General features: G+C 58.8%; 103 protein-coding genes, 2 tRNA genes and 2 pseudogenes (2 of these 107 cut by a window edge). 47 read left to right on the top strand and 60 right to left on the bottom strand.

The window, feature by feature from the left end; all coding sequences use genetic code 11:
• Together KGA81_RS03675 and KGA81_RS03670 are read right to left on the bottom strand one after the other, a co-directional pair.
• On the bottom strand, positions 1–269 hold the 5' portion of the coding sequence (locus tag KGA81_RS03675; RefSeq protein ID WP_223544614.1) for a PaaI family thioesterase. Its footprint begins 115 nt before the window's first position; 269 of the gene's 384 nt are visible here — the first part of the coding sequence; the start codon lies at positions 267–269; its stop codon lies off the left edge, out of view.
• Positions 269–2,593 carry a Tex family protein gene (locus tag KGA81_RS03670; RefSeq protein ID WP_223544613.1) on the bottom strand — a complete coding sequence of 775 codons (2,325 nt, stop codon included), beginning with the start codon at positions 2,591–2,593 and terminating at the stop codon, positions 269–271. Before KGA81_RS03670 ends, KGA81_RS03675 begins: the two co-directional genes overlap by 1 nt.
• A 363-nt stretch (positions 2,594–2,956) precedes the next feature.
• Here KGA81_RS03670 and ompR point away from each other — a divergent pair, with 363 nt between their 5' ends.
• Both ompR and KGA81_RS03660 read left to right on the top strand, forming a co-directional pair.
• Positions 2,957–3,697, top strand: a complete 741-nt coding sequence (ompR, locus tag KGA81_RS03665) for a two-component system response regulator OmpR (RefSeq protein ID WP_007972873.1) — start codon at positions 2,957–2,959, stop codon at positions 3,695–3,697.
• Between the two features lie 115 nt (positions 3,698–3,812).
• Positions 3,813–5,126 (top strand): ATP-binding protein, encoded by a 1,314-nt coding sequence (locus tag KGA81_RS03660; protein WP_223544612.1) that lies wholly within the window; start codon positions 3,813–3,815, stop codon positions 5,124–5,126.
• Positions 5,127–5,295: 169 nt separating this feature from the next.
• On the opposite strand, the gene rimK is transcribed toward KGA81_RS03660, so the two are convergent.
• Together rimK and KGA81_RS03650 are read right to left on the bottom strand one after the other, a co-directional pair.
• On the bottom strand, positions 5,296–6,201 hold the full coding sequence (gene rimK, locus KGA81_RS03655; RefSeq protein ID WP_007972871.1) for a 30S ribosomal protein S6--L-glutamate ligase: 906 nt from the start codon (positions 6,199–6,201) through the stop codon (positions 5,296–5,298).
• Positions 6,198–6,659 (bottom strand): ATP-dependent zinc protease, encoded by a 462-nt coding sequence (locus tag KGA81_RS03650; protein WP_177413322.1) that lies wholly within the window; start codon positions 6,657–6,659, stop codon positions 6,198–6,200. The genes rimK and KGA81_RS03650 overlap by 4 nt, the downstream gene beginning before the upstream one ends.
• A gap of 234 nt (positions 6,660–6,893) precedes the next feature.
• Here KGA81_RS03650 and KGA81_RS03645 point away from each other — a divergent pair, with 234 nt between their 5' ends.
• From KGA81_RS03645 to KGA81_RS03635, 3 genes are all read left to right on the top strand, one after another.
• Positions 6,894–7,298 carry an RNA-binding S4 domain-containing protein gene (locus tag KGA81_RS03645; protein ID WP_223544611.1) on the top strand — a complete coding sequence of 135 codons (405 nt, stop codon included), beginning with the start codon at positions 6,894–6,896 and terminating at the stop codon, positions 7,296–7,298.
• 228 nt (positions 7,299–7,526) lie between these two features.
• The gene (gene hslO, locus KGA81_RS03640; RefSeq protein WP_223544610.1) at positions 7,527–8,429 is read left to right on the top strand and encodes an Hsp33 family molecular chaperone HslO; all 903 of its coding nucleotides are present in this window, start codon (positions 7,527–7,529) and stop codon (positions 8,427–8,429) included.
• A gap of 180 nt (positions 8,430–8,609) precedes the next feature.
• Entirely contained in the window at positions 8,610–10,151 is a 1,542-nt protein-coding gene (locus tag KGA81_RS03635; protein ID WP_223544609.1) for a phosphoenolpyruvate carboxykinase, read from the top strand.
• 57 nt (positions 10,152–10,208) lie between these two features.
• On the opposite strand, the gene KGA81_RS03630 is transcribed toward KGA81_RS03635, so the two are convergent.
• The 9 genes from KGA81_RS03630 to KGA81_RS03595 form a co-directional block, all read right to left on the bottom strand.
• A complete protein-coding gene (locus tag KGA81_RS03630) occupies positions 10,209–10,562 on the bottom strand; it encodes a DUF1493 family protein (protein WP_223544608.1) in 354 nt (117 codons plus the stop codon).
• The gene (locus tag KGA81_RS03625) at positions 10,559–11,836 is read right to left on the bottom strand and encodes a type II toxin-antitoxin system HipA family toxin (protein WP_223544607.1); all 1,278 of its coding nucleotides are present in this window, start codon (positions 11,834–11,836) and stop codon (positions 10,559–10,561) included. The genes KGA81_RS03630 and KGA81_RS03625 overlap by 4 nt, the downstream gene beginning before the upstream one ends.
• The gene (locus KGA81_RS03620) at positions 11,833–12,327 is read right to left on the bottom strand and encodes a helix-turn-helix domain-containing protein (RefSeq protein ID WP_223544606.1); all 495 of its coding nucleotides are present in this window, start codon (positions 12,325–12,327) and stop codon (positions 11,833–11,835) included. The genes KGA81_RS03625 and KGA81_RS03620 overlap by 4 nt, the downstream gene beginning before the upstream one ends.
• Before the next feature lie 205 nt (positions 12,328–12,532).
• Positions 12,533–12,664: a hypothetical protein gene (locus KGA81_RS29970; protein ID WP_263293227.1), complete on the bottom strand. Its 132-nt coding sequence runs from the start codon at positions 12,662–12,664 to the stop codon at positions 12,533–12,535.
• Between the two features lie 111 nt (positions 12,665–12,775).
• Entirely contained in the window at positions 12,776–14,062 is a 1,287-nt protein-coding gene (locus tag KGA81_RS03615) for an OprD family porin (protein WP_223544605.1), read from the bottom strand.
• A gap of 260 nt (positions 14,063–14,322) precedes the next feature.
• Positions 14,323–14,994, bottom strand: a complete 672-nt coding sequence (locus KGA81_RS03610; RefSeq protein ID WP_223544604.1) for a DsbA family protein — start codon at positions 14,992–14,994, stop codon at positions 14,323–14,325.
• Positions 14,995–15,325: 331 nt separating this feature from the next.
• Positions 15,326–15,538: a hypothetical protein gene (locus tag KGA81_RS03605; protein WP_223544603.1), complete on the bottom strand. Its 213-nt coding sequence runs from the start codon at positions 15,536–15,538 to the stop codon at positions 15,326–15,328.
• Between the two features lie 242 nt (positions 15,539–15,780).
• Positions 15,781–16,887: an agmatine deiminase gene (aguA, locus tag KGA81_RS03600; protein ID WP_223544602.1), complete on the bottom strand. Its 1,107-nt coding sequence runs from the start codon at positions 16,885–16,887 to the stop codon at positions 15,781–15,783.
• A gap of 276 nt (positions 16,888–17,163) precedes the next feature.
• Positions 17,164–20,076, bottom strand: coding sequence for an aminotransferase (locus KGA81_RS03595; RefSeq protein WP_223544601.1), 2,913 nt, complete (start codon positions 20,074–20,076; stop codon positions 17,164–17,166).
• A 177-nt stretch (positions 20,077–20,253) separates the two neighbouring features.
• Between KGA81_RS03595 and rfbC the strand changes: the two genes are divergently transcribed.
• The 4 genes from rfbC to KGA81_RS03575 all read left to right on the top strand — a co-directional run bounded on the left by rfbC (position 20,254) and on the right by KGA81_RS03575 (position 24,589).
• Entirely contained in the window at positions 20,254–20,799 is a 546-nt protein-coding gene (rfbC, locus tag KGA81_RS03590; protein WP_223544600.1) for a dTDP-4-dehydrorhamnose 3,5-epimerase, read from the top strand.
• A gap of 93 nt (positions 20,800–20,892) precedes the next feature.
• Entirely contained in the window at positions 20,893–22,701 is a 1,809-nt protein-coding gene (locus KGA81_RS03585; RefSeq protein WP_223544599.1) for an ATP-binding protein, read from the top strand.
• The gene (locus KGA81_RS03580) at positions 22,698–24,092 is read left to right on the top strand and encodes a sigma-54-dependent transcriptional regulator (protein WP_223544598.1); all 1,395 of its coding nucleotides are present in this window, start codon (positions 22,698–22,700) and stop codon (positions 24,090–24,092) included. Before KGA81_RS03585 ends, KGA81_RS03580 begins: the two co-directional genes overlap by 4 nt.
• 41 nt (positions 24,093–24,133) lie before the next feature.
• Positions 24,134–24,589 (top strand): YiiD C-terminal domain-containing protein, encoded by a 456-nt coding sequence (locus tag KGA81_RS03575; RefSeq protein ID WP_008003181.1) that lies wholly within the window; start codon positions 24,134–24,136, stop codon positions 24,587–24,589.
• Positions 24,590–24,726: 137 nt separating this feature from the next.
• On the opposite strand, the gene cysQ is transcribed toward KGA81_RS03575, so the two are convergent.
• Together cysQ and nudE are read right to left on the bottom strand one after the other, a co-directional pair.
• Positions 24,727–25,554, bottom strand: coding sequence for a 3'(2'),5'-bisphosphate nucleotidase CysQ (gene cysQ / locus KGA81_RS03570; RefSeq protein WP_223544597.1), 828 nt, complete (start codon positions 25,552–25,554; stop codon positions 24,727–24,729).
• Positions 25,551–26,117, bottom strand: a complete 567-nt coding sequence (gene nudE / locus KGA81_RS03565; RefSeq protein WP_150716167.1) for an ADP compounds hydrolase NudE — start codon at positions 26,115–26,117, stop codon at positions 25,551–25,553. Before nudE ends, cysQ begins: the two co-directional genes overlap by 4 nt.
• Before the next feature lie 88 nt (positions 26,118–26,205).
• Between nudE and yrfG the strand changes: the two genes are divergently transcribed.
• Positions 26,206–26,868: a GMP/IMP nucleotidase gene (gene yrfG, locus KGA81_RS03560; RefSeq protein WP_223544596.1), complete on the top strand. Its 663-nt coding sequence runs from the start codon at positions 26,206–26,208 to the stop codon at positions 26,866–26,868.
• A gap of 128 nt (positions 26,869–26,996) precedes the next feature.
• Here the strand turns inward: yrfG and lysM are convergent, their stop codons facing one another.
• The gene (lysM, locus tag KGA81_RS03555; protein ID WP_223544595.1) at positions 26,997–27,437 is read right to left on the bottom strand and encodes a peptidoglycan-binding protein LysM; all 441 of its coding nucleotides are present in this window, start codon (positions 27,435–27,437) and stop codon (positions 26,997–26,999) included.
• Positions 27,438–27,565: 128 nt separating this feature from the next.
• Here lysM and KGA81_RS03550 point away from each other — a divergent pair, with 128 nt between their 5' ends.
• From KGA81_RS03550 to KGA81_RS03535, 4 genes are all read left to right on the top strand, one after another.
• Entirely contained in the window at positions 27,566–28,453 is an 888-nt protein-coding gene (locus tag KGA81_RS03550) for a LysR family transcriptional regulator (protein ID WP_223544594.1), read from the top strand.
• 92 nt (positions 28,454–28,545) lie between these two features.
• On the top strand, positions 28,546–29,385 hold the full coding sequence (gene fdhD / locus KGA81_RS03545) for a formate dehydrogenase accessory sulfurtransferase FdhD (protein WP_223544593.1): 840 nt from the start codon (positions 28,546–28,548) through the stop codon (positions 29,383–29,385).
• On the top strand, positions 29,382–31,730 hold the full coding sequence (locus tag KGA81_RS03540) for an FdhF/YdeP family oxidoreductase (RefSeq protein WP_223544592.1): 2,349 nt from the start codon (positions 29,382–29,384) through the stop codon (positions 31,728–31,730). Before fdhD ends, KGA81_RS03540 begins: the two co-directional genes overlap by 4 nt.
• 370 nt (positions 31,731–32,100) lie before the next feature.
• The gene (locus tag KGA81_RS03535) at positions 32,101–32,592 is read left to right on the top strand and encodes a glycine zipper domain-containing protein (protein WP_223544591.1); all 492 of its coding nucleotides are present in this window, start codon (positions 32,101–32,103) and stop codon (positions 32,590–32,592) included.
• A gap of 66 nt (positions 32,593–32,658) precedes the next feature.
• On the opposite strand, the gene KGA81_RS03530 is transcribed toward KGA81_RS03535, so the two are convergent.
• From KGA81_RS03530 to KGA81_RS03520, 3 genes are all read right to left on the bottom strand, one after another.
• Positions 32,659–33,081 (bottom strand): acyl-CoA thioesterase, encoded by a 423-nt coding sequence (locus KGA81_RS03530; RefSeq protein WP_223544590.1) that lies wholly within the window; start codon positions 33,079–33,081, stop codon positions 32,659–32,661.
• Positions 33,082–33,242: 161 nt separating this feature from the next.
• On the bottom strand, positions 33,243–34,469 hold the full coding sequence (locus KGA81_RS03525) for a 3-hydroxyacyl-CoA dehydrogenase (protein ID WP_223544589.1): 1,227 nt from the start codon (positions 34,467–34,469) through the stop codon (positions 33,243–33,245).
• 246 nt (positions 34,470–34,715) lie between these two features.
• Positions 34,716–36,650, bottom strand: coding sequence for an ATP-dependent DNA helicase RecQ (locus KGA81_RS03520; protein WP_223544588.1), 1,935 nt, complete (start codon positions 36,648–36,650; stop codon positions 34,716–34,718).
• Positions 36,651–36,920: 270 nt separating this feature from the next.
• Between KGA81_RS03520 and KGA81_RS03515 the strand changes: the two genes are divergently transcribed.
• From KGA81_RS03515 to KGA81_RS03495, 5 genes are all read left to right on the top strand, one after another.
• Positions 36,921–37,985 (top strand): S8 family peptidase, encoded by a 1,065-nt coding sequence (locus KGA81_RS03515; RefSeq protein WP_223544638.1) that lies wholly within the window; start codon positions 36,921–36,923, stop codon positions 37,983–37,985.
• A gap of 252 nt (positions 37,986–38,237) precedes the next feature.
• Positions 38,238–38,528 carry a hypothetical protein gene (locus KGA81_RS03510; protein ID WP_223544587.1) on the top strand — a complete coding sequence of 97 codons (291 nt, stop codon included), beginning with the start codon at positions 38,238–38,240 and terminating at the stop codon, positions 38,526–38,528.
• A 243-nt stretch (positions 38,529–38,771) separates the two neighbouring features.
• Entirely contained in the window at positions 38,772–38,993 is a 222-nt protein-coding gene (locus KGA81_RS03505) for a tautomerase family protein (RefSeq protein WP_007972813.1), read from the top strand.
• Positions 38,990–39,646, top strand: coding sequence for a DsbA family oxidoreductase (locus KGA81_RS03500; RefSeq protein WP_223544586.1), 657 nt, complete (start codon positions 38,990–38,992; stop codon positions 39,644–39,646). Before KGA81_RS03505 ends, KGA81_RS03500 begins: the two co-directional genes overlap by 4 nt.
• Positions 39,647–39,690: 44 nt before the next feature.
• On the top strand, positions 39,691–40,401 hold the full coding sequence (locus KGA81_RS03495) for an SDR family NAD(P)-dependent oxidoreductase (protein WP_223544585.1): 711 nt from the start codon (positions 39,691–39,693) through the stop codon (positions 40,399–40,401).
• Between the two features lie 268 nt (positions 40,402–40,669).
• Here the strand turns inward: KGA81_RS03495 and KGA81_RS03490 are convergent, their stop codons facing one another.
• Both KGA81_RS03490 and KGA81_RS03485 read right to left on the bottom strand, forming a co-directional pair.
• Positions 40,670–43,216, bottom strand: coding sequence for a DEAD/DEAH box helicase (locus KGA81_RS03490; RefSeq protein WP_223544584.1), 2,547 nt, complete (start codon positions 43,214–43,216; stop codon positions 40,670–40,672).
• On the bottom strand, positions 43,213–44,112 hold the full coding sequence (locus KGA81_RS03485; RefSeq protein WP_223544583.1) for a DUF1837 domain-containing protein: 900 nt from the start codon (positions 44,110–44,112) through the stop codon (positions 43,213–43,215). The genes KGA81_RS03490 and KGA81_RS03485 overlap by 4 nt, the downstream gene beginning before the upstream one ends.
• A gap of 1,172 nt (positions 44,113–45,284) precedes the next feature.
• On the opposite strand from KGA81_RS03485, the gene KGA81_RS03480 reads away from it, so the two are divergent.
• The gene (locus KGA81_RS03480) at positions 45,285–45,596 is read left to right on the top strand and encodes a TM2 domain-containing protein (protein WP_223544582.1); all 312 of its coding nucleotides are present in this window, start codon (positions 45,285–45,287) and stop codon (positions 45,594–45,596) included.
• Between the two features lie 791 nt (positions 45,597–46,387).
• Here KGA81_RS03480 and KGA81_RS03475 read toward each other — a convergent pair.
• From KGA81_RS03475 to KGA81_RS03430, 10 genes are all read right to left on the bottom strand, one after another.
• Entirely contained in the window at positions 46,388–47,365 is a 978-nt protein-coding gene (locus KGA81_RS03475) for a hypothetical protein (RefSeq protein WP_223544581.1), read from the bottom strand.
• A gap of 571 nt (positions 47,366–47,936) precedes the next feature.
• A complete protein-coding gene (locus KGA81_RS03470; RefSeq protein WP_223544580.1) occupies positions 47,937–48,296 on the bottom strand; it encodes a hypothetical protein in 360 nt (119 codons plus the stop codon).
• Positions 48,297–48,791: 495 nt separating this feature from the next.
• Complete coding sequence (locus KGA81_RS03465; protein ID WP_223544579.1) at positions 48,792–49,610, bottom strand: hypothetical protein; 819 nt, start codon at positions 49,608–49,610, stop codon at positions 48,792–48,794.
• 122 nt (positions 49,611–49,732) lie between these two features.
• Positions 49,733–49,808 (bottom strand) — tRNA-Thr (locus KGA81_RS03460).
• 78 nt (positions 49,809–49,886) lie between these two features.
• Positions 49,887–50,711, bottom strand: a complete 825-nt coding sequence (locus tag KGA81_RS03455; protein WP_223544578.1) for an FkbM family methyltransferase — start codon at positions 50,709–50,711, stop codon at positions 49,887–49,889.
• Between the two features lie 344 nt (positions 50,712–51,055).
• Complete coding sequence (locus KGA81_RS03450; protein ID WP_223544577.1) at positions 51,056–52,285, bottom strand: methyltransferase; 1,230 nt, start codon at positions 52,283–52,285, stop codon at positions 51,056–51,058.
• Entirely contained in the window at positions 52,266–52,955 is a 690-nt protein-coding gene (locus tag KGA81_RS03445) for an ABC transporter permease (protein WP_223544576.1), read from the bottom strand. Before KGA81_RS03445 ends, KGA81_RS03450 begins: the two co-directional genes overlap by 20 nt.
• Positions 52,952–53,647: an ABC transporter permease gene (locus KGA81_RS03440; protein ID WP_223544575.1), complete on the bottom strand. Its 696-nt coding sequence runs from the start codon at positions 53,645–53,647 to the stop codon at positions 52,952–52,954. Before KGA81_RS03440 ends, KGA81_RS03445 begins: the two co-directional genes overlap by 4 nt.
• A 72-nt stretch (positions 53,648–53,719) precedes the next feature.
• Entirely contained in the window at positions 53,720–54,466 is a 747-nt protein-coding gene (locus KGA81_RS03435) for an ABC transporter substrate-binding protein (RefSeq protein WP_223544574.1), read from the bottom strand.
• A 13-nt stretch (positions 54,467–54,479) separates the two neighbouring features.
• A complete protein-coding gene (locus tag KGA81_RS03430; protein ID WP_110965875.1) occupies positions 54,480–55,253 on the bottom strand; it encodes an ABC transporter ATP-binding protein in 774 nt (257 codons plus the stop codon).
• Between the two features lie 564 nt (positions 55,254–55,817).
• Here KGA81_RS03430 and gabP point away from each other — a divergent pair.
• Positions 55,818–57,209 (top strand): GABA permease, encoded by a 1,392-nt coding sequence (gene gabP / locus KGA81_RS03425; protein ID WP_223544573.1) that lies wholly within the window; start codon positions 55,818–55,820, stop codon positions 57,207–57,209.
• A gap of 77 nt (positions 57,210–57,286) precedes the next feature.
• Here gabP and vapC read toward each other — a convergent pair whose 3' ends face one another.
• From vapC to panM, 14 genes are all read right to left on the bottom strand, one after another.
• Positions 57,287–57,694, bottom strand: a complete 408-nt coding sequence (vapC, locus tag KGA81_RS03420; RefSeq protein WP_223544572.1) for a type II toxin-antitoxin system tRNA(fMet)-specific endonuclease VapC — start codon at positions 57,692–57,694, stop codon at positions 57,287–57,289.
• Positions 57,694–57,924, bottom strand: coding sequence for a type II toxin-antitoxin system VapB family antitoxin (gene vapB / locus KGA81_RS03415; RefSeq protein WP_223544571.1), 231 nt, complete (start codon positions 57,922–57,924; stop codon positions 57,694–57,696). The genes vapC and vapB overlap by 1 nt, the downstream gene beginning before the upstream one ends.
• 168 nt (positions 57,925–58,092) lie before the next feature.
• Positions 58,093–58,545, bottom strand: a complete 453-nt coding sequence (locus KGA81_RS03410; RefSeq protein ID WP_223544570.1) for a hypothetical protein — start codon at positions 58,543–58,545, stop codon at positions 58,093–58,095.
• Positions 58,546–58,551: 6 nt separating this feature from the next.
• Positions 58,552–58,968 (bottom strand): hypothetical protein, encoded by a 417-nt coding sequence (locus tag KGA81_RS03405; protein ID WP_223544569.1) that lies wholly within the window; start codon positions 58,966–58,968, stop codon positions 58,552–58,554.
• A 36-nt stretch (positions 58,969–59,004) separates the two neighbouring features.
• Positions 59,005–59,979 (bottom strand): alpha/beta fold hydrolase, encoded by a 975-nt coding sequence (locus KGA81_RS03400; protein WP_223544568.1) that lies wholly within the window; start codon positions 59,977–59,979, stop codon positions 59,005–59,007.
• 68 nt (positions 59,980–60,047) lie between these two features.
• On the bottom strand, positions 60,048–61,106 hold the full coding sequence (locus tag KGA81_RS03395) for a YhcG family protein (RefSeq protein WP_223544567.1): 1,059 nt from the start codon (positions 61,104–61,106) through the stop codon (positions 60,048–60,050).
• 299 nt (positions 61,107–61,405) lie between these two features.
• A complete protein-coding gene (locus tag KGA81_RS03390) occupies positions 61,406–62,197 on the bottom strand; it encodes a TSUP family transporter (RefSeq protein ID WP_223544566.1) in 792 nt (263 codons plus the stop codon).
• Positions 62,198–62,273: 76 nt separating this feature from the next.
• Positions 62,274–63,353: a hypothetical protein gene (locus KGA81_RS03385; RefSeq protein ID WP_223544565.1), complete on the bottom strand. Its 1,080-nt coding sequence runs from the start codon at positions 63,351–63,353 to the stop codon at positions 62,274–62,276.
• A 360-nt stretch (positions 63,354–63,713) separates the two neighbouring features.
• Positions 63,714–64,151, bottom strand: a complete 438-nt coding sequence (locus tag KGA81_RS03380) for a hypothetical protein (protein WP_223544564.1) — start codon at positions 64,149–64,151, stop codon at positions 63,714–63,716.
• Between the two features lie 232 nt (positions 64,152–64,383).
• Positions 64,384–64,459 (bottom strand) — tRNA-Phe (locus tag KGA81_RS03375).
• 103 nt (positions 64,460–64,562) lie between these two features.
• Positions 64,563–64,835 (bottom strand): oxidative damage protection protein, encoded by a 273-nt coding sequence (locus tag KGA81_RS03370; RefSeq protein ID WP_007972770.1) that lies wholly within the window; start codon positions 64,833–64,835, stop codon positions 64,563–64,565.
• Entirely contained in the window at positions 64,832–65,899 is a 1,068-nt protein-coding gene (mutY, locus tag KGA81_RS03365; RefSeq protein WP_223544563.1) for an A/G-specific adenine glycosylase, read from the bottom strand. The genes KGA81_RS03370 and mutY overlap by 4 nt, the downstream gene beginning before the upstream one ends.
• A complete protein-coding gene (locus KGA81_RS03360; protein ID WP_223544562.1) occupies positions 65,896–68,127 on the bottom strand; it encodes an AsmA family protein in 2,232 nt (743 codons plus the stop codon). The genes mutY and KGA81_RS03360 overlap by 4 nt, the downstream gene beginning before the upstream one ends.
• A 78-nt stretch (positions 68,128–68,205) precedes the next feature.
• Positions 68,206–68,610: an aspartate 1-decarboxylase autocleavage activator PanM gene (gene panM, locus KGA81_RS03355; protein WP_223544561.1), complete on the bottom strand. Its 405-nt coding sequence runs from the start codon at positions 68,608–68,610 to the stop codon at positions 68,206–68,208.
• Between the two features lie 230 nt (positions 68,611–68,840).
• On the opposite strand from panM, the gene KGA81_RS03350 reads away from it, so the two are divergent.
• From KGA81_RS03350 to KGA81_RS03320, 7 genes are all read left to right on the top strand, one after another.
• A complete protein-coding gene (locus KGA81_RS03350; protein WP_223544560.1) occupies positions 68,841–70,505 on the top strand; it encodes an OFA family MFS transporter in 1,665 nt (554 codons plus the stop codon).
• A gap of 272 nt (positions 70,506–70,777) precedes the next feature.
• Positions 70,778–71,371 (top strand): imidazoleglycerol-phosphate dehydratase HisB, encoded by a 594-nt coding sequence (gene hisB / locus KGA81_RS03345; RefSeq protein ID WP_003186751.1) that lies wholly within the window; start codon positions 70,778–70,780, stop codon positions 71,369–71,371.
• Positions 71,371–72,009 (top strand): imidazole glycerol phosphate synthase subunit HisH, encoded by a 639-nt coding sequence (hisH, locus tag KGA81_RS03340; RefSeq protein ID WP_008047713.1) that lies wholly within the window; start codon positions 71,371–71,373, stop codon positions 72,007–72,009. Before hisB ends, hisH begins: the two co-directional genes overlap by 1 nt.
• The gene (locus KGA81_RS03335) at positions 72,010–72,267 is read left to right on the top strand and encodes a DUF2164 domain-containing protein (protein WP_093227621.1); all 258 of its coding nucleotides are present in this window, start codon (positions 72,010–72,012) and stop codon (positions 72,265–72,267) included.
• 42 nt (positions 72,268–72,309) lie between these two features.
• Positions 72,310–73,047 (top strand): 1-(5-phosphoribosyl)-5-[(5-phosphoribosylamino)methylideneamino]imidazole-4-carboxamide isomerase, encoded by a 738-nt coding sequence (gene hisA / locus KGA81_RS03330; protein WP_223544559.1) that lies wholly within the window; start codon positions 72,310–72,312, stop codon positions 73,045–73,047.
• 10 nt (positions 73,048–73,057) lie between these two features.
• Positions 73,058–73,828, top strand: a complete 771-nt coding sequence (gene hisF, locus KGA81_RS03325; RefSeq protein ID WP_007972752.1) for an imidazole glycerol phosphate synthase subunit HisF — start codon at positions 73,058–73,060, stop codon at positions 73,826–73,828.
• Positions 73,829–73,906: 78 nt separating this feature from the next.
• Positions 73,907–74,662 (top strand): substrate-binding periplasmic protein, encoded by a 756-nt coding sequence (locus KGA81_RS03320; RefSeq protein ID WP_223544558.1) that lies wholly within the window; start codon positions 73,907–73,909, stop codon positions 74,660–74,662.
• A 3-nt stretch (positions 74,663–74,665) separates the two neighbouring features.
• Here KGA81_RS03320 and KGA81_RS03315 read toward each other — a convergent pair whose 3' ends face one another.
• From KGA81_RS03315 to gpmI, 5 genes are all read right to left on the bottom strand, one after another.
• The gene (locus tag KGA81_RS03315; protein ID WP_223544557.1) at positions 74,666–75,889 is read right to left on the bottom strand and encodes a trypsin-like serine peptidase; all 1,224 of its coding nucleotides are present in this window, start codon (positions 75,887–75,889) and stop codon (positions 74,666–74,668) included.
• Between the two features lie 104 nt (positions 75,890–75,993).
• Entirely contained in the window at positions 75,994–76,785 is a 792-nt protein-coding gene (locus KGA81_RS03310) for a divergent polysaccharide deacetylase family protein (protein ID WP_223544556.1), read from the bottom strand.
• Between the two features lies 1 nt (position 76,786).
• Complete coding sequence (locus KGA81_RS03305; RefSeq protein WP_223544555.1) at positions 76,787–78,106, bottom strand: S41 family peptidase; 1,320 nt, start codon at positions 78,104–78,106, stop codon at positions 76,787–76,789.
• Between the two features lie 31 nt (positions 78,107–78,137).
• On the bottom strand, positions 78,138–79,433 hold the full coding sequence (locus tag KGA81_RS03300; protein ID WP_223544554.1) for a murein hydrolase activator EnvC family protein: 1,296 nt from the start codon (positions 79,431–79,433) through the stop codon (positions 78,138–78,140).
• 264 nt (positions 79,434–79,697) lie between these two features.
• Positions 79,698–81,227: a 2,3-bisphosphoglycerate-independent phosphoglycerate mutase gene (gpmI, locus tag KGA81_RS03295; protein ID WP_223544553.1), complete on the bottom strand. Its 1,530-nt coding sequence runs from the start codon at positions 81,225–81,227 to the stop codon at positions 79,698–79,700.
• A 152-nt stretch (positions 81,228–81,379) separates the two neighbouring features.
• Between gpmI and KGA81_RS03290 the strand changes: the two genes are divergently transcribed.
• From KGA81_RS03290 to secB, 3 genes are read left to right on the top strand one after another with little or no spacing between them, the layout of a single operon-like run.
• Positions 81,380–81,793 carry a rhodanese-like domain-containing protein gene (locus KGA81_RS03290; RefSeq protein ID WP_108216187.1) on the top strand — a complete coding sequence of 138 codons (414 nt, stop codon included), beginning with the start codon at positions 81,380–81,382 and terminating at the stop codon, positions 81,791–81,793.
• Between the two features lies 1 nt (position 81,794).
• On the top strand, positions 81,795–82,049 hold the full coding sequence (gene grxC / locus KGA81_RS03285; protein WP_008018956.1) for a glutaredoxin 3: 255 nt from the start codon (positions 81,795–81,797) through the stop codon (positions 82,047–82,049).
• Between the two features lie 56 nt (positions 82,050–82,105).
• Positions 82,106–82,591: a protein-export chaperone SecB gene (gene secB / locus KGA81_RS03280; RefSeq protein ID WP_223544552.1), complete on the top strand. Its 486-nt coding sequence runs from the start codon at positions 82,106–82,108 to the stop codon at positions 82,589–82,591.
• Positions 82,592–82,710: 119 nt separating this feature from the next.
• Here the strand turns inward: secB and trmL are convergent, their stop codons facing one another.
• On the bottom strand, positions 82,711–83,166 hold the full coding sequence (gene trmL, locus KGA81_RS03275) for a tRNA (uridine(34)/cytosine(34)/5-carboxymethylaminomethyluridine(34)-2'-O)-methyltransferase TrmL (RefSeq protein ID WP_110751963.1): 456 nt from the start codon (positions 83,164–83,166) through the stop codon (positions 82,711–82,713).
• On the opposite strand from trmL, the gene KGA81_RS03270 reads away from it, so the two are divergent.
• Positions 83,165–83,605 (top strand): hypothetical protein, encoded by a 441-nt coding sequence (locus KGA81_RS03270; RefSeq protein ID WP_223544551.1) that lies wholly within the window; start codon positions 83,165–83,167, stop codon positions 83,603–83,605. The two genes, trmL and KGA81_RS03270, sit on opposite strands and share 2 nt — an antisense overlap.
• 411 nt (positions 83,606–84,016) lie before the next feature.
• Here KGA81_RS03270 and ntrC read toward each other — a convergent pair whose 3' ends face one another.
• The 5 genes and pseudogenes from ntrC to glnA all read right to left on the bottom strand — a co-directional run bounded on the left by ntrC (position 84,017) and on the right by glnA (position 89,133).
• Positions 84,017–85,453 (bottom strand): nitrogen regulation protein NR(I), encoded by a 1,437-nt coding sequence (gene ntrC / locus KGA81_RS03265; protein WP_046040882.1) that lies wholly within the window; start codon positions 85,451–85,453, stop codon positions 84,017–84,019.
• Positions 85,450–86,535 carry a nitrogen regulation protein NR(II) gene (gene glnL / locus KGA81_RS03260; RefSeq protein WP_057712404.1) on the bottom strand — a complete coding sequence of 362 codons (1,086 nt, stop codon included), beginning with the start codon at positions 86,533–86,535 and terminating at the stop codon, positions 85,450–85,452. The genes ntrC and glnL overlap by 4 nt, the downstream gene beginning before the upstream one ends.
• A 265-nt stretch (positions 86,536–86,800) precedes the next feature.
• Positions 86,801–86,911: pseudogene (locus KGA81_RS03255) on the bottom strand (DUF4124 domain-containing protein); the annotation flags it as partial.
• Positions 86,908–87,423 (bottom strand): DUF4124 domain-containing protein, encoded by a 516-nt coding sequence (locus KGA81_RS03250; RefSeq protein ID WP_223544550.1) that lies wholly within the window; start codon positions 87,421–87,423, stop codon positions 86,908–86,910. The gene KGA81_RS03250 and the pseudogene KGA81_RS03255, both read right to left, overlap by 4 nt.
• Before the next feature lie 303 nt (positions 87,424–87,726).
• Positions 87,727–89,133: a type I glutamate--ammonia ligase gene (gene glnA, locus KGA81_RS03245; protein ID WP_008002929.1), complete on the bottom strand. Its 1,407-nt coding sequence runs from the start codon at positions 89,131–89,133 to the stop codon at positions 87,727–87,729.
• A 329-nt stretch (positions 89,134–89,462) separates the two neighbouring features.
• On the opposite strand from glnA, the gene thiI reads away from it, so the two are divergent.
• Both thiI and typA read left to right on the top strand, forming a co-directional pair.
• The gene (gene thiI, locus KGA81_RS03240; protein WP_223544549.1) at positions 89,463–90,917 is read left to right on the top strand and encodes a tRNA uracil 4-sulfurtransferase ThiI; all 1,455 of its coding nucleotides are present in this window, start codon (positions 89,463–89,465) and stop codon (positions 90,915–90,917) included.
• 139 nt (positions 90,918–91,056) lie between these two features.
• Entirely contained in the window at positions 91,057–92,877 is a 1,821-nt protein-coding gene (gene typA, locus KGA81_RS03235; RefSeq protein ID WP_150717382.1) for a translational GTPase TypA, read from the top strand.
• Between the two features lie 217 nt (positions 92,878–93,094).
• Here typA and KGA81_RS03230 read toward each other — a convergent pair whose 3' ends face one another.
• Positions 93,095–93,532, bottom strand: coding sequence for a YkgJ family cysteine cluster protein (locus tag KGA81_RS03230; RefSeq protein ID WP_108216195.1), 438 nt, complete (start codon positions 93,530–93,532; stop codon positions 93,095–93,097).
• A gap of 256 nt (positions 93,533–93,788) precedes the next feature.
• On the opposite strand from KGA81_RS03230, the gene KGA81_RS03225 reads away from it, so the two are divergent.
• The 5 genes from KGA81_RS03225 to KGA81_RS03205 all read left to right on the top strand — a co-directional run bounded on the left by KGA81_RS03225 (position 93,789) and on the right by KGA81_RS03205 (position 102,982).
• Positions 93,789–96,239, top strand: a complete 2,451-nt coding sequence (locus KGA81_RS03225) for a glycogen/starch/alpha-glucan phosphorylase (protein ID WP_223544548.1) — start codon at positions 93,789–93,791, stop codon at positions 96,237–96,239.
• A gap of 290 nt (positions 96,240–96,529) precedes the next feature.
• Positions 96,530–99,721, top strand: coding sequence for a DUF2339 domain-containing protein (locus tag KGA81_RS03220; RefSeq protein ID WP_223544547.1), 3,192 nt, complete (start codon positions 96,530–96,532; stop codon positions 99,719–99,721).
• Positions 99,718–101,091, top strand: coding sequence for a DUF3999 domain-containing protein (locus KGA81_RS03215; RefSeq protein ID WP_223544546.1), 1,374 nt, complete (start codon positions 99,718–99,720; stop codon positions 101,089–101,091). The genes KGA81_RS03220 and KGA81_RS03215 overlap by 4 nt, the downstream gene beginning before the upstream one ends.
• Before the next feature lie 274 nt (positions 101,092–101,365).
• Entirely contained in the window at positions 101,366–102,376 is a 1,011-nt protein-coding gene (locus tag KGA81_RS03210; RefSeq protein WP_223544545.1) for a class 1 fructose-bisphosphatase, read from the top strand.
• Between the two features lie 3 nt (positions 102,377–102,379).
• Positions 102,380–102,982: a DUF924 family protein gene (locus tag KGA81_RS03205; protein WP_223544544.1), complete on the top strand. Its 603-nt coding sequence runs from the start codon at positions 102,380–102,382 to the stop codon at positions 102,980–102,982.
• Positions 102,983–103,099: 117 nt separating this feature from the next.
• Here KGA81_RS03205 and KGA81_RS30165 read toward each other — a convergent pair whose 3' ends face one another.
• On the bottom strand, positions 103,100–103,864 hold the full coding sequence (locus tag KGA81_RS30165) for a methyl-accepting chemotaxis protein (RefSeq protein WP_411736538.1): 765 nt from the start codon (positions 103,862–103,864) through the stop codon (positions 103,100–103,102).
• A 93-nt stretch (positions 103,865–103,957) separates the two neighbouring features.
• Positions 103,958–104,968, bottom strand: a pseudogene (locus KGA81_RS30160) (cache domain-containing protein); the annotation flags it as partial.
• 294 nt (positions 104,969–105,262) lie between these two features.
• Between KGA81_RS30160 and KGA81_RS03195 the strand changes: the two are divergent.
• Positions 105,263–105,517: a hypothetical protein gene (locus tag KGA81_RS03195; RefSeq protein ID WP_007975531.1), complete on the top strand. Its 255-nt coding sequence runs from the start codon at positions 105,263–105,265 to the stop codon at positions 105,515–105,517.
• Positions 105,518–105,547: 30 nt separating this feature from the next.
• Positions 105,548–106,117, top strand: a complete 570-nt coding sequence (locus tag KGA81_RS03190; RefSeq protein WP_223544542.1) for a lipocalin family protein — start codon at positions 105,548–105,550, stop codon at positions 106,115–106,117.
• Between the two features lie 112 nt (positions 106,118–106,229).
• Here the strand turns inward: KGA81_RS03190 and KGA81_RS03185 are convergent, their stop codons facing one another.
• Complete coding sequence (locus KGA81_RS03185) at positions 106,230–107,594, bottom strand: formimidoylglutamate deiminase (RefSeq protein WP_223544541.1); 1,365 nt, start codon at positions 107,592–107,594, stop codon at positions 106,230–106,232.
• A gap of 146 nt (positions 107,595–107,740) precedes the next feature.
• Here KGA81_RS03185 and hutC point away from each other — a divergent pair, with 146 nt between their 5' ends.
• The 6 genes from hutC to KGA81_RS03155 all read left to right on the top strand — a co-directional run.
• Complete coding sequence (hutC, locus tag KGA81_RS03180; RefSeq protein WP_162135916.1) at positions 107,741–108,451, top strand: histidine utilization repressor; 711 nt, start codon at positions 107,741–107,743, stop codon at positions 108,449–108,451.
• Complete coding sequence (locus KGA81_RS03175; protein ID WP_223544540.1) at positions 108,448–109,017, top strand: HutD family protein; 570 nt, start codon at positions 108,448–108,450, stop codon at positions 109,015–109,017. The genes hutC and KGA81_RS03175 overlap by 4 nt, the downstream gene beginning before the upstream one ends.
• Positions 109,018–109,534: 517 nt before the next feature.
• Positions 109,535–111,217: a urocanate hydratase gene (hutU, locus tag KGA81_RS03170; RefSeq protein WP_008047783.1), complete on the top strand. Its 1,683-nt coding sequence runs from the start codon at positions 109,535–109,537 to the stop codon at positions 111,215–111,217.
• 146 nt (positions 111,218–111,363) lie between these two features.
• The gene (locus KGA81_RS03165) at positions 111,364–112,833 is read left to right on the top strand and encodes a purine-cytosine permease family protein (protein WP_223544539.1); all 1,470 of its coding nucleotides are present in this window, start codon (positions 111,364–111,366) and stop codon (positions 112,831–112,833) included.
• Between the two features lie 69 nt (positions 112,834–112,902).
• Positions 112,903–113,871 carry an ABC transporter substrate-binding protein gene (locus KGA81_RS03160; protein WP_223544538.1) on the top strand — a complete coding sequence of 323 codons (969 nt, stop codon included), beginning with the start codon at positions 112,903–112,905 and terminating at the stop codon, positions 113,869–113,871.
• 70 nt (positions 113,872–113,941) lie between these two features.
• Positions 113,942–114,314 carry the start of an ABC transporter permease gene (locus KGA81_RS03155; protein WP_103396924.1) on the top strand. 479 nt of this gene lie beyond the right edge of the window, so 373 of the gene's 852 nt are visible here — the first part of the coding sequence; it begins with the start codon at positions 113,942–113,944; the stop codon falls past the right edge of the window.

Here is a 114,314-nt window from a genome sequence, read left to right as displayed (position 1 = left end):
ACCTCGCCGTCGGCGACGGCGCGGATGTAGTTGATCTTGCACTCGATGGTCGCGCTTTGCTGGTCAAAGCCGTGGGTGCTGGAACAGGCCAGCCCCATGGCAATGTCCACCAGGCTGAACAAGGCCCCGCCGTGCAGCTTGCCGCCGCGATTGCGCAGCTCCGGCTCCAGCGCCAGGGCGACTTGCGCCACCCCGGTTTCCAGATTGTGCAAGCGGCAGCCCAGCAGTTTGAAAAATGCGCTTTCGGTCAGCCCGGCGGGAATGTCCATCAGCGTTTCTTCAACTGCTTGGCATTGGCGAATAGCGAAGCCATGGCGTTGCTGCTCGGGGCCGCTGTCGTGGTTTCCTTGCGTGGTGCAGTGTTCTGGGACTGGCGTGGCGCCGACCCCGGACGCGCGCCGCGGGCACCGTCGATTTTCTCGCCCGGGGTGTCGCTCATGCGCATCGACAGACCCACGCGTTTGCGCGGGATGTCGACTTCCATGACCTTCACTTTCACCACGTCACCGGCCTTCACCGCTTCCCGTGGATCCTTGATGAACTTCTCCGAAAGTGCGGAGATGTGCACCAAACCGTCCTGATGCACGCCGATATCGACGAAGGCACCGAAGTTGGTCACGTTGGTCACCACGCCTTCGAGGATCATGCCCGGTTGCAGGTCCTTGAGGTCTTCGACGCCTTCCTGGAACTCGGCGGTCTTGAACTCGGGACGCGGGTCGCGGCCTGGCTTATCCAGTTCCTGGAGGATGTCGGTGACAGTTGGCAAACCGAAGGTTTCGTCGGTGAATTTTTTCGGGTCCAGGCGCTTGAGGAAACCACTGTCGCCAATCAGCGAACGAATATCGCGATCAGTCTCGGCAGCGATACGCTGCACCAGCGGATAGGCTTCCGGGTGTACTGCGGAGGCGTCCAGGGGATTGTCGCCGTTCATCACGCGCAGGAAGCCGGCGGCCTGTTCGAAGGTTTTTTCACCCAGGCGGGCGACTTTCTTCAGCGCAGCGCGGGTTTTGAACGCACCGTGCTCGTCACGGTGGCTGACGATGTTCTGCGCCAGGGTCGCGTTGAGACCGGAGATCCGTGCCAGCAGCGCCACGGAAGCGGTGTTCACGTCCACGCCGACAGCGTTCACGCAGTCCTCGACCACCGCGTCCAGGCCACGGGCCAGTTTCAGCTGTGACACGTCGTGCTGGTACTGGCCGACACCGATGGATTTCGGATCGATCTTCACCAGCTCCGCCAGCGGGTCTTGCAGGCGACGGGCAATCGATACCGCGCCACGGATCGACACGTCGAGATCCGGGAATTCCTTGGAAGCCAGCTCCGATGCCGAGTAAACCGATGCGCCGGCCTCGGAAACCATGACCTTGGTCATTTTCATGGCCGGGTATTTTTTGATCAGCTCGGCGGCCAGCTTGTCGGTCTCGCGGCTGGCGGTCCCGTTGCCGATGGCGATCAGGTCCACCGAGTGCTTGGCGCACAGGGCGGCGAGCACGGCGAGGGTCTGGTCCCACTTGTTGTGCGGCACGTGCGGGTAAACCGTGGCGTGATCCAGCAGCTTGCCGGTGGCGTCGACCACGGCGACCTTGCAACCGGTGCGCAGGCCCGGGTCGAGGCCCAGGGTGGCGCGCGGGCCGGCCGGGGCCGACAGCAACAGGTCGTGCAGGTTGTGGGCGAAGACGTTGATCGCTTCGGTTTCCGCGCCATCGCGCAACTCGCCCAGCAGGTCGGTTTCCAGATGGGTGTAGAGCTTGACCTTCCAGGTCCAGCGCACCACTTCGCCCAGCCATTTGTCGGCGGCGCGGTTCTGGTTCTGGATACCGAACTGCTGGCCGATCATGCCTTCGCATGGGTGCATGGTGCCCGGCAGTTCGTCGCCGACTTTCAGCGCGGAGCTGAGAATGCCTTCGTTGCGGCCACGGAAAATCGCCAGCGCGCGGTGCGACGGCATGCTTTTGAGCGGTTCGTCGTGTTCGAAGTAGTCGCGGAACTTGGCGCCTTCCTCTTCCTTGCCGGCAATCACGCGGGCACTGAGGGTGGCTTCCTGCTTGAGGTAGTTGCGCAGCTTTTCCAGCAGGCTGGCATCTTCGGCGAAGCGCTCCATCAGGATGTATTTGGCGCCTTCGAGGGCCGCCTTCACATCGGCCACGCCTTTTTGCGCGTCGATGAAGCGTGCGGCTTCGGTTTCCGGGCTCAGGGACGGGTCGTTGAACAGGCCGTCGGCCAGCTCGCCGAGGCCGGCTTCCAGGGCGATCTGACCCTTGGTGCGGCGCTTCTGCTTGTACGGCAGGTACAAGTCTTCGAGACGGGTCTTGGTGTCGGCGAGCTTGATGTCGCGTTCAAGTTGCGGGGTCAGCTTGCCCTGCTCCTGAATGCTGGCGAGGATGCTGATACGCCGTTCGTCGAGTTCTCGCAGGTAGCGCAGGCGTTCTTCCAGATGACGCAATTGCGTATCGTCGAGGCTGCCGGTCACTTCTTTCCGGTAACGGGCGATGAAGGGAACGGTAGAGCCTTCATCGAGTAGCGCGACGGCCGCTTCGACCTGTTGTGGGCGTACACCGAGTTCCTCGGCGATGCGGCTGTTGATGCTGTCCATAAAACCACCTGACAAATTGTGAAAGCAGGCTCGCAGGCGCGCAAATAGGGCCTTCGCGAGTCTGGTTGAGCGGCCTGGCCAGCGCCGCTGCCTGGATCGACAGGCATTGCGTTGACCCGTGAAATCGAACAATTACTGCTGACGCGACAAAAATAAATCGCGTCCGTCTGTAGTACCTGTCTGATGTTGCCTGACACAAAAGGCCGGGCATTATAACCAGCGTTACGGCATTCGGGGGGCATCGCGGGTTGCCGGCGCAATGGCCGGTTTTCTGGCGGTATAGGAAAAATCTGCTAACAATGCACACGGTGCGTATAACGGCAGCTACGCCATAATGCGCGCCGAGATCAAAGGGAGCATCCAATGAGCAGCACTGCACAAACTGCTGAAGGCGAAAAAATTCTTATCGTTGACGACGATCCGGGGCTGAGCAGCCTGCTGGAGCGTTTTTTCGTCAGCAAGGGCTACCGCGCCCGCGCCGTACCGAACACCGAGCAAATGGATCGTCTGCTGGCGCGCGAAGTGTTCAACCTGGTCGTCCTCGACCTGATGTTGCCCGGCGAAGACGGCCTGACCGCTTGCCGCCGTCTGCGCAATGCGAACAACCAGATTCCGATCATCATGCTCACCGCCAAGGGCGACGAGCTGAGCCGTATCAAGGGCCTGGAGCTGGGCGCCGACGATTACCTGGCCAAGCCGTTCAACCCCGATGAGCTAATGGCTCGCGTCAAGGCGGTGTTGCGTCGCCAGTCGGCTCCGGTGCCAGGTGCGCCAGGCAGCGAAGACGAAAGCGTGACCTTCGGTGACTACGAGTTGTCCCTGGCCACCCGTGAGCTCAAGCGCGGCGAAGAAGTGCACATGCTCACCACCGGTGAGTTCGCTGTACTCAAGGCCCTGGTGATGAACGCCCGTCAGCCGCTGACCCGCGACAAATTGATGAACCTGGCCCGTGGCCGTGAGTGGGATGCCCTGGAGCGTTCCATCGATGTGCAGATTTCCCGTCTGCGCCGGATGATCGAACCCGATCCCTCCAAGCCGCGTTACATCCAGACTGTCTGGGGCGTGGGTTATGTGTTTGTTCCGGATGGTACCGCCACCAAGTGATTGGCGATTTGTAGGAGCGGGTCATGCGGACAACGGATCAGTCGATCCTGTCCGCAGACTCGCGATCCGCAATATGCGAGCATTGCTCGCTCCTGCAAGTGTTTAACGGCTATCCATGAAAACCCCCGTTTGGTTTCCCCAGAGCTTCTTCTCTCGCACCCTTTGGCTGGTGCTCATCGTCGTTCTCTTTTCCAAGGCGCTGACCCTGGTTTATCTGCTGATGAACGAAGACGTGTTGGTGGACCGTCAATACAGCCACGGTGTCGCCCTGGTGCTGCGTGCCTACTGGGCGGCCGATGAAGAGAACCGCGCAAAGATTGCCGAAAGTGCACCCCTGATTCGGGTAGTGGGCGCCGGTGTCCCGGAAGGCGAGCAACATTGGCCATACAGTGAGATTTACCAGCGACAGATGCAGACCGAGTTGGGGCCGGACACCGAAGTGCGATTACGCATGCATTCTCCCCCGGCACTGTGGGTTCGTGCTCCGAGCCTGGGTGAAGGCTGGCTGAAAGTGCCGCTGTATCCGCATCCGTTGCGCGGTCAGAAAATCTGGAACGTGCTCGGCTGGTTCCTCGCTATTGGCCTGCTGTCCACCGCTTCGGCCTGGATCTTCGTCAGCCAGCTTAACCAGCCGCTCAAGCGCCTGGTGTATGCCGCGCGGCAACTCGGTCAGGGCCGTAGCGTGCGCCTGCCGATCAGCGATACGCCGAGTGAGATGACCGAGGTTTACCGCGCCTTCAACCAGATGGCCGAAGACGTCGAGCAGGCCGGTCGCGAACGCGAGTTGATGCTGGCCGGGGTGTCCCACGACTTGCGTACGCCGTTGACCCGCTTGCGCCTGTCCCTGGAATTGATGGGCGATCGCACCGACCTGACCGACGACATGGTGCGCGACATCGAAGACATGGATGCGATTCTCGATCAATTCCTGGCGTTCATTCGCGACGGGCGTGACGAGTCGGTGGAAGAGGTTGACCTGATCGATCTGGTCCGCGAAGTCGTTGCGCCCTACAACCAGAATGAAGAGAAAGTGCGGCTGCGCCTGGAGCCGATCCAGCCGTTTCCATTGCGTCGTGTGTCGATGAAGCGGCTGTTGAACAACCTGATTGGCAATGCGCTGCATCATGCCGGCAGCGGTGTGGAGGTGGCGGCGTATGTATCCGGGGACACCAGCGCACCGTATGTGGTGTTGAGCGTCATGGACCGTGGCGCCGGGATCGATCCGGCGGAGCTGGAGGCGATTTTCAACCCGTTCACCCGCGGTGATCGTGCCCGCGGTGGCAAGGGCACCGGGTTGGGATTGGCAATCGTGAAGCGGATTGCTTCGATGCATGGCGGCAACGTTGAGCTGCGTAACCGCTCGGGTGGAGGGCTGGAAGCGCGGGTGCGGTTGCCGTTGGGGCTGATGTTGCCGCGGGATGCCGTTTAAGACCTGATTTTTTCAGTGGGGCTGATGGCCCCATCGCGAGCAAGCTCGCTCCCACATTGAATCGCATTGGATGCTAAATTTGCATCCACTTATATCCACTGTGGGAGCGAGCTTGCTCCGGGCGGCGTTCCGACGATGGCGGCATCCCTGCCGCCACGAGGCTCGAGGTTTAACCCTTGCCCTTGGTCCGCGTCATATTCGGCCCACCATTCTTCTCCAGATGCTCGATGATGATCCCCGCGACATTTTTCCCCGTGGTGGTCTCGATCCCCTCGAGCCCCGGCGACGAGTTCACTTCCATCACCAGCGGCCCGTGATTGGAGCGCAGGATATCCACTCCCGCCACCGCCAGCCCCATGACCTTCGCCGCACGCAACGCTGTCATGCGCTCTTCGGGTGTGATCTTGATCAGGCTCGCGCTGCCACCGCGATGCAGGTTGGAGCGGAACTCGCCGGGTTTGGCCTGGCGCTTCATCGCCGCAATCACCTTGTCACCGACGACGAAGCAGCGAATGTCGGCACCACCGGCTTCCTTGATGTATTCCTGAACCATGATGTTCTGCTTGAGGCCCATGAACGCCTCGATCACCGATTCCGCGGCCGTGGCGGTTTCGCACAGCACCACGCCGATGCCTTGGGTGCCTTCCAGCACCTTGATCACCAACGGCGCGCCGTTGACCATTTCGATCAGGTCGGGAATGTCATCGGGGGAGTGGGCAAACCCGGTCACCGGCAAACCTATCCCGCGACGAGACAGCAATTGCAGCGAACGCAGCTTGTCCCGCGAACGGGCAATGGCCACCGATTCGTTGAGTGGAAATACCCCCATCATTTCGAACTGGCGCAGCACTGCGCAGCCATAAAAGGTCACGGACGCACCGATCCGTGGAATCACTGCATCGAAACCCTCCAGCGGTTTGCCGCGATAGTGGATCTGAGGCTTGTGGCTGGCGATGTTCATGTAGGCGCGCAAGGTGTCGACCACCACCATTTCATGGCCACGCTCGGTACCGGCTTCGACCAGGCGGCGGGTGGAATACAGACGCGGGTTCCGCGACAGCACAGCGATCTTCATGCAACACCTGTGGAGGAGGTAGATACCGGGAACACCGGCTTGTCTTGTACATACTTGATGCCCGGATTGACCACCAACTGGCCGTGGATCAGGGCTTTGGAGCCGAGCAACAGGCGATAACGCATGGACTTGCGGCAGGCGAGCGTGAACTCGACCCGCCAGACCCGATCACCAAGGGCCAGGGTGGTGCTGATCACGTATCGCACCTGCGCGTGACCGTTTGAGCTTTTAATGGTTTTCCTTGTCACCAGCGGTGCTTCGCAGCGACGGTGACGCAACTGCACTACCGTGCCCAGGTGTGCCGTGAAACGCACCCACTGCTCGCCGTCGCGCTCGAACGGCTCGATTTCGGTGGCGTGGAGGCTTGAGGTGCTGGCACCGGTGTCGATTTTTGCCCGAAGGCCGGCGACTCCCAAATCAGGGAGCGCCACCCACTCGCGCAGACCGACAACGGTCAAATGGTCAAATGTCTTCAAAGTTGCTCAACCGGTAGAAACCACGGTGGCCGCAGGCGGCCGAATTCGCGGTATTCACGCAGAATAATGGTTAAAAGGCGACAGATATCTACGGCCTGGATTTCCAGCCACGCAAGGAGGTTATGGAATGTCAGTATTGTAGCTCGGGCCGGTGAAATTCTTGGTACGACAGAAACGGTAGTACAGTTCACCAATATTTCAGAATGAGGAAATTCCATGGCACAAAAAAGCGAAGAGGACGACAAAGTCCGTCTCGATAAATGGTTGTGGGCTGCGCGTTTTTACAAAACCCGGGCCTTGGCCAAAGCGGCGATTGAAAGCGGCAAGGTGCATTGCCGGGGGGAGCGCTGCAAGCCCGGCAAGGAACCACGTATCGGCGATGAATTCGTGATTCGTACCGGTTTCGACGAGCGCACGGTGGTGGTCCAGGCGCTGTCGATCGTGCGCCGTGGCGCGCCGGAAGCGCAGATGCTGTACGCCGAAACCGAAGCCAGCATCGCCAAGCGCGAAAACGCCGCCGCCGAGCGCAAAGCAGGCGCTCTGGGTGTGAGCACCGATGGCAAACCGAGCAAGAAACAGCGGCGGGATCTGTTCAAGTTTCGTGGCAGCAGCAACGAATGATTGACCGGTTCCGTCGATCACTCAAACAGGCAAAGACTTGTAATTGTGCTTGCGCGTAGCCATATGGGGTAATTCGCCTATCCTGCATGAGCCATTGGCCGTGCCATTCGTCGTAAAGCGCGCACAGTCGTCGGCCTGTAAGCCATAACCAGGCAGCAAGACGCTATGGCCAAGGCGTAACCTCGAATTCTGTAATCACTTTTGTCACCACTTCAGATACCCAGACTTATGACCGACCTACCGGATAACGACTTCACCCAACGCTTCATCTTCGATGACAGCGACACCCGTGGCGAGCTGGTCTCTTTGGAACTCAGCTACGCCGAAGTCCTGGCCAAGCACGCCTACCCGCAGCCGGTCGCACAACTGCTCGGCGAGCTGATGGCGGCTGCATCCTTGCTGGTCGGCACGCTGAAGTTCGATGGCTTGCTGATCCTGCAGGCCCGCTCCGAAGGCCCGATTCCGCTGCTGATGATCGAGTGCTCCAGCGAGCGCGATATCCGTGGCCTGGCCCGTTACGACGCGGACCGCATTGCCCCCGACGCTACCCTGGCCGATCTGATGCCGGATGGTTCGCTGACATTGACCGTCGACCCGGAACAGGGCCGACGCTACCAGGGCGTCGTCGATCTGGATGGCGAAACGTTGTCCGACTGCTTTACCAACTACTTCGTCATGTCGCAGCAGATTGGCACGCGTATCAAGCTCTGCGCCGATGGCCGCCGCGCCCGTGGCCTGTTGCTGCAGCAACTGCCCGCCGACCGCCTTAAAGACGAAGAGGAACGCGCTGCCAGCTGGCAGCACCTCACCGCATTGGCCGCCACTCTGACCGCCGATGAACTGCTGGGCCTGGACAACGAAACCGTGCTTCATCGCCTCTACCACGAAGAGCAGGTGCGTCTGTTCGATGTGCAGAAGATGCGCTTCCGCTGCAGTTGCTCGCGCGAGCGTTCGGCCAATGCGCTGGTCAGTCTGGGTAAGGAAGATGCGCAGCAATTGGTCATCGAGCACGGTGGCAACATCGAAATCGATTGCCAGTTCTGTAACCAGCGCTACCTGTTCGACGCCGCCGATGTCACTCAATTGTTCGCCGGTGCGGGCATCGAGACACCGTCAGATACCCGTCACTAAAACGGTTCAGCGCAGGTAAATTCACTGCCTTGTGCCGGATTAACGCCGTTACGACAGGAGGGGCCTACTCTTTTTGGGCTTTTCTGGCATAATCCGGCCCACTTTTTTCGCGGTAGTAGTGCACGACTTTCTACTACAAAAACGTTTGGAGCACTCGGCCACTGGCCGACGGGGAACCTCATGACGCAAGCCAATAACGCCGTGTACACCGATCTGAGTGTTGATGATCTGGTCAAAGAAGCCCTCAACCGCGGTGAAGGCGAGCTTGCCGATACCGGCGCACTGGTTGTTCGTACCGGTCACCGTACCGGCCGTTCGCCAGTCGATCGTTTCATCGTTGAAGAGCCAAGCACCCAGGCCGCCATCGCCTGGGGCCCGATCAACCGCAAGTTCCCGGCCGACAAGTTCGACGCCCTGTGGGCTCGCGTCGAGGCGTTCAACAACGCGCAAGAGCATTTCGTTTCCCACGTGCATGTTGGTGCGGCTTCCGAGCACTACCTGGCCGTGAAGATGACCACCCAGACCGCCTGGCAGAACCTGTTCGGCCGTTGCCTGTTCATCAACCCGGCTCAGTACAACCCGGCGGGTCGTGAAGAGTGGCAGGTGCTTAACGTTGCCAACTTCGAATGCGTGCCAGAGCGTGACGGCACCAACTCCGACGGCTGCGTGATCCTCAACTTTGCACAGAAGAAAGTGCTGATCGCCGGCATGCGTTACGCCGGTGAAATGAAGAAAGCCATGTTCTCGGTGCAGAACTTCCTGCTGCCGGCTGCCGACGTACTGCCAATGCACTGCGCCGCCAACATCGGCGAAGAGGGCGACGTGACCCTGTTCTTCGGTCTGTCCGGCACCGGTAAAACCACCCTGTCCGCTGACGAAAGCCGTTACCTGATCGGTGATGACGAGCACGCTTGGGGCGAAGGCGTGGTGTTCAACATCGAAGGCGGTTGCTATGCCAAGTGCATCGACCTGTCCGAGAAGAACGAACCGGTTATCTGGAAAGCCATCAAGCACGGCGCAGTCCTGGAAAACGTCGTCATCGATGACGCCAAGCACGCCGACTACGCCGATGTCAGCCTGACCCAGAACAGCCGTGCCGCCTACCCGCTGGAGCACGTTGCCAAGCGTTCCGAGAAGAACCTCGGTGGCGAGCCGAACGCTGTGATCTTCCTGACTTGCGACCTGACCGGCGTGCTGCCGCCAGTGTCGATCCTCAACGAAGAACAAGCGGCCTACCACTTCCTGTCCGGTTACACCGCGCTGGTCGGTTCGACCGAAATGGGGTCGGGCAGCGGCATCAAGTCGACTTTCTCCACCTGCTTCGGCGCACCGTTCTTCCCGCGTCCGGCTGGCGAATACGCTGAGCTGCTGATCAAGCGCATCCGCGGTTTCGGCTCCAAGGTCTACCTGGTCAACACCGGCTGGACCGGCGGTGGCTACGGCGTCGGCAAGCGCTTCAACATCCCGACCACCCGCGCCGTGATCGCAGCGATCCAGAGCGGCGCGCTGATCGGTGCCGAGACCGAGCACCTGGACACCATCAACCTCGACGTGCCAGTGGCCGTACCGGGCGTTGAGACTGGCCTGCTGAACCCACGCAACACCTGGGCCGATGTAGCCGCCTACGACGAAGCCGCCAAAGCACTGGCCGGCCTGTTCATCGAGAACTTCAAGAAGTTCGAAGTGAGCGACGCGATCAAGGCTGCGGGTCCAAAGCTGTAAGGCTGGATTGAGCTAACGAAGAAGCCGCCCCTCGGGGCGGCTTTTTCGTGCGTGTCGTTACAGGCCTTCCAACTCCTGCGTGTCCCAGCGTTGGGCCTTGATGGCCCGAAAGAGCATGCCGATGGTCAAAGGCACCTTCTCGCCGCGACCCTTGGCTTTTCGCTTTAGATTCACGTCAAAGCCGTCGGGCTGGAAATAGCGATAACTGTCGAAATCCACGAAATCGATGACGAAGTGGTCTTCCAGGGTTTCGATCAAATGCCGGGCGTCTGCACCATTGCAGCCCAGGTCAAAATTGATCGAGGTACCGAGGCTGATGGTTTTGCGTTCGGGCAGGCCGATTTCTTCGTGCAGCAGTTGCATGAGTTGCTGCATCAAGTGGTCGTCGGGGAAGTTGGGGGCGAGGTTCATTGCGTAGGTTCCGCTAATCGAAATGCAGGCGCCATATTATCCTGCTCACGTTTCGACAGTCCCAAAGCCCCCGCTAGTGTTGGCCATTGGCTGACAACCTCTTTGAAGCTGTCGATGATGTTTTCTGCATCCGCGCGACTGACCCGAAAATACTCCGCGACTTCCCGGGCCAGCTCCAGATCCAGGGCGTTGTCGGTATCGGTGATGTTGAGCTTCAAGCCGTCAGCGTGAGCCACCGGGTTCATGTCATAGGCGGCAGACAATCGCCATCCCCGACCCGGATCAAGGATAAAACCATGGTTGCGCAGGTGGTCGTCGGTGTTGGAGACCAGGATGTTGAACACAATTCGAGACCACAACTCTCGCAGGTCTGCTTTGGTTTCAGAGCCGTGTTCCATGAGCACTTCGGCCAACTCAAGGTAGCTCGCACCGACGGACGCGTCGTCAACGTCAACTCGGTCGGTCATGGTCATGGCTGAGGCAAAATGCAATCGGCCACCCCGTTCGGTGCGATCGAAGCGCTTGACCATGAAGCAGTGATGGTCGCTGGCATAGCGTCGGGCGATGCCGGTCGCGACGCGCAAGCCACAATGATTGGCCAAGGCATTGACCACCAGTTCCCAGGCGCCTATGTCGTAGTCATCGCGGGTGCTGGGGAACTTGGCAATCCACAAGTGCCCCTGCTCGTCTGCAACACTGGCCTTGGGGCGGGCGCCACCCAGTGAGCCTCCAGGTGCGATCAGCATTCTCAGCCACTCGCGGCCATCGAGTGAGGTGTTGTCCGGATCGTTTTCCAGAGCTCGGCTTGCTTGTTCCAACGTCCGCAGCTCAATGAACGGTGGGGCGGCCACGCCATCACGATCATCGAGAAAGTTGCCTTGGTCATTGAGTTTGTAGCGGATCGCACCGACCCGATAGAGGTCATGCACGCCTAACAGGAAATCCGACTCGTAGAGCTTGCTGCCTTTGGCAGCCAAACCGTCGCGAATATCGCGCTCCAGTCGCCGCTTCATCAACAGTTGGCCCCATCGATCCGGGCTTGAATCAGCGAACACGCCAAATCGGCTTTGGTGCTGCCCCGGAAACTGACGACCTTCATAGAGCCCGATTCGAGGGTCCAGCGGTGTGAAGTTCAACTCAGGATCCGCTAGCGCAGCGGCGTCGTATTCAAATTCGAAGACGTCCGTGGAGCGGGCCTTTCGGGCATGCAAGAAACCGAGACGTCTGGGCCCTTTCAAGGATTCCCAATCGGCATACACCGCAATCTGCGTCATTTTTCACCTGTCGCGGGCTTGGTTTTTTTCTTGGTCAACAGACTGGAAAGTGAGTGGGTGTTGAAGGGGAAGTCAGCGGATAGATCTTCTGTGTGGGTGGTACTTTCAATCACTCCAGTGTCTTTTTCAGGTATTGGAGAGGCTTTTTTTGCTGTGCTTATTCTGCGTACTCGTCGGTTCGAGTCTTTGGCTGAGGTTGCCTTGGGTTTGAGTTGTGCGTCCTGCAGTTGCCGCCCCACTTCATCGGTTGCCGCGAGTTTGTTCAAGTCTTTTTCCAGACCCAGAACTTGCATGACAGACAGGTAGGCGCCGATGGTCACCCCTGAACCACCTGATTCCAGAGAGCGCAAGGTTGTCAGTGACATGCCCGACCTCTCGGCGACTTGTTTGGCTGTGAGTTTGCGGCGAAGTCGAGCGAGTTTCAGTCGCTCGCCGAACTCGGAAAGCAGTCTGGAAGCGGCGGGCAAGAGTGGAGCTGTCTTCTTGGCCATGTGCCAATATTCCTTCATTAAGGTGCTGTAACTGCCAGAATAATAGCACTTAAAGGAAAAAGTGAACTGCGATTGGGGGCATTGGAAAAGACATCATTCTCGTGACGCTGATTTCCTTCAGGAAGACATGCCAGCTGCCATTATTCCAGCTGTTTTGTGTTTAAACAGCCAGAATAATTCCACTTTGGTGTTCTGATGAACGGCGTCAGGCTGGGGCTTTCCAGTTCGGCATGCGTTGCTGGGCGACTTTGAGCAGGTCGCCGACGTCCTGGGTCAGCAGGTAGAGGGCGTGGGTGATGTGCGGGATCAACGGCCGAAAACGAGAAAAGCCCTGCAAGCGTAAACCAGCAGGGCTTCTCGGTCAGGCTGACCATCTCATTAAGACCCGAACCAGTCGGGGCTTCTTCATTCTCAGCCTTGCATCAGGCCTGGACGCCACAACCGATCATCAAAAGATATTGATCGGGTAATCCACGAACACACGCACTTCGTTGCCGCTGACGTTGTACTCGCTCGACTTCTGCGACACGCGCAGGACCGAGCTGCGCAGTTTCACGCTGAGGTCTTTGGCCGGGCCGCTTTGGACGACGTATTTGATCTGGTTGAAGATCTCGCGCTCGGTGCCGCCTTCGCTGGTGGACGTGGTGATGTTGTCGCCGCGCACGTAGGCCACGTTGTAGCTCAGGCCCGGAACACCGAAGGTGCTGAAGTCCAGGCCGTAGCCCACCTGCCAGCTGCGTTCGTCTTCGGCGTTGAAGTCGGACCAGTAGGAGTTCGCCAGGAGGATGGTGTTGCCACCGTCGCCGATGCGCCCCTGGTCTTTCTGGTAGCCACCGTAGGCGTAGCCCAGGTTGCTGTCGCCGGTGCTGCGCTGATGCGCGAGGGTGAACGAGTGCGGGCCGGTGATGAAGGTGGCCGCCAGGCTCCAGATCTTGTTGTCGTCGCCGGTGATGCCGTTTTCGCGAACGTAGGAATCGTCCAGCTTGGTGCGGTAGCCGTTGAAGTCCAGGGTCAGCGACTGATCCTTGTCGATCGGGAACACATAGTTGGCGTTCACGTATTGTTTCTTCAGCACGTCTTCGACGTCGGAAGCGTACAGCGCGGCCTTGAATTGCTCGGTGAACTGGTAGCTACCGCCCAATACATTGATCGACTTCAAGCCACCGCTGTCACGGCCTTCAGCGCTTTTGCGCGATTCGGCGGTGAAACGACCGGCATCCAGTTGCAGGCCTTTGATCTCTTTGGAGGTGATCAAGGTGCCGGTGTAGCTTTCCGGCAGCAGGCGCGAGTTGTCGTAGTTCAGCACCGGCAGGGCCGGCATCTGGTCGCCGTAGGTCAGGGTGGTGCTGGACAGGCGGAACTTGATCGCTGCGCCGCCCTTGGACAGGTCGTCAGCCGGCTGGCCGCTGTCGCCCTTTTTGAAGAAGTCGATGCCTTGGGCGCCGCTACGGTCTTCGCTGCGTTCCAGGTTCAGTGCGTACAGCCCGAAAGCATCCACACCCACACCCACGGTGCCTTGGGTGAAGCCGGACGAGAACGTGCCGATGGCTGCCTGGCCCCACTCGGATTTATCCGGGTTGCCGTCTTTGAAGTCACGGTTCATGTAAGCATTGCGCAGCAGCACTTTGAGGCTACTGTCTTCAACAAAACCCTTGGATTCGGCCTGGTCGTTCGCCATGGCCTGTGTAGCGCTCAACATCCCCAGAGCGATGAGGCTGATTCGCTTGTTCAACATTTTGTTTTTTTCCTTGATACGGTTGATACGCACTGTGTCGAACGGCCGAAACGGCGCTATCGCGCTCTTGTTTCAATGCGAAAACAAAAAGGCCCGCCCACGATTTCTCGCGGCGGGCCTTTTATTGTTTTTGAGTCGTGGCGGTTGGCCACAGGCGTTGGGCCGAATCGTAGCCGCGCCCTCAACGATGTGTCAATTTCATGAATCGTCTTTAAATAGGCGACAAACGTCTAAGAAATTGCTTTGTGCGGCAGGACTATTCAATCGACACAGCCTTCGAGACCGCAGACTGCTGCGGAACTGGATGAGTCCTGATCCGGCAGCGACTGACTCAGCCACTGCGCAAATGCCTGGGCTTTACCCAGCCATGGTCCGATGTCGATCAGGGTGAATTGGCCATTGCGCTCAAGCGCCAGGGTCGGAAAACCCTGCCCACCCACCTTGGCCAACAGAGCCCGGCTGTTGCTGATATGGCCATCGGTGTCGGCCGCCCTGAAGGCGCTTTCGAAGGCCTGACGGCCCAGCCCCATGCCATGGGCCAGTTCAAACAGTACCGATTCGTCGGCAATGCGGCGCCCCTCCGCGTAGTGAGCACTTTGCAAACGCCCCAGGAGCTCCAGCCCGCGACCTCCCATTTTCTCGGCAGCCAGCACCGCAGCGATGGGGGGCGCCGAGTCGAACACGGCGCTGTGATCACGCAGCAAACCTTCGAAATAGGCTTCACCGAACGGCTGCCCGCTGTATTCGGCGATACGCCGATCGTGGGGCATCACGTAATTGCGCAATTGTGGCGAAACCTTTTGCCGATGGGCACCCGTCATCATGCCGCCGCCGTGGACAATCACGGGCAGTACAGCCTGGGCGGCCTGCACCAGCGGTTTGGCGCCGTAGCACCAACCGCACAAGGGGTCGTAGATGTAGTGGAGGATCATGGCAAGGCTCCGGCAAAAATCGATGCCGGCAGGTTAGTCCTGAGTTCATGCCTGAAAAACACTGGAACGGCTTTCAGTCTGTTTCAGGAATCGGTCGAATGCTCCTGCAGGAACGAGCCGGGCGCCGCGTAGCGTGAGGGGACCGTCACCTGAACACCACAAAACTGTAGGAGCTGGCTTGCCAGCGAAGAGGTTTGCACATTCAACATTGATGGTGCATGACAGATGGCCTTCGCTGGCAAGCCAGCTCCTCGTTCATACAAAACCCGCGCAAAAAAAACGCTGCCATCCCGGCAGCGCTTTTTTTGATCAATCCGTTGTTCTTCTCTTCTTATCCTTCCATTACATCCCACAACGCATCCAGTTCCGCCTCGCTGAATAAACCAGCAGGGTAACGCTCGATCATTGTCCGGCGCGGATCAGTTTCGCTGATCTGACGCATTCCATTGGACTTGAACCAGTGCGCCAGGATCTGGAGCGATTCGCTGTTTACTGCCAGGGGATGCAACGCCTTTTCGCCCACAACATTCATTTCGGCGTTCATTTCAGCGCTCTCTCCCGGATTGTGAGCGGCTAACTTATCCGAGGTTTATGACAGAACATCGAAGTCCTCCCCACCCCGAGTACAACAGCAGAGATACAAGAGCTGTGCCAAGGTTTCTGAAGTGTGGCCAAGCGGATACAAAAAAGCCCGCAGGCCTGAAGGGCCGCGGGCTCCGTGCAACGCTGGTGGCTAATCGGCAGCCTGAGGGATTTCGCAATCAACTCAAGCTGTTACGACCTCACTCACTCCTTGTGCGGCGCGGGTTGTTGCTGGGTAAGGCAGTGAATATTGCCGCCACCCAGTAACAGTTCGCGACCAGGCACCATCACCACTTCATGCTGTGGGAACAGGTGCTGCAAGATCTCTTTCGCCGGGCCATCCTGCGGGTCGTCAAAGCTCGGTGCGATGATGCCGCCGTTGACGATCAGGAAATTCACGTAGGAACCGGCCAGACGGACAGTCGGGTTACGCTCCTGCGTACTATCCACCGGATCGACACCGGCACACTCTTCTTCGGTCGCAAACAGCGGACCCGGGATCGGCATTTTGTGCACCGTGAACGGGCGACCCTTGGCATCGGTGCTGCTTTGCAGCACGTTCATCGCCGCCTGGCAGCGCGGGTAGTTAGGGTCCTGTGGATCATCGGTCCAGGCCAACAGCACTTCACCCGGACGCACGTAGCAGCAGAAGTTATCCACATGGCCGTCGGTTTCGTCGTTGAACAAGCCATCCGGTAGCCAGATGATTTTATCCACAGCCAGGTTCGCATTCAGCACCGCTTCGATTTGCGCACGATTCATGTGCGGGTTGCGATTGCGGTTGAGCAGGCATTCTTCGGTGGTGATCAGGGTGCCTTCGCCGTCGACGTGAATCGAGCCGCCTTCCAGCACGAAGCCTTCGGTGCGGTAGCGCGGGCTGCGCTCGATCTCGAGGATCTTGCCACCCACCTGCGAGTCGCGGTTCCACGGCGAATACAAGCCGCCGTCGAAGCCGCCCCAGGCGTTGAAGTCCCAGTTCACGCCACGGACTTCGCCACTGTTGTTGATGACGAAGGTCGGACCGGAGTCGCGGACCCAGGCGTCGTCGCTGGACATTTCCACCACACGGATATTCGGCACGTCCAGACGGGCACGGGCGTTTTCGTACTGGCCGGCGGAAACCGCCACGGTCACCGGCTCGAAACGAGCGATGGCCTTGGCCACTGCCACATGCGCGGCTTGTGCCGGTTTGCCCCCCAGGCGCCAGTTGTCCGGGCGCTCGGGCCAGATCATCCAGGTCTGGGTTTGGGGGGCCCATTCGGCTGGCATGTAGAAGCCGTCGGCGCGAGGGGTGCTGTTCAACGTGGTCATGGCTCAGGACTCCGGAGTGGCATTGATGCCTGACAGAAATGGAAGCGCATTGGTACACGCTGTGGACTGTGCCACTTTATATCCGATAAATATCGGCTTTTAAAGCGCCTTGCATGCACCGTTACAAAAACAATCGATAAAAAGCCGATATCAATCGAATTAATGCCGCTATCCATGTGGGAGCAAGCTTGCTCGCGATGGGGTCGTGTCAGTCACCAGATACGTTGACTATCAGACCGCTATCGCGAGCCAGCTCGCTCCTACAGAGGTAGGTGTTTACAGGCCTTCTGCGAGCACCTTCGACAGCATGTCCACGAAGAAATCCACACTCTGGCGCGAAGTGACCATCGGCGGCTTGATCTTGAGGATGTTCAGGTAGTCGCCGGTCGGCTGCATGAAAATCCCCAGCTCACGCAAGCGATCGCACAGTGCAGCGGTTTCTTCGGTGGCCGGCTCCAGGGTTTCGCGGTTGCGGATCAGTTCGACGCCCAGGTAGAAACCGGAACCATGCACCGCGCCCACTAACGGATGAATATCGATCAACGCTTCGAGGCGCTTCTTGAAGTGCCCGCCAACGAGCTGGGCGTTCTCCCAGAGCTTTTCTTCTTCCATCACATCCAGCACAGCCATGCCGACCTGGCAGCTGACCGGGCTGCCGCCGGCGGACGAGAAGAAGTAACCCTCGGCCTCCAGCGCCTCGGCGATTTCCCGGCGGGTGATGACCGCGCCCAGTGGCTGGCCATTACCCATGCCCTTGGCCATGGTGATGATGTCCGGTACCACGCCTTGCTCTTCGAAACCCCAGAAGAAATCCCCCATACGCCCGTAGCCGACCTGCACTTCGTCGGCGATGCACACGCCGCCCTGGGCGCGCACCATTGCATAAACCTGTTTCAGGTAGCCCGGTGGCAGCGAGATACCGCCGGCATTGCCATACACCGGCTCGCAAATGAAACCGGCCAGTTGGCGTTTCTGCCCGGCGATTTTCGCCAGGTTGTGTTCGACGCTGCGCACATAATCCGGCGCGCTGTCGAGGCCACGGAATTCACCGCGATAGGTGTTTGGCGCGGTCACCGGGTGCACCCAGTCCGGGCGACTGCTCAAGGCTTTGGGGTTGTCGGCGATCGAGGTCGACACCGAGTCGGCTCCCACCGTCCAGCCGTGATAGGCCTCCAGCACGCTGAGCATGTCGCGGCCGCCGCTGTAGGCCCACGCCAGGCGAATCGCCAGGTCGTTGGCCTCGCTACCGCTGTTGACCAGGAACACCCGGTCCATGCCGTCAGGGGACAGCTTCAGCAAACGTTCGGAGAACTCGGCCACGGCCGCGTAGTTGAAGCGCGAGTTGGTGTTGAGCAACGACCACTGGCGACTGGCAACCGCCGCCATGCGCGGGTGACCGTGGCCCAATACCGCAACGTTGTTGAGCATGTCGAGGTAGGAACGGCCCTGCATGTCGATCAAATGGTTGCGCCAGCCGCGTTCGATGCGCGGCGGGTCGACGTAATAATGTTTTTGCGTACGGGCGAAACTGGCGTCGCGCCGGGCCAGCAAGGTCGCTGCGTCGAGCTCGGCTTCGGCGTCACACGCCAGCCCCAGCAACGCTGCCGGCGATGGGCACAACGCTTGCCAGGCCGCCGCGCGCGAAGGTGCACAGAACAACGGCGCATCGATCGACGCGCCACGGCACAGTTGCACGATCAGCGGCCCGTTGACCGAGCCCAGTACCTGGCCTTTGACCAGTGCTGCGCCGCTGTGCAGCGACGGCGTGACGCCCCAAAGCCGCACACTCAATTGCGGACCGTCCAGCTGCAGCACGCCCGCCGATGGGTGATGCACCACCCCGGCAAACGGCGCTTCGACCGCCGTGCCCTGAGGCACGCGCAATTCGACGTGCAACGGGCAAGTGTCCGGTTCAGTGGCGCTGTCCGGGCGGGTGTGGGACAGGCGGTATTGTCCGTAGCGACTGGCCGCCAGGCCATGTGCCGCAGCGGCTTCATCCAGCAGGCGCTGATCGACATCCTCCTGCTCCCAGTTCCCGGCTTCGAAATGCGGGCTGAGCACACCCAGGTCGATCAAGGCGAACTCACGCCCCACCAGGCTCGGCAACAGCGGCGCAAAGCCTTCACTGCAGATGGTGGGCAGGTTCTGGCCGACGGCGGTGAGGATCGCCGCTTCCATCAACGCCAATGGCACCGACGTGGCCACACGGAAGATTTCCCATTCATGGACCAGGTTGTCGCGGCTGTAGGCATTGCCCGGATCGATGCTGACCTGCTGTTCGCCGCTGAGCACCAACACCGCCGCGCGGGCGACGATCAGCGGCCACAGCGCCAGCAGTTCTTCGTGTTGCAACGGGTTGACCGCGTGATACGCCTGAATGGCCGGCAAAATGCAGAACGGATCGCCCTCGCCATGATGCAGCAGCGCGGCGCAGGTCACCGACAGATCGGTAATGCGCCAGGTGCGCACCAGGTCACCGAAATCGATCACGCCTTGCAGCTGCCAATGGCGCTGTGCATCGCGCTGCCACACTACGTTGTCGTCGGTGATGTCCATGTGAATGGCCTGCACCGGCAGCTTGTCCTGCAGTGGCTGCAAATGCCGCTCGGCTTGCGCGGACGCTTCGACGATCAGCTTGCGCCGGGCTTGATCCTTGATCACCGGCAGCAAGTGCGCGATCAGGGCGTGCGCATGACGGGCGTCCCATTGCAGGGTTCGCACCAGGCCCGGGTGGTCGAAATCCGCCAGGGCCAGGTCCATTTCGCCGCACAGGCGCCCGAAGCCGGACACCACCGTCGGGTTGAAGTGGCCGAGGCTCGTCAGCGGCTGGCCTTCGATGTAATCGAGCAGGCGAACGTGCACTGCCTGACCACCCACGTCCAGCGACAGCAGGTCCGCACCGTTTTTCGCCGCGATGACACGCGGCACATGCACATCGGGGTGCTCGCCCAAGTGACTGAGCCCGGCATGTTGCGCCTGAAGCTCCAGTACCGAGTAGTCGCCACGGCAGATTTTCAGGACGAAACGTCCCCGCTCGCTGTCGACGCGGTAGTTCAGGTCTTGCTGGCTGCCAAGGGCCTGCAACCTGCCGCTGAACCCGTAATGTTCTTCCAGCAGCTCTAGCGCTTGCTCCGCAGACACCTGCGGGCTGGGCAAACTGGCGCGATGAATCAACGTGGCGAGCGGCATACAACGACCCCTGAAATTTTATTAGGCGCCTATATCGCCACTGGTTCGGGCGATACGCAACCCCCCGCAAGCCGGTATGAGGGCATTTGTGGGAGCGGGCTTCGTTCTGGCACTCGCCTCGGTCGGCGCTTTGCGCAAGAATGGCGGCCATTCAACGCACACTGCTGGAGAACCGCCATGAATGTAGTGACCACCGACCTGCCCGGTGTTCTGATCCTCGAACCCAAGGTCTTTGGTGACGAACGTGGTTTCTTCTACGAGAGTTTCAACGCCCGGGCCTTCAAAGAGGCCACCGGACTGGACACTGAATTCGTTCAAGACAATCACTCCCGCTCGCAGAAGGGCGTGCTACGCGGTCTGCATTACCAACTGGAAAATACCCAGGGAAAACTGGTTCGCGTCACGGTCGGTGAAGTGCTGGACGTCGCTGTAGACATCCGTCGCAGCTCACCGCACTTCGGTAAATGGGTCGCTGTGCGCCTGTCTGCCGACAACCATCGTCAGCTGTGGGTCCCGGAAGGTTTCGCCCACGGGTTCGTGGTATTGAGCGAGTTTGCCGAGTTCCTTTACAAAACCACCGACTACTACACGCCCTCCGCCGAGCGCAGCATTCGCTGGGACGACCCGGACCTGGCCATCGACTGGCAACTGGAGGGCACGCCGCAGCTGTCGGCGAAAGATCAGGCCGGGGTATTTTTCAAGGACGCCGACGTCTTTGCCTGAAAGGCCGGCTGAAGCTCGCCTATCAAGATGCATCTGACCCAAGGCGGGCAAGCCTAGGCATAATGCGCCTGTACCCACAGGCGCATGCTGCTCATGAAACCGACTCTCCCTCGCAGACCCCGTTGGCGCAGCCTGGCCCTGCTGGCACTGTGCCTGGCGCCGTTGCTGTGGCCGCTGCAGCATCTCGCCGAGCGTTACTACCGCAGCGAGCTGGCCAGTCAGAATCGTCAGACCCTCGACCTCTACGTCGCCAACCTGCTGGGCACTCTGCATCGCTATGAAGTGTTGCCGCAGATCCTCGGCGACCTGCCGGCCTTGCGCGCCGTGCTCGGCGCACCGGACGATGGCGTCACCCAAGGCAACGCTAACCGCCTGCTGAAAAACATCGCCACCCAGACCGGCGCCGAAGTCATGTACCTGATGGACGCCAACGGCAAGACCCTGGCCGCCTCCAACTGGGACAAGCAAGACAGTTTCGTCGGGCGCAATTTTTCCTTCCGGCCGTATTTCAGCGAAGCCATGGCCGGGCGGCTCGGGCGCTTTTTCGGTCTGGGCACGACCTCCGCCAAGCGCGGCTACTTTTTTGCCGCCGGCGTACGCGATGTCGAAAGAATCGTCGGCGTACTGGTGGTCAAGGTCGACCTCGACCACACCGAAAGCCTCTGGGGCAAAACCCCGGAACAACTGCTGGTGACCGACCACAACGGCGTGGTCATTCTCACCTCGCGACCGGAGTGGCGATTCCGCTCGACCCGCCCGTTGAACGAGGAAGAAGGCAAAGCCATCACCGCGATTCAACCTTATCCAACCCGTGATCCAAAACCGCTGAAGCTCAATCCCAATGCCTGGCTGACCCAGACCCGGCAAATCGCCGAAACCGGCTGGGACGTCAGCATCCTGGCCCCGCGCACCTTGATCGACCGCCCGGTGCGCACGGTGGTGGCCATCGGTGGTGCAGCGTTGCTGGTGTTGATGCTGCTGCTCGGCCTGATGATGCAGCGCCGCCGCCATTACCTCGAGCGCATTGCTTTCGAAGCCAAGGCCCGGCGCGAGCTGGAAGGCCGGGTCGCCGAACGCACCAGCGATCTCGAAGGCCTGAACCGGCGCCTGAAACAGGAAGTGCTGGAGCGCGAACACGCCCAGCAGGAGCTGGTACGCGCCCAGGATGATCTGGTGCAGGCCGGCAAGTTGTCGGCACTGGGCACCATGTCGGCGAGCATCAGCCACGAACTCAATCAGCCGCTGGCAGCGATTCGCAGCTACGCGGAAAATGCCGAGGTACTGCTCGATCACCAGCGCACCGACGATGCCCGTGGCAACCTCAAACTGATCAGCGAATTGACCGGTCGCATGGCCTCGATCATCGCCCACTTGCGCGCCTTCGCCCGGCGCGATCGGCATGCCCCGGAAAGCGTCGCCCTGCAACCGGCGCTGGACGATGCCCTGGCCTTGCTGGCCAAGCGTCGACGCAGCATGGAAGTCGAGCTGATCCGCGACTTGCCCGCCGCCACCCTGTGGGTCGAGGCCGGGGAAACCCGCCTGCGCCAGGTACTCGGCAATCTGCTGGCCAACGCCCTGGATGCCCTGACGGAAAAAGGCCCGCCACGTAAACTCTGGCTAAGTGCCCAATCCACGGCCGATGGCGTCAACCTGTACATTCGCGACAACGGCCCCGGCTTTTGCATGGAAGCCCTTGGGCGCGCCAGCGAGCCGTTCTACACCACCAAGACCCGAACCCAGGGCCTGGGTTTGGGGCTGGCGATTTGCGAAACCCTGATGCGCGCCTTCGGCGGTGAACTGTCGTTCGCCAATCACAAGGAGGGCGGCGCCCTGATTACCCTGAAGCTGCGCGCAGGCGCACCGGGCGTGAGCCTGCAACCGTCCGAGGACCGAAGTGCATGACCATCGACAACCGCATTCAGGTCGTGTTGATCGACGACGATCCCCACCTGCGCCAGGCACTGAGCCAGACGCTGGATCTGGCGGGCCTGAAAATCCTGCCGATGGCCGAAGCCAAGGGCCTGGCCGCGCAACTGGAGCGTGACTGGCCGGGTGTGGTGGTCAGTGATATTCGCATGCCCGGCATGGACGGTCTCGAACTGCTGAGCGAACTGCACGCCCAGGACCCTGAGCTGCCGGTGCTGTTGATCACCGGCCACGGCGATGTGCCGCTGGCCGTGCAGGCCATGCGCGCCGGGGCCTATGATTTTCTGGAAAAGCCCTTCGCCAGCGACGCCCTGCTCGACAGCGTGCGCCGAGCGCTGGCCCTGCGTCGGCTGGTGCTGGACAACCGCAGCCTGCGGTTGGCCTTGAGCGACCGCAATGAACTGAGCGCCCGCCTGGTTGGCCACTCACCTTCGATGCTGCGCCTGCGCGAGCAGATCGGTGCCCTGGCGGCGACCAAGGCCGATGTGCTGATCCTCGGCGAAACCGGCGCTGGCAAGGAAGTCGTGGCCCGGGCGCTGCACGATTTATCAAGCCGTCGCAACGGTCCGTTCGTGGCGATCAACGCCGGTGCCCTGGCCGAATCGGTGGTTGAAAGCGAGCTGTTCGGCCACGAACCCGGTGCCTTCACCGGTGCGCAGAAACGCCGCATCGGCAAGTTCGAATTCGCCAATGGCGGCACGTTGTTCCTCGATGAAATCGAAAGCATGAGCCTGGATGTGCAGGTCAAGTTGCTGCGCCTGCTGCAAGAACGGGTAGTCGAACGCCTGGGCGGCAATCAACTGATCCCGCTGGACATCCGCATCATCGCCGCCACCAAGGAGGATCTGCGCCAGGCGGCCGATCAAGGACGTTTCCGTGCCGACTTGTATTACCGCCTGAATGTCGCGCCATTGCGGATTCCACCATTGCGCGAACGGGGCGAAGATGCGCTGATGCTGTTCCAGCATTTCGCCGATGAAGCCAGTGCCCGCCACGGCTTGCCACCCCATGAACTGCAACCGGGACAACGTGCCTTGCTGCTGCGCCACACTTGGCCCGGCAACGTGCGCGAGCTGCAAAATGCGGCCGAACGCTTTGCCCTCGGGCTGGAACTGGCCCTCGACGACAACACGCCGCAAGGCGCTGGTGGCAACAGGGTCGAAGCCGTCAGCGGCGGTTTGAGCGAGCAAGTGGAGAACTTCGAAAAAGCACTCATCGCCGCCGAACTGGCACGCTCGCACAGCTCCGTGCGCAGCGTCGCCGAAGCCCTCGGCATTCCGCGCAAGACCCTGCACGACAAGCTGCGTAAACACGGTCTGAGTTTCGCCGACAGTGGCGCCTCGGCCCATCCTGACGACCTCGACTGAGCTACCGTCCAATCATCCACTTCAAGCAAGAGAGCCCTTGAATGAGCCGCGACAGTCGACAACTGGAATCAGTCCTTCATCACGACATTCCCCTCACCCGGGACATGGGCCTCAAAGTGCTCGACTGGCATGACCAGCAACTGCGCCTGCACTTGCCGCTGGAAGCCAACGTCAACCACAAGAGCACCATGTTTGGCGGCAGCCTGTATTGCGGCGCGGTCCTGGCCGGTTGGGGCTGGCTGCATTTGCGCCTCAAGGAGGAAGGCATTACCGACGGTCATATCGTGATTCAGGAAGGGCAGATCAGCTATCCGCTGCCAGTGACGGGCGATGCCAACGCCATTTGCCAGGCACCGGATCCGGTGATCTGGAAGAAATTCCTGACCACCTTCCAGCGATACAGCCGAGCGCGGCTGACGCTGCATACGCGGGTCGTCAATGAAGGCCGTGACGAGGATGCGGTGAGGTTTGTCGGGCAGTACGTGTTGCACCGCTGAACTTCAGATTGGTAAGAAACCCTGTGGCGAGGGAGCTTGCTCCCGCCAGGCTACGCAGTAGCCGCAATCAATAAAGCATTGGGGCCGCTTCGCGACCCGACGGGAGCAAGCTCCCTCGCCACAGAAAGGTGTGAATCTCAGGTGCGGGCCAATTCCAGCAGCTTGTCCCGCCATGCCGCCTTCGCCGGCAAAGCCAGAAAGAAAGGGTTCAACAGCGACTCCCGCGCCGGATAGCTGAACGGTTCACCGCTCAACTCCAGCACCTCACCGCCCGCACCCTCCAGCACGCCTTGCGCCGCCGCCGTGTCCCACTGCGAAGTCGGTGCCAGGCGCGGATAGCAATCCGCCGCCCCTTCGGCCAGCAGGCAAAACTTCAGCGAACTGCCGATATTGGCCAGTTGCAGCTCGCCAAGGCTGGCGCTCAACCCCGCCAGCAAACGCTCCTGCTCCGGGCTCGAATGACGACGGCTGGCCACCACGGTGAACGACTCGCCTGGCGCTAATGCATCACGCACCTTGATCGCCACCGGCGTGCCACCTTTATCGCCGCGCCAGGCACCGAGGCCGGCGCCACCGACGTAAAAACGCCCGTTGGTCGGCATCGACACCACGCCGAACACCACTCGACCGTTTTCGATCAGGGCGATGTTGACGGTGAACTCTTCGCTGCCGCTGATGAACTCCTTGGTGCCATCCAGCGGATCGACCAGCCACCAGCGCTGCCATCCGGCCCGCACGCTTTGGGGAATGTTGGCGTCCTCTTCGGAGAGCACCGGTATGCTCGGGTCCAGTTTCGTCAGCCCGGCCAGAATCAGGTGGTGTGCGGCCAGGTCAGCAGCGGTCACCGGCGAATCATCAGCCTTTGCCGTGACGGCCGTGCCCGTGCGCCAGAACGGCAGGATTGCCTCACCGGCCTGCAAGGCCAGTTCGATGACCGGCGCCATCAACGGATGCGGGAAGTTCATGGCTGGAACGCTCCGCGCTGCGTCAACAGGTCTCGGGCCAGGTATAGCGCCGCCAAGGCACGGCCTTCAGTAAATTGCGGGTTTTGCGCCAGCGCCGAGAGTTCACGCAGATTGATCCTGTCCACCCGCATCGGCTCGGGCTCGTCGCCTTCCAGACGTTCTTCGTAGAGGTCGGTGGCCAGCACCACCTGAATCTTCTGGCTCATGTAACCGGGGGACAGCGACAGCTCGGTCAGGTGCTCCAGTTGCCGCGCACCGAAACCAGCCTCTTCCTTGAGCTCACGCTCGGCCGCCGCCAGCACGTCTTCACCCGGCTCGATCAAACCCTTGGGCAACGACATTTCATAGGCATCGGTGCCACCGCAATACTCCTCGACCAGTACCGCATGCTCGGCATCGAGCATCGCCACGATCATCACCGCGCCGTACCCGGCACCCTTGCCGACCAGGCGTTCGTAGGTGCGCTCCACGCCGTTGGAAAAGCGCAACTTCAGCTCTTCCACGCAGAACAATCGACTGGTGGCGACAATTTCGCGGGCGAGTATGGTGGGTTTCTGGCGCATGCAAAGCTCCTTGGCGTGAACGCGCTACTATAACGCGGCTTTCCCGATTGTTTACGCCAGAAATCTTTCTACTGCCCGAGACGTTGCCATGCCTTCATTACCCTGGTCCGACATCGATACCGTTCTGCTGGACATGGACGGCACGCTGCTGGATCTGCATTTCGACAACCACTTCTGGATGGAGCACCTGCCCCAGCGTTACGCCGAACTGCACGGGGTCAGCCGGGCCATGGCCGAGATGGAATTGCAGCCGTTGTTCGAGCGCAATGCCGGCCAGCTGCAGTGGTACTGCCTGGATTTCTGGAGCACCGAACTGAAGCTGTCGGTGCGCGACCTGAAACTGGAAACCGCGCACCTGATCGCCCTGCGCCCGGATGCCGACACCTTTCTGGCGGCGATCAAACGGGCCGGCAAGCGCGTGGTGCTGATCACCAATGCCCATCGGGATGCGCTGTCGTTGAAGCTGGAAAGAGTCGAGCTGGCGCCGTACTTCGAGCGCTTGATCAGCTCCCATGACTACGGCTTCCCCAAGGAAAACCCGCAGTTCTGGGATGCGCTGCAAGCCGATATCGATTTCGATCCGGCGCGCAGCCTGTTCATCGACGATACCTTGCCGATTTTGCGCAGTGCACGGGACTTTGGCGTGGCGCATTTGCTGGCCGTGCGTGAACCGGACAGCCGCAAAGGGCCGAAGGATACGGCGGAGTTTGCGGCGGTGGGGGATTATCGGGATTTGATTGCTGGGCTTTGATAGCGAGGCGCCTGCTTCGCGGGCAAGCCACGCTCCCACAGGATCTGCGTCGTTCGCATCCTTCGTGAACGGCTCAGATCCTGTGGGAGCGTGGCTTGCCCGCGATGGCCATCACGCGGTTTGACGACTTACTCAGGAATCCGCAACGACTGCCCCGGATAGATCTTGTCCGGGTGCGACAGCATTGGTTTGTTGGCCTCGAATATTTTGTTGTACTTGTTGGCATCGCCGTACACACGCTTGGAAATCGCGCTGAGAGTGTCGCCCTTCACCACGGTGACAAACACTGCGGCAGCAACGACAGGCCCGGTCACAGTAATCTGATCATCCACACTGCCCACCCCGGCAATATTGCCCACGGCCAACAGGATCTTTTCCTTCTCTTCCTGGCTCGCCACTTCGCCGGTCACCGTGACCTTGTCACCCTCGACCGTCGCGTGCACATTCGGGTTACCCAGGCCGACCTTGCCGATGTGTTCCTTCAACTGCTCACTGGCATTGGCGTTGCCAGGCGTCAGCAGATCCAGCAGCTTTTCGCCTGCTTCCTTCACAAAGCTCAAAAGACTCATGGTGCACTCTCCTTGGGTTTCGGGGTCCAGACGACCAAGCCTAGACCACGACCATCACTTGCGAATCCAGTCCGACCAATGACCCCGCTTGCGATAGAATCGGCCTCTTCCCGCGCCCAGGAGCGAAGATGGACATCAAGCAGCTGAAATTCCTCATCGCGCTCGACGAAACCCGCCATTTCGGTCAGGCCGCCGCGCGCTGCCACATTACGCAACCGACACTGTCGATGCGCCTGCGCAGCCTCGAAGAAGAGCTCGACCTGCCGCTGGTCAATCGCGGTCAGCGCTTCGAAGGTTTTACGGCGCCGGGCGAGCGAGTGCTGGCGTGGGCGCGCACGGTGCTGGCGGCGTACGACGGCTTGTACGCCGAGGCGGCTGCCTGTCGCGGCAATCTGGTCGGTACGTTGCGTCTGGGCGTGGTGCCGCTGTCGAGTTTCGATCCGCTGCCGCTGCTGCAGCGCCTGCACGGGGAGCACCCGAACCTGCGCTTCGAGCTGTCGGCGCTGAGTTCGGAGCAAATACTCGAACAACTGGCGAACAATCGCCTGGACCTCGGTGTTTCCTACCTGGAGCGCCTGGACACCGAACATTTCGACTCCCTGGCCTTCAGCGAAACCCGCATGGGTCTGCTCTACGACCAACGTTTTTTCAGCTTTGGCGAGGCGCCGCTTAGCTGGGAATCATTGATCGAACTGCCACTGGGCATGCTCTCCAGCGGCATGCATTTTCGCCAATCCATCGACCACAACTTCCACAGCCGCGGCCTCACCCCGCAGCCGCTGTTGCAAACGGATGCCGTGCATCAACTTTTGCAAACTGTGCACGGCGGCTTGTGCTGCGCCGTGATGCCGTTGGATGGCGGTCTGGAAGAGCTGACCGATCATCTGCGCCTGCAACCGATCGAAAACGCCCAGACCGTGGGCCGGCTGGGGCTGATCATGCGTCGCAGCGCGCCACGCTCGGCCTTGGCGGAGGCCTGTTTCGCGATCTATCAACAATCGTTGCCCAGTGTTTGATCGACGGTATCTATCGGCACATCAGTACTAACGATTAGACGTGACAAGTTGTCACGCCTAGTCTTAAAGCTGATCAAACCGTCGGTGATGCCATGAACACCAAGCGCCCAGCCTGCGCGGCGCCTGCCCTCGAAACGCCCGCGCCCGCCGCCAGCCAGACGTACAGTTACAGCAATCTTGAAGACACGGAATCGACCAGCACCGCGCTGGCCGAGGAAGTCGCGTTGGCGATTGCCTACAACGGCATCAGCCAGGCCGTCATGCTGGTGACACCCTCGGACCTCGAAGACTTTATCGTCGGTTTCAGCCTGGGCAGCGGCATCATCGAAGACGCCACTGATATTTATGACCTGCAACTGACCGGCTCTGGCTCGGCGCAATACGCGCAAGTGACCATCGCCAACCGCGCCTTCTGGAACCTCAAGCAGCAGCGTCGGCAACTGGCCGGCACCAGCGGTTGCGGGCTGTGCGGCGTGGAAGCAGTGGAGCAGGCACTGCCGCAGCTTCAGGTGTTGCCTGGCGCACCCTTGCCGCCCGCCGAATGGCTCGACGGCCTGCGCCAGCGCATCGGCGCGTTCCAGCCCCTTGGCCAGCACAGTGGTGCGGTACATGCCGCAGTGTTCATGAATGATCAGGGCGAGTTGCTGCTGGGGCGCGAAGACATCGGCCGGCACAACGCCCTCGACAAACTGATCGGCGGATTGATCCGCCAAAAGATCCCGACCGCTGGCGGGCTGGCGATTGTCACCAGCCGCTGCAGCCTCGAATTGATCCAGAAAGTCTTGCGCGCCGGCATCCAGACCCTGGTCAGCCTGTCGTCGCCCACGGGCCTTGCCGTGCAATGGGCCCGTCGCCACAACCTCAACCTCATCCATCTGCCACAGAAGAATGCACCGCGGGTCTACAGCCCAACGTTGGAGAAACAAGCGTGAGTCAACACCGTCAAGCCGACCAGACACCTGTCCCTCGCTACAAGCCCTACAAAGGCCCGGCCGGTGGTTGGGGCGCACTGATCAGCGTCGCTCAGGCCTGGTTGACCAGCGACAACGCGCTGAAAAACCTGCGCATGATGCTCAAGACCAACAAGAACGGCGGCTTCGACTGCCCCGGTTGCGCCTGGGGTGATTCCAGGGAAGGCGGCATGGTGATGTTCTGCGAGAACGGCGCCAAAGCGGTGAACTGGGAGGCGACCAAACGCCAGGTCGATGCAAAGTTCTTCGCCAGACACAGCGTCACGTCCTTGCTGGAGCAAAGCGACTACTGGCTCGAATATCAGGGCCGCCTGACCGAGCCGATGAGCTACGACGCGGAAACCGACCGCTACAAGCCGATCAGTTGGGACGACGCGTTCGCGCTGATCGCCAAACACCTGAACGGTTTGTCGAGCCCGGATCAGGCCGAGTTCTACACCTCGGGTCGGGCCAGCAACGAAGCGGCTTTTCTCTATCAGCTGTTCGTGCGCGCCTATGGCACCAACAACTTCCCTGACTGCTCGAACATGTGCCACGAGGCCAGCGGTGTCGCGTTGTCGCAAAGCGTCGGTGTCGGCAAAGGCACTGTGACCTTCGACGACTTCGAACACGCCGACGCGATTTTCGTCTGGGGCCAGAACCCCGGCACCAATCACCCACGGATGCTCGAGCCGTTGCGCGAAGCGGTGAAGCGCGGCGCTCAGGTGGTGTGCATCAACCCGCTCAAGGAGCGTGGCCTGGAGCGCTTCCAGCATCCGCAGCACGCGATCGAAATGCTCACCAACGGCGACAGGCCAACCAACACCGCATTCTTCCGCCCGGCCCTGGGCGGCGACATGGCGATCATGCGCGGCATGGCGAAATTCCTCCTGCTGTGGGAACGCGATGCGCAGAAAACCGGCGCCCCGGCAGTGTTCGACCACGACTTCCTCAATGAACACTGCGTCAATGTGCTGGAGTACCTGGCGGCCATCGACGACACCCCGTGGGAGCAAATCGTCGAGCAGTCGGGCCTGACGCTGATAGAGATCGAACAAGCGGCGCGCATGTACGCCAAGGGCAAGAACGTCATCATGTGCTGGGCCATGGGCATCACCCAGCACCGGCATTCGGTGGCGACCATCCAGGAAATCGCCAACCTGATGCTGCTGCGCGGCAACATTGGCCGGCCGGGTGCCGGTCTATGTCCGGTACGTGGTCACAGCAACGTGCAGGGCGACCGCACCATGGGCATCAACGAGTGTCCGCCAGAGGCGTTCCTCGATGCCCTGGAGCGTCGCTTCCAGTTCAAGGTGCCGCGCCACAACGGCCACAACGTGGTCGAGGCGATTCATGCGATGGCTGAAGGCCGGGCGAAAGTCTTTATCGGTCTGGGCGGCAATTTCGCCCAGGCCACGCCGGACAGCCCACGCACGTTCCAGGCCCTGCAGAACTGCGACCTGACCGTGCAGATCAGCACCAAGCTCAACCGCAGCCATTTGATCCACGGCAAGGACGCGCTGATCCTGCCGTGCCTGGGCCGCACCGACATCGATATCCAGACCGAAGGCCCGCAAGCGGTGACCGTCGAAGATTCGTTCAGCATGGTCCACGCCTCCAACGGTCAACTGCAGCCGCTGTCGAACCAGATGCGTTCGGAACCGGCGATCCTGGCCGGTATTGCGGCCGCGACCCTGGGCAGCCACCCGGTGGACTGGAGTTGGCTGGTGGCCGATTACCGTCGCATCCGCGACCTGATTGCCGAGACCGTTCCAGGCTTCAAGGACTTCAACGAGAAGATCAGGAATCCGGGCGGTTTCTACCTGGGCAGCAGTGCCGGTGCGCGCAAGTGGAACACTGCGTCGGGCCGGGCCAATTTCAAGCCAAACACCCTGCCCGAGGATCTGGTGCACGCACGCACCCGCGCCACCGGGGTGCTGCCGGATCTGATCATGCAATCGATGCGTTCCCACGATCAGTACAACACCACGATCTATGGTCTCAACGACCGTTATCGCGGCGTGAAGGGGCAGCGCGATGTGTTGTTCGTCAACGAAGCCGACATCATCCGCCTGGGTTTCAAGCCGGGGCAGAAGGCGGACATCGTTTCGCTTTGGGACGATGGTGTTGAACGTCGGGTGAAAGGCTTCACGTTGCTGGCGTTTGATATCCCGGCCGGGCAGGGGGCGGCCTACTATCCGGAAGTGAACCCGTTGGTGCCGCTGGAAAGCACCGGCGATGGCAGCCATACGCCAACATCGAAGTTTGTGGCGATCCGGTTGGAAGCGGCGAGTGAGACCGGGTTGATCATGGCCAGGTCTGCGTAATGTAGTGGCTGATCTGACGCCATCGTCGGAACGCCGCCCGGACCAAGCTCGCTCCCACAGGTTTTTTTTATGTTGTTCACACAATTCGCGTTCGACTGAAATCCCTGTGGGAGCGAGCTTGCTCGCGATAGGGCCAGACCGATCACCAAAAACTCCGGCCCTGCACTTTCCTTTCACCCACAAAAAAAGGCCGTTTCCTCACGAAAACGGCCTTTGCGAAGTAGTAAAAGACCGGCAAAAAAACGTTAAGTTCCGCCCGAAAAACAGTAACTTGCAATATTGTATACAGGTCGTGTTATTCGTCGGATTTCGATTGTCACGCCTATTCCAGAGCCTCAGGATCGCGCCGTCATCCCCTTGAGGTTCCTCCATGAAGTTCTCCTCGATTCTCTTGTTGTCCCTTGGCCTGGTCAGCGGTATCGCGTCTGCTGGCGGCACCACCGAAGCCGGTGTAGGCGGCGCATTGGGCGGGGTTCTAGGCTCGGTCGTCGGTCAGTCGTTAGGCGGCAGTACAGGTTCCACCATCGGCGCAGCCCTGGGTGGCGCGGGTGGTAGCGCCGTCGGCGCAAACAAACACAGCCGTGGCGAAGCAGCCCTTGGCGGTGCGTTGGGCGCAGCAGGCGGTAACGTGGTCGGCCGCAGCATGGGCGGCACCACCGGCAGCCTGATCGGCGCCGCAGCAGGCGGCGGTGCCGGTGGCGCGCTGGGTAACCACATGGGCAAAGATTACGATGATGAAGACGGCGGTGGTCATCGTTCGTATCGCGACGATGACGATCGTCGTTACTACCGTGACGGCCATCCGGGCCGCGGCCATGCCTATGGCCATCGCAAGCACCACCACAGGTATTACCGCGACTAAGGCCTCGAGTGCCTCGCTGGTCAGTACATCAAGAATCGCAGCCCAAGGGCTGCGATTTTTTTTACCTTACTGAACCACCAGACACTCCAGCGCTCCGCGTAACCTTGCCGGAATCGCCACGGGTTGATTCGACGCACGATCGACAAACACATGCACGAAGCGCCCTGCCGCACAGGCTTCGTCTTCCCCTTGCTTGAACACGGCCAGTTCGTATTGCACCGAACTGTTGCCCAGCTTGCCCACCCGCAGACCGATCTCGATGCGGTCCGGGAAGGCAATGGAAGCAAAGTAATCACAGGCCGAGCTCACCACGAACCCCACCACCTCACCAGCATGGATATCCAGGCCGCCGACTTCGATCAGGTAGGTGTTCACCGCCGTATCGAAGAAGCTGTAATAGGTAACGTTGTTGACGTGACCGTAGGCGTCATTGTCGTGCCAGCGGGTGGTGATGGGCTGGAAGTGCGGGTAGTCGGTGCGTTGGGGCATTGGCGTTGATTCCTGAACTGGTTCGCCAGTCTAAGGCGAAAACCGCGTTGTATTCATCGCGAGCAGGCTCGCTCCCACATTGGATCTCTGTCATACACAAAATCCGTGGGCAACAACGATCACCTGTGGGAGCGGGCTTGCCCGCGATGGCGCCGCATCAATCACTTGTCAGCAAAGCCCTTGCCAGCCGTCGCCAGCTCACCAATCAACCGCGCCGGTTGCCAGTGATCGCCCTGACGCGTCTCGAGGTCCATCAGGCGCCGGTGAATGTCCGTCAACCCCTGCTGATCCGCCCAGGCCATCGGCCCGCCCTTGTCCGCCGGGAATCCGTAACCATTGAGATAGACCAGATCGATGTCGTGAGCCGATCCGGCGATGCCTTCCTGCAGGATCTTCGCGCCTTCATTGACCAGTGCCAGCAAGCAGCGCTCCAGAATTTCTTCCGGGCCGATCTCGCGGCGATGGAACCCCAGCTCCTCACTGACTTGAAGCACCAGCGCATCCACCTGTGGATCGTGTTCGGCCTGGCGACTGCCCGGCTCATAGTGGTAATAGCCATTACCACTCTTCTGGCCAAAGCGCCCCATTTCGCACAGTCGGTTATCCACCTGAACCTGCGGAGCGTCCTGCCCGACACCGGACAGTTGCCGGGCGCGCCACTGCAGGTCGATGCCCACCACGTCGAACATGCGGAACGGCCCCATGGCGAAACCAAACCCTTGCAGCGCTGCGTCCACCTGGTAGGGATAAGCGCCTTCCAGCAGCATTTTGCGCGCTTCGAGTACGTAGGTATTGAGCATGCGGTTGCCAATGAAGCCGTCGCAATTGCCCGCCACCACACTGACCTTGCCCATGCGCTGGCCGAGCGCCAGTGCTGCGTCGAGAACTGCCGGTGCAGTCTGCGCGCCACGGACGATTTCCAGCAGCTTCATGATGTGCGCCGGACTGAAAAAGTGCAGGCCCAGGACCTGCTGCGGGCGACCCGTAACCGTAGCAATGGCGTCGATGTCCAGCGCTGAAGTATTGCTCGCCAGAATCGCTTCAGGTTTGAGCAGGCCATCGAGCTCGCGGAAGATTTTCTGCTTGAGCTCAAGGTTTTCGTACACCGCTTCGATAACCAGGTCGACATCGCGGATCGCCGTATAACCCTCTGCCGCCGTAACGCGCGCCACACGGGCATCGGCTTCGCTCTGGTCAATGCGGCCCTGGCGCACGTTGTGGGCATAGGTGTCCGCCACGGTGGCCAGCGCCTGCTCCAGCATCTGCGGGTTATTGTCGAGCCACTGCACGGCCACTCCGGCGTTGGCCAGGCACATGACAATGCCACGGCCCATGGTGCCCGCGCCGATGACAGCGGCGCGCTGAATATCCAATGGTGTCTGGCTCATGTTTTGTTCTCTTGTTGGCGATCCGAAGACAGCCATCACCATAGTCAGAACCCGGTTTTTTTTGAAATTTATTCCTGTGATGAGCAACATTCAGCGGATGGATGTGCCCCTTTGAGTACACCGCAAATCCCTGTGGGAGCGAGCTTGCTCGCGATGAGGTCGGTACATTCAACAGTGATGGTGACTGACAAATCGCCATCGTCGGAACGCCGCCCGGAGCAAGCTCGCTCCCACATTGATCGTGTTTCAGTCTGCCAGATGTTGTTCAGCCCACTTCCGTACCCCGGCATACGGATAATCCTCCAGCGCCGCAAACCCCGAAATCGTCCGAGCCTTGAGTTTGGTAAACAGCGGCACACTGATCCCGCACAAAAACCGTGTCACACGTTCAGCCGAGGGCGCGTTGCCCGTGTGCTGTCCGTGCCTGTGGATAAAGTCGCCACACAGCGCCTCGAAATTTTTATCCACAAGCGCTGGCAACTCCGGTGGTGCGGGCAATCGCGCCACCTGTCCATGACACACCGAACAATGCCCGCATTGCTGCGGGGCATTGCGGTCACCGAAATACTCGGCCAGGCGATAACCCAGGCATCGGTCGGTGGCGAACAGATCCAGCATCGCGTGAATCCGCGCGACTTCGGTGTGCTCATGCCGAGTGAAATAGCCGTGCAGCTCCTCGCTCAACGCGACGTTGTCGAACCCGCTTTGCAGCACGCTGTAGACCTCGGTCATCTGCTTGCTTTCGAGCTCCACCCAGCCCTTTTCCTGGAAGTAATCCAGCGCCTTGACCACCCGACTGCGCTCGGCCTGGTGCTGCTCGTACAACGCCTCGAAATTCACCGTGGCCCAGGTCCGGGCGCGGCTGGAAGTCTGGATGATCGCAGCGACAAAATCCCTGCGCTCGCCTTCGAAACGCGCCAATAGCGCCTCGGGCTCCAGCAAATACTTGAAGCGGTACTCGGCGTAGTACGCGTAGCGCGGGGCGATCAACCCGCGCAATTCGAGTTGCACCAGCAAGGTCTTGAGCGGCAACTGGCGAATATTGCTCTGATCGGCCAAGGGCCCCAGCAGAAACTCCCACTGGCCTTCGGGTGCTGCGGCATGCATCTCGTCAAGCACACAACGGATGCCATCCAGCTCGGGCGTGTCGCCGTAGACGAAGTTCTCCAGCACGTTGAGGCTGTCGCGGTTGGCCAACACCAGGCAGTCCGACGGCTGCCCGTCACGCCCGGCGCGGCCGATTTCCTGGCTGTAGTTTTCGATGGATTTTGGCAGGTCGAAATGCACTACGTTGCGGATGTCACTCTTGTCGATGCCCATGCCAAAGGCGATGGTGGCGACGATGCAATTGGACTGCCCGCCCATGAAGCGGCGCTGGATCGCTTCCCGTTGCTCATGGGGCAACCCAGCGTGATAAGCCTCGGCCTGAATGCCGTTGCGGTTCAGGTGTTCGGCGATGTGCTCGGCGGTTTTCTGCAAGGTGACATAGACGATGCCCGGCTGGTCCGGACGCTGGCTCATCCATTCGACCAGGCGCCTGCGCTTGTCCGCCCCGCGAACCGGCTCCACCAGCAAATTCAGGTTCGGGCGATAGAAACCGGTGGTCACCACATCGGCGGCGGCGATGGCGAATTTCGCCTGCATGTCGGCGATGACTTTGGGCGTCGCCGTTGCGGTCAGCAGCAGCACCTGCGGGATGTTGAACTGGCGTTGATAATCGGGAAGCTTGAGGTAGTCCGGGCGAAAGTTATGACCCCATTCGGAAATGCAATGCGCCTCGTCCACCACCAGCAGCGAGATCGGCACCTGCTGCAGAAAATGCCGGAAGCGCTCGTTCTTCAGGCGCTCCACGGAGATCATCAAAATCTTCAGCTCGCCGGATTTAGCCCGAGCCATGACGTCGCTGGCGTCGTCGCGGCTCTGGGCCGAATCGATACTGCCCGCCGAGATGCCGTGGCGCTGCAGAAACGCCAACTGATCCTGCATCAACGCCAGCAACGGCGAAACCACCAGCGTCAGGTGCGGCAGCAACAGCGCCGGCAATTGGTAGCAAAGGGATTTGCCGGAACCGGTGGGGAAAATCGCCGCCGCCGAACGCCCGGCCAGCACGGCACTGACGGCCGCCTCCTGACCGGGTCGAAATTGTGGATAACCGAAAACCTGTTCCAGGGTGTTGTGCATAAGCTGTCACTCCGTTGACCACTGCAGAGCCAAAAGACTAGTCGGCGATCGCAGCGAATCGAGAAAAGGTCGGGGCATAAACGATACGGGATGATACAGCGCTCAACACGTCTTGCTGACGCCACAGATTGAAACACACAGAGCACTTTGCCACCTGACGCCCCGTCTCTCCCCACAGGTATGGTTCACCCCCCCACACCCGTGACGCTGCGCGAAGTCTTCATGACAACAGGAGGCCTGATGTGCGCGGCCCCTGCCGAAGGACCGACCATGTTTCAACGAACTGTTTTTCCATTTGCTCTGTTGCTGCCAGTGCCGCTGCTGCTCAGTGGATGCCTGACCACGCCCGAAAAGCCGGTAATCAAACCAGACACATTCGAAACAGCCGAGTATCACGCTCAAAAGGGGTTGGCGGTCATCCAGGCATCCCACCTGTACGCACGTGGCGGCACCGGCCAAGGCGTCCCCGTCGCATTGATTGACTCGGGCCTGAACGCCGAACTGCCAGAGTTTCAAGGCAGGGTCCGCGACCCCGGTTTTGACTATGTCGAGAATCGTCCCGGCACCCATGATCGCGTTGGCCACGGCACTCAAATGGCCGGTATTCTGGCCGCCAACAAAGACGAGCGGGGCATGCACGGCGTTGCGTTCAACGCTCAACTGATCCCCTACCGTTTCGGTGACGACAACGAACCCTTCTTTTTCGACAGTGAAATTTCCCGCTCCTGGCAAGCCGGGTTCGATCTCGGTGCGCGCATCTTCAACAACTCGTGGGCCAATGCCATTCCAGCAACGGAAATCACCGAAGCACGTTACAAACAGGTCATGCCCGAGTCGCTGACGAGCGCGCGAAAACTGGTTCAACAAGGCGCGGTATTTGTGTTTCCGACCGGTAATGAACTCAAACGAGAGCCTCTTGCAGAGCCGGGGTTACCCCTTGCCATCCCTGAATTGGAAAAGGGCTGGATCGCCGTCGTTGCATTGAAAAACGATGGCAGTGCCATCAATGGCAAATCCAATTATTGTGGTGTCGCGGCGGCCTGGTGCATCGCCGTTCCTGGTGGGGACTCAGGCGCAGGTCAGGGATTGCTGACCACTGGCAAGGACGGCAAATACGTCCAGACTGCCGGTACGTCACCCGCTGCCGCATTGGTCAGTGGCGCGTTGGCGGCAGTCCAGAGCCTGTACCCCGAAATGAGTGCACAGCAAGTGCGCAACCACTTGCTTGAAACCGCAAACCGGACCGGCCTCTACGCCAACAGTGAAGCCTACGGCCGAGGATTGCTCGACCTTGATGCGGCGTCGCGCCGTCCTCCCGCACGGGCAGTCGATTGAGTCCGGCCCATCGAGCACCCTACATATCTTTCTGCGTGGCTTTGTAGGAATCATCTCCTGTAGAAGCATTCTTCAATAAAACCTGGGGGGAGCGTAGGAGCATTCCTTCCCAGGCAGTAAACGCCCTACAGAACCTGTCCATTGCGCCTGTATTGCTCTGCTTCGCCACACTCTTCATAGTTTTAGCGCGGCTGAAAATACTGTGGCGGCCTGCCGGAGTGACCTCCGATCTCTTACAGGACTGAGACATCAATGCCCTCGCTAAAGACATCTACCGAACGCTATCAGTCGCTTAAATCCAGCTATGGCGAAACCCCGGTGCTGGTCATCGATACCGAGGCCGACCCCGTCGAGATCCTCGACGCCGCCCGACAACGCATCCGCGCCGCCAGCGACCTGCTCGAAACCCTTTATTGCACCTGTTTCAATCATGCCGAAGCTAGCGACATCCCCAAGATCGTCAGCGCCCTGTACCTGCTGACCCAGGACGGCAACGACATGCTCGACATCGCCCGGCAACGCTTGCCGAAACTCAGCGGCTGAAGCACCACCACAATCCCCTGCGGGCGCATCATTCGCACCGCGGACATTCATGTCCTCGCAGTGCGTCGCCATGGCAGCTGTGTGCGGGACGCCTTCGCGTGAGCCGGGAGTCCTGCAGCACTAATTACACCGCGTAACTAATGAAGTTCCCGCCCCCACCTTTATCCCCTCCCGCCAACCCCCTACATTCAGCTCCAACGCCTCTCCCATCATCCCGACGGGAAGGTCACTGGAGTTTCCCTCATGCCGTTCGTAACCGTACGCATCACCCGCGATGGCGTTACCACTGAGCAGAAAGCTCAGGTGATTGCCGAAATCACTGAAACACTGGAGCGCGTCCTCAATAAACGCCCTGACCTGACCCACATCGTGATCGAGGAAGTCGACACCGATAACTGGGGTTACGCCGGCATCACCACCACCCAGTACCGCAAGCAACTGGCCGAGGCAGAGGGGAAGTCATGACGTCCTCCGTCACCATCGATTTCATCTCCGATGTGGTGTGCCCCTGGTGCGCATTGGGGGCGACGGCGCTGGAGCAGGCGATCGAGAACGTGGCCGGGGAAGTCTCGGTCGAGCTGACCTACAAGCCGTTCGAGTTGAACCCGAACATGCCGGCCGAAGGTGAGCAAGCGGTCGAGCACCTGATGCGCAAGTACGGGAGAACCGCCGACGACATCGCCGCCGGCAAGGCCATGCAAATCGCACGCGGCGAAGCCATCGGCTTCAAGTTCGATCTGGAGAAGCGCACGCACTTCTACAACACCTTCGATGCCCACCGTTTGTTGCTGTGGGCGTTGCAGGAGGGCCGGCAAATCGAGCTGAAGAGGGTGCTGCTCCGGGGCTATTTCAGCGAAGGCCAGAACCCGAGCGATCACCAGGCGCTGGTGCGTCTGGCGACTGAAGCGGGGCTGGATGGAGCAAGTGCACAAGAGGTGCTGGCGTCCGGCGCGTTCACCGATGAGGTGCGAGAGCTTGAAGCGTACTACCAGCAGCGCGGCATCAACTCGGTCCCGGCCATGGTGCTGAACGGCCGACACCTGGTGTCCGGTTCGCAATCGGTCGAGTACTACGAACAGATGTTGAGACAAATGGCCAATGCACCGGCCGAAGCCTGATTACAGCTTTTTTACCCCACTTTTAATTGTCAGAGGTCTTCATCATGAGCAGTTCGAAAAAAGTCATCGTTATCACCGGCGCGTCCCAAGGTCTCGGCGACGGTATGGTCAAAGCCTTTCGTGAACTCGGCTACCGGATCGTCGCCACATCGCGCTCGATCAAACCATCCACCGATCCGGACATTCACACCGTGGCCGGTGACATCGGCGAGCCGGAAACCGCCCAGCGCGTCATCCATGAAGCGATTTCCCGTTTCGGTCGCATCGACACCCTGGTCAACAACGCCGGGATCTTCATCGCCAAGCCGTTCACCGCCTACACCGCAGAAGACTACGCCAATGTGCTGTCGGTGAACCTCAACGGCTTCTTCTACATCACCCAACTCGCCATCGCCGAGATGGAAAAACAAGGCAGCGGCCACGTCGTCAACATCACCACCAGCCTGGTGGACCACGCCATCGACGGCGTGCCATCGGTACTGGCATCACTGACCAAGGGCGGCCTCAACGCCGCAACCAGATCCCTGGCCATCGAATACGCCAAGCGCGGGATTCGAGTGAACGCGGTCAGCCCGGGCATCATCAAGACCCCGATGCACGGCGAAGAAACCCACGCCGCACTGGGCAACCTGCACCCGGTCGGGCGCATGGGCGAGATCGATGATATTGCACAAGCGGTCGTGTATCTGGATGGCGCCAACTTCGTTACCGGCGAAATCCTGCATGTGGATGGTGGTCAGAGCGCGGGGCACTGAAAGCGCTTTTTTAAAGCTTGGAAACGACGAAGCCTCTGCATTTTTGTAGGGGCTTTGTTTTGGCACCACGAGTCGAAAAATACATTACATCCTGAATTATATAGCGAAAAGTATTCAACTCTGCTCGCTACCCCTTTGAGTACCAATTTCTGCAATGTTAAGTTCATCAGATCGGGCTGCCTCCGCCCCACCAGACTTACTACGTTAGTTCGATAGACGATGAATTTTTCACAATGCGGCTATCGGACGTTATTAGTGCGCGAGAATATTAATTATACAACTCAAGCTCGCTGAGCTCCCTGTACTCCTCGCTTTTCTTATCCATCAATTCGAGGATTTTCTTTTTTTCGAACGGTACAATGCTGCTGTCTTCAAAGTCCATAGAACTTTCAAAGTGCTCTATCAGGAACTGTGCAAGATGACGCGGGATTCCGTAATTTTGCAATTCTATGATCCTGGAATCAGTTGTTCCATATTCTAGGAACTCAGCCCAGTTTGGACCTGCGGCGCGACTTCCTAAACATGCTTTCAGAAGCATGTTGTAGTTCTCGAAGTAGCTTCTGATTTTAAATCTGACAAGGTTGTCTATGTCGGATATCAAGTTATTGATAACTAGGTTCAATAGTTTTTTGCTGTTCTTGTTGAATGGGACTAGTTGGTCTACGACCCAGATTTGCCCCTTTTTTTCGTAGTAGTTGAGAGCGTTCTGAATCATGAGGTGAAGAGGTTTGGTGTTGGCCCAACCTTCAATTAATACGGCATAATATTTTAGTGCTTCAGGTGATGTATAAAGAGGGGTTTTTCCGGAGGATTCTTCTTCAGGCCATCTGTAGAGCTCACTAAGCGAAATGAGAGCTGTCAGCGCAGTGTCGTATGTGATTTCTTCAGGCAGCACAGATCTGTTTGGCTTCGCATTTTTATATATTTCGTTTTGATATTCGGGTTTTATTCCTGAGCATGATTCCAGGATTTTTTGAGGAACGACAATCGACGCGCTTTTAGATTTTAACGTAGCTTGAGCAGTACTTGTTTTACTGATAAAGCTTGATCTCAGCACGGAGTCGTCGCCTCGGATTTCATGGATTAACGCGATATTAGCATAGTGTTTCCATATGTTAACTTGATTGGAAGAGGGCTTCTTTATGGTGAAGTCTGTTCCGGTTAGAGCGGACTCCACATTTTTATAAAAATTCCCCTTCCCCGTTATTATTTGTGGTTCAAGCTTTTTGATCTGCTTTTGTCGAACAACCTTTAGGTCCGTCTCAGGTTTGTCCCACCTGTTTTTCTTAACCTGTGCGCGAGTGCAGATTATATTGCCTGATAGCTCCTTGGTAAGCCGTCCTGCGCGCCCGCATAAATTCCAGAAGTCGATATCGGTGAATTTCGTTAATCCTATTGCGTTACTTAGGATAAATATATTTTTTGCTGGTAAGTTCACGCCTTCCAAGAGCGTTGAAGTGCAGAATATATAATCAATTTTTCGCGACTCAAACAGCCACTCTATGCGCTCTCTAATACGCTGAGGTAGATTTCCGAAATGAAAAGCTACACCTTTCTTTAGGCAATCAATTAAATAGTATTTTTTATGCAGGTGCTGTTCGATTAAGTTAATTACATCATCGACTTCTTGAGTATTTTTGTCGGGTAAAGTTTCTGAAAATTCTAGTGCCAACTCGATTGTGTCAGATTTTGAGTTGCAGTAGACGATGCTTTTTTCCCCATTGGATAAATTTTTTATCCAATGGTTAAGATTGTTGGTGTTGAAGTCTATGTCAAGTTCTATTTCATTTTCCGAGTCGGATAGGAGAACTCCTCGTTTTTCAATGAGGTCAAGGAAATATCTACTTTGAGAAACCGGCGAACTTTTTATACATAAAGATTCTTCCGTGCTTTTTTCAAATAAACGCAGAAATATATCGGGGTTTGGAATGTTTGGAGAGGCAAAATATAGCTTAACGCTCTTTCTCTCTGCTTGTAGTACTGCATGGTAATAGAGAGGGCTGCGGGTGTCGTTTTCCGAAACTATTTTGTGTGCTTCATCTATAAATAGGTAGTCTATCTTTGGATTGTTTGAGTCGGATAAATATGATATCAGTCGCTCTGGCGTAAATATAAAAATAAACTTGTTAGATTCTCTTTTAAACGCTTTTGGGATTATAGGGTGTGTCAGGACTTTGTATTGTTGATATTGTGTGAACTCGGTTTTAATTTGGCTTTCAGCTTGATTTATTAAGGCTCTCGTCGGAACCAGGAGCGCAATATTGTCTGTGCCCTTGCTTTCCAATATCAAATGATGGATGAAAGCTTTAATTATAAAAGACTTACCTATCGATGTAGGCCCGGAAAAGCTGAAGTGATTATTTTTCTTCAGGCTTTCATAGATTTTGTATTGTGCATCTGTAAAGGTGTACTCGCTATTTGGGATTGCATGAAATGTTTCTTTGATGATCTTCTCAAATATTACTTCTCGTGGTGAAACAACATCCATGCCTATATTATTTTCTATGAAATTCAGCGCGGGGAAATTTCCTAGTCTAATAAGTATCGGTTTTGCGAAGCTCGCGTAGATCTCGTTGTGCTGATGGGACTCTGACAAAAGGCTAACGATTTTGTAAGACTTATTTTTTGCTTCGGGATTTTCTGAACGTGAGAGTATATCTGAAAAACGAAGCGCGTCAGTCAACTCCTTCGGGCTTAGGCACATTACTGGAAGCTTGAAGAATTGTTGTGCGGAGATAGTTTCGAGCTTTACTAAGAGATCTACAAAATATTCGTCCTTTAAGGCTTCGCCTGAAAGCTCTTCGAAGAATTTCATTTCGTAATCTCCTCTTGTATCTTGGTCCTTGTCTTCGCGAGCTCCGTAAAAGGTAATATGTAAACATAAATGTAATGCCCAAATAATTTGTATTCGGTAATTTTTTTCTCTATATGGGTTAAGCGTTCAGATATTTCAGCTTTGATTTTTGCCTGTATTTTTTTCCTGAACTCGGAATTCGGTAACCAACGATCAGATTCATCTATAGCTATTTCATAGCCAATGAAAATTCCAAAGGCGTCGTCGACTTCAAATTTGCTTTCTCGCCTAGGGTAAATTATTTTTTTAATGAATTCTTTCTCCTCGGCGCTAAATGTTTCTTTTTCCAAATGGTCGCTAATTAATCCTTTTTCATAAGGCAGGCCGCTTTTTTTTGCGCCGGAAGAGTTTATTTCATTTTTGAATTCGTATATGGATTTGAAAGCATGGCTTAGAGCGGTGGTCAGATTTTCTTCAGTTTTAGATTCGCCGAATATTATCTGAAAGTTACCATCTTCTAATTTTGCGAAATGTACTCCGTCAGCGCCATTCACATAATGGCTCGTAGAAGTCTTTAGTTCTAATTTTGATAATATTTTTGGAGCTTTTAGATGCGACTCTAAAAAGCAATAAAGTAAGAGCTCACCAAGTTCACCTCTGTTTCTCAAGTAGTCTAAAAATTTTTCACGAGCCCTACGAGATAGAATTGCAGGTTTTCCTTGGTATTCTGCTCTTACTTTTCTTGATAGCGAGTAATTTATAAGTGGATCTAACAGGCTATCTTGAAGTGTAGAGTAATTAAATTCGTTTGCATTAATTTTTAGGGAAAATATATCTATTATGTTATTTCTGAGGTGGTGACATTCCAAGTGATCAAACCCATCGAGGAACTCATCATTTTCGAGCGTTAAGTCCATTTTGTTCAGGCGTCCGCATTTTTAACTTCGATGGGCATTAGGGATAAGTCGCCCTGTATGGATGGCAGCATGCCATCAAACTCAAGGTCGGTTCAATCCCGTGCACTTGATCCGCTCGATTGCTGATGTTGGTGTCAGGTTGCAGCGCTCCTTTCCCGTTGCTGAATAGCACACGCACGTCTCCTCTGTTTCTCCCCATGTCATCTCGCCAAGGATGTTGAGTGTTATCAGGGATCAAGGCCCCTGCGATCTGTGAGGGTTGTCCACTAACGCGGGACTGACGGCTCTTTACGACCGGGGGCTTGGGCATCTCATGATCTGGCCTCCTGAACACTTCCGAGGAAGTGGGCGGGTGGGGGCTGCATCGGCTGACGAGACCAGCGCCGCGAGATCCTGAGTCAGGTAAAAGCAGTGATGCGATGACTGGGGCATGCCTGAAAGTCAGTCAGGTGCAGTCCATTTCTTGGGCTGCGACACCATCATCTGCATCGATGTTGCTGGTGACTTCGGTGTTTGTCACGCCAGTTGTCACGAGGGGGCTGCTGCAAAGCCTTGTACGAATTGGGTTGCAGCAGCGCTGAGAACGCCTGTCTCTTTCCCCGAGAGAAAGAGACAGGCGCAGGTTGGCGCAAGGAAATGGCCAATCGGAAAGGTTACTGCAGGGTGGCCGGGTAGGGGATGTATTTGCCGCAATGGCAACGATCTGAAGTGGGTATCCATCACCCAATGAGTGACCGTGTGAGCAGCCGAACGCCAATCGCACTTTGGGAGAACCACCACGGTGTGGCGTAGCACTCAAAGTGCTGTCAACGACAGCGCTTTGCCCGATCTTTTCTATGCCTGTGGATAACTCGGACCAAGGCTCGAATTTTCGAGAGTTCTGCGGTTGTGGATGATGTTATCCACCGCTGGGAATCTGTCGTTTCCACAGACTCGCCAGTGGCGTTTAGCTTTTCTAATCCAGATCCCTCCAACCAAGGCGGTTTTGCAGTCCGTGCTGGGTGTACACTTACTCTATTGCTCCATGTTTTGTCTTTCTCCGACGACCTTGAAAAACGCCACCGCCAGCTCACTCAATTTCAGATGTTTGATTGCAAGATGCCATCCTTGCGCGTCTATTGACCTTAGTGTCATCCCAGCACATGGACTCCCTGACGGGAAAGGAAATCTGAATGTCTTCCCTGCAAGCCGAGATGTTAATTGAGCAAGAGGTCGCCAGCGCTCAAAAATCAACAGACGTGGCTTATCTGCTGTGGTTTTTCCTGGGAGGCTTCGGTGGCCACCGCTTCTATCTCGGCAAGACCGCAACTGCGGTCGCACAATTGATTATCACGATCGTCGGTTTTTTTACCCTGATCCCTCTTATCGTCACAGGCATCTGGCTGCTTGTAGACCTCTTTTTGATTCCGGGCATTATTCGTGAGCATTCCGAAAAAGTTCGACATGATGCCCGCCTTGAAGTGGCGCTCATCGAGAAAAACTAAAGTTCGTTACCCGATTCGAGTCAATCTTGCAGGTCGCGGAGCAAGTACGACTGATGAGGTTCTGCGTCGCGGGGTCATCCCTGAAAAGGATCCAGGCCCTGTCAGCTCTTGCTGGTAACGAATCGATTTGAGTACCGGCAATCTCATCTTTAACCAACTTGGTCATCTGTGGATAGGTCGGGCTGTACTACGCCGAGGGCCGGCTATCGAAGGCCCCCATGTAGTTTTCTCCAGGCAAAGAAAAACCCGCGCGATTTGAGCTTGCTGACTGGGTCAACCTAGGCTTGGCGGGTGTATTAGAGGGCATTTTAAGTCGCTGGAGCAGATCGTCAACGTCACGCTGGAGTGAAATTGTAACAGTTTGGTGTGCAGCCAGATTTTGGTGCAGGTGAGGGGAAGACTGTATCTACAGGGGGCTGTTTGTAGCAGTTGAGTTTCTGGATGCCAGAAACAACAAAGGCCCGGATTTCTGCTCACTTACAACCACCAATTAAACCCACCCCCACTTTAAGCCCGCTCCGTGCGGGCTTTTTTACGCCTACCTTTTGAACGGAGGTGTGAGTTGACGATGGATTTGGCACTTAAGAAGTCTAGTGAGACTCATTGATAAATAATTTACAAACAAGCAGTTACGAGGTTTTTCAGTGCCAAAGCTATGCAGATCAGAAAAAACGTTTCAGGCTTTTTTCATGCCGATTTGCGGGCTATTTGGCACTGAATATTGAATCTAACGCCCGTATTTACTCACAGTGCCAAACACGCCGCTAAGCGGTGCCAAATCCACCGTCTCCTTACAGATACTTAAAATAGTCAGAGTAATTGTTTGCGTCACTCAACGTTTCGAGCTGGGAAACCTTGCTCGCCTTGTATTTCATGGAGTGATTCGTGAACATAAACATACTAATAATGAACATGAACGCTAAGCTTAATAGTGATAGCAAGGCGCCTTTAACGGACAAAAAAGCATAGACTAACTCGGCAAAACTTAAGGCGTGAGTTGGGGGTGTGCCACTTGGCATGAAAGTTAAAGGGTAAATTACGCCTGCAAGAAAGATAAGCGCGACAAATGCAAGCGACCAGGTTATCTGAGGTGGTGACTCAGGATTGTCTTTAACTGACTCAACAAAATCCCCTACCACTCGGGCATGATGCTTTACCTCTAAGAAGCACTCCGTTATGAGGTCCCGTTCCTTGTTCATGGCGACCCAAGGCGAGGTTGCGATATCGGAAAAGTTAAGCATTGAAGTTCTCGTATTTAGGTGGGGGGCGAATCCTCCAAACAAAGCAGTTAGGCCACTCAATCCGTCAAGTTCACCTTTGGCGCGCCTCTCTTGATCTTCCTGTCGTCGTTCTTCGCGAAGCCGCTTTTCTAAAAGATAGCTACAGTGATGTGCCACTTCTTCACGGAGTTTATCTAAGATTGGTCCCTTTTCAGAGAACTCAGAGAAATTCGCTGCTTCATAAATTTCTAGTAGGGTTGCATCGTTGTGCTCTAATTCGTCTTCATCTTTGATAGAGGCTATATCGTTAGCTGCGGTTCTATACGCTGCATCATTGCACTCTCTTATATACCAGGCGAAATTAATAGTTCCAATTTTATCAAGAAGTTTCTGTGATTCAATTATTAGTGTATTCATTTTGTTATTCTTTTCAGAGAAAACGCTCTGATTAGAAAAAATCTTGGCGATAATGAACGCCCCAACAATACCGACAATTGCCGCAGTTGATTGAGATAGCGTGCTGAAAAACCAGTTCCAATCTAAGGTCATTCTGAAGCTCCAAGTCCCTATTTTTGTGTCAGCAAGTGTCACCGCGATGGCACTCGGCAATCGTCACACGCTTGGTACTTGTGGGCAAGCAACTGGTGGCAAGGCGGTTTTTTTTGTGCACGCGAAAGGGATGGTGTAGTGCAGAGCCACTGACGAGAGTGAACCCTCAAAAATCTTCGCCAGAAAAAATCGTCCGAAAAAGCACTTATCCCCCTCCCGCCGACGGGCTTTGCGTCCGTTTTTTGTGCAAATTCGGATGTAGTGCAAACGAGACTGCAGCCCAGGCGGGCCGTGGGGCTCTGCAGGCGACCGGCAATTTCAAAGAGTGCAAAGTTTTGAAAGGAAATGCAGCGCGGTTGCACAGCTATGCATGGAGCGGTCATGAAAGGGGGATCGCTGGAGTGCCCGGTTTCATTGGACGAAAACTTTGAAAACATGGGTTTCGGAGTGTTTTCCAAAACGCGCACGATCTTCTTCGGATGGCAATTGCCAGCATGCGGGGGAGGTGCGAGTTCCCCTATGGCCCATATGCGGCAGGGGCTTAAGGAGAATTACAGCGTTGCAGAGGGGTTCACGCCTCCTCCGCGTCACCCATTCGAAGATGAGGCAGGTTGTTCACGTTCTGCAGGCGCGTGAATTCCTTGGTCACAATCGGAATCAGCACGCGGTTCAGAGCATCGCGCAACTTCACAGCTTGGTCTTCGTTCAGCTTCTTTACGGTCCCGGTCTGTCCGCTGGCACACAACACATTGTCGGGATGAATGCCCAGGTCATCCATGGTGCCGTCGATGTAGCCCCTTAGGTATTCGCCGCGTTGGAACAGGATCGAACTTTCGGGTGCTTCCTGGTAATCCCAATGCACCTCCCAAACCGCGCCGTTCTTGATGATTTCGATGATGGGTACTGCTGCTCGGGATGCTGTCTTACGCATGCTTATTCTCCTCGATCAGTGCGCGCCGGGGCATTTTGAAGGATAGCTTCGAGATGCCTCATTAAAGTTTTTTTAGGCCGCCCCCCAAATCCCTGACAGATCATGGATATCTGTCAGCAAGTGCTCTGGAGGCCCCGTATTTACTGGGTTTCAGATCTGACATGGACGTTGGATGTTTGTGTCAGTTTTGCCATTCTAAATAAAAAACTTTATAAATTAACGGCTTGAGAACGGTGAGTCTGACACTGCTGTTTTGTCAGGTTTTGTCAGGTTTTGTCAGGTTTTGACAGGTCTCTGACATTACTTAAAAAAGCTGAGAGGCTTGAGTTAGAAGCGTTAGACAGTAGTTAGAATAGTAATCTGACAAAACTGACAGGCTTTTGAGGGGGCAGCCATAAATTTTTTTCACTTCGCATAAGGGGCGTTCCTTATGACGCGCTCACATAGCGATGGCTCTAAGCTTCCGGCCTATCTCACTGGGTTCTCTCGCGACCCTTACCCCTTCAAACGGTCTGCTTTTATCAACCGACGCAAGTATTTGGCTGCCAGAAACCCCATGAGCAGGGTTAGCCCAAGCCCGACCACGAAGGACGAGACTCCTGAGTAGGGCAAGCCAGTCAGTACCTCATTCCATTTGGAATTGATCGTTCCGATACTTCCAAACGCACACACAGCCGCGGTGCAGAAAGCGAGGCCACGCGGGATCGTCAATTGCTTGTTACGGTAAGCAATTGGCCCGAAGACGAAGTACAGGAAAACGAGACCGTACGAGGTCGCCAGGTCACCGAGCAATTTCCAATAGCTGCTGCTTTTGACCGTTTTGTCCTCAAATTCCACTTCGTTAATACCCACGATACGAGCCCGTACCTCGAACCCCGGACGTGGTCCGGAGGTAATCGTGGCGATGGTTACGGAATCTTTGGGATTCGAAAGAAACGGAGATATGGCCGTCTTATTTCCAGACGTGGTGACTTGGACGGGGATGTTCTTCGGAGTCGTGCTTGTGATTTCGGCGCTTATCAATTTGGCGTCATTTGCCATTTGGATTTGTAAAGCGCCGTCGAAATCTGAACTGAGAATAGGTTTCGACCCAGTATTAATCAGTTCGATTGTTGAGATGTATGGCGACTCGACATTTTGACCGTTAAGTGAAATTTGAAGATTTTGAATGTTCAGCGCGGGCTGCAGAGGTGACGTTGCCAACAGGCGTACGGTTAGGGAGCGGGACGACAGATCTATCTGCGGGACAACCAAAGCTGCGATTGCGATCACAGTCGTGGCGATAAATTTCCAATCCCAAGCCTTCCAGGTCACAAGCACTTCCTTTTGAAGTAAGCCATCGTGCTCTGCTAAGGCTGATGGCGGCCTTGTTACGTCCGTTGTTACGTCTGAAAGAAAAACAAAGGGCCTGCATCGCTGCAAGCCCTTGTTTTATATGGTGCCGGCACCAGGAATCGAACCCGGGACCTACTGATTACAAGTCAGTTGCTCTACCATCTGAGCTATACCGGCGTGTCAGGGCGACGATTATAGCGATTGGTTGGCTTCTGTAAACCCCTGAATTCTGACTATTTTTGTTCGGGCTTCAGGTCAGGCGCGCAGCAGGGTTTTCTTGAGTTTCTGAATGGCTTGCCAGGTTCGGCTGTTTTGCATTGCGCGCAGCTGTGCTTCGGCCTGTTCGGCGCGTTGCAGGGCGGCGGCGAGCTGGTGTTCGGCGTCGCCGATGGGGTGGCTGAAGTTGTGGCCTTTGCAGAACTGGAATTCGTCCAGGTTGCACGGCGGGATGTCGAAGGCGGGTTTGAGGTTCAGGTGTTCTTCGGCGAGGTAGTAGGTGTTGATGCCGTCGAACAGGATGGATTGGTAGCCGGCGTCGATGACGAGGCTTTCCCAGGTCTGGTCGCGCTCCCACGGGGTTTCGATGAGGATTACCCATGGTCGCCATTGGCTGAAGTCCATGCCGCGCAGGACGGTTTCTTCGTGGCCTTCGACATCGATTTTGAGGAAGTGAATGGCGCGGCCCCGGGCGTGTTCTTCGCAGATGGAGGTCAGGGTGCGGGACTTGATCGTTTGGCTGCGCACGTCCATGCCGGCGTCTTTGTGCATTTTGGCCATGGCCGGGTCGAGGGTCGAGAGGCCGGTGCCGGCGATGCCGTAGAAGGTCAGGTCGTCGGCGCTTTCCCCGGCCGCGCACTGCAGGTTGGTGTCTTTGGGGCGTTGCTGGCAAAGGGCTTGGTAGTAGTTGGGCATCGGTTCGACGTTGATGCCGGTCCAGCCGTGGTCATAAAACGCCTTGGTGACCGAGTCATGGGTGGGATGGTTCGCCCCCACGTCGATGTAGAAGCCGTTTTCGACAGTCTTGAGGGCGCGCCACAGGCGTATGTCTTCGAAATTCTGTGCGTAGGAAATGAAAGTCACTGGCGCATCCTGTCGGAAGAGTGTTCTTGTTCGTGGCCGCGCATGCTGGCGCCCTGGCGTTTGTGTATATCAAGAGAAGTGCAGCGGTGCAATTTCCCCTGTCAGCGGTCCGGGATTAGGCATTTATGTCGTTTTCATTAAATGCTTATGCACAATGCGATCGGCAGCGCACTGGGTTTAGGTCGAATTTGTGGATCCGTTCTCATTTGTCCGCAAATACCTGTTTTTTCGATTTTTTATTCGCGTGTACAAAAAATGAACAGTATGGTTTAAGCCATGAAACAGGCATGGATATTGGATCCGTGATAATTCCATCAACAGAGTTATCCACAGGTTGGATGTGTTTAAGCGCGTTCGGCCAGGAGCAGGAAATTACGCGGCGTGAGCAGGGTGTCGCAGAAGGTGCCGACGCGGACGCTGTAACCCTGTTCGGCGAGGAAAAGTGCCCGGTCAAGGACCAGCCAAAGTTCCAGTGGACGTCGGAACAGTCCACGCAGTAACTCGAGGTTGCGCACTTCGGCCAGTCGCTGCCAACCGGCTGCTTCGAGGGCTGACCAATCTTGCGCGCCGATTGTGGATAACTCTTTGAGTGCCGCCAGGTGATGGCAGTAATCGGCGAAGGGTTTGTCCAGCCAGGCGCTGGGCAGGGAAGGGGTTGGCAGGTACTCGTCCAGGCCGCGCAGTTGCCGTTGCAGCAAGTCGAAGCCCAGGCGTCGGGCCATGGAGGTGTCGCGTTGACGTCGCACGCGGGCACCGGCGGTAACAGTTTCGCTCATGGGCAACGCGAGGTCGTCGAGGGAAAGCTGTAGGCCGGAGCCTTTGGCGGCCGAGGACATTGGCGAGTATTGGGCAAGGCCGATCCGGTTGTAGCAGCACGGCGCTATGGCGATTTGTTTGCAGCCTGTGGCGCTGGCGAGTTGAATCAGCCGTATATGCAAATCACCGCAGGCGTGAAGCGCGACGGGCGTGTGATACGCACTCAGTAAAGAAGCTGCGTCTGCCGCAAGCACATCCTGTTCGATATGCAGTGCGTGCAGGTGATGACGTTGGCTGAGTGCCTGGCCGCTGGTGACCAGTGCCGGGTCGTATTCCAGGCATGTCAGTTGTTGCCCCGCTTGCAGCAGGCGGCGCCCCAGGTGTCCCTTGCCTGAGCACCAATCCAGCCAATGCCGCGGTGCCTCGCAAAACTGCAGTCGACTGGCGAAGGCTTCGATCTGTTGCCATTTGCGCCCCGGCACATCGACGTTCAACCGATGGCCGGCCGCTTCGAGTGTGCGTGCAGGCAATTCATCCACCGCACTCAAGGCAATGGACATCGTTGCCAGGCTAGCAAAGGGTTCCGGTGCATCCAGAAGGGCAGGTTGATTGTGAGCGTTTTCCGCGTCTTCCAGCGTTCGCTCACGTAACCATGCGGCCAGCTCCGGGCAGGACGCTTCCCAGGGTAGCTGCAGATGAGTGAACGGGCGAGGTTTCCACAGTGCCTGATGCTCTGTCAGAAAAGCATCCAGCGCAGTGAAACGGGCGAGCAGGGCCTCGCCCGTCAACACGCCGGTATCAGCGCCCTTGGCAGGCATCGACGCGCAGCCAGCGCTCCAGCAGCTTGAAGCCGCGCACCAGCACATAGGCCATTACCAGGTAGAACATGCCGGCGGCGAAGAAGATCTCCACCGGCAGGTAGGTCCGGGCAATGATGGTGCGGGCCATGCCAGTCAGCTCCAGCAAGGTCACGGTGCTGGCCAGGGCGCTGGCCTTGAGCATCAGGATCACTTCGTTGCTGTAGGCCGGCAGGCCGATGCGCGCGGCACGCGGCAGGATGATGTAGAACAGCGCTTTGGGTTTGGACATGCCCAGTGCCCGCGCCGCTTCGATCTCGCCCGGTGGAATGGCCTGAATGGCGCCGCGCAGGATCTCGGCGATGTAGGCCGCTGTGTGCAGGGTCATGGTCGCCGTGGCGCACCAGAACGGATCGCGCAGGTACGGCCACATCGAGCTGTTTCGAACCGCGTCGAACTGCGCCAGGCCGTAGTAGACCAGGAACAGTTGAACAAGCAACGGCGTACCTCGGAAAAAGAAGATGTAGCCGTAGGGAAATGCCCGCACCCACCACAAGCGCGACGAGCGGGCGATGCCCAGCGGAATGGCCAGCAGCAAACCGGCGATCACGGCGATGGCCACCAGTTCCAGGGTCAGGGTCGCGCCCTGGGCCAGTCTCGGTAACCACTTGATGATGACTTCCCAGTTCATTGGGTGCTCCTCGCGAAGCCGCGAGCGGCGCGTTTTTCCAGCAAGTGCATGCCGGTCATCGCCAGGACCGTCAGGCCCAGGTACATGAACGCGGCGACCATAAAGAAGGTGAACGGCTGTTTGGAGACGGTCACGCCGATTTGCGCATGACGCATGATTTCTTCCAGGCCGATCACCGACACCAGCGCGGTGTCTTTCATCAGGATCATGAACAGGTTGCCGAGGCCCGGCAGGGCGATGCGCCACATCTGCGGCATGATCAACCGGGTGAAGATGCGCCACTTCGACAGGCCCAGGGCCACGCCGGCTTCACGATGGCCTTTGGGGATGGCGAGGATCGCGCCGCGAAACACTTCCGTGGCGTAGGCGCCGAAGCACAGGCCCAGCGCAATCACACCGGCGGCGAAGGCATTGAGTTCGAGGTCGGGGTTGCCGAAGAACTCGCCCAGGGCTCGCATCAGGTTGACGGTGCCGAAGTAGATCAACAGCACCCAGAGCAATTCAGGGATGCCGCGAACCAGGGTCGAATAAGTGCCGCCAAGCCATTGCAGCGGCTTGTACGGGGAGGTCTTGGCCAAGGCGCCGAGCAGACCGAGTACCAGCCCCAGGCACAGGGCCGAGAGTGCCAGTTTCACAGTCATCAGCGCGCCAGCGGCGAGCGCCGGGCCGAATCCGTAGAGGTCGATAATCATGGATTTCTTTTCAAATCGCGGCAGGCAAGGCCGAGAACCGGCACCATCGGGCGCCGGTCAGGCAGGTCAGTATCAATAGATGCTGAACGGGAAGTACTTGTCGTTGATCTTCTTGTAGGTGCCGTCAGCGACGATTTCTTTCAGGGCGGCGTTCAGCTTCTCGCGAATCGGGTCCTTCTTGCGCACGGCAATACCGATCTTGTCGCTTTCTTCCACCGGGTCGCCCTTGAACTCGTAGGCACGGCCAGCGTCGCTTTTCAGCCACTCATAGTTGACGTACTTGTCGGCCAGGATGCCGTCCAGGCGACCGGAAGTCAGGTCGAGATAGGCGTTTTCCTGGGTGTCATAGAGTTTGACTTCAACGCCCGGCATGTTGTCTTCCATGAAGGTACCTGCCAGGGTCGAACGCTGGGCGCCGATCACCTTGCCTTTCAAGGAGTCTTTGTCAGTTTTGAAGTCGACGTCTTTCTTGGCGATGAACTGCAGCTTGTTGGAGTAGTACGGGTCGGTGAAGTCCACCGCGCCCTTGCGCTCGTCGGTGATCGACATCGAGGAGATCAGGAAGTCGAATTTCTTGGCGTTCAGGGCCGGGATGATGCCGTCCCAGTCGGAGGTCACGACGGTGCACTCGACTTTCATCTTGGCGCACAAGGCGTCGCCGATCTCTTTGTCGAAGCCGACGACATTGCCACTGGCATCTTTATTGTTGAACGGCGGATAGGCCGCTTCGATGCCCATCTTCAGGGTTTCGGCCATGGCACCGGCGCTGAACGCCAGGGTGACGGCGGCAGCCAGGAAGACCTTTTTGCAGTTCTGCATGTGGATAGCTCCGTTAGCGGTTGCTGGACATGAATTGTTTGCAGCGCGCCGAAAGCGGGTTTTCAAACACCTGCTGTGGCGATCCTTGCTCCTCTACCAGGCCCTGGTGGAGGAACACCACTTCACTGGAGACCTGACGTGCGAAGCCCATTTCGTGGGTCACGAGCAGCATGGTGCGGCCTTCTTCGGCAAGCGCGCGGATGACATTAAGTACTTCCTGGACCATTTCCGGGTCAAGCGCCGAGGTGGGCTCGTCGAACAGGATGACCTTGGGCTGCATGGCCAGGGTGCGGGCGATGGCCGCCCGTTGTTGCTGGCCACCGGACAGTTGCGAGGGATAGGCATGGCGCTTGTCGGCGATGCCGACCTTGGCCAGCAGGGCTTCGGCCACTTCGATGGCTTCGGCCTTGCTCTGGCCGAGCACGCGGCGCGGGGCTTCGATGATGTTGTCGAGCACGCTCATGTGCGGCCACAGGTTAAAGTTTTGAAACACAAAGCCGATTTCGCTGCGCAGGCGGTTGATCTGCTTGCCGTCGGCGGCAACCAGTTCGCCGTTCTTAGCAGCCTTGAGCTTGAGTTCTTCGCCGGCGACCAGGATCTGGCCCTGGTGCGGGTTTTCCAGCAGGTTGATGCAGCGCAGGAACGTGGACTTGCCGGAGCCGGAGGAACCCAGGATCGAGATCACATCGCCGTCGCGGGCGGTCAGCGAGATGCCTTTGAGCACCTCCAGCGAACCGTAGCGTTTGTGCAAGTTGCGGATTTCAAGCGCGGGCGTGGCCTCAGCCATGTGCGTTCCTCATATATGTTGCGCTCCTGCTGTTGGCGGCCTTCCTGGCGAGGCGGCCAACCTAGCATAGCGTTTCAATGGCAGCCAACAGCGCTACAGACGGTAAACGGCTGGTGTGTGGCAGGTTGTCGCATCGGCGCAGCAGACTGTCGCCCCGTCAACAACCGAACAGCTGTTTGAACCTTGCCTGTCGATAAAAAGCGCGGTGGCTGCCGCAAAAAAAGGCGCGATGTTGCCAGCTTTGACAGGGTGTTGGAAGCGCTATCCGGCCAAATGCACTGCTTGCGCACTTTTAATGTGCACAGAGCCATTTTCAGGTGTGTTTCCGGTGCGCTGATTCGCCCCACAAAGTGGGTTGCAGGGTAACGTTCTGGCTAAGTGCCATTAAATTCAATGGGTTGCGATGACTGTCCGGTCTGGTTGGAATCACCGGGTTAGAAGGATTTGAAATATTTTGGCGCAATTATTGCGTGCAGAATCCACAACGCCCTGTTGGCTTCTTTTTACGAGAAGGACCGCCGAACGGGATGCACGCATTCGCTTCTCCTTACAAAGGTAGATTTAATGAGCAGTACCCAAAGCTCTAATGGCCTCGAACAGGGGCTCAAACCGCGCCACGTGACCATGCTGTCGATTGCCGGAGTTATCGGCGCCGGCCTGTTCGTTGGCTCGGGTCACGCCATCGCCGCTGCAGGTCCGGCTGTTCTGTTGGCTTACGCCGCCGCCGGCATGTTGGTGGTGCTGGTGATGCGCATGCTCGGCGAAATGGCCGTTGCCTCGCCGGACACCGGTTCGTTTTCGACTTACGCCGACCGCGCGATCGGTCACTGGGCCGGTTTCACCATCGGCTGGTTGTACTGGTGGTTCTGGGTGCTCGTCATCCCGCTGGAGGCCAACGCCGCCGCGACCATCCTGCATGCCTGGTTCCCGGGTGTGGACATCTGGGCCTTCGCCCTGGTCATCACGATGCTGCTGACCGTGACCAACCTGTTCAGCGTGAAGAACTACGGTGAATTCGAGTTCTGGTTTGCCCTGATCAAAGTGTTGGCCATCATCGGCTTCATCGTTCTGGGCCTCATGGCGATCTTCGGCTTCCTGCCGGGCAGCCAGGTCAGCGGCGTTTCGCACCTGTTCGACACCCAGGGCTTCCTGCCAAACGGCATGGGCGCGGTGTTGGGTGCGATCCTGACCACCATGTTCTCCTTCATGGGTACCGAGATCGTGACCATCGCGGCCGCGGAATCGAAAGATCCAGGCAAGCAAATCTCCAAGGCCACCAACTCGGTGATCTGGCGGATCGGCTTGTTCTACCTCGTGTCGATTTTCATCGTCGTCGCTCTGGTGCCTTGGAACGACCCGGTACTGGCAAGCCTGGGTTCCTACCAGACTGTGCTTGAACGCATGGGCATCCCGAACGCCAAGATCATCGTCGACATTGTGGTATTGGTTGCCGTGACCAGCTGCCTGAACTCGGCGCTCTACACTTCGTCGCGGATGTTGTTCTCCCTGGGCAAGCGCGGCGATGCGCCGGCCATGTCTACCCGCACCAACAAAAGTGGCACGCCATACTGGGCAGTGATGTTGTCCACGGGCGCCGCGTTCCTGGCAACATTTGCCAACTACGTAGCCCCGGCTGCGGTGTTCGAATTCCTGCTGGCCAGCTCCGGCGCCATCGCGCTGCTGGTGTACCTGGTGATTGCGATTTCGCAACTGCGCATGCGTAAGCAGCGTATGGCGCGCGGAGAGAAAATCGCCTTCAGCATGTGGCTGTTCCCGGGCCTGACCTACGCGGTGATCGTCTTCATCGTCGCCGCCCTGACCATCATGCTGTTCCAGGAAGCCCATCGCGTGGAAATTCTCGCGACCGGCTTGCTCGGTGCTCTGGTAGTAGCGGCCGGTTTGCTGGTGGCTCGCCGTCGCAAGCTGGAGCAGCGTGGCGCGGTGGTGCTGAGCTGATCCATACCGCGTAATGCAAAACGGCCGCTGTCAGTGATGACGAGCGGCCGTTTTTGTTTCTGTCGATTGTTCTGTGTTCAGTCGACATGAACCCAGTCTTCTACGCGTAACCCTGGAGCGCGCTCGAACTCCCGCAGGTTGTTGGTGACCACGATTAACCCGCGTGAGCGTGCGTGCCCGGCAATCATCTGGTCGTACGGGCCTATGGGTGTGCCGGCCTTTGCCAGTTCGGATCGAATCATTCCGGTGTGTGCTGCTGCTTCGTTGTCGAAGGGCAGGACTTCAAGCCGGGCGACGAAGCCCTCGATGACCGCCAGGTTTTTTTCGGGGGCTGCTGATTTTTCCGCGCCGTAGATCAGTTCCATCAACGTTATCGCACTGATGCACAGTTGGCCGTGATGACGGTTGAATGCCTCCCGTACTACCTGTGGTTTGTTCTTGATGGTGAAGATGCAGATATTGGTATCGAGCATGTACTTGATCATCAGAACGACTCACGCTCCTGCTCGGCGGGTTGCTCGCGATCAGTCATGAAGTCTGCCGTGATGCTTTCGCCATCGAACCAACTGTCCCAGGTTTCACCGGCGGGCGTGATGATTCGGCTTCGACCTACGGCGACGACGTCGACTCGTTTCACGTCGCTTGGCATGGCTACAGCTTTCGGCAGGCGAACGGCCTGGCTTCGATTGCTCATGAAAAGGGTTGTCTGTTCCATTTGGACCTCCTGCGCTTTTGCTGGCGTGATGTGTCCAAAGGATAGGTTTCGCGTTGGATATGTCAATGGGATATACGCGCTGCCTGACGGAAGGAAAGCGCTCGATTCAGAGTTAAAAAGGCCGCTGTCAGTGATGACGAGCGGCCGTTTTTGTTTGAGTCGTAACCCTTACTCGGCTTTTTCTTCCGACGTTTCCTGCGACTCGCGGTAGATGTCCAGCGCAGCGCTGAAGTCAGCAATGAACTGCGGCTCGCTCAGCCATGCCTGGGCGGTGTCGCGGTCCATGCCGTCGGCCCACATGCGGTAGTCGATCAGCATGTCGGCGGCCAGGTGGGTGGCGGCCATGCCTTCGTCGTCGGCGTTTTCCATGTCCAGCAGTTCTGGATGGTCGATGATGATAAAGGCCAGGTTCGTCAGCAGCACCGAGAGCATTTCGCTGCGGCTGACGGCTTCCGCGTCGCGCATTTTGCTGAACATCGCCAGGGTGTATTCCGGGATCGGTTCGGCGAGGTGGCCAAGGTCGTCGTCCAGCGCGGCGGGTTTGCGGCCGTGGATATTGATCTGCTTGGCTTTGGCTTTTGCACGCTTGGCGCGTTTCTGTTGCTTGTTCAGGGAGGCCATGGGAACTCAGTTCGATTTCTGTTGGGTTTGCGCGGCAATGGCGTCGGACGCCGCCACGTAGTCAGCCTGGAAGGCCGGTGATTCGATCCACGCCAAGGCGCCGGCTTCGTCGGTTTCAGCGGACCATTGGCGATATTCGATCAGGGCCGCGAGGATGAAGTCTGTCGCTGTTTCCTCACCTTCCTGCTCCAGTACCAGTGCTATAAGCGGATGTTCCAGAAAGGCCGCGCACATGGCCTGCTGGCTGATCTTTTGTGCGTCGATCATCTCTTTGAACATGTCGGTCAGGTCCACCGATTCGAAGTCGATGCGATCATCGTTTGGGTCCAGTTCGAGCGGCGCGGCAGCCCGCTGGGTGCGGTTCTGCTTGGCCTTGGCCTTGGCGCGGGTGGCGCGTTTTTGCTGCTTGTTGGCGGAGGCCATGGGCATCGTTCCGTATTCGTTGAAAGGGCAATTGCCTCAGCTGCGCGGTACTCGCCGCCCCGGGGTATCGGGGGCCAGTTCGCCGTTTTGCAGCCAGGCCAATGCAATGGGCCATAGTGTGGCTTGGTATGCGCTGCGAAAAAAGGCGAAATGTCCGACTTCTTCTTCGCCGATGTCTTCGGGATGGATGCGCAGGTGATAGTTTGTGCTGCCGGTGAAGTAGTCGAGCAGGCGCTCGATGGCCGGGACCGTGCCGTAGGGATCGTCGCTGATGCTGATGGCCAGGGTTTGCGCGGTGACGCCGGCAAAGGGTAGCTGTCCGGTGGTTTTGCTGATTGCGCGGCTGCTGGAGCGCTTCTCGAAACGGGCGGTGGAGAGGCTCCAGTCACGGACCACGCCGGCGGGTGTGTCTTCCAGCCAGCCAAGGCGTTTGCCCGGAAAGTAGCCGTAGATCATCGTTACCAGTGGCATCAGCACATGCCACTTGCCGAACATGCGCCAGCGATGGGCGGGCGCATAGTCGCGCCAGTAGGCGAATTGCGCCCCGACCGTCACCAGGCGTCGGATCAGATGCCCGGACGCCCCCAGGCCCGCTGCACAGCCGCCAAAGCTGTGGCCGACCACATCGATAGGCTGCCCGGGGAACTCACGCTGTGCGCGCTTGAGCATCGCCTCGAAATCCAGCGCTCCCCAATCGGTCCACGAGGCCTGAAGCCCCTTGAGCGATGCCGGCCGCGACTCGCCGATGCCGCGATAGTCATAGGTGATGACATCGAAGCCGTGGGCGAACAGGTAGTCGGCGAAGCGCGAGTAGTGGCGGCACCGGACCGAAGTGGCGGCATTGATGATCACGACCGGACGAGCGGCGTCCCGAGAAGGGTGTCGCCAGGTGAAGCCACCGAGGACAAAGCCGTCCGCAGCGGTTTCCTTGAACGGTTCGCCGGACGTGATGCGTTGCAACGGCAACTCGATTTGAGTTGGGGCGAGTGAAGGCGATTCCTGCAAATTCATCGGCACCGGACCTTTGCGGGTAGTTGCCAACGATAGTCTTGATGCCGTTGATGAACAATCCATTCACCTCAACGCAATGACTGATCGAGCAGCCGTTCTTCAAGAGCCGCCCGTTCCCGATCCAGTTCGTTACGCAGTTCTTCTTCACTCGGCAGGACCAGCTTGTACTTGCTGGCGAACAGTTGCTCGTTTCCTTCAAGCACCGAATAACGCACCACGGATTCATCCTTTTGCGCGCAGAGAATGATGCCGACAGTGGGACCGTCTTCCACGCCGCGTTTCAAGTCGTCGTACATGCGCACATACATGTCCATCTGCCCCACATCCTGATGGGTCAGTTCACCGCGCTTGATATCGAAGATGACGAAGCACTTGAGCAAGTAGTTGTAGAACACCAGGTCGATGTAGAAGTCTTTGCTGTCGGTACTGATGCGTTGCTGGCGGGCAATGAACGCAAAGCCCTTTCCCAGTTCCAGCAAGAAGCCCTGCAATTGTTCGATCAGCGCTTGTTCGATCTCGCTTTCCTGAAGCTTGCCGGCATTGGGTAAGCCAAGAAACTCCAGTACCACCGGGTCACGGATGAAATCTCGAGGGCTGGCCTTCATGTTTTGAATGTTGGTGGCGGCCTCCTGCTTGAGACTGCCGCGATCGCGGCTCGCCAACAGGCGTTCGTAGTACAAGGTATTGATCTGGCGTTCCAGGGCGCGGCTTGACCAGTTTTGGCTGGCTGATTCGTTCATGTACCAGAGACGGGCGCTGTCGTTGTCGACCCGAAGCAGGCGGCGGTAGTGGGTCCAGCTCAATTCGTGACGCAGTGCGTCACGAATTGGAAAGGCTTGATAGAACAGGCGCATATACCGAAGGTTGGAGGCGTCAAATCCCTTTCCGAATTCAGCAGTTAGCGCTTTGGCCAAGGTCGACAGCAACTCTTTGCCATACCTCGCCCGTCGCGCTCCGTTCTGCTCGAACTCGACAACATGTCGCCCGATCTGCCAGCAGGTCTGCACTTGAACGGTATCGACCGCCCGAAGCACCTTCTGACGTGCCTGATGGATCAATTTGCCAAGGCTGCCAAGCAGTGATGCCAGATGTGGATCGTGAGTGTCGTTGGGGGTGAGGGCCGTCATGAGGTCTTCCGCAGCAGGTTGAACAGCGAAAGAGAATGACAAATGAGCACCCTTCGACGATGCCGGGCGTTACTGAGAAACAGGCAGGAAATACCGGCTTCTGCGGCAGGACGGGTCTGAATCCGGGTGAGGGCTGAGGAACAAATGGCGTAGTACGTTTCGTACTCAGGCCAAATCAATCCAGGACCCCTTCCTTCAACAGGAAATCCAAAGGATGTAACGATTGGGTTCTGCAGAACCCGGGAGTCGTCATCATGAAATACCTCCATTCACTCCTGTTTCCCCTCACCGAGCGATGATCATAACGAAGCCAGTGTCTGGATGAGTGCAACGCGTAAAGGGTTGGTTTCTACGCTCAGCAGCTTGATGGCCAAGGCGCAGCAGACCACGATCAACATAGGTTTGATCAACCGTGGTCCGACCCGAACAGCGGCCCGTGCACCCAATTGAGCGCCGACGAAGGCTGCCAAAGCCATGGCAATGGCTACCGGCCAGATAATCACACCTTTGGTGATAAAGACCGACAGAGAACCGAGATTGCACGAGGCGTTGGCAAGTTTGGTAAAGCTCATGGCCCGCATCATGCCCAGGCCGCAGAGCAGTACGAATCCGACGATAAAGAAAGAGCCCACACCGGGGCCAAATATACCGTCGTAGAAGCCAAGAATCGGCGCAACGGTAAACGAAAAAAGCAGAATGCCGATTCTCTTGCGTCGATCTTCATTGGCCAGCTTTGGAGAGAGCGCAAAATAGATGGCTACCAGGATCAGCATGATAGGTACGCAAACTTCCAGATAGCGCTTATCAATGGAGCTGACCAGCAAGGCACCACTGGCGCCGCCAATAAATCCGCAGATAACCAGGAAACGGCCTTCGCGCCACTCGATCATTCCTTTGCGAGCAAAGGTAACAGTTGCTGAAACAGTTGCCGAAGCGGCCTGGAACTTGTTCGTGGCAATCGCACTGATGGGATCTACCCCAGCCAAAAACAGTGCCGGCAAGGTTATTAACCCACCGCCACCTGCTATTGCATCAAAAAAGCCGGCGCAAAACGCGACGAGCGCCAACATGCCAATTACGTCCCAAGACATCTCATTCTCTCTTTTATGGTTATTGGCCGGTGATCTACTTGGCTGGTCATTCAATAGACTGAAGCTGTGACAGACATCAGCCCTGAACTCGCAACGGGTCGTCTGTGATCACAATGGGGGAAGAAAACTTCGATAGTCCGAAAATGCGGACCAGAACACGTCTGTTGTCTTTGATCAGCTCACGACAATGCAGGGCTCGAACGTTATTGATGACCATTGCCGACTCTTGCGTCAGCGTGTACTCGACTGGAACTGCTTCGCCTACGCTCTGGCAAAGAGCGGCATAGGCCGTTTTGACAAAGCGAGAGGCGTTATCGCTGACCGAAAATCGGTATGAGTTGAAACGGGCCGCGAATCCGACCTTGTCATCGAACTCCAGTATCGAAACATTGCGCCCGTCCCCTCCCTTGCCACTGACGAAGGAATCACTGCGGGTGAACTGAAAGTTCCCTGTAGTCAGGGCGAGGCAGTTGGTTACACCGATTTTTTCCAGCACGGGTGGCAGAGGAATTACCGAAGTCGGTTCCAGGCTCGGGTTCCAAAGGGCGGAGAGTATGAGCGACGACGGCGATGGGGAGTGCCCGTCTTTCGCGTTTATCGCGCACCAGTAAGGCGCCTCGGTGTGTGGGCCTAGCGCCAGGCCTGAGTGGGAACTCAGTTCTTTGATATCCGGCTCGGCAGGGATTCTGGTCAGTCCGCCGCCCTTGAAGTTGGCCACCAGTCGAATCAGTTTTCCTTCATTGTCCATGTCGTAGGCAAAGGCACTGTTATCCACCAGTTTCAACAAGATCTGATTACGGGCGGCCAGGCAAAGAACGTCGTATCGGTTTTCCAGGGATGTCAGGTCGGGCAGTTCATTGGGAGGGCTGACATCGGTGAGTTTTTGCAGTCCTTCAAAGATCAATACGGAAACAAGGCCATCGGAGTAGGCACCCAGCAGATCGCATTGGTCTTTCGAAAACGAGAACTTCAATTCAATGGCTGCCAAAGCGGCTTTGGACTTGGCTCCTGATGCCTGCGGCCCGCCGATGGCGGCCAGTTCTTCGGCGAACATGTGCAGCAATGCTGACTGTTGGATATCAAAGCTGAACGTTCTGATTTCTTGTTCGGTAAAAAACTCGGCGGTTTCGATGTCTGGTTGAATGGCCTCAGTCATTGTCTTCCCTGTTGTGTCTCTGCTCCCGCCTGTGCGGCAGCTTATCCTCCAATACTGCACGAGCCGATGATCAACGTATGTCATCCATTTCCGTGAAAGCATACGGAGCGTTCCGACAGGCCTGAGAGTCTGCCAAGAGGGGGCGATCATCAATGTCAGGCGGGGTCGTCCGAACGTCCGGTGGTATCGACGAGGCTGGAGAATTGGCGGTAAGCCAGCATGTAGAAGGGGGGGCAGTCAGTCCTCAAGTCCACAAGCAGCCGTTTTTCAATGGCTGCTTGTGGAACGCACTGCGCTAGGTTTTTCGGTTTGCCAAAGCGCGGCGGATGGTTTGCTGAACAATCACCTGGGGGGGAGGAGTTAGCGGATGCTGCGGATGTTGCCTTTGTTCCCTTTTACCGTGACGGAAACTTTTTTGAAGATGAAGTAGTTTTCTTCGTTCACTTCGTAGCGAGGGGCGACGATCAGGTCGGCTCCGGAAGACTTGACCGCTTTATAGGCTGCTGCCGATTTGACTGCGCTGACGGGATCCAGGCCCAGGCTGCCCAGGCCGCCACTCTGACCACCGTAGCTGACGCCGTCCGCAAACTGGGAGTCGCCACCAAACTTGAGAACCCCGAACAGGACGTTGACCGAAGACTGGCCGGAGATGGCGTCACCGACAGCGATGTCCGCTTTCAGATCGGCCTTGACGGTGCTGTCGATCGGCGAAGAAGGCTGGCTGTTGTTGTAGCTGACACAGCCGCTTGCTGTGGCGATGATTGTCGACAGGGCGAGAAACTTCAAAGGCGTATTCAAGAAATGCTTCCTTACTTCGAAACGTTGAATGCAGGCAGATTTGCTGCTGCATAAGTTTCACCTTGTAAGGGGGGAGCACTCGATCAGGCGTGTCCCAAAGTGACGTAAGAAGAGGGGGGTGCGATTGGTAGGACCAGGCGTAGCGGATGTAGGAATTTTCTGTGGCGGTAGGGTTGGACGAATCGCAGGCATAAAAAAACCCTGAATCTTGCGATTCAGGGTTTTCGGTATTTGGTGCCCAGAGACGGAATCGAACCGCCGACACGGGGATTTTCAATCCCCTGCTCTACCGACTGAGCTATCTGGGCAACGGGGCGCATTAAACTGGTTTTTCGGGGGGTCGTCAAGCAAGTTATCAAAAAAAATTTAATTATTACCGTCGCTTACGTTCCGACCCCCGATAAATCGGGGTTATTCCGACGGCGGCACGTAGCCTTCGGCCTTGGCGTAATCCTCGCCGGAGAAGTATTTGTCCATCTCGCCCTGAAGATATTTGCGATCTTCGGCGTTCATCATGTTCAGGCGTTTTTCGTTGATCAGCAGGGTCTGGTGTTTTTGCCAGTCGGCCCAGGCCTTGGCCGAGACGTGGTCAAAAATGTCCTGGCCTTTGGCGCCCGGGAAGGGAGCGCGCTCCAGGCCTGGCAATTCTTCTTTGTACTTGCGGCACATGATGGTGCGGGTCATGACGACTCTCCTGCGTTCAATACGGCGGCCGCGCGTTCGAGCAAGGTTTTGACCGGGGCGGCAAGGCCCAGGCGCGGCGGGGTGGCGAGGTTATACCAGAGCCAGTCAGCCTCGGCCACGTGATGGCCGGATTCCTGGACCTGAACCAGCCAGGGTTCGATGGATAACTGAAAATGGCTGAAGGTGTGCACCAGGCTCGGTAATGCCTGTTGGGTGCCCAGTTCCAGCGAGTGCTGCGCTGCCAGATGTTCCAGGTCGTCGAGGTCGTCGAGTTCCGGCAGGCTCCACAATCCGCCCCACAGGCCCGTGGACGGGCGACGGTAAAGCAGGATCGCGCCCTCGCCGTTGGCGAGCATTGGCATCAGCGTGCGTTTCTGCGGGATGGTTTTGCGCGGCTTGGGGATCGGGTAGCGGGTTTCCAGGCCGAGCATGTGCGCCTCGCAGCCCTTTTCCAGCGGGCACAGCAGGCAGCTCGGTTTGCTGCGGGTGCAGAGCGTGGCGCCCAGGTCCATCATCGCCTGGGTGTAGGCGTTGACGCGGGTCTGCGGTGTAAAGCGCTCAGCGTTGGCCCAGAGCTGTTTGGCCACCTTCGGCTCGCCGGGGTAGCCCTCTTGTGCGGTAAAGCGCGCCAGCACGCGTTTGACGTTGCCGTCGAGGATCGGCGCACGCAGGCCCATGCTGATGCTGGCAATGGCGCCGGCGGTGGACAGGCCGATCCCCGGCAGGTCAGTGAGTTTTTCCACGTCCCGGGGAAATTCGCCGCCGTACTGCTCGACGACGATTTTCGCGGTCTTCTGCAAATTGCGCGCGCGGGTGTAGTAACCCAGGCCCGTCCACAGGTGCAGCACTTCGTCTTCCGGTGCCGCCGCCAGGGCTTCGACCGTTGGCAACGAGGCCATGAAGCGGTCGAAGTAGTTCAGCACGGTGCTGACCTGGGTCTGCTGCAACATGATTTCCGAGACCCATACCCGATACGGGTTGATGCCCTGCTGCCAGGGCAAATCGTGCCGGCCGTGGCGGTCGAACCAGTCCAGCACCGCCGTTGAAAACTGCTCGGCTCTCATCGCTTGAACAGCTCCTTGAGCGCGTCTTTGAGTTTCGGGTTGACCTTGTCGCCCCATTTTTCGTCGATTTTTTCGCTGATCCTGTCGCCAGTCAGTTTGGCTGCGACCTGGCTCATACGGTCGTTATCCAGACGGCAAGCCTTGGCGCCCAGCTCCAGCGGGCCGCGGCAGCGCAGTGGCCACTCGATGCCGACAAACTTCTCGCCGACCTGACAGGCCGGGTCCGGCATGGCGCTGGTATCGCCTTCGACGATGATGCCGACGCGGTAGTCCATGCCCAGCACTCGCAGATCGATGTCACCGTCACCATTGACGGTCATGCCCGGGATGCGCACTTTCAGGTCCGGGTTGCTGGCCACGCCGTTGTGCAAGGTCAGGTTGCCCTTGAGCTCCTGGAACGGTGTGTCCTTGCCACGCGGCTCGCTGCCGAGGGTTTTGCGGTTGAGCGTGGCGATGCCTTTGCACAGTTGTTGCTCAAGGTTGGCGTTGAGCAGCACGCCATTGTTGATGACGAAACTGGCGTTGCCGTTGAGGGTTTCGATCAATGCTTTCTGGCTGTTGCCGCTACCGGTCAGGCTGCTGTTGAGCGTGACCAGGCCTTTGACCGGCGGATTCTTGCCCTGGCTTTCGAGGATTTTTTCTGCCGGTACCCGGCTGATCTTCGTCTGCAGATTCAGCGCCGGCACTGGCTGGCGTACATCGAGCGTGCCGGTGGTTTCGAAGCTGCCCTCGTACAGGTCGCCGCGCAGGTTGGCCAGTGTCAACAGGCCGCCCTGGCCGGTGGCCTTGAGCGCAGCGTTATGGATCGGCAGTTTTTGCAGGGTCAACTGACCGAAGCTCAGGTCGGCGTCCACATCGAGCTTGCTCAAGCGTTCCACGGGCAACAGGCGCCCGCTGCTCCACGCGTCCTTGGTCGGCGCGGGTGGCAATGGAGTGCTGCCGGCGCTGGCCATGGCCTCGGATTCGGTGCTGGCGACTTCGGCCTGACGCACTTGTGTCGCGCTATTGGCCTCGGCGGATTTCGGTGGCAGGTAACGGTCGACGTTGAAGGTGTCGGCCTTGAGTGCTGCGCGCAGCGATTGCTTGGCGAAATCTTCGACGGCGATACGGCCGCTGAAGCTGCTGTCGTCGACTTTCAGGTTGAGGTCGTCGAGCGCCAGGCTGGTGGGTGTTGCCGCCAGACGGCTGACCAGCTCGACCTTGCTCAGGCTGCCTTCGGCCATGGCCGGGAGTTTCTGGCCGATGCTGTCGACGAATTTCGCCAAGTCGAACTGGGCAATCGAGATGCCGCCGCTGACTTGTGGAGTCTTGTCGAGGTCGTTGACCTTCAGTTCACCCAGTGCCCGCAGTTGGTTGGCGGAGATCTTGATACCGGTCCATTCGGCAACGTTGGCGGCCTTGTCCAGCGCCAGCTGACCCTGGGCGGAGAACGTCATGGTCTTGCCTTGCAACGGGTCGCCGGCGACTTCACCGGACAGTTTCATGTCTTCGAATTTGTAGCGTTGCAGGGCGCGCTCGATGCGCAGCTCGCCGTTGAGCTCGGTGCGCACCCGCAAGACTGGCTGATTGGTGCCCAGGAAGGCGGTGAGTTTGACCGGGATGTTGGTGGAGTCGTGCACCGCGCCGGTACTCAGCTGGATGCTTTCGGCGCTGAACTGTTTGCCGGTTTTTTCATCGTTGTACTCAACGCGGGCGTTGTTCACGGTCAGGCTGTCGATGTCCAGGCGGATCGGCTGAGGCGGTTTTTCCGCCGCAACGCTGGCTTGGGGCGCAGGTTCGGTAGCGGCTGGCGGGGTGCCGGACGCGTCGGCGCTGGCCGTTGCAGGCAGCTTGCCGATATCCTCCCAGTTGCCGTGACCATCCTTGTCGCGGTTCAGGCGCAGGTTCAGGCCTTCGACGCGCACGTCGCTCATCTGCACTTCGCGGCGCAGCAGCGGCAGTACGCGCACCGACAGACCGAGCATCTGCAGGTCGGCGTACGGTTCGGTCGGTTTGACCATGGTCGCGACACTGGCGTCGTGCAACTCCAGGCCCAGCCACGGGAACAGGCTCCAGCCGATATCGCCATTGAGCGTCAGCTCGATGTGGGCCTTGTCGCGGGCAATCTGGCGAATCTCGTCTTTGTAGTCGTTGGGATCGAAGAGGTGGGTCAGGGCAAAGCCCAGCGCCACAATGATCAGCAACAACCCGAGAAGCACCAGACCCAGGATTTTGCCGAACGCTTTCATGGGCGAGTCCTTGTAATTAGTCGAATTCAAAATTTAGCCGAGGAGTATAGCGCCCCCGAACAGACGGCCGGTCAGCGATCACGTCGGCAGTACATCCAGCGGCAGTTTCAACTTGGCCGCCAGTGCTTGCGCCTCCAGATGCCCGGCAGGCGCCAGCAAGCGCAGCGTCATACCCGATTGCTCGGCCATTTTCCGGGCTTCGGCGACCAGTCGCTCGGCAACCCCGCGGCGACGGGTAATTTTTCGCACACATATTTGGGACAAGTGCCAGGCGTCTTGGTGCCTTTGCAAGCGGGCCGCGCCCAGCAGGCGATCATTGAAGCGTCCGGCGATCAGTGTGCCGTCGCGCAAACAGTCTTCGATCAACTGCGCTTCCCCGGAAAACGGCGCGAACAGCCAGTCCGGGGCGTCGTGGTAGATCTTGTGCAGATCCTGCCGATCCTGGGCAGTGATTTGGTTCAGCGGCTCGACAATGATCGGCATGGTGATTCCCGTGAGGTCATGAGGTGAGAGAGATCGGATGACGTACAAAAGGTGATGTCAGTTTGGTTTTTCTGGCACTTGCAGATGGTAACCTTTGCCCGTTCGTCCGTCCTTCTGCGACCTGTTGTCGCACAACAAGGTGCTCCACCAAAAAACGGTCATGCCTGCGTGTATCAAGGCCGGGAGTGAACCGTGGCTGGCGAACCCTACTGATTACTGGGGGATACACAATGACCACGAGCATCACGGCGGACGGCTTGCGCGCCGACCAGCCTGCGTTCCTGTCCAAGGAACGGATCATCGCCAAGCCCGGTTTCAACCGTTGGCTGGTGCCACCGGCCGCGTTGGCCATCCACTTGTGCATCGGCATGGCCTACGGCTTTTCGGTGTTCTGGTTGCCGCTGTCCAAGGCGCTGGGCATCACCGCTGCGGTAGCCTGCGCGCCGGACATGAGCTTTATTGCACAAGTCTTTTCGTCCCAGTGTGACTGGCCGATCTCGATGCTCGGCTGGATCTATACCCTGTTCTTCATCTTCCTGGGCTGCTCTGCAGCGATCTGGGGTGGCTGGCTGGAACACGCCGGGCCGCGCAAGGCCGGTGTCGTATCGGCGCTGTGCTGGTGCGGCGGCCTGCTGATCTCGGCGCTGGGGGTGTATACCCACCAGATCTGGCTGATGTGGATCGGCTCCGGGGTCATTGGCGGTATCGGCCTGGGCCTGGGCTACATTTCGCCGGTGTCGACCCTGATCAAGTGGTTCCCGGACAAGCGCGGCATGGCGACGGGCATGGCGATCATGGGCTTCGGCGGCGGCGCAATGGTCGGTGCTCCACTGGCGGCGGCGTTGATGGGGCATTTCGCTTCGCCCGCCAGCGTCGGCGTGTGGCAGAGCTTCCTGGTGATGGCCGCGATTTACTTCGTGTTCATGATCGGTGGCGCGTTGTCCTACCGCGTCCCGCCAACCGGCTGGAAGCCTGAAGGCTGGACCGCCCCGGCGAAAAAAGCCTCGAACGCGATGATCACTCATCGTCATGTTCACGTGAATGTGGCCTGGAAGACACCGCAGTTCCGTCTGGTGTGGCTGGTGCTGTGCCTGAACGTATCGGCCGGTATCGGCATCCTCGGCATGGCGTCGCCGCTGTTGCAGGAAGTGTTCGGTGGCAAGTTGCTGGGCAATGACCTGGCATTCGGTCAACTCGATGCTTCACAACTGGCTTCGATTGCCGCCATCGCTGCCGGTTTCACCGGTTTGCTGAGCCTGTTCAACATCGGCGGGCGTTTCTTCTGGGCTTCGTTCTCGGATTACCTGGGCCGCAAAAACACCTACTTCGTGTTCTTCGCCCTGGGTTTTGCGCTGTACGCACTGATTCCGAACCTCGGCCACCTGGGCAACGTCGCGCTGTTCGTGGCGGCGTTCTGCATCATCCTGTCGATGTATGGCGGTGGTTTTGCGACTGTTCCGGCGTATCTGGCGGACCTGTTCGGTACGCAAATGGTCGGTGCGATCCACGGTCGCCTGTTGACCGCATGGGCGGCGGCGGGCGTGTTGGGTCCGGTGCTGGTGAACTATCTGCGTGAGTATCAGTTGAGCATCGGCGTCGAGCGCGCCGCCGCTTACGACATCACCCTGTACATCCTCGCCGGCCTGCTGGTGTTGGGTTTCCTGTGCAACCTGCTGGTGCGTCCGGTGGCCGACAAATACTTCATGACCGACGCCGAACTGGCCGCCGAACAGGCGCTGGGCCATGACAAAGGCGCTGATGCCAGCACGTCGCTGGAGTGGAAAGCCGCGCCGGGCACCAAACCGCTGGCGATTGCGGCGTGGCTGGTGGTGGGCATTCCGCTGGCGTGGGGTGTTTGGGTGACGCTGCAGAAGACGGCGGTGCTGTTTCACTGACAACACTCCCTGTAGGAGCCGGCTTGCCGGCGAATGCAGCAGCATGGTGTGCCTGACACGGCGCCTTCGCTGCGATGCGGCGACCCGACAAGCCAGCTCCTACAAAAGGTCAAAAGTCGTGCATTCGCAATGAATGCCGGCTTGTACGGACATGTACATCGCCGGTGCCCCCGAATTCACTCCGTCAGGGATATCACCTCGCGTGTTTCTGTTTGGCGCCCGCACGCCTATAATGACTGCCTTTTTCGCCCAATGATTTTGCGGAGCTGGTGATGGCCGAACGTAAGGCGTCTGTCGAGCGCGACACTCTGGAAACCCAGATCAAAGCCTCGATCAACCTCGATGGCACCGGAAAGGCCCGATTCGATATCGGTGTTCCTTTTCTTGAGCACATGCTGGACCAGATCGCCCGTCACGGGCTGATCGACCTGGATATTGTCAGCAAGGGCGACCTGCATATCGATGACCACCACACGGTGGAAGACGTCGGTATCACCCTCGGCCAGGCCTTCACCAAAGCCATCGGCGACAAGAAAGGCATCCGTCGCTACGGCCACGCCTACGTGCCGCTCGATGAAGCGCTGTCGCGCGTGGTGATCGACTTCTCCGGTCGCCCGGGCCTGCAGATGCATGTTCCGTACACCCGCGCCACCGTCGGCGGCTTCGACGTTGACCTGTTCCAGGAGTTCTTCCAGGGCTTCGTCAACCACGCCAACGTCACCTTGCACATCGACAACCTGCGTGGGCACAACACCCACCACCAGATCGAAACCGTGTTCAAGGCTTTCGGCCGCGCCCTGCGCATGGCCGTCGAGCTCGATGACCGCATGGCCGGGCAAATGCCATCGACCAAGGGCGTCCTGTAATGCAGACAGTCGCGGTTATCGATTACGGCATGGGCAACCTGCACTCGGTGGCCAAGGCCCTCGAGCACGTCGGTGCCGGCAAGGTGCTGATCACCAGCGATGCCAACGTGATTCGCGAAGCCGACCGGGTGGTTTTCCCCGGCGTTGGCGCGATTCGCGATTGCATGGCGGAAATCCGTCGCCTCGGCTTCGATTCGCTGGTGCGTGAAGTCAGCCAGGACCGTCCGTTCCTCGGCATCTGCGTGGGCATGCAAGCCTTGCTCGACACCAGCGAAGAGAACGACGGTGTTGATTGCATCGGCTTGTTCCCGGGTGCGGTGAAGTTCTTCGGCAAGGATCTGGTCGAAGACGGTGAACACCTGAAAGTCCCGCACATGGGCTGGAACGAAGTGAAGCAGAAGGTCAGTCACCCGCTGTGGCACGACATTCCGGACATGGCACGGTTCTACTTCGTGCACAGCTACTACATCGCTGCCGCCAACGCGCGGCAGGTGGTGGGTGGCGGTCACTACGGTGTCGATTTCGCCGCAGCGCTGGCCGAAGGCTCGCGTTTCGCCGTGCAGTTCCACCCGGAGAAAAGCCATACCCATGGCCTGCAGTTGCTGCAGAACTTCGCTGCGTGGGACGGTCGCTGGTAAATGGCAATCAAGAAAAAGCCGCCGATCCTGACCCTCACTCCCGAACAGGAGAGTGAGGCCAATCGCAAGATCAAGCGTTTCATGGAAGACCGCTTCGAACTCGACCTCGGCTCGTTCGAGGCGGCTGAGATTCTTGAGCTGTTTACCCGTGAAATTGCTCCGCATTATTACAACAGGGCGATTTTCGATGTGCAGGCGCACCTCAAAGAGAGGTTCGAAAGCATCGAAAGCGACCTGTGGGCGCTCGAGAAAAACTGATTTCCGAGCCAAGCTGAACATTCAAATTTGAAGGTTTGCCAGATGCTGATTATTCCCGCTATCGATCTTAAAGACGGTGCCTGTGTTCGTCTGCGCCAGGGCCGCATGGAAGATTCCACGGTGTTCTCCGATGACCCGGTGAGCATGGCTGCCAAGTGGGTGGAGGGCGGTTGCCGCCGTCTGCATCTGGTCGACCTGAACGGCGCGTTCGAAGGCCAGCCTGTCAACGGCGAAGTGGTGACGGCCATCGCCAAGCGCTACCCGAACCTGCCGATCCAGATCGGCGGCGGTATCCGCTCGCTGGAAACCATCGAGCACTACGTGAAAGCCGGCGTGAGCTACGTGATCATCGGCACCAAGGCCGTTAAAGATCCGGCCTTTGTCGCTGAAGCCTGCCGCGCCTTCCCGGGTAAAGTGATCGTTGGCCTGGACGCCAAGGACGGTTTCGTTGCTACCGACGGTTGGGCCGAGATCAGCACTATCCAGGTGATCGACCTGGCCAGGCAATTTGAAGCAGACGGCGTGTCCGCGATCGTTTATACCGACATCGCCAAAGACGGCATGATGCAGGGCTGCAACGTACCGTTCACCGCGGCACTGGCTGCTGCCACGAAGATCCCGGTGATCGCTTCCGGTGGCATCCACAACCTGGGTGATATCAAGACCCTGCTCGACGCCAAGGCGCCGGGCATCATCGGTGCGATTACGGGCCGTGCGATCTACGAAGGCACCCTCGATGTCGCCGAAGCGCAAGCTTTCTGCGATTCGTACAAAGGCTGAGGAAACGACCATGGCCCTGGCCAAACGCATCATCCCTTGCCTGGACGTGGACAACGGCCGGGTGGTCAAGGGTGTGAAGTTCGAAAACATCCGCGACGCCGGTGACCCGGTGGAAATTGCTCGTCGCTACGACGAACAGGGCGCCGACGAGATTACCTTTCTCGACATCACCGCCAGCGTCGACGGCCGCGACACCACGCTGCACACCGTCGAACGCATGGCCAGCCAGGTGTTCATCCCGCTGACCGTGGGCGGTGGCGTACGCACCGTGCAGGACATCCGCAACCTGCTCAATGCGGGCGCGGACAAGGTTTCGATCAACACCGCCGCGGTGTTCAATCCGGAATTCGTCGGCGAAGCCGCACAGCATTTCGGCTCGCAATGCATAGTGGTGGCCATCGATGCGAAGAAGGTTTCCGGGCCGGGAGAAACCCCGCGCTGGGAAATCTTCACCCATGGCGGTCGCAAGCCAACCGGCCTCGACGCCGTTGAGTGGGCGAAGAAAATGGAAGGCCTGGGCGCCGGCGAAATCCTGCTGACCAGCATGGATCAGGACGGCATGAAAAACGGTTTCGACCTGGGCGTCACCCGCGCCATCAGCGATGCGCTGGGCATTCCGGTGATTGCCTCGGGCGGTGTCGGCAACCTGCAGCACTTGGCCGACGGCATTATCGAAGGCCACGCCAGTGCGGTACTGGCGGCGAGTATTTTCCACTTCGGCGAATACACCGTGCAGGAAGCCAAGGCCTACATGGCCCATCGCGGAATCGTGATGCGTTAAACAAACCGATACAGTCCAGTGGACACCATGGCATACCCAAGGCACTCTTGGGTACGCCATGGATTTCGGTAGTCAGACATGCTTAGACGCGTTCTTCTCGTTCTCGCCAGTACTTCTCTGTTGCTCATTAACGGGGCACACGCTGCAGACCGTTCCGATACCGGCCTGGTGTTGCTGACGGAAAACTTCCCGCCATACAACATGGCGAAGAACGGCAAGAACTTCGCTCAGGACGAGAACATCAATGGCATCGCCACCGATATCGTCCGCGAGATCTTCAAGCGCGCCGACATTACCTACAGCCTGACGCTGCGTTTCCCTTGGGAGCGAATCTACAAACTCACCCTGGAAAAACCCGGTTACGGCGTATTCGTCATGGCGCGGTTGCCGGATCGCGAGAAGCTATTCAAATGGGTCGGTCCGATTGGCCCGGACGACTGGATCATGCTGGCCAAGGCTGACAGCAAGATCACCCTCGAAAACTTGAATGACGCGCGCAAGTACAAGATCGGCGCCTACAAGGGCGACGCCATCGCCGAGACGCTGGCCAAGCAAGGCCTCAACCCGATCGTTGTGCTGCGTGATCAGGACAACGCGAAAAAACTGGTCAACGGCCAGATCGACCTGTGGGCCACCGGTGATCCTGCCGGGCGGTATCTGGCGCGGCAGGATGGTGTAACCGGACTCAAGACCGTGCTGCGATTCAACAGTGCCGAGCTGTACCTGGCGTTGAACAGGAACGTGCCGGACGAAACCGTCGCCAAGCTGCAAGCCGCGCTGGATCAGCTACGCAAGGAAGGAGTGGTGGACGACATCATGGCGCGGTATCTGTAATCATCACCTCGATATAACCTGAAACGGAGCGGCATACACAGCTCTCGTGAACACGTTATTCAGTGATGCCCTTGTCAGGCTCTGTTGTGCGGAGCCGACGCCGATAATGCACAGTGCATGTGCGCCGCTTTGTGGCCCGATTTCAGTATTGATATAAGCGTCTTCAGCGCTGATGGCGATGCTGTAATTGTCGAAAGCTTTGCAGTCCCTGGCGTTACGGACTGTTTTGTAGCGATAGAAGGGCGCTTCGAGGGAGAACCTGAAGTCCCAGGTAGGTAATACAATCTGCCCATCCGCATTTTGCGTTCTATGAACGTATGACCTGAGCTTCCAAGGCTCCGTGACAGTCAACTCGACCGGCTCCAACGAGCAGTCCACGCCATCGCTGGTGAAAACACCGTCAATAAAGCACTTGTGCAGGAAGTTGGCAGAGTAGCTGTAGTTGAAACGGGCGGCCGTGCAAGACGTCGATTGCTCACAGCCGGGCGGCGCTGGTGTATTGCGCGAGGCCGCGACTTTACTGACGATGCCGGTGATTTCGTTGGTGCGGCGGTTCAGCATCGGGCTGCCGGAACTGCCAGCGTGAAGATCGCAGCTGTTTTTCATGGCCAAAGGGAACACCCCCGGGTGATCGACGAACGTTCCGGCGGTTTGTTCAGCGCAGGCGCTCAATCGAAGCCCCTGTTCGGTAAAGCCGCCCGGCGCGCCAACGTTAAGCACGTCATGGCTCTCGTCGGTTTGATGGGACGCCAGCTTGAGCGGATTGATTCCGGCCTGTATGAGCGATGCCAATGTGGCCTCGACCTCCAGCACTGCAAGATCGCTCCCGACCAGACTGCTCCATCGGGCGGTTCGGATGGCGTATTGGCGCTGACGTTTTGGCGTGTCATGAAAATAGTGGAAGGTGACGCTGGCGTTCAAAGGCAGATTGGTCCGCGCCGAACCGTACTGAAAGAATACGCAATGACCACTGGTGAGTAGATAGGCAGGGCCACTAGCACGGCCTTGCCTGTTTCGCGTGTCCAGAAGAACGGCACTACAGGATTCTCCCGACTGCAGACTGAGTCGCCCCACACCGCTCCAGAGTTCATAAAAATGCTCGCTGTTTTGCAGGGCTCTTGAAGGTGAATCGTTGACGGCACCTTCGCCCAGGTCGCGGGCCTGCACTGCGCACGTAGCTAGTAGGCCAATCAGGCCTGTGGAGCAAAGGTAGCTGAAGTATTTCATGGCCATTCCTTGGTGATGAAATTCGGGGTGAGCGCCATGGTGGCACGCGTCGGTGTGCTGACAGATATAAATAGTTATCGCGAAATGAAGTGGGCTACGAGCAATTACGGGGTGGCCGGGAGGCGGTACACCCCATCCTTGCCATGCGCCGCCGTCGCCCGATTGCCGCGCACGCTGATCATCTGCCGGATATCGATCCACTCGATCCCCTGGGCCTTGAGCTTGGGTAATTCGCGTTCCAGCACCGCCAGGGTTTGCGGATACGGATGCCCGATCATCACCGCCGAACCCTGTTTGTGCGCGAGGCTGATCGCGGTCTGCAGCTGGGTCAGGATTGCGGCTTCAGTACGTTCATCATCGAGAAACACATCCCGCGAAACGCTTGCCAGACCGATCTTCTGCGCCTGGGCTGCGGCCTCGGTCCGGGCACTGGTGCGGCTGTCGACGAAGAACTTGTGTCGTCGTTGCAAGTCCGCCATCAGCCAGGCCATAGCCGCTGGTTGTGCGGTCATGCGGCTGCCCATGTGGTTGTTGATGCCGCTGGCGTACGGGACCATTTTGAACGCGGCGTCCAGGCGTTTGTCCAGCTCCTCGACGGGCAGTTCGGGATGCCAGGCGAACGGTCCGGTGGCCGGATCCATAGGCATGTGCAGAATGACGACCTTGCCGGCGCGATGGGCTTCGCGGGCGAATTCGGTAGCGTGGGGCGTGTCGGGCATGATTGCCGTGGTCACCGGGCCGGGCAGGGCCAGCACGCGGCGATCCCGGGGCAGGTTCTGCCCCAGGTCGTCGATGATCAGACTCAGGTAGGCTTTGTGGGGCGTCGATCCGGCGGGTTCTGCGTGAGCAACACCCGCCAGACAACACAACAGCCCGATCAGCAACCGCAGAAGCATCTCAACGGCCGGACGTGATGCTCAGCCCTTTGAGCAGGCTCAGGGCCTGGGCCAATTGGTAATCATCGTCCTGTGGCATCGGCTTGGCCTTGCCGCTGGAGCCGGTCGGTTTGTCTGCGCCGCCGTTGCCGTTGCCCAGGTGACCCTGCAAGTCGGCTTCCTTGAAGTAGTCGCTGTCCTGCTCGCTGGTGATCTTGGCCTTGCGCACTTCGATGTCCGGGACGATGCCCTGGGCCTGGATGGAGCGGCCGTTCGGCGTGTAATACAACGCCGTGGTGATCTTCAATGCGCGCTCGTTGTTGAGCGGCAGAACCGTCTGTACCGAGCCCTTGCCGAAACTGGTGGTGCCCATCAGCACGGCGCGCTTCTGGTCCTGCAGGGCGCCGGCGACAATTTCCGAAGCCGAAGCGCTGCCGCCGTTGATCAGCACGACCATTGGCACGGCTTCGCTTTCGTCCTTGCCGGTGGCAGAGAAGCGCAGTTCGGAGTTGGCGATACGGCCCTTGGTGTACACGATCAGGCCCTTGGTGATGAAGTGGTCGACCACTTCGACCGCCGCCTGCAACACTCCGCCCGGGTTGTTGCGCAGGTCGAGAATGATGCCCTTGAGCTTCTTGCCGTTCTCCTTGCGCAGCTTGGCCAGGGCCTTGGAAACCTCTTCGCCGGTCTTGACCTGGAACTGGGTGATGCGGATATAGCCGTAGCCCGACTCCAGCAACTGGCTCTTCACGCTCTTCACCTGAATGACGGCGCGGGTCAGGGTCACGTCGAACGGTGCGCCGCCGTCGCGCACCAGGGTCAGGGTGATTTTCTGGCCGATCTTGCCGCGCATTTTGTCCACGGCTTCGGTCATGCTCTGGCCACGGGTCGGCTGGCCGTTGATCTTGACGATGAAGTCACCGGCCTGGATGCCGGCCTTGGAGGCCGGGGTGTCATCGATGGGCGAAACCACCTTGATGAGGCCGTCTTCGGCGCCGACTTCGATACCCAGGCCACCGAATTCCCCGCTGGTGCTTTCCTGCAACTCGGCGAAATCTTCAGGGCCGAGGTAGGCCGAATGCGGATCGAGGTTGCTGAGCATGCCCTTGATGGCGTTTTCCAGCAGAGTCTTGTCGTCCACCGGTTCGACATAAGCGGCTTTGATCCGGTCCATCACCTCGGCAAAGGTGCGCAACTCATCCAGCGGCAGTGGCGCCTTGGTGGTCGCAGCAGTGCCTGCAGGCGCAACCGCCGGGGCTGGTTGAGCGGCAAACGCCAGAGGCGCGCCGATCACCAGGGCGATCGTCAGGGCCAGCGAGGTAAGGCGGGACAAATACAGCATGTCGAACGAACTCCTGAATTAGGCGACGCGCCTATCCTTGCGCGTGGCACCATTGCGCGGGGTCACTCGGGTGACCCAGCTGACGAATTGCGAAATACAGCGCTGGTGTGTCCTGCCCGCCACTGTTACCGACAGTGGAAATAGGCTCACCGGCTTTTACAACGTCACCCGCAGACTTGAGCAGCGTCTGGTTGTGACCGTACAGACTCAGATAACCATTGCCGTGGTCGAGAATCACCAGCAACCCGGCGCCACGCAACCAGTCGGCGAACACCACGCGACCACCGTGTACGGCACGCACCGCACTGCCGGCAGACGCGCCGATCATCACGCCGTCCCACTTGGTCCGGGCATCGTCCCCACGGCTTTCACCGAAACGCGCCAGCAGTCGACCGTCGACAGGCCAGGGAAGTTTGCCGCGGGTTGACGCAAACGGGCCGCCAAAGGTCTCGCCGGAACTGGAAACCAGTGCGCCTGGTGTCGATCTGACCGGTTTGCGTGGGGCATCGTCGCTGGCATCTGCCAGCGCCTGGGCCTCACGCAAGCGCTTTTTTTCGGCTTCCTGCTGGGCAATCAGCGCTTTTTGCCGCGCTTCTTCTGCCTCACGGGCCTGGCGGGCCAGAGTTTCTTCAATGGTTTTAAGGACTTTAGACAGGTCTGCCTGATCCTGCTCGCGAGCCGCCAGTTTCTGATCGCGAGCCTTTACGTCGTCATTGAGTTTGGCCAGGACTTTCTGGCGCTCCTGGCGAACTTTCTCGAGTTCGCCACGCTGGGTATCGAGGCTGCTTTGCTGCACCAGCAATTGCGCCTGTTGCATGGCGATGTCTTTCTCGACGTTTGACAGTTGGCGCAGGGTTTCGTTGAAATTCTTCAGCTGCTCCAGGCGAGCCTGGCTCAGGTAGTCGTAATAGGTGAGGGTACGGGCGAACTTTTCCGGATTTTGCTGGTTGAGCAGCAGCTTGAGGTATTCCTGACGACCGTTCTGGTAGGCCGCCCGGGCCTGCATGGCGATCAGTCGTTGCTGTTCAGTGCGCGCGCTCTGGAGTTTTTTTTTCTCTGCATCGAGGCGCTGTAGCTCGGCTTCGCTTTTCTTCAGCTCTTTTTGCAGGGCTTCGACCTGCTTTTCGAGCTTGCCCATCTCGGTTTCGGTGCCCTTGAGCTCTTTCTGCACACCGGATTTCTCTTCCTGCAGCTTGCCCAGCAGTTTCTTCAACTCGGCAATGTCCTGACGCGTGGCGTCCAGCTGCTGTTGGGTGTCTGCGCGCTCGTCAGCAAAGGCCGGTTGGAGCAGGCATGTCAAGGCTAGGGCTATCAGGACGCGAAGCATAGGGGCGGGCGGCACCAGGGAAAGGGACAGCCTAGTATGCCCGCCATGGGCGGCAAAAAAAATGCCCATTTCTGACTGTGTGATAACTGGAGTGGGATACAGGGGAAATTAGTCTTCGAAACCACCACAAACCACTGTGGGAGCGAGCTTGCTCGCGATGGCGTCCGATCATTCCACATAGATGTTGGCTGTCAGATTGCTATCGCGAGCAATCGAGCGTCGACCGGCTGCTCCCACAGGTTTTGTGGCGTTTTGGAGATCCAATCAGACCAGAATCGAAGTCCCGGTCATTTCCGCCGGTTGCTCAAGGCCCAGCAGCTTCAGCATGGTTGGCGCCACGTCCGCCAGCACACCGCCTTCGCGAACCTTCAGGTCGCGCTTGCCGACATAGATGAACGGCACCGGCTCGGTGGTGTGCGCAGTGTGTGCCTGGCCAGTGGTTGCGTCGGACATTTGCTCGACGTTGCCGTGGTCAGCGGTGATCAGCGCTTCGCCGCCGACTTTTTCCAGCGCCTCGACGATACGGCCGACACAGGTGTCCAGGCATTCAACGGCCTTGACCGCCGCTTCGAATACGCCGCTGTGGCCGACCATGTCGCCGTTGGCGTAGTTGACCACGATCACGTCGTAACGCTGGTTTTCGATAGCATCGACGATGCGGTCGGTGACTTCTGGTGCGCTCATCTCCGGCTGCAAGTCGTAGGTGGCGACTTTCGGCGACGGTATCAGGATGCGTTCTTCGCCCGGGAACGGTTCTTCGCGGCCGCCCGAGAAAAAGAAGGTCACGTGGGCATATTTTTCGGTTTCGGCGATACGCAGCTGGGTCTTGCCGTTTTTCGCCAGGTAGTCGCCCAGCACGTTTTCCAGGCTGCCGGCAGCGAAAGCCGACGGCGCAGGGATGCTGGCGGCGTATTGGGTCAGCATGACGAAGCCGGCCAGTTTCGGCTGGCGGGCACGCTCGAACTCACTGAAGTTGTCTTCGACGAATACGCGGGTCAGCTCGCGGGCGCGGTCGGCGCGGAAGTTCATGAACACCACGGCATCGCCGTCTTCGACTTTCACCGGCTCGCCGATGGAGGTGGCCTTGACGAATTCGTCGCTCTCGCCGCGCTCGTAGGCCGCTAGCAGGCCTTCCTGAGCGGTGGCGGCGTTGAATTCGCCCTGGCCATCGACAATCAGGTTGTAGGCTTGGGACACGCGATCCCAACGGTTGTCGCGGTCCATGGCGTAGTAACGACCGATCAGGCTGGCGATCCGGCCTTTGCCCAGGGCCTGGAAGGTCGCGTCGAGCAGTTCGATCGACGACTGCGCGCTTTTTGGCGGCGTATCGCGGCCATCGAGGAAGGCGTGCAGGTAGATTTTTTCGGCGCCACGCTTGGCAGCCAGTTCGGCCATGGCGACCAGGTGATCCTGGTGGCTATGCACGCCGCCATCGGACAGCAGGCCCATGAAATGCACGGCTTTGCCGGCGGCGATGGCTTTGTCCACGGCGGCGCAGATGGTCGGGTTCTCGAAGAACTCGCCGTCGCGGATCGACTTGGTGACGCGCGTGAAGTCCTGGTACACCACGCGACCGGCGCCGAGGTTCATGTGGCCGACTTCGGAGTTGCCCATCTGGCCATCCGGCAGTCCGACGTCCATGCCGCTGCCCGAGATCAGGCCGTTCGGCACCGTGGCCCACAGACGATCCAGTACAGGCTTCTTCGCCGCAAAAATGGCGTTGGATTCGGGATTGTCGCTGTGACCGAAGCCGTCGAGAATCATCAGGACCAAAGGTTTAGGCGTGGTAGTCATGGAATCCACTCGTGGCTGAGGTAAAAGGGGTAATGGAAAAAGGAGTCGCAGTTTAAAGCGAAGTTCCTGCCACGTCACCGCCGGACGGGGTTTGGCCCACCATAGTGGCTGTGTATACTGGCCGACATTTTAACGCCCTGGAACCTCCTTCGATGGTTGCTCACCTGATTGAATTCGCCACTAACCACTACATTCTCGTCGGTATCTTCGTCGTATTGCTGGCGTTGCTGATTGCCTATCAAATGCAGGGCGGCGGCCGTAGCCTGAGCACCGGCGAACTGACCGGCCTGGTCAACAAGGACGCAGGCGTTGTGATCGACATTCGTCCAACCAAGGATTTCGCCGCCGGTCACATTGTCGGTGCGCTGAACATTCCCCAGGACAAACTGGCCGCCCGCGTTGGCGAACTGGAAAAGCACAAGGCCAAGACCATCATCCTGGTCGACGCCATGGGCCAGACCGCCGGCACCCACGCCCGCGAACTGATGAAATCCGGCTTCACCGCCGCCAAGCTGTCCGGCGGTATCTCCAGCTGGAAAGCCGACAATCTGCCGCTGGTGAAGTGATATGAGTAGCGTCGTCGTCTATTCCAGCGATTACTGCCCTTACTGCTCGCGAGCCAAGTACCTGCTCGAGAACAAAGGCGTGGCCTTCGAAGAGATCAAGGTCGATGGCAAGCCGCAGGTGCGCGCTGCGATGGCCCAGAAGGCCGGGCGTACGTCCGTGCCGCAAATCTGGATCGGCAGCACCCACGTGGGCGGTTGTGATGATTTGTTCGCTCTGGAGCGTGCCGGCAAGCTCGACGCGCTGCTCAAGGCCTGACGGTAATACCCCAAACAAGCAAACCTAAAAGAACCCTGGATCAAGAAGGATCTGCGATGACTGACCAACAGAACACTGCTGCGACCGAAGAAGAAACTGCACCGCAATTCTCCTTGCAGCGCATTTATGTGCGTGACCTGTCCTTCGAAGCTCCGAAAAGCCCGGCGATCTTCCGCCAGCAGTGGGAGCCGAGCGTCGGTCTGGATCTGAACACCCGTCAGAAGACGCTGGAAGCCGACTTCCACGAAGTCGTACTGACCCTGTCGGTTACCGTGAAAAACGGTGACGAAGTGGCGTTCATCGCTGAAGTGCAGCAGGCCGGGATCTTCCTGATCAAGAACCTGGACGCCGCTTCGATGAGTCATACCCTGGGTGCGTTCTGCCCGAACATCCTGTTCCCGTACGCTCGCGAAACCCTGGACAGCCTGGTGACCCGTGGTTCGTTCCCGGCGCTGATGCTGGCTCCGGTGAACTTCGATGCGCTGTACGCGCAAGAGCTGCAACGCATGCAGGATTCGGGCGACGCTCCGACCGTTCAATAAAAGCGTTTCAATACTGTGGGAGCGAGCTTGCTCGCGATGAGGTCACCAGCTTCAACATCAATGTTGACTGATGCGCCGCCATCGCGAGCAAGCTCGCTCCCACATTTTTTTATGCGGTGTTATTTGAAGTCGTTCTGGCGCCAGGCTTCGTACACGGCCACCGCCACGGTATTGGACAGGTTCAGGCTGCGGCAGCCCTCGCGCATCGGCAGGCGCAGACGTTGTTCGGCCGGCAGTGCATCGAGCACTTCAGCCGGCAAGCCCCGGCTTTCCGGGCCGAACAGGAACGCATCGCCCGGGGCGAAGCTGGCATCGTGAAACGGCCGCGAACCCTTGGTAGTGAAGGCGAACAGTCGCGGATGGCCGAGGCTTTCCAGGCAGCTGGCAAGGTCCGCGTGGCGTTGCAGGGTGGCATACTCGTGGTAATCGAGGCCGGCCCGGCGCAGGCGCTTGTCGTCCATTTCGAAGCCCAGCGGCTCGATCAAATGCAGGTGGCAGCCACTGTTGGCGCACAGCCTGATAACGTTGCCGGTATTCGGCGGAATTTCTGGTTGGAAAAGGATGACGTGAAACATGCACGGCTCCGAAGGCAAAGATGACGCGCATTCTACGCCGCCGGAAGGTGTGCGTTCGAAACTATTCCTGCGGGTAATGGGCTCGCTGGCGATTGTCGGGGTGATGGTCGGGATGATGATCGGTCGCCTGACCACGCCGGACCCCAGCCAGTTGCAGCAGGTTGAGGTGACGAACGACGGGTTGGTGGTGTGGTTCAACAACGAACCCAATATCCACGGCGAGATGGTCGATGGCAGTGTCGCGCTGCTGTTTGGCGCCGAGGGCAAGGCGCAGAAAGGCCAGCTCAAGCTCGGCGACAAGGACGTGAACTGGCGGGTACGTTTGAGCGATGGGGGGTTGTTGCTGACACTGGTGGCGGCCCGGCCCCTGCAGGGCGAGTGGGCCGGTAGCGAGGTCGATGACCGCTGGCGGCTGGAGATCCATCTCCGGGAGCAATAAAAGAGGGGAATCCCCGGCCTGCCTGTACCAAGGTCCCCGAAACCGGGTGGGTGAAGTGATTCACTTGAAAGGGTTATTGCAGGGGGCGCGCCAGGTTTTAACAAGTTGAAACAGAAATCTGCGTATAAACGCTGAAAGCCCCGTAATCCGGGGGTTTCGTGTTTTTTCGATAAAGGTTCGATAGCGAATGCAGGCGGGGATTCGGAGCTGTCTTTGTGCGCGATTGCGGTTCACGGTGCATTGCGGCGGTGCATGGATCACCCAAAAAGCATCGTCGGAACGCCGCCCGGAGCAAGCTCGCTCCCACAGGGTTCGATGGTGTCTACACGATAGTGATAGCACCGAAAATCCACTGTGGGAGCGAGCTTGCTCGCGATTGGGCCTAACGATCAGCGAAGTACTAAAGGCTGCTTAGCCCTCATCCCCCTCATCATCATCCCCACCATCCACCTTCATCCCCAATTCCTTGATCTTGCGGGTCAGGGTATTGCGCCCCCAGCCCAGCAAGACGGCGGCATCGCGGCGGCGGCCGGCGGTGTGTTTGAGTGCGGTCTCGATCATGATCCGCTCGAAGGCCGGCACGGCGCTGTCGAGCAGGCTCGACTGGCCGCGGGCCAGCGCCTGGTCGGCCCACTGGCGCAGAGCCTGTTCCCAGTTGGTCACGGGCGCCGAATCCTGCGGCAGGCTCAGCAGCTCAGGCGGCAGGTCGCCGATGTGCACTTCGCGACCCGATGCCATCACCGTGATCCAGCGGCAGGTGTTCTCCAGCTGCCGCACGTTGCCGGGCCACGGCAGGTTCTTCAGGTATTCCTCGGTTTCGCTTTTCAGCAGCTTCGGCTCGACGGCCAGTTCCTGGGCGGCGCGGCCGAGGAAGTGTTTGGCCAGGGTCGGGATGTCTTCGCGACGGTCCGACAGGCGCGGGATGTGGATGCGGATCACGTTGAGGCGATGGAACAAGTCCTCACGGAATTTTCCGGCATGCACCAGGGTTTCCAGATTCTGGTGAGTCGCGGCGATGATGCGCACATCGACCTTCACCGGCACATGACCGCCGACGCGGTAAAACTCGCCATCAGCCAGTACGCGAAGCAAGCGGGTCTGGGTGTCGGCCGGCATGTCGCCGATTTCATCGAGGAACAGCGTGCCGCCGTCAGCCTGTTCGAAGCGCCCGCGACGCAGGTTGGCCGCGCCAGTGAACGCGCCTTTCTCGTGGCCGAACAGTTCGGATTCCATGAGGTCTTTGGGGATCGCCGCCATGTTCAGCGCGATGAACGGCGACGCTGCCCGCGGGCTGTGGCGGTGCAGGGCGTGGGCCACCAGCTCTTTACCGGTACCGGATTCGCCGTTGATCAGTACGGTGATGTTGGAGTGGCTCAAGCGTCCGATGGCGCGAAACACTTCCTGCATCGCCGGCGCTTCGCCGATGATTTCCGGGGTGCGGGTCAGGGTCGGGGCGACTTCCAGGCCTTGTTGTTCCTGGGCGTGCTGGTTGGCGCGTTTGACCAGGGAAACCGCTTCGTCGACGTCGAACGGCTTGGGCAGGTACTCGAAAGCGCCGCCCTGATAGGACGCGACAGCGCTGTCCAGATCGGAGTGAGCGGTCATGATGATGACCGGCAGTCGCGGGTGCTGCTCGCGAATCCGCGCCAGAAGCTCCAGGCCGCTGGCGCCGGGCATGCGGATGTCGGAAATGATCACGTCCGGCTGCTGGCGCGCCAGGCGGCTCATCACACCGTCGGCGCTGTCGAAGCTTTGCGTGGTCATGCCTTCCTGCTGCAGGGCTTTTTCAAGGACCCAACGGATAGAACGGTCGTCATCGACGATCCACACGGTTTCACTACGGCTCATGTCGATGTGGCTCCTTGTTCCAGTGGCAGAAAGATCGAGAAGGTGGTGTGGCCGGGGTGGCTGTCACATTCGATCAGGCCCTGGTGCTGGCTGATGATGTTCTGGGTAATGGCCAGGCCGAGTCCGGTACCGTCTGGACGACCACTGACCATGGGAAAGAAAATGGTTTCCTGAAGTTCTGCAGGGATGCCCGGACCGTTGTCGATGATCTCGATCTTGGTCACCAGGCGATGACGGACATGGCCGATGGTGAACTGGCGCATGGCGCGGGTGCGCAGGCTGATGCGACCCAGGCGCAGTTCGTTCTGGCTGCTGATGGCCTGCATGGCATTGCGCACGATGTTCAGCACGGCCTGAATCATTTGCTCGCGGTCGATCAGGACGTCGGGGATGCTTGGGTCGTAGTCGCGCACCAAGGTGATGCAGCCCTGGCTTTCGGCCTCCACCAGATGGCAGACACGCTCAAGCACTTCGTGGACATTGCACATGGCCAGCGACGGCAACTTGTTGGAGCCGAGCATGCGGTCCACCAGATTACGCAGGCGGTCGGCTTCTTCGATGATGACGTTGGTGTAGTCGCGCAGGCTTTCTTCCGGCAGTTCCCGAGCCAGCAGTTGTGCCGCGCCGCGAATCCCGCCCAAAGGGTTCTTGATTTCATGGGCCAGGCCGCGCACCAGCATCTTGCTGGTCTCCTGCTTGGAAAGCTGTGCTTCTTCCTTGGTGATCCGCAGCAAGCGGTCACGAGGGTGGACTTCGAGCAGCAGCATGGTGTCGCCATTGCTCAGAATCGGCGTTACCGCGTAGTCGACGGTCAGGGTCTGGCCGGTGAGGGCGGTAAGCATGGCTTCGCGTTTGGTGAACGGGTGCGCTTGTTCGACGGCCTGGCGCAACGAATTCAGCGCTTCGGTCGACTCGGTAAACAACTCACTGATGAACTGCCCATGGCTGCGTTGACCGCTGATGGCCAGCAGCATCTCCGCCGCCGGGTTCATGTACTCGAGGCGCAGTTCGGCGTCGAGCAGGATGGTGGCAGTGGTGAGGTTGTCGAGTAGCAAGCGGTGGAGTGCGTCGCTAATGGTCATCGGGACCTCTTTTAGGGCAGAGCATGCGCAAGAAAAAAGCGCTGGTACGGGCAAAATGCAAAAACCAAACCAAGGCTCCGAAAAGAAGCGTTCAGCGCCTGAAACGGGCGTTTGACGCTCGTTTGCGTGGCGCTTTGCCAGCTTTCGCGAGTACTTTCGAACCAAAATGGGTTGGAATGTGAGTACGGTGCAAGCAATTGCACCAATATAGTGCGCAAACCCGTACGAGGTTAGAAAAGTCTCAGGAAAGGATTTTTTCTTCGTCGGGTTTGGGCTGGTCGGTGAAAACCCGATTGCCTTGAGCGTCGACATACATGAAGACCTCTGCCGAGGCGGGCGGGGCGATCAGGCAGGCGATCAACAGCCAGGTCTTCAGGGCTTGCGCACTCGCTGTACGGAGAATGTCACCGCAGGGCTTTGCTGGACGACTTTTTTGCCATCGATCACTTGCACGGCGAGGCTGTGTTCACCGCGATCGATGTTCACCAGTTGCAGTGTCGGCACGTTGCCTGGCTGGCCGTAGGGCTGACCGTCCAGCAGCAGGCGCAACAGGTGGGGGGCTTGCAGACGTGGCTTGATCAGTACTGTTACGGCGAACGTGCCGTTGTTGGCGCGCAGGGCTTCTGTGGTGGGCAGGCCTGTCAGCTCCAGTACTTCATAGGACTTGTGGGGCTGTTCATTGCGAGCGGCTTGAGCAGCCGGTGCGACTTCACCGGGAGGCTGGCGCTCGAAGCTGTTAAGGGGCGGCAATTCGACCGGATGGGCGCTGACGCCGTCAGGCGGTTGATTGCTGTACGCGGTGGCGCCGTTGGCGTCCGTGTACTTGTAGATCTGCGCCGTGGCGGGCAGAGCGATCAGCAGCAGAATGAAGAGAAAACCGCGACCCATGGAATTGACCGGAAACGAAAGCATTGGGTTGCAGCATAGGCCAGGCTGAGTGTTTGACCCAAGCAGGTAACATTTGAGTGTAATTTGTCGAGCTCATCCTGAGCGCAGAAACCCCCTGTAGGAGCTGGCTTGCCAGCGAAAGCGTCTGACCATTCAACATAGACGTCGACTGACATGCCGCATTCGCTGGCAAGCCAGCTCCTACAAGGTTCCATAGCGTTTTCGATATTCATTTGGCAATAAAAAAAGGCCTCCACGAAGGAGGCCTCTTTTTGTCACGCCGCGTGTCGCGGCGCTACCGGATCAGCAGCTGTAGTACAGCTCGTATTCCAGTGGGTGTACGAAGGTACGTACCTTGATTTCTTCTTCGCTTTTCAGGGCGATGTAAGCGTCGATGAAGTCGTCGCTGAAAACGCCGCCTTTGGTCAGGAACGCACGACCTTTGTCCAGCTCTTCCAGGGCTTCTTTCAGACTGCCGCAAACTTGTGGGATCTCTTTGGCCTCTTCAGGCGGCAGGTCGTACAGGTTTTTGTCAGCGGCATCGCCAGGGTGGATCTTGTTCTGGATGCCGTCCAGGCCAGCCATCAGCAGTGCGGCGAAGCACAGGTACGGGTTGGCAGCCGGGTCCGGGAAGCGCGCTTCGATACGGCGGGCTTTCGGGCTCGACACGTAAGGAATGCGGATCGAAGCGGAACGGTTGCGCGCCGAGTAGGCCAGCATTACCGGAGCTTCGAAGCCTGGAACCAGACGCTTGTAGGAGTTGGTCGCCGGGTTGGTGAAGCCGTTCAGGGCCTTACCGTGCTTGATGATGCCGCCGATGAAGTACAGGGCGGTGTCGGACAGGCCGGCATAACCTTCGCCTGCGAAGGTGTTCTTGCCATCTTTCCAGATGGACATGTGCACGTGCATACCCGAGCCGTTGTCGCCGTACAGCGGCTTAGGCATGAAGGTAGCGGTGCGGCCGTAGGCATCGGCTACGTTGTGCACAACGTATTTCAGGGTTTGGGTTTCGTCGGCTTTCTTCACCAGGGTGTTGAACTTGACGCCGATTTCGTTCTGGCCGGCAGTTGCCACTTCGTGGTGGTGAACTTCGACGGTCAGGCCCATTTCTTCCAGTGCGTTGCACATGGAGGTACGGATTTCGTGGTCGTGGTCGAACGGTGGAACCGGGAAGTAGCCGCCTTTGACGCCTGGACGGTGGCCTTTGTTGCCGCCTTCGATGTCCTGGTCGGACATCCACGAACCTTGTTCAGAGTAGATCTTGAACATGGAGCCGGAAATGTCGGACTTGAACTTCACCTGGTCGAAGATGAAGAACTCTGGCTCTGGACCGGCGTATACGGTGTCACCGATAGCGGTGGCTTTCAGGTGCTCTTCGGCGCGCTTGGCGATCGCACGTGGGTCGCGATCGTAGCCTTGCATGCTCGAAGGCTCGATGATGTCGCAGACCAGGATCAGGGTCGGTTCTTCGGTGAATGGATCCAGTACAGCGGTGGAGTCGTCCGGCATCAGGATCATGTCGGAAGCTTCGATGCCTTTCCAGCCAGCGATGGAGGAGCCGTCGAACATTTTGCCGACTTCGAAGAAGTCGTCATCCAGCGCATCGCGAGCCGGCATGGTCACGTGGTGCTGAGTGCCTTTGGTGTCCGTGAAGCGCAGATCAATCCACTTGACGTCATGATCTTTGATGAGTTGAACCGACTTCGACATAGTGTCCTCCGGGTGGCTTCGGGCTAGTAATGGATGCCCTTATAATGTGGGTGATGCCGGCGCGAATACTCTGCCAAGGCAACCTGCCTCACAAGGGAGCAAATTGCATGCCAGTGCCCCACCATGGGTTTTTTGCCCCAAATTCACGCTTGTGAGGTTGTTTTACGCTTTAAAGCAGAAAATAGCGCCCTGTAATGTGGCGTCAAATCCAATAAGTGACCTGTTTTGGTGCGTGCAAAACCTTCTACACATTAACTGGTTAAACCTTGAGCAATTTCCGCTATAATCCGCGCCCCCCTTTTTCGGCAGGCCCTGCGCGCGCTGTTTCCATGAAATTAATCGTAAAAGTCTTCCCCGAGATCACCATCAAGAGCCGACCTGTCCGGACGAAATTTATCCGCCAGTTGGCCAAAAACATCCGCGCCGTGCTCCGTGATCTGGACCCGGCCGTGGTGGTGAACGGCGTGTGGGACAATCTCGAGCTGGAAACCCGCGTCACCGACCCGAAAGCCTTGAAAGAGATGGGTGAGCGCCTGACCTGCATGCCGGGCATCGCGCACTTTCTGCAGGTCGACGAGTACTCGCTGGGCGACTTCGACGACATCACCGAAAAGTGCAAATACCACTACGGCGATGCGCTGGCCGGGAAGATTTTCTCGGTGCGCTGCAAACGTGCGGGCAAGCACCCGTTCAGCTCGATGGATGTCGAAAAATACGTCGGCAGCAAGCTGCGTCGCGAGTGCGGCGCTGCCGGGATCGACCTGAAAAAGCCTGAAATCGAAGTCCGCATCGAAATTCGCGACCAACGGTTGTTCGTGATCCACAGCCAGCACAACGGCATCGGCGGATATCCGCTGGGCGCCCTGGAACAGACCCTGGTGCTGATGTCCGGTGGTTTCGATTCCACCGTGGCGGCCTACCAGATCATGCGCCGCGGCCTGATGGCGCATTTCTGCTTCTTCAATCTGGGCGGACGTGCCCATGAACTGGGCGTCATGGAAGTCGCGCATTTCATCTGGAAGAAGTACGGCAGCTCCCAGCGCGTGCTATTTGTCAGTGTGCCGTTCGAAGAAGTGCTGGGCGAAATTCTCGGTAAAGTCGATAACAGTCATATGGGCGTAGTATTGAAGCGTATGATGTTGCGCGCTTCCTCCCGAATTGCCGATCGACTGCACATCGACGCACTGGTCACCGGTGAGGCGATTTCCCAGGTGTCGAGCCAGACATTGCCGAACCTGAGCGTGATCGACTGTGTGACCGACAAGCTGGTGCTGCGTCCGCTGATCGCCAGCCACAAGCAGGACATCATCGACTTGGCCAACGAAATCGGTACCGCCGATTTCGCCCGGCACATGCCGGAGTACTGCGGCGTCATCTCGGTCAATCCGAAGACCGCGGCCAAGCGCTACCGCGTCGAGCATGAAGAGAAAGAATTCGATATGGCGGTACTCGAGCGTGCGCTCGAAAACGCCAAGCTGGTGCCGATCGATCGCGTGATCGACGAATTGGGCCAGGACTTGCAGATTGAAGAAGTCAGCGAAGCGCTGGCCGGTCAGATCGTCATCGACATCCGTCACCCGGATGTCGCTGAAGACGACCCGCTGGAACTTGCTGGCATCGAGGTACAAACGATGCCGTTTTATGCAGTGAACGCTCGTTTCAAGGAACTGGACCCTACTCGCCAGTACCTGCTGTATTGCGACAAAGGCGTGATGAGTCGCCTGCATGCCCACCATTTGCTCAGTGAGGGGCATGCCAATGTGCGCGTTTATCGACCGAGCTAAGTGCCCGGGGCTGTTTGCCTGTGGCCTGCGTCACCGGCCCCCCGATGCCACCGTCAAGCTGTAACGGCTTTCACGGACGCTACTGTTAATCGCTGCCAAGACTTGTCAGCACACCGAATCCTCTGATCGAGATACACAAGTGATCGAAAATCTACGCAACATCGCCATCATTGCCCACGTTGACCATGGTAAGACCACCCTGGTAGACAAACTCCTGCGTCAATCCGGCACCCTGGAGCGCAACGAGCTCAACGACGAGCGCGTGATGGACTCCAACGACCAGGAAAAAGAGCGCGGTATTACCATTCTGGCGAAAAACACCGCCATCAACTGGAACGGCTACCACATCAACATCGTGGACACCCCGGGCCACGCCGACTTCGGCGGCGAAGTTGAACGCGTAATGTCGATGGTCGACTCCGTTCTGCTGCTGGTTGACGCTCAAGACGGCCCTATGCCGCAAACCCGTTTCGTGACCAAGAAGGCTTTCGAAGCCGGCCTGCGTCCGATCGTGTGCATCAACAAGGTTGACCGTCCAGGCGCGCGTCCGGACTGGGTTCTGGACCAGATCTTCGACCTGTTCGACAACCTGGGTGCCACCGAAGAACAGCTGGACTTCAAAGTCGTCTACGCCTCGGCCCTGAACGGTATTGCCGGTCTGGACCACACCGAAATGGCTGAAGACATGACCCCGCTGTACCAGTCGATCGTCGACAACGTACCAGCGCCGAAAGTCGACCGTGACGGTCCGTTCCAGATGCAGATCTCCGCACTGGACTACAACAGCTTCCTGGGTGTTATCGGCGTTGGCCGTATCGCTCGTGGTCGCATCAAGCCGAACTCCCCGGTTGTGGCTATCGGCGCCGACGGCAAGAAGCGTAACGGTCGTATCCTGAAGCTGATGGGTCACCACGGTCTGCACCGTGTAGACGTTGAAGAAGCTGCAGCAGGCGACATCGTGTGCATCAGCGGTATGGACTCGCTGTTCATCTCCGACACCCTGTGCCACCCGGACACCGTTGAAGCGATGAAGCCGTTGACCGTCGACGAGCCAACCGTTTCCATGACCTTCCAGGTAAACGACTCGCCATTCTGCGGTAAAGAAGGCAAGTTCGTGACTTCCCGTAACATCAAGGAACGTCTGGACAAAGAGCTGCTGTACAACGTTGCACTGCGCGTTGAAGAAGGCGACTCGGCTGACAAGTTCAAGGTTTCCGGCCGTGGCGAACTGCACCTTTCGGTACTGATCGAAACCATGCGTCGCGAAGGCTTCGAAATGGCTGTAGGCCGTCCGGAAGTGATCATCCGTCTGGTTGACGGCGTGAAGCACGAACCGTTCGAAAACGTCACCATCGACACCCCTGAAGAATCCCAGGGCAAGGTGATGGAAGAGATGGGCCTGCGTAAGGGCGACCTGACCAACATGGTGCCGGATGGCAAGGGCCGTGTACGTCTGGAATACAACATCCCTGCTCGCGGTCTGATCGGTTTCCGTAACCAGTTCCTGACCCTGACCAACGGTGCTGGCATCCTGACCTCGATCTTCGACCGTTACGACGTGATGAAGTCCGGCGACATGTCCGGCCGTCAGAACGGCGTTCTGGTTTCGGTTGAAACCGGCAAGGCACTGACCTACTCCCTGGAAACCCTGCAGGCGCGTGGCAAGCTGTTCGTAGAACACGGTCAGGAAATCTACAACGGTCAGATCGTTGGTCTGAACAGCCGTGACAACGACCTGGGCGTCAACCCTACCAAGGGCAAGAAGCTCGACAACATGCGTGCTTCGGGTAAAGACGAAACCATCGCCCTGGTTCCACCTGTTCGCTTCACCCTGGAACAGGCTCTGGAATTCATCCAGGACGATGAGCTGTGCGAAGTGACGCCTAAGTCCATCCGTCTTCGCAAGAAGATCCTGGACGAAAGCGAGCGTACCCGCGCTGCCAAGAAAGCCAAGGCATAAGATTTAGCCCGGCTTAACGAAAACGCCCCCGGTCGAAAGGCCGGGGGCGTTTTTGTATGTCTGGGGTTTGTGCAGTGTTTGTGCCGGCCTCATCGCGAGCAAGCTCGCTCCCACAGTGTTCGAGGTGAACCACAAATTGTGTGAACGCCACAGAACCCCTGTGGGAGCGAGCTTGCTCGCGATGAGGCCAGTACCAGCGCCGCAAATTCCGGGGGTGTCAGAACCGCTCGATACTCCGCGAACTCCGCTCGCGCTCCACTTCCTTTGGCTTGTACGCGCAATACCCCGGCCGCGGGCCGATTTTCGGGTGGTTGCGGCAGGTATCCGGGCGCTTTTCATAAATAGTGCACAGACGGCTCTTACGATCCAGGTACAGGCAATCGTTGTTGCTCATGCGCTGGAGGGTGAAGATTCCTGACTTCTGGTTGAAACGCTCGACCAAGCCTTCCTTTTGCAGGCGCTTGGCGATGTTCTTCGGCGGATCGCCCAGCTCGAACTCATCGACCACGCCGATGCGGATCAGGTCCTTGATCTTGACCTCGACGGGCAGGGTGCAGCAGCTGGACATGCACGAGCCGCACATCGGGGCAGAGTACTTGGCCCAGGTATCGAGGCGGTCGATCTCTGCGGCAGCGATCAGGTTCGGCTTCATCATCGTTTGTTACCAGCGTGTGCATCAGGGCGCGCGATAATACCGGGACTGGTGGATTTTTGAACAACCTTTCGCCAGTTTTTTTCACAGGCGGCGCAAACAACCGGAAAATAGGCACGAGCCCTGCATTGATTCAGGCACAAGACAACGCAATGTCGATCCAGCCCGCATTCAATGGAAAAACTGCCGAACCAGACTCTCTACCGCCTGTCAGACCGTCTAGGCTCAGACAACTTCAAGCTCGTTCGAGGTCTTATCGATGACTCAAGAACCAATTGTTCGCGAAGCAGAGGTGGCCGCATTCCGCGACGCCGTCTTGACCAAACTCACTTATGCAGTGGGTAAAGACCCGGATCACGCCTTCGACCATGACTGGTTCGAAGCCATTGCCCTGGCCGCCCGAGACCACATGGTCGAGCACTGGATGGACCATACGCGGCAGATCTACCGCAAAGGTCAGAAGCGCGTTTATTACCTCTCCCTGGAGTTTCTCATCGGTCGGCTGCTGTTCGACAGCCTGAGCAACCTCGGCCTGCTCGATGTGGCCCGCGAAGCTCTGACCGAACTGGGTGTCGACCTTGAGCGCATCCGTTTGCTGGAGCCCGATGCGGCCCTGGGCAACGGCGGCCTCGGGCGTCTGGCGGCGTGTTTCCTGGAAAGTATGTCGACCCTCGGCATCGCCGGTCATGGCTACGGCATCCGCTATGAGCACGGGTTGTTCCGCCAGGCGATTGTCGATGGCTGGCAGCAGGAGCAGACCGAACACTGGCTGGATTTCGGTAACCCGTGGGAGTTCGAGCGGCCGGAGGTGGTGTACCCGATCGGCTTTGGCGGCAGTGTCGAGACCGTGACCGATGAAAACGGCAAGTCCAGGCAAGTCTGGCACCCGGCGGAAACCGTGCGGGCCATTGCCTACGACACGCCGGTGGTCGGCTGGCGCGGGGCGAGTGTCAACACACTGCGTTTGTGGCGCGCCCGGGCCATGGAGGAACTGCACCTGGAGCGTTTCAACGCTGGCGACCACCTGGGTGCCGTGGCCGAAGTGGCCCGGGCCGAAAGTATCTCCCGGGTGCTGTACCCTGCGGACAGCACCGAGGCCGGCCAGGAACTGCGCCTGCGCCAGGAATACTTCTTCGTCGCGGCGTCCCTGCAGGACTTGCTGCGCCGCCATCGCAACATGCACACCTCGGTGCTGACCCTGGGCGATCACGCTTCGATCCAGCTCAACGACACTCACCCTTCGATTGCCGTGGCTGAACTGATGCGGCAACTGGTCGACGTGTATGACGTGGCGTGGGACGCAGCGTGGCAGGTCACCGTCGATACGCTTTCCTACACCAACCACACATTGCTGCCAGAAGCGCTGGAAACCTGGCCGGTCGGCTTGATGGAACGCATGTTGCCGCGGCACATGCAGATCATTTACCTGATCAACGCCCAGCACATCGACTCCCTGCGAGCCAAGGGCATCCATGATTTCGACGTGCTGCGTGCGGTGTCGCTGATCGAGGAAGACAACGGTCGTCGGGTGCGCATGGGCAACCTGGCGTTTCTCGGTTCCCATAGCATCAACGGTGTGTCCGGGTTGCACACGCAACTGATGCGCCAAACGGTGTTCTCTGAACTGCACAAGCTGTACCCGGAGCGAATCAACAACAAGACCAACGGTATTACCTTCCGCCGCTGGCTGTACCAGGCCAACCCCGAGCTGACCTCGATGCTGGTCGATACCCTCGGGCCTGAAGTGCTGGATAACCCGGAAGAGCGTTTGCTCGCCCTCGAACCGTTCGCCGAGAAAAATGCATTCCGCAAGGCATTTGCCGAGCAACGCCTGCACAGCAAGAAAGCCCTGGCGTACCTGATTCATGAGCGGCTGGGCGTCGCGGTCAACCCGGCGGCGATGTTCGACGTGCAGGTCAAGCGAATCCACGAATACAAACGCCAGTTGCTCAACCTGATGCACACCGTGGCGTTGTACCAGGCGATTCGCGCGGAACCGGAAATCGACTGGGTGCCACGGGTGAAAATCTTCGCCGGCAAGGCCGCCGCGAGTTATCACCAGGCCAAACTGATCATCAAACTGACCAACGACATCGCCAGGGTGGTGAACAACGACCCCACCGTGCGCGGTTTGCTCAAAGTGGTGTTCCTGCCCAACTACAACGTCAGCCTGGCGGAGAGCATCATCCCGGCGGCGGATTTGTCCGAGCAGATCTCCACCGCCGGTTTCGAAGCGTCAGGCACCAGCAACATGAAATTCGGCCTGAACGGTGCGCTGACCATCGGTACCCTGGACGGGGCCAACGTGGAAATGAGCGAGCGCATCGGCACCGAGCACATGTTTATCTTTGGTCTCAGCGCACAGCAGGTCGAGGCGCGCAAACAGAACCATGAGTTCAATGCGGCACCGGATATCGCCGCCTCCCATCGTCTCAACGATGTGCTGCAAGCGATTCGCAGCGGTGTGTTCTCACCGGATGATCCGTCCCGTTACACCAGCCTGATCGACTCGTTGGTGGATTACGACCGCTTCCTGGTCTGCGCCGACTTCGACTCGTACTGGAACGCACAGATGCGCGTTGAAGAGCATTGGCACGATTCGAACCAGTGGTGGCGTTCGGCGGTGTTGAACACGGCGCGGATGGGCTGGTTCTCGTCGGACCGGACCATTCGCGAGTACGCCACGGAGATCTGGAAGGCGCTGGAGTAGTTTTCAACCAGAACTGCGAGCAAGGCCCGGTTGTTGCCGGGCCGGATCGATATACTAGGCGCCGGATTGCCGAGCGGCAGGGATCAGCTAGATTCTGAACACTCCACAGTCCCTTGTGGGAGCGAGCTTGCTCGCGATGAGGCCATAACATTCAGCATTGATGTTGAATGTCAGTGCGCTATCGCGAGCAAGCTCGCTCCCACAGGGGTTTTGGTGTTTTCACACTAGACTGATCAGACGCTGTACCGCTTGGACTTGCCCCACGATGGGGCCGCTTAGGGATATCGACCATGCAATGGATTTTCATGCTGATCGGGCTGGTGCTCGGCTGGATACTCGACGAGTCATTCAGTGATGCACTGCTGGGTGCATTACTCGGATTGGGTATCGGCCAGGCCGTTCGCATGGCTCGCATGGACGCTCGGGCAGTTGAGCAGCGGCGCTTGCTGGAACAGGCACAGGTTGCGCTGCAAGCGTTGGAGCAACGGCTGGCGCTGCTCGAAGCATCAGGTGTCAAGGCGCCAGAAACCCGTGAACCGCTTGTCTCACCTGAAACCCTCCATGATGAAGCACCTGCCGCAGCCCCGGAATTGATCTGGGAGCTGCCGCCCGAGTTCGAGCCAATCCCCGCAGCGGCCAGCGAAATCGCCGATGCCTGGAAACCCGAGCCAACCGCTCGCGAAGCACAATCGACTATTTCCCTGCATGGCCCGAATCTCATCGACCGCGCCATCAGTCGCGCCCGCGCCTGGTTGTTTGGCGGTAATACCGTATTGCGGGTCGGCGTGGTGCTGCTGTTCCTCGGCCTGGCCTTTTTGCTGCGCTATGCCACCGAAGGCGTGGTGGTGCCGGTTGAGTTGCGCTACGCAGGCGTTGCGGCGGCAGCCCTGGGGTTACTCGGATTGGGTTGGTGGTTACGAGCGCGCAACAGCAGTTACGCGTTGATCCTGCAGGGCACCGGGGTCGCCGTGCTGTACCTGACCGTGTTTGCCGCGATGCGCCTGCATCCGCTGCTCGATCCCTCGGCGGCGTTTGGCCTGCTGGTGGCGGTGACGATCTGTTCGGCGATTCTCGCCATTACCCAGGACTCCCTGGGGCTGGCCGCCGCTGCCGCACTGGGTGGCTTCGCCGCGCCCATCCTGGCCTCCACCGGCGCCGGCAACCACGTCGCGCTGTTCAGCTACTTTGCCGTGCTCAACGCCGGCATTCTCGCCATCGCCTGGTTCAAGGCCTGGCGGCTGTTGAATGTCATCGGGTTCACCGGCACCTTCGGCATCGGTTTCGCCTGGGGCCTACGCTCCTACTCGCCGGAGCTACTCTGGAGCACCGAGCCGTTCCTGATTATGTTTTTCCTGATGTACCTGGCCATTGGTCTGTTGTACGCCCGGCGCAAGTTGATGGCGATGAGCGATGCACCGGCAGAGGGCAATCGCGAAGCGCTGCTGCAGTGGTCGGCGCGCAAGGGTGACTACGTCGACGGCACGCTGTTGTTCGGCCCGCCACTGGTGGGTTTCGGCTTGCAGTTCGCACTGGTGCAGCATCTGGAATTCGCGGCGGCGTTCAGTGCCTTGACGCTGGGCATGATTTACATGGGACTCGCCCGTTGGCTGATGGTCGGGCGCACCCTGTTGCTGGGGGAAACCTGCCTGGCCCTGGGGGTGATCTTCGCCAGTCTGGCGATTCCGCTGGGGCTCGATGCGCGCTGGACGACGGCGGCGTGGGCGGTGGAGGGCGCGGGGATCTTCTGGCTCGGTCTGCGTCAGCAAAGGCCCCTGGCCCGGGCCTTTGCCTTGCTCCTGCAACTGGGTTCGGCGCTGGTGTTTCTCAGCGAGTTGCACGGCAGCGAGAGCAGCCTGCTCGGCGGGGTGCCATTAGGCGCGCTGTTGTTGGGTGTCGCGTTGTTGTTCAGCTTCTACCAGTTACGCAAAGCCTTGCCGGAGCAGATCAGGCCTTGGGAGCTGATAGGCCTGCCAGTCCTGGCGTGCCTCGGGCTGGCGTTTCTCTATTTGCTGGCACCGCTGTTTTTCTTCAGCCACGGCACGGTGATCAGTTGGGCCCTGGCCGGGGTGCTGACGTTGTGGGTTGGCTTGCGCCTGCCATCGCGCTCGTTCGTGTTCACCGCGCTTGCTGTGCAACTGTTGGGTGGCGCGCTGTTCCTGGCGACGGGGCCGCAGTTCAGTGAAGGGGGGATCCCCTTGGCTCATGGCGGGTTCTGGGCGCCGCTGACGCTGGGGCTGGCCGCGATGGTCGGGGCTTGGCGTTTGCAGATGGGTCATTCGCTCGGAGCGTTCGAAGGGCTGAGTCTGTTGCGATTGTCCCAGGCGTTGCTGGTGTGGGGCGCAGGCTGGTGGGCGCTGGCCTGGGTCATCGAGGTGCTGCATTTCGCGTCGTTGCCGATGCAGGCGACTTTGTTGTTGGGCATCGCTGCTGCGAGTGTCGCGCTGTGGACGGTATTGGCACAGCGCCTGAGTTGGCCGTCACTGGGCGTGCTCTGCACGGTGTTGATTCCCGCTGCCGCGTTGGTACTGCTGGCGGCCTGGCTCTCGCGTTATCACCCGGCGGCCAACTTCGGCTGGCTGGCATGGGCCGCCGTGTTCGTCGTGCATTTCATGTCCCTGCGGCGTCTGGCGCCCATGCTGCCGGCGCGCGTGCTGAGTGTCGCCCATGTGCTCGGCTGTTGGCTGTTGATGGGGGTGCTGGCTCTGCAACTGCGTTACGGCTTGCTGGTGTTGTCCGAGCAATACAACGCGTGGCGCTGGTTGGGCTGGGCGATCCTGCCAAGTCTGTATCTGGTGCTGATGGCGGCACCTCGCGCGTGGCCTTGGCCGGTGTCGGCGTATTCGAGGGAATACCGTGTATACGCCGCCGCACCACTGGCGTTGCTGATGCTCGGCTGGTTCTGGCTGGCGAATGTCGCCAGTGACGGCAATGCCGAACCACTGCCCTACGTACCACTGATCAACCCGCTGGAGCTGGGCCTGTTGTTTGCGTTGTTCGGCGTCTATGTCTGGTCCCGTAGCGCCATGACACAACTGGCGGCTCGCAAGGATTACACCGCGAACGTCACGCAAGGGGTCACCGGCGCCTCGCTGTTCGTGTTCTTTACTGCGTTGGTAATGCGCACAGCGCACCATTGGAGCGGGGTGCCGTTCGAGCTGGATCTGTTGCTGGCGTCGATGCGGGTACAGGCCGGCCTGTCCATCGTCTGGACCCTGATGGCCCTGAGCCTGATGATCGGCGGCCATTTGCGTTGCCGCCGCGAGGTCTGGTTGATCGGCGCCGCCTTGATCGGCGTGGTCGTGGCCAAGCTGTTTTTTGTCGAATTGAGCAATCGCGGCGGGCTGGCGCGGATCGTGTCGTTTATTGGAGTCGGCGTGTTGCTGCTGGTGGTCGGCTATTTCGCACCGCTGCCGCCTAAGCGCGTCGACGCTGTGCCGGATACCGGGAAACCGCTCGCGGAATCCGAAGGAGTGTCATCTTGAGTCAGAAGCTGAACCTGGGTTGGCTGGGCGCTGTTGCCATGGGTGTGGTGTTATCGGCGGTTGCCCAGGAAAAACCGGCGGATTTCACCACCCAAGTGCCCTTGTCGGTATCGGGCGAAGGCCCCTGGTATCGCCTGGAACTGCCCCTGAGCGTGCAACTGAACGCACGCCAGGCCGACCTGAGGGATCTGCGGGTGTTCAACGCCGTAGGCGATGTTCAGGCTTATGCCTTGGCCCGGCAGTCGGCGCAGAGCAGTGAAACGCGCACCTTGACCGAGGTGAAAAGGTTTGCGTTGTACAACTCGGTGGACGCCACTGAAACCGCGCCGAGCTTGCGGGTGCAATCGAGCGCCAACGGCACCTTGGTCGAGGTGCAGCCCTCCAGTCAGCTGGAGGCGGGTGAGCAGGAGTTGCGCGGCTGGTTGCTCGACGCGTCCGCGATCAAGGCACCGTTGCAGCAATTGATTCTCGACTGGACCAGCGAGCGCGACGGCTTCCAGCGTTTCACAGTCGAAGCCAGCGACGATTTACAGCATTGGCAGTCCTGGGGCGAAGGGCAGGTGGCGCGCCTGAGCTTTGCCGACGAGCGGGTCGAACAGCATGAAGTCAACCTGCCGGGCCAGTCGGCGCGCTACCTGCGGTTGCTGTGGATCACACCGCATTCGGCACCGACACTGACTTCGGCGCAACTGCAAAGCGCCAATACCCACAGCCTGCCGCTGCCGTTGGTCTGGTCCCAGGCGTTGGCCGGCAGTAGCACGAAGGCGGGTGAGTACACCTGGCAGTTGCCGATGGGGTTGAATGTCGAGCGGGTGCAGGTCGAGCTGAGCCAGCCCAACAGCCTGGCGCCGGTGAACCTGGCCGGTCGGCGCGACAGCAGCCTGCCATGGCAACCGATGGGCAGCGGTTTGCTCTATCGCCTGACCCGGGACGGTCAGGACGTGGTGCAAAACGAATTGCCGTTGTCGGGGCAAATCGTCCAGCAATTGAAACTGACCGTGGACGAACGCGGCGGCGGCCTGGGTGATCAGGCGCCGATGCTGAAGTTTGCCGTGCGTGCCACGCAACTGGTGTTCCTGGCGCGCGGACCGGGGCCTTACACGCTGGTCGTGGGGAATGCGACGGCGAAGGCGGCGAACTTGCCGCTGTCGACGCTGATTCCGGATTACAGCCCGGCGAAGCTCGCGACCCTGGGGCGGGCCATGGTGGATGTCGGGGCGGTGGCGCCGAAGCCGCCGACAGATACCGCGTCTGCGCCGATCGAGACCAACTGGAAAAAAATCGGATTGTGGGCAGTGTTGTTGCTCAGTGTCTTGTTTCTGGTGGCGATGGCGTTCAGTTTGTTACGTAAACCGCCAGCCAAATCCTGAAAATGGGTGCCGCGCACCCAATCGCGAGCAAGCTCGCTCCCACAGTTGGAACGCATACCCCTGTGGGAGCGAGCTTGCTCGCGATGGCGTTCGCCCAGTCACTGAAAATGCCGAAATGACCGCAGTTCCCAGGCTCACACCCGGCCCATTTCCAACTACGCTCATCCCCGCGCATGAACTCTCTTCGGCCGATCACGTCTGATAGGAGGAAATGCGCCCCGACTCGCGCTAAACTGCGCGGGTTTTTAGCCCCCCCATTCCTCCGGAGCCTTCCATGTCCCGCGTTACCTTGAGTCGCTATTTGATTGAGCAGACCCGCAGCAACAACACTCCTGCCGATCTGCGCTTCCTGATCGAAGTGGTGGCGCGTGCCTGTAAGGAGATCAGCCACGCCGTGTCCAAAGGCGCCCTGGGTGGCGTTCTGGGCAGCATGGGCACTGAAAACGTCCAGGGCGAAGTGCAGAAAAAGCTCGACGTGATCTCCAACGAAATCCTGCTCGAAGCCAACGAATGGGGCGGTCACCTGGCCGGCATGGCGTCCGAAGAAATGGACAATGCCTACCAGATCCCGGGCAAATACCCGAAAGGTGCGTACCTGCTGGTATTCGACCCGCTGGACGGTTCGTCGAACATCGACATCAACGCGCCGGTCGGCACCATCTTTTCGGTACTGCGTTGCCCGAACGAATACCTGAGCCAGAACGAACCTTTGAATGAAAAGGCCTTCTTGCAGCCAGGCACCCAGCAAGTGGCCGCCGGTTACGCGATCTACGGTCCACAGACCATGCTGATCCTGACCCTGGGCCACGGCGTGAAAGGCTTCACCCTGGACCGTGAAATGGGCAGCTTCGTCCTGACCCACGAAGACATCACCATTCCTGAAGCCACCCAGGAATTCGCCATCAACGCGTCCAACCAGCGTCACTGGGAAGCCCCGGTACAGCGCTACGTCGGCGAATTGCTGGCAGGTGACACCGGCCCGTTGAAAAAGAACTACAACATGCGCTGGGTCGCTGCGATGGTGGCCGACGTGCACCGCATCCTGACCCGCGGTGGTCTGTTCATGTACCCACGCGACAGCCGCGAGCCTTCCAAGCCGGGCAAACTGCGCCTGATGTACGAAGCCAACCCGATGTCGTTCCTGGTGGAACAGGCGGGCGGCGCGTCCACCGACGGCCACCAGCGCATCCTCGACATCCAGCCGGAAGGCCTGCACCAGCGTGTTGCGGTGTTCCTCGGTTCGAAAGAAGAAGTTGCCCGCGTCACGGCTTACCACAAGGAATAAACCATGACTGCGCCCTGGCAGCCGTTGCTTGATTGGTGGTTCGGGAGTTCCGGGTCAGCGAGGGAAGTGGCGGCGCAGAAGGGCAAGTTGTGGTTCGGCAAGCGCGACAGCCAGGACCTCGAAGCGCGCGAGCGTTTCGGGGACTGGACCGAGCAGGCACTGGCCGGCGGATTGACCGAGTGGATGCAACATCCCGAAGGTTGGCTGGCCCTGGTGCTGTTGCTCGATCAAATCCCGCGAATGATCTTTCGCGATACTCCCAAAGCCTTTGCAGGCGATCTGCGGGCGCAGAAGCTGGTAGCCCAAGGCATTGCCGCGGATTACGACCGGCAGTTGCAGCCGATCCAGCGGGTGTTCATCTACCTGGTGTTCGAGCACAGCGAAGACCTCGCGGTGCAGAACGAAGGCGTCTCGCGCTACATCGAGCTGGTGGCGCAGCAACCGGAAATCGATCGGGCGTTGTTCAGCGATTACCTGGACTATGCCGAGCGGCATCAGAAAGTGATTGCGCAGTTTGGGCGGTTTCCGCATCGCAATGCGGTGTTGGGGCGGGAGTCGACGGCTGAGGAATTGGAGTTTCTGTCGAGGCCTGGGTCACGGTTCTGATTTTTCGTTGTTGCTGATGCCGTCTTCGCTGGCAAGCCAGCTCCTACAGTGGATCTTCGGTGCGACAAAGATCTCTGTAGGAGCTGGCTTGCCAGCGAAGAGGCCCGCAAGTCCGCCTCAGATCCGGAAACTACCCACCAACTGCTTCAACCGCGCCGCCTGCTGCTCAAGATCGGCGCACGCACGCAAGGTCGACTGCAGGTTCTCCACACCTTCCTGGTTCAGCATGTTGATCTCGGTGATGTCGACGTTGATCGACTCCACCACGGCCGTCTGTTCTTCCGTGGCGGTGGCGACCGACTGGTTCATGCCATCGATCTCACCGATGCGTTGGGTCACGCTGCCCAGGCGCTCGCCCGCCTGATTGGCGATGCCGACGCTGCTTTCGCTCTGGCGCTGGCTGTCGGTCATGATGCCCACCGCTGCCCGGGCGCCGACCTGCAGCTCTTCGATCATCGTCTGCACCTGCTGCGCCGAGTCCTGGGTGCGGTGAGCGAGGTTGCGCACCTCATCGGCCACCACCGCGAAACCACGCCCGGCTTCACCGGCTCGCGCCGCTTCAATCGCAGCGTTGAGCGCCAGTAGGTTGGTTTGCTGGGAGATGCTGGTGATCACTTCCAGAATCTGCCCGATATTGACCGTGTTGCTGTTGAGGGTTTCGATGTTGCCGCACGAGTCGCTGATCTTGGCCGAGAGTTGTTGCATCGCCGCGATGGTTCTATCCACCACTTGTTGGCCGTCTTCGGCCAGGCTGCGGGCATCGCTGGAATGTTGCGAGGCGAGGGCGGCGTTCTGGGCGATTTCCTGGGCGGCGGCCCCGAGCTGGTTGATCGCCGCGGCCACGCTGCTGGTGCGCGAGGCTTGCTGGTCGGAGTTGAACATCGACGAATTCGACGCGGCCACTACACGCAACGCCACCTCGTTGACCTGGCCGGTGGCCGAGGACACTTCGGTGATCGAGGTATGAATGCGCTCGACGAAGCGGTTGAACGACAGTCCCAGCGCGCCGAATTCGTCGTGGCCGTGGATGGTCAGGCGTTTGGTCAGGTCACCTTCACCTTCCGCGATGTCGTGCATGGCGCGGCCCATGGTCAGCAGCGGCTGCATCAGCAGGCTGATCAGCATGCCCAGCAGCGCAATGATGATCACCATGGCGATGATCGCCGAGGTACGGAATTCGCTGAGCATCGAGAACGCCGTTTCCTGGTCGAGCACCAGTGCCACGTACCAGTTCGCCGATGGCACGCCATTGACGTGGGTGAAGGAGATGAACTGGTGCTTGCCGTCGATCTCGACTTCTTTCATGCCCGGGCTGACTTTGGGCGTGTCGCTCGGATAGGCCTCGGCCAGGTTCTTGAGCACCAGCTTGCTGTCCGGGTGAATCAGGATCTTGCCGTCGGCCCCGACGATGAACGCATGACCGTGACCGCCGAAGTTCAGCGAATTGATGATTGCGCTGACGCTGGACAGGTCGATGTCGGCGCCTGCGACGCCGATCATCTGGCCCTGGTGCTGCACCGGGGTGGCCACGGTGATCACCAGTTTGCCGGAAGACGCGGCAATGTACGGTTCGGTGACGATGGTCTGTTGTGCGCTATTGGCCGCCTTGTACCAGCCACGGGCACGTGGGTCGTAGTCCGCCGCGCGGTTGCCCGCCGGGACCGAGAACATCACGCCGTCGGCGCCACCGAAGTAGCTCAGCTGGAAGTTGCCGGTGTAGGCGGGCAGGTCGATGATCCGTTTCAGGCCAACGGGAGCATTGCCATCGGCGGTGATCTGTTGGGCCATTGATTGCAGCAATTGCATGCGGCTTTCCAGCCAGGTCTGGATGTTGCTGGTGGTCAGGCTGCCGAGTTCCTGCATCGAAGCTTCGGTACTGTTGCGCAAGGTCTCGCGCTGGCGATAGTCGTTGAACAGGATGAAACAAGCGAATGCGACGGCCACCACAAGGGCGGCAGCCAGCAATATCTTGTGGCTGAACTTCATGTTTCTGGTCATGGATGAGCTACCGCAGAGGGGCTGTTCTACAAATTGGGGGAGCAAATGCCACCGACGTGGTTTTGCATTGCATTTATGTCGACTGAGCGGCGCCAAAGATTAGGCGGACTGTGTGAAAAATGACGAAATGCTCGGTAAACAAGGAAAGTGGCAGAATTTCGGCAAGAGGTAGACGAGTGGCCCGATAAATAGCCTGCCGGGTACGGAACCTCACAGGGGTTTTCTCTTCTAAGCTTCAGCTTGGCAGCCATGCCAATCCCCTACGCCCCCCGGAGTTTCACCATGTCGCTGCGTTCCATCGCCCTGCTTTCGTTTTGCGTGTTGCTGGCTGCCTGCAGCAAAGTCAATCAGGAAAACTACTCTAAGCTCTCGGCCGGCATGGCCAAGGCCGATGTGGAGACCCTGTTGGGCAAGCCCGCCGATTGTTCAGGTGCGCTCGGCATGTCCAGTTGCACCTGGGGCGACAAGAACAGCTTTATCAGCGTGCAGTTCGCCGGTGACAAAGTGCTGATGTTTTCCGGCCAAGGCCTGAAGTAAACCGGGGCGTTTGCCCGCGGGAGAAAAATAATGAAGCGGTTATTGATCATCCTTTTTGCCGGTCTGTTGTTGGCCGGCTGTGCCACGCCTGGCCAGGACCCGTTGGCCCCAAAGACTGTCAACAGCGTCAACCTCAAGCGCTACCAGGGCACCTGGTACGAGCTGGCGCGCATGCCGATGTACTTCCAGCGCGATTGTGCGCAATCGGAAGCCCATTACACGCTCAAGCCTGACGGCAACGTGACAGTGCTGAACCGCTGCCTGACGGCGCAGTGGCAATGGGAAGAGGTCAAAGGAACGGCTTATCCACAGGTACCCGGCAAGGGCGACAAGCTGTGGGTCGAGTTCGATACCTGGTTCTCCAGGCTGATCCCGGGTACGGCGAAGGGCGAATACTGGGTGCTGTACGTCAGCGATGACTACAAGACCGCCATTGTCGGGGATCCGAGCCGGAAGTATTTGTGGCTGTTGTCGCGCACGCCGAACGTGAACGGTGTGGTGCGTGAGGAGCTGCTGAGCAAGGCACGTCAACAGGGTTACGACACCACGCGGCTGATCTGGCGGGCGTCGGAACAGCAGATGGCCGAGACGTCCAACTGATCACGCATACCCTGTAGGAGCTGGCTTGCCAGCGAAGGCGGCCTGTCAGTCAACATGAATGTTGAAGCTGATGGCCTCTTCGCTGGCAAGCCAGCTCCTACAAGGTTTTTTGTCAGCCCAGGAGATCGCGCAGGACTTGGGTAAAGGCGCGGCTGCTTTCTTCCTCGTCCGCATGCCGCCCGTCACGCACCACCCACTGGCCATTCACCAGCACATCCCGCACCTGGCGATCGCCACCGGCAAACAGCCACCGATTGAGAATTCCGTCACCATTGGCTGTCGCCAGATACGGATCGTTGCCATCGAGCACCAGCCAGTCGGCGCGTTTGCCGACTTCCAGCGCGCCAATCGGCTGGCCCAGCGCCTGAGCACCGCCATCCAGCGCTGCATCGAACAACGTGCGGCCGACCATTGGCTGATCCGCGCCATACAAACGATTACGTCGCTGGTCGCGCAGACGCTGGCCGTATTCCAGCCAGCGCAATTCTTCCACCACGCTCAATGACACATGACTGTCGGAGCCGATGCCCATGCGGCCGCCCTGGGCGAGGAAATCCACCGCCGGGAAAATCCCGTCGCCCAGATTGGCTTCGGTGGTCAGGCACAGGCCGGCGATGGCGCGACTCTTGGCCATCGACGTGACTTCTTCCGGGTTGGCGTGGGTCGCGTGAACCAGGCACCAGCGCTGATCGACGTCGATGTTTTCGTACAGCCATTGCAACGGACGACGACCGCTCCAGGTCAGGCAGTCGTCGACTTCCTTCTGCTGCTCGGCGATGTGGATGTGCACCGGGCATTGCTTGTCGCTGGCCGCCAGCACTTCGCTGATCTGCTGCGGCGTAACCGCGCGCAGCGAGTGGAAACACAAGCCGAGCGACTGTGCCGGTTGCTGTGCCAGCACCGGTTGCAGGCGTGATTGCAGCTTGAGATAGTTTTCAGTGCTGTTGATAAAACGCCGCTGACCGTCGTTCGGGGGCTGGCCGCCAAAACCGGAGTGGCTGTAAAGCACTGGCAGCAGGGTCAGACCGATACCGGCGGAACCCGCAGCCTGGCTGATACGCAGGGCCAGCTCCGCCGGGTCCGCGTAAGGCTGGCCATTGATGTCGTGGTGTACGTAATGAAATTCCGCCACCGAGGTGTAACCGGCCTTGAGCATTTCGATGTACAACTGACGGGCGATGACGCCGAGTTGTTCCGGGCTGATTTTTCCGACGAGGCGATACATCAAGTCGCGCCAGGTCCAGAAACTGTCGTTCGGATTACCCGCCACTTCCGCCAGCCCGGCCATGGCCCGCTGGAAGGCGTGGGAGTGCAGGTTCGGCATGCCAGGCAGCAGCGGACCGCTCAGCCGCTCGGCGCCATCTGCCTTGGAATCGGCCTGGATATGGGTCAATACGCCGTCGGCGCTGACCTCAAGACGTACATTGTTGGCCCATCCACTAGGCAGCAGCGCGCGTTCGGCAAAGAAGGCGGACATGGTTCATCACCCTATCGTGTGTTATTTGTATATACATATACAGACGTTTGCCTGCCCGGTAAACTCCGGCAAGCTAGCGATATTCACTAAACGACCAAGGAATAACCGTGCCGACTCCGCCTCCAGTCTCTCCGTTGGCCGCGAACATGGGCGACAGTCCGGCGCCCTTGTACGCCCGCGTCAAACAAATGATCACCCAGCAAATCGACAGTGGAAACTGGCCGCCGCACTACCGCGTTCCGTCGGAAAGCGAGCTGGTCAGCCAGTTGGGCTTCAGCCGCATGACCATCAACCGCGCCCTGCGCGAGATGACCGCCGATGGCCTGCTGGTGCGCATGCAAGGCGTCGGTACGTTCGTCGCCGAGCCGAAAAGCCAGTCCGCACTGTTCGAAGTGCATAACATCGCCGATGAAATTGCCTCCCGCGGTCATCGCCACACCTGCAAGGTCATCACCCTTGAGGAAGAGGCTGCCGGCTCCGAGCGCGCCCTGGCCCTGGACATGCGCGAAGGGCAGAAGGTGTTCCACTCGCTGATCGTGCATTTCGAAAACGATATTCCGGTGCAAATCGAAGACCGTTTCGTCAATGCACTGGTGGCACCGGACTACCTCAAGCAGGACTTCACCCTGCAAACGCCCTACGCCTATCTGAACCAGGTTGCACCGCTGACCGAGGGCGAGCACGTGGTCGAGGCGATCCTGGCCGAGCCATCCGAATGCAAATTGCTGCAGATTGAAAAGGGTGAGCCGTGCCTGCTGATTCGCCGCCGCACCTGGTCTGGCCGTCAGCCAGTGACCGCCGCTCGCTTGATCCACCCCGGTTCTCGTCATCGCTTGGAAGGGCGCTTTCATAAATGAGCAGTCTGAAAGTTTTACGTGCAGTTGATTACCCGCGCATGCCTTGGAAAAACGGCGGCGGCAGCACCGAAGAAATCACCCGTGATGCCGGCACCGGCCTGGACGGGTTTGGCTGGCGCCTGTCGATTGCCGACATTGGCGAATCGGGCGGGTTTTCCACTTTCGCCGGTTACGAGCGAGTGATCACCGTTTTGCAGGGCGACGGCATGACCCTGACGGTGGATGGTCAGGACGCTCGGCCACTGTTACCGCTGGACCCGTTTGCTTTCAGTGGCGAGAGCAAGGTTTCCTGCACCTTGCTCGGCGGACCGATTCGCGATTTCAACCTGATTTACGCGCCGCAGCGTTACGGTGCGCGGTTGCAGTGGTTGAGCGGCGAGCAGCGGTTCTTTAGCTCGGCGGGCACGGTGTTGGTGTTCAGCATCTGCGATGCGCTGGACGTGGTGGTCGATAGCAACGCTTCGCAACTTGGCCGGCATGATTGCCTGCAACTGGACGGTAACACCGGGCTGCTGGAAGTCTCCGTCAATGGGCCATGCTGCGTGATTGAACTGTCCGCACACTGATCCAACTGCTTACGAAATCTTATTGTGGCGAGGGGGCTTGCCCCCGTTGGGTCGCGAAGCGGCCCCAAAGCCTGCGGCTGAGTCTTTTCAGATGCACCGCACATGTCGGTTTTGCGACTGCTTCGCAGCCGAACGGGGGCAAGCCCCCTCGCCACAAAAAAGCAGTAACTCTTCGTTTCCCACCGCGCACCACTTTGTTACCGAACGCCCCAGCGTGGCGCAAAACCATGCTCAAGTAACAAAACCCCCTCGCCACAAAAATCCCCCGAAAAATAATTCATCTACGCCAAAGCCCTTGTCCCAAGCGCTCTCCAGCCATTTCAGAATTTTTCTTGAATGCACATCCAACAAGTTGGCCGCTTGATTGCATATGCTTGTATGTACAAGTAAAGACGTATGCGTATGAGTCACGAAGACTCAACCATCGTCCACTGATTCGCCGGTGTGCACTGATGCCCATTGGCTTGCTCGCCCACTGCCTGGGTTGGTTTGGATTGATTGCTGAGGAGTCCTTTTCGTGACTGACATTAAACCTACAAAGTTTCGTGACGTTGAAATCCGTGCCGCACGCGGTAACAAGCTGACCGCCAAGAGCTGGCTGACCGAAGCGCCGCTGCGCATGCTGATGAACAACCTCGACCCGGAAGTCGCCGAGAACCCTAAAGAACTGGTGGTTTACGGTGGTATCGGTCGCGCTGCGCGTAACTGGGAATGCTACGACAAGATCGTCGAAAGCCTGACCAACCTGAACGACGACGAGACTCTGTTGGTGCAATCCGGCAAGCCGGTCGGCGTGTTCAAGACCCACAGCAATGCCCCGCGCGTACTGATCGCCAACTCCAACCTGGTGCCACACTGGGCGAACTGGGAACACTTCAACGAACTGGACGCCAAAGGCCTGGCCATGTACGGCCAGATGACCGCCGGCAGCTGGATCTACATCGGCAGCCAGGGCATCGTCCAGGGTACCTACGAAACCTTCGTCGAAGCCGGTCGCCAGCACTACAACGATGATCTCAAGGGCAAGTGGGTACTGACCGCTGGCCTGGGCGGCATGGGTGGCGCTCAGCCTCTGGCCGCGACCCTGGCCGGCGCGTGCTCGCTGAACATCGAATGCCAGCAGGTCAGCATCGATTTCCGTCTGAAAAGCCGCTACGTCGATGAGCAGGCTACCGACCTCGACGACGCGCTGGCCCGCATCGCCAAATACACCAAAGAAGGCAAGGCGATTTCCATCGCGCTGCTGGGCAACGCCGCTGAAATCCTGCCGGAACTGGTCAAGCGCGGCGTGCGCCCGGACATGGTCACCGACCAGACCAGCGCCCACGACCCGCTCAATGGCTACCTGCCGGCCGGCTGGACCTGGGACGAATACCGCGCTCGCGCCAAGACCGAGCCGGCCGCTGTGGTTAAGGCCGCCAAGCAATCGATGGCCGTACACGTCAAAGCGATGCTCGAGTTCCAGAAAATGGGCGTACCGACTTTCGACTACGGCAACAACATCCGTCAGATGGCACAAGAAGAAGGCGTGGAAAACGCATTCGACTTCCCGGGCTTCGTACCGGCCTACATTCGTCCGCTGTTCTGCCGTGGCATCGGCCCGTTCCGTTGGGCTGCACTGTCGGGCAACGCTGAAGACATCTACAAGACCGACGCCAAGGTCAAGGAACTGATCCCGGACGACGCCCACCTGCACAACTGGCTGGACATGGCTCGTGAGCGCATCAGCTTCCAGGGTCTGCCGGCACGTATCTGCTGGGTTGGCCTGGGCCTGCGCGCCAAGCTGGGTCTGGCGTTCAACGAAATGGTCCGTAGCGGCGAGTTGTCCGCGCCAATCGTGATCGGTCGCGACCACCTGGACTCCGGTTCGGTATCGAGCCCGAACCGCGAAACCGAATCGATGCAAGACGGTTCCGACGCCGTGTCTGACTGGCCACTGCTCAATGCCCTGCTCAACACCGCGAGCGGCGCGACCTGGGTGTCCCTGCACCACGGCGGCGGTGTCGGCATGGGCTTCTCCCAGCACTCGGGCATGGTGATTGTCTGCGACGGTACTGACGAAGCGGCCGAGCGTATCGCTCGCGTGCTGCACAACGACCCGGCCACCGGTGTCATGCGTCATGCCGATGCCGGTTACCAGATCGCCATCGACTGCGCCAAGGAACAAGGGCTGAACCTGCCGATGATTACCGGCAAATAAAACGGGCCTTGGCCTGACGCAAAACCTGTAGGAGCTGGCTTGCCAGCGAATGATGCACCTCGGTGTGTCAGGAAGGACGCCTTCGCGGGCAAGCCCGCTCCTACAGGGATCACCAACCCAGACCAACAATCCACAGAGGTTGAACCATGGCTGTTAACAGCGAACGTGCAGGCAACAAACCGTTGATCGAGAAGCGCTCGATCGACTACATCCCGGAAGCGGAAAGACACGGTCGTCTGTTGAGCCAGTTCACCCTGTGGATGGGTGCCAACCTGCAAATCACCGCGATTGTCACCGGGGCCCTGGCCGTGGTGCTGGGCGGTGATGTGTTCTGGTCGTTGATCGGTCTGTTGATCGGCCAGTTGCTCGGCGGTGGCGTGATGGCGCTGCATGCCGCGCAAGGTCCCAAACTTGGCCTGCCGCAGATGATTTCCAGCCGGGTACAGTTCGGCGTGTACGGCGCGGCCATCCCGATCGTGCTGGTCTGCTTGATGTACCTGGGCTTCACCGCAACGGGAACCGTGTTGTCCGGGCAAGCGCTGGGCCAGTTGTTTGGCGTCAGCGACACCGTCGGTATCCTCCTTTTCGCCAGTGTCATCGTGCTGGTCACGGTGCTCGGTTATCGGGTGATCCATTGGATCGGCCGTGTTGCCAGTGTCATTGGCGTGATTGCCTTTGTTTATCTGTTCAGCCGTCTGATGAGTCAGGTTGACGTTGGCGCACTGTTGCAAATCCGCCACTTCAGCTGGAGCAGTTTTTTGCTCGCGGTGTCGCTCGCGGCGTCCTGGCAGATCGCCTTCGGCCCTTATGTGGCTGACTATTCTCGCTACCTGCCGAGCAAGATTTCCTCGGTGAAGACTTTTTTTGCCGCAGGCGCAGGTTCGGTCATTGGTGCACAGGTGGCGATGGTCCTCGGCGTGTTCGCTGCCGCTTCGGCCAACGGGCAATACGCCGGCCACGAAGTCGCCTACATCGTTGGTCTGGGCGGGACCGGTGCCACCGCCGCGCTGCTGTACTTCAGCATCGCGTTCGGCAAGGTCACCATCTCCACGCTGAACTCCTACGGCAGCTTCATGTGCATTGCGACCATCATCAGCGGTTTCCGTGGTGACCTGAAGGTAACGCGCTTGCAGCGTCTGGTGTTCGTGCTGGTCATCGTCGGTGCTGCGACCCTGATGGCATTGCTCGGTCAGCACTCGTTCCTCGGTGCATTCAAGTCCTTCATCCTGTTCTTGCTGGCATTCTTCACGCCCTGGAGCGCGATCAACCTGGTGGACTACTACTGCATCACCCGCGAGCGCTATGACGTACCGGCGCTGGCCGATCCGAATGGTCGCTACGGTCGTTGGAACCTTCTCGGTATCGGCGTCTATGTGTTCGGTGTGCTGGTGCAACTGCCGTTCATCTCTACCAAGTTCTATACCGGTCCGCTGGTGGCGGCCCTGGGCGATGTGGATATTTCCTGGATCATCGGTCTGGTGCTTCCCGCCGCCCTGTATTACCTGTGTGCGAAAAAATGGCACGGCACAGTGCCTGACCGTTTGATCCTGCCGGTCGAGCAGGGCGCGATCACCGAACAAAAGCTGAAAGTGGGTCGCGCTGCGGCGCAGGCCTGATTGGATGTGGACAGGGCTGGATGCCTCTTGACTGCCGTAAGCCAACTCATGATTAGGAGCGTCACAACAATGAAATCGAACAAGACCCTGCTGACCGCATTGCTTTCCATGGGCCTGCTGGCCAGCGCCGGCGCCACTCAGGCGGCGGGTTGGTGCGAGTCGGGGAAACCTGTGAAATTCGCCGGCCTGAACTGGGAAAGCGCCATGCTCCTTACCGACGTGATGCAAGTCGTGCTGGAGAAAGGCTACGACTGCAAGACCGACAGCCTGCCGGGCAACTCCATCACCATGGAAAACGCCCTGGGCAGCAACGATATTCAAGTGTTTGCCGAAGAGTGGGTCGGCCGCAGCGAAGTCTGGAACAAGGCCGAGAAGGCCGGCAAGGTCGTCGGTGTCGGCGCGCCGGTTGTTGGTGCAATTGAAGGCTGGTACGTGCCGCGCTACGTGATCGAAGGCGATGCCAAGCGCAAGCTGGAAGCCAAGGCGCCGGACCTGAAAAACATTGCTGACCTGGGCAAGTACTCGGCGATCTTCAAGGACGCCGAAGAGCCATCCAAGGGCCGTTTCTACAACTGCCCGGCGGGCTGGACCTGTGAGCTGGACAACAGCGAAATGCTCAAGAGCTACGGCCTGGAAAGCACCTACACCAACTTCCGCCCAGGCACCGGCCCGGCGCTGGATGCCGCGGTGCTGTCGAGCTACAAGCGTGGCGAGCCGATCCTGTTCTACTACTGGTCGCCAACCCCGCTGATGGGCCAGATCGACGTGGTCAAACTCGAAGAGAAACCAGGCGTGAACAAGACCGTGGACATCAAGGTCGGCCTGTCCAAGACTTTCCACGACGAAGCACCGGAACTGGTGGCCGTGCTGGAAAAGGTCAACGTGCCAATCGACCTGCTGAACCAGAACCTGGGGCGCATGACCAAAGAGCGGATCGAGTCACCAAAACTGGCCAAGATCTTCCTGAAGGAACATCCTGAAGTCTGGCACGCATGGGTGAGCGAAGACGCAGCCAAGAAAATCGACGCGGCCTTGTAGGTCGGGCTTCTCCGACTGTCGGCGACGGCAGTCGGATGCTTGATCGCAACCCCTTGATTGAGAGTCTCTTATGTTTCCCGAAAGCTTTACCTTTTCCATCGCCGACTGGGTCAACGGTTGGGTCGATTCGCTGGTCACCAACTACGGCGACGTGTTCCGGCACATCTCCGACACCCTGTTGTGGGCCATCGTCAATCTTGAAAGCCTGCTGCGTGCAGCGCCCTGGTGGCTGATGCTGGCGATCGTGGCCGGTGTGGCCTGGCACGCGACCCGCAAGGTCGTGACCACCGCCGTCATCGTCGGCTTGCTGTTCCTGGTGGGTGCGGTCGGCCTCTGGGACAAGCTGATGCAGACTCTGGCGCTGATGATGGTGGCAACGATCATTTCGGTGTTGATCGGCATCCCGCTGGGCATTCTCTCGGCGCGCAGCAATCGCCTGCGTT

It is taken from the genome of Pseudomonas sp. A-B-19 (assembly GCF_019947515.1).
Taxonomy (GTDB): Bacteria; Pseudomonadota; Gammaproteobacteria; order Pseudomonadales; family Pseudomonadaceae; genus Aquipseudomonas.
The sequence above is the reverse complement of the archived record's forward strand: the minus strand, read 5'-3'. Positions and strand labels throughout refer to the sequence as shown.

Bases quoted from the DNA above. Each gene is read 5' to 3' on its own strand.
- KGA81_RS03535 (WP_223544591.1), top strand. From the start codon at position 32,101: ATGAAGTTCTCCTCGATTCTCTTGTTGTCCCTTGGCCTGGTCAGCGGT.
- KGA81_RS03300 (WP_223544554.1), bottom strand. From the start codon at position 79,433: ATGCTTCGCGTCCTGATAGCCCTAGCCTTGACATGCCTGCTCCAACCG.
- KGA81_RS03605 (WP_223544603.1), bottom strand. From the start codon at position 15,538: ATGAACGCCGAAATGAATGTTGTGGGCGAAAAGGCGTTGCATCCCCTG.
- KGA81_RS03470 (WP_223544580.1), bottom strand. From the start codon at position 48,296: ATGCGTAAGACAGCATCCCGAGCAGCAGTACCCATCATCGAAATCATC.
- KGA81_RS03175 (WP_223544540.1), top strand. From the start codon at position 108,448: ATGAGCAGTCTGAAAGTTTTACGTGCAGTTGATTACCCGCGCATGCCT.
- KGA81_RS03660 (WP_223544612.1), top strand. From the start codon at position 3,813: ATGAAAACCCCCGTTTGGTTTCCCCAGAGCTTCTTCTCTCGCACCCTT.
- ompR (WP_007972873.1), top strand. From the start codon at position 2,957: ATGAGCAGCACTGCACAAACTGCTGAAGGCGAAAAAATTCTTATCGTT.
- mutY (WP_223544563.1), bottom strand. From the start codon at position 65,899: ATGAGAGCCGAGCAGTTTTCAACGGCGGTGCTGGACTGGTTCGACCGC.
- KGA81_RS03395 (WP_223544567.1), bottom strand. From the start codon at position 61,106: ATGACGGCCCTCACCCCCAACGACACTCACGATCCACATCTGGCATCA.
- KGA81_RS03430 (WP_110965875.1), bottom strand. From the start codon at position 55,253: ATGGCTGAGGCCACGCCCGCGCTTGAAATCCGCAACTTGCACAAACGC.
- KGA81_RS03360 (WP_223544562.1), bottom strand. From the start codon at position 68,127: ATGAAAGCGTTCGGCAAAATCCTGGGTCTGGTGCTTCTCGGGTTGTTG.
- gpmI (WP_223544553.1), bottom strand. From the start codon at position 81,227: ATGACTACCACGCCTAAACCTTTGGTCCTGATGATTCTCGACGGCTTC.
- aguA (WP_223544602.1), bottom strand. From the start codon at position 16,887: ATGACCACGTTGAACAGCACCCCTCGCGCCGACGGCTTCTACATGCCA.
- KGA81_RS03435 (WP_223544574.1), bottom strand. From the start codon at position 54,466: ATGCAGAACTGCAAAAAGGTCTTCCTGGCTGCCGCCGTCACCCTGGCG.
- rimK (WP_007972871.1), bottom strand. From the start codon at position 6,201: ATGAAGATCGCTGTGCTGTCGCGGAACCCGCGTCTGTATTCCACCCGC.
- KGA81_RS03645 (WP_223544611.1), top strand. From the start codon at position 6,894: ATGGCACAAAAAAGCGAAGAGGACGACAAAGTCCGTCTCGATAAATGG.
- KGA81_RS03315 (WP_223544557.1), bottom strand. From the start codon at position 75,889: ATGAAATACTTCAGCTACCTTTGCTCCACAGGCCTGATTGGCCTACTA.
- KGA81_RS03310 (WP_223544556.1), bottom strand. From the start codon at position 76,785: ATGCTTCTGCGGTTGCTGATCGGGCTGTTGTGTTGTCTGGCGGGTGTT.
- KGA81_RS03550 (WP_223544594.1), top strand. From the start codon at position 27,566: ATGGACATCAAGCAGCTGAAATTCCTCATCGCGCTCGACGAAACCCGC.
- KGA81_RS03320 (WP_223544558.1), top strand. From the start codon at position 73,907: ATGCTTAGACGCGTTCTTCTCGTTCTCGCCAGTACTTCTCTGTTGCTC.
- KGA81_RS03440 (WP_223544575.1), bottom strand. From the start codon at position 53,647: ATGATTATCGACCTCTACGGATTCGGCCCGGCGCTCGCCGCTGGCGCG.
- KGA81_RS03290 (WP_108216187.1), top strand. From the start codon at position 81,380: ATGGTTGCTCACCTGATTGAATTCGCCACTAACCACTACATTCTCGTC.
- hisF (WP_007972752.1), top strand. From the start codon at position 73,058: ATGGCCCTGGCCAAACGCATCATCCCTTGCCTGGACGTGGACAACGGC.
- KGA81_RS03505 (WP_007972813.1), top strand. From the start codon at position 38,772: ATGCCGTTCGTAACCGTACGCATCACCCGCGATGGCGTTACCACTGAG.
- nudE (WP_150716167.1), bottom strand. From the start codon at position 26,117: ATGCGCCAGAAACCCACCATACTCGCCCGCGAAATTGTCGCCACCAGT.
- yrfG (WP_223544596.1), top strand. From the start codon at position 26,206: ATGCCTTCATTACCCTGGTCCGACATCGATACCGTTCTGCTGGACATG.
- KGA81_RS03195 (WP_007975531.1), top strand. From the start codon at position 105,263: ATGTCGCTGCGTTCCATCGCCCTGCTTTCGTTTTGCGTGTTGCTGGCT.
- KGA81_RS03520 (WP_223544588.1), bottom strand. From the start codon at position 36,650: ATGCACAACACCCTGGAACAGGTTTTCGGTTATCCACAATTTCGACCC.
- gabP (WP_223544573.1), top strand. From the start codon at position 55,818: ATGAGCAGTACCCAAAGCTCTAATGGCCTCGAACAGGGGCTCAAACCG.
- KGA81_RS03385 (WP_223544565.1), bottom strand. From the start codon at position 63,353: ATGACTGAGGCCATTCAACCAGACATCGAAACCGCCGAGTTTTTTACC.
- KGA81_RS03635 (WP_223544609.1), top strand. From the start codon at position 8,610: ATGACGCAAGCCAATAACGCCGTGTACACCGATCTGAGTGTTGATGAT.
- grxC (WP_008018956.1), top strand. From the start codon at position 81,795: ATGAGTAGCGTCGTCGTCTATTCCAGCGATTACTGCCCTTACTGCTCG.
- KGA81_RS03165 (WP_223544539.1), top strand. From the start codon at position 111,364: ATGGCTGTTAACAGCGAACGTGCAGGCAACAAACCGTTGATCGAGAAG.
- KGA81_RS30165 (WP_411736538.1), bottom strand. From the start codon at position 103,864: ATGTTCAACTCCGACCAGCAAGCCTCGCGCACCAGCAGCGTGGCCGCG.
- hslO (WP_223544610.1), top strand. From the start codon at position 7,527: ATGACCGACCTACCGGATAACGACTTCACCCAACGCTTCATCTTCGAT.
- KGA81_RS03525 (WP_223544589.1), bottom strand. From the start codon at position 34,469: ATGAGCCAGACACCATTGGATATTCAGCGCGCCGCTGTCATCGGCGCG.
- KGA81_RS03160 (WP_223544538.1), top strand. From the start codon at position 112,903: ATGAAATCGAACAAGACCCTGCTGACCGCATTGCTTTCCATGGGCCTG.
- KGA81_RS03220 (WP_223544547.1), top strand. From the start codon at position 96,530: ATGCAATGGATTTTCATGCTGATCGGGCTGGTGCTCGGCTGGATACTC.
- KGA81_RS03370 (WP_007972770.1), bottom strand. From the start codon at position 64,835: ATGACCCGCACCATCATGTGCCGCAAGTACAAAGAAGAATTGCCAGGC.
- hisB (WP_003186751.1), top strand. From the start codon at position 70,778: ATGGCCGAACGTAAGGCGTCTGTCGAGCGCGACACTCTGGAAACCCAG.
- thiI (WP_223544549.1), top strand. From the start codon at position 89,463: ATGAAATTAATCGTAAAAGTCTTCCCCGAGATCACCATCAAGAGCCGA.
- KGA81_RS03225 (WP_223544548.1), top strand. From the start codon at position 93,789: ATGACTCAAGAACCAATTGTTCGCGAAGCAGAGGTGGCCGCATTCCGC.
- KGA81_RS03405 (WP_223544569.1), bottom strand. From the start codon at position 58,968: ATGGCCTCCGCCAACAAGCAGCAAAAACGCGCCACCCGCGCCAAGGCC.
- rfbC (WP_223544600.1), top strand. From the start codon at position 20,254: ATGAATGTAGTGACCACCGACCTGCCCGGTGTTCTGATCCTCGAACCC.
- vapB (WP_223544571.1), bottom strand. From the start codon at position 57,924: ATGGAACAGACAACCCTTTTCATGAGCAATCGAAGCCAGGCCGTTCGC.
- KGA81_RS03390 (WP_223544566.1), bottom strand. From the start codon at position 62,197: ATGTCTTGGGACGTAATTGGCATGTTGGCGCTCGTCGCGTTTTGCGCC.
- KGA81_RS03495 (WP_223544585.1), top strand. From the start codon at position 39,691: ATGAGCAGTTCGAAAAAAGTCATCGTTATCACCGGCGCGTCCCAAGGT.
- KGA81_RS03480 (WP_223544582.1), top strand. From the start codon at position 45,285: ATGTCTTCCCTGCAAGCCGAGATGTTAATTGAGCAAGAGGTCGCCAGC.
- KGA81_RS03580 (WP_223544598.1), top strand. From the start codon at position 22,698: ATGACCATCGACAACCGCATTCAGGTCGTGTTGATCGACGACGATCCC.
- KGA81_RS03230 (WP_108216195.1), bottom strand. From the start codon at position 93,532: ATGATGAAGCCGAACCTGATCGCTGCCGCAGAGATCGACCGCCTCGAT.
- vapC (WP_223544572.1), bottom strand. From the start codon at position 57,694: ATGATCAAGTACATGCTCGATACCAATATCTGCATCTTCACCATCAAG.
- KGA81_RS03595 (WP_223544601.1), bottom strand. From the start codon at position 20,076: ATGCCGCTCGCCACGTTGATTCATCGCGCCAGTTTGCCCAGCCCGCAG.
- KGA81_RS03670 (WP_223544613.1), bottom strand. From the start codon at position 2,593: ATGGACAGCATCAACAGCCGCATCGCCGAGGAACTCGGTGTACGCCCA.
- KGA81_RS03615 (WP_223544605.1), bottom strand. From the start codon at position 14,062: ATGTTGAACAAGCGAATCAGCCTCATCGCTCTGGGGATGTTGAGCGCT.
- trmL (WP_110751963.1), bottom strand. From the start codon at position 83,166: ATGTTTCACGTCATCCTTTTCCAACCAGAAATTCCGCCGAATACCGGC.
- hutC (WP_162135916.1), top strand. From the start codon at position 107,741: ATGGGCGACAGTCCGGCGCCCTTGTACGCCCGCGTCAAACAAATGATC.
- lysM (WP_223544595.1), bottom strand. From the start codon at position 27,437: ATGAGTCTTTTGAGCTTTGTGAAGGAAGCAGGCGAAAAGCTGCTGGAT.
- KGA81_RS03305 (WP_223544555.1), bottom strand. From the start codon at position 78,106: ATGCTGTATTTGTCCCGCCTTACCTCGCTGGCCCTGACGATCGCCCTG.
- KGA81_RS03270 (WP_223544551.1), top strand. From the start codon at position 83,165: ATGCACGGCTCCGAAGGCAAAGATGACGCGCATTCTACGCCGCCGGAA.
- KGA81_RS03450 (WP_223544577.1), bottom strand. From the start codon at position 52,285: ATGCCTGCCAAGGGCGCTGATACCGGCGTGTTGACGGGCGAGGCCCTG.
- KGA81_RS03515 (WP_223544638.1), top strand. From the start codon at position 36,921: ATGTTTCAACGAACTGTTTTTCCATTTGCTCTGTTGCTGCCAGTGCCG.
- cysQ (WP_223544597.1), bottom strand. From the start codon at position 25,554: ATGAACTTCCCGCATCCGTTGATGGCGCCGGTCATCGAACTGGCCTTG.
- KGA81_RS03625 (WP_223544607.1), bottom strand. From the start codon at position 11,836: ATGACGCAGATTGCGGTGTATGCCGATTGGGAATCCTTGAAAGGGCCC.
- KGA81_RS03250 (WP_223544550.1), bottom strand. From the start codon at position 87,423: ATGGGTCGCGGTTTTCTCTTCATTCTGCTGCTGATCGCTCTGCCCGCC.
- KGA81_RS03485 (WP_223544583.1), bottom strand. From the start codon at position 44,112: ATGGACTTAACGCTCGAAAATGATGAGTTCCTCGATGGGTTTGATCAC.
- KGA81_RS03410 (WP_223544570.1), bottom strand. From the start codon at position 58,545: ATGGCCTCCCTGAACAAGCAACAGAAACGCGCCAAGCGTGCAAAAGCC.
- ntrC (WP_046040882.1), bottom strand. From the start codon at position 85,453: ATGAGCCGTAGTGAAACCGTGTGGATCGTCGATGACGACCGTTCTATC.
- KGA81_RS03500 (WP_223544586.1), top strand. From the start codon at position 38,990: ATGACGTCCTCCGTCACCATCGATTTCATCTCCGATGTGGTGTGCCCC.
- KGA81_RS03185 (WP_223544541.1), bottom strand. From the start codon at position 107,594: ATGTCCGCCTTCTTTGCCGAACGCGCGCTGCTGCCTAGTGGATGGGCC.
- KGA81_RS03585 (WP_223544599.1), top strand. From the start codon at position 20,893: ATGAAACCGACTCTCCCTCGCAGACCCCGTTGGCGCAGCCTGGCCCTG.
- KGA81_RS03490 (WP_223544584.1), bottom strand. From the start codon at position 43,216: ATGAAATTCTTCGAAGAGCTTTCAGGCGAAGCCTTAAAGGACGAATAT.
- fdhD (WP_223544593.1), top strand. From the start codon at position 28,546: ATGAACACCAAGCGCCCAGCCTGCGCGGCGCCTGCCCTCGAAACGCCC.
- KGA81_RS03210 (WP_223544545.1), top strand. From the start codon at position 101,366: ATGTCCCGCGTTACCTTGAGTCGCTATTTGATTGAGCAGACCCGCAGC.
- KGA81_RS03335 (WP_093227621.1), top strand. From the start codon at position 72,010: ATGGCAATCAAGAAAAAGCCGCCGATCCTGACCCTCACTCCCGAACAG.
- KGA81_RS03620 (WP_223544606.1), bottom strand. From the start codon at position 12,327: ATGGCCAAGAAGACAGCTCCACTCTTGCCCGCCGCTTCCAGACTGCTT.
- KGA81_RS03510 (WP_223544587.1), top strand. From the start codon at position 38,238: ATGCCCTCGCTAAAGACATCTACCGAACGCTATCAGTCGCTTAAATCC.
- panM (WP_223544561.1), bottom strand. From the start codon at position 68,610: ATGCCGATCATTGTCGAGCCGCTGAACCAAATCACTGCCCAGGATCGG.
- KGA81_RS03445 (WP_223544576.1), bottom strand. From the start codon at position 52,955: ATGAACTGGGAAGTCATCATCAAGTGGTTACCGAGACTGGCCCAGGGC.
- KGA81_RS03205 (WP_223544544.1), top strand. From the start codon at position 102,380: ATGACTGCGCCCTGGCAGCCGTTGCTTGATTGGTGGTTCGGGAGTTCC.
- secB (WP_223544552.1), top strand. From the start codon at position 82,106: ATGACTGACCAACAGAACACTGCTGCGACCGAAGAAGAAACTGCACCG.
- KGA81_RS03190 (WP_223544542.1), top strand. From the start codon at position 105,548: ATGAAGCGGTTATTGATCATCCTTTTTGCCGGTCTGTTGTTGGCCGGC.
- KGA81_RS03400 (WP_223544568.1), bottom strand. From the start codon at position 59,979: ATGAATTTGCAGGAATCGCCTTCACTCGCCCCAACTCAAATCGAGTTG.
- KGA81_RS03530 (WP_223544590.1), bottom strand. From the start codon at position 33,081: ATGCCCCAACGCACCGACTACCCGCACTTCCAGCCCATCACCACCCGC.
- KGA81_RS03350 (WP_223544560.1), top strand. From the start codon at position 68,841: ATGACCACGAGCATCACGGCGGACGGCTTGCGCGCCGACCAGCCTGCG.
- KGA81_RS03630 (WP_223544608.1), bottom strand. From the start codon at position 10,562: ATGAACCTCGCCCCCAACTTCCCCGACGACCACTTGATGCAGCAACTC.
- glnA (WP_008002929.1), bottom strand. From the start codon at position 89,133: ATGTCGAAGTCGGTTCAACTCATCAAAGATCATGACGTCAAGTGGATT.
- glnL (WP_057712404.1), bottom strand. From the start codon at position 86,535: ATGACCATTAGCGACGCACTCCACCGCTTGCTACTCGACAACCTCACC.
- KGA81_RS03475 (WP_223544581.1), bottom strand. From the start codon at position 47,365: ATGACCTTAGATTGGAACTGGTTTTTCAGCACGCTATCTCAATCAACT.
- KGA81_RS03610 (WP_223544604.1), bottom strand. From the start codon at position 14,994: ATGATCCTCCACTACATCTACGACCCCTTGTGCGGTTGGTGCTACGGC.
- hisH (WP_008047713.1), top strand. From the start codon at position 71,371: ATGCAGACAGTCGCGGTTATCGATTACGGCATGGGCAACCTGCACTCG.
- KGA81_RS03575 (WP_008003181.1), top strand. From the start codon at position 24,134: ATGAGCCGCGACAGTCGACAACTGGAATCAGTCCTTCATCACGACATT.
- hisA (WP_223544559.1), top strand. From the start codon at position 72,310: ATGCTGATTATTCCCGCTATCGATCTTAAAGACGGTGCCTGTGTTCGT.